The 115,343-nt window shown below is 56.6% G+C and carries 95 protein-coding genes, 1 tRNA gene, 1 pseudogene and 1 riboswitch (2 of these 98 running past the window's edge); of the genes and pseudogenes, 42 read left to right on the top strand and 55 right to left on the bottom strand.

The window, feature by feature from the left end; translation table 11 throughout:
* The 4 genes from WC600_01585 to WC600_01570 all read left to right on the top strand — a co-directional run.
* Nucleotides 1–217, top strand: the 3' portion of a protein-coding gene (locus tag WC600_01585; protein MFA4901414.1) for an NAD(P)/FAD-dependent oxidoreductase. The gene continues 965 nt to the left of window position 1, outside the view; 217 of the gene's 1,182 nt are visible here — the last part of the coding sequence; its start codon lies beyond the left edge, outside the window; the stop codon is at nt 215–217.
* 13 nt (nt 218–230) lie between these two features.
* A complete protein-coding gene (locus WC600_01580) occupies nt 231–923 on the top strand; it encodes a glycerophosphodiester phosphodiesterase family protein (GenBank protein MFA4901413.1) in 693 nt (230 codons plus the stop codon).
* Nucleotides 924–957: 34 nt separating this feature from the next.
* Nucleotides 958–2,880, top strand: coding sequence for an aconitate hydratase (locus tag WC600_01575; protein ID MFA4901412.1), 1,923 nt, complete (start codon nt 958–960; stop codon nt 2,878–2,880).
* Nucleotides 2,881–3,012: 132 nt separating this feature from the next.
* Nucleotides 3,013–4,434, top strand: a complete 1,422-nt coding sequence (locus WC600_01570) for an aldehyde dehydrogenase family protein (protein ID MFA4901411.1) — start codon at nt 3,013–3,015, stop codon at nt 4,432–4,434.
* 415 nt (nt 4,435–4,849) lie between these two features.
* Here WC600_01570 and WC600_01565 read toward each other — a convergent pair whose 3' ends face one another.
* Nucleotides 4,850–5,344, bottom strand: coding sequence for a universal stress protein (locus WC600_01565; GenBank protein ID MFA4901410.1), 495 nt, complete (start codon nt 5,342–5,344; stop codon nt 4,850–4,852).
* A 122-nt stretch (nt 5,345–5,466) separates the two neighbouring features.
* Complete coding sequence (locus tag WC600_01560) at nt 5,467–6,507, bottom strand: HD domain-containing protein (GenBank protein MFA4901409.1); 1,041 nt, start codon at nt 6,505–6,507, stop codon at nt 5,467–5,469.
* Nucleotides 6,508–7,057: 550 nt separating this feature from the next.
* On the opposite strand from WC600_01560, the gene WC600_01555 reads away from it, so the two are divergent.
* The 3 genes from WC600_01555 to WC600_01545 all read left to right on the top strand — a co-directional run bounded on the left by WC600_01555 (nt 7,058) and on the right by WC600_01545 (nt 10,394).
* Nucleotides 7,058–8,320 (top strand): hypothetical protein, encoded by a 1,263-nt coding sequence (locus WC600_01555; protein MFA4901408.1) that lies wholly within the window; start codon nt 7,058–7,060, stop codon nt 8,318–8,320.
* A 342-nt stretch (nt 8,321–8,662) separates the two neighbouring features.
* On the top strand, nt 8,663–9,958 hold the full coding sequence (locus WC600_01550; GenBank protein ID MFA4901407.1) for a sigma-70 family RNA polymerase sigma factor: 1,296 nt from the start codon (nt 8,663–8,665) through the stop codon (nt 9,956–9,958).
* A gap of 49 nt (nt 9,959–10,007) precedes the next feature.
* Nucleotides 10,008–10,394 (top strand): TraR/DksA C4-type zinc finger protein, encoded by a 387-nt coding sequence (locus tag WC600_01545; GenBank protein MFA4901406.1) that lies wholly within the window; start codon nt 10,008–10,010, stop codon nt 10,392–10,394.
* Nucleotides 10,395–10,455: 61 nt separating this feature from the next.
* Here WC600_01545 and WC600_01540 read toward each other — a convergent pair whose 3' ends face one another.
* Together WC600_01540 and WC600_01535 are read right to left on the bottom strand one after the other, a co-directional pair.
* Complete coding sequence (locus WC600_01540) at nt 10,456–11,388, bottom strand: serine hydrolase (protein ID MFA4901405.1); 933 nt, start codon at nt 11,386–11,388, stop codon at nt 10,456–10,458.
* On the bottom strand, nt 11,385–12,593 hold the full coding sequence (locus tag WC600_01535; GenBank protein MFA4901404.1) for a hypothetical protein: 1,209 nt from the start codon (nt 12,591–12,593) through the stop codon (nt 11,385–11,387). Before WC600_01535 ends, WC600_01540 begins: the two co-directional genes overlap by 4 nt.
* Nucleotides 12,594–12,888: 295 nt before the next feature.
* Between WC600_01535 and WC600_01530 the strand changes: the two genes are divergently transcribed.
* Nucleotides 12,889–14,214, top strand: a complete 1,326-nt coding sequence (locus tag WC600_01530) for an amino acid permease (protein MFA4901403.1) — start codon at nt 12,889–12,891, stop codon at nt 14,212–14,214.
* Between the two features lie 100 nt (nt 14,215–14,314).
* Here the strand turns inward: WC600_01530 and WC600_01525 are convergent, their stop codons facing one another.
* From WC600_01525 to zwf, 3 genes are all read right to left on the bottom strand, one after another.
* Nucleotides 14,315–15,271: an FkbM family methyltransferase gene (locus WC600_01525; GenBank protein ID MFA4901402.1), complete on the bottom strand. Its 957-nt coding sequence runs from the start codon at nt 15,269–15,271 to the stop codon at nt 14,315–14,317.
* A gap of 46 nt (nt 15,272–15,317) precedes the next feature.
* The gene (locus WC600_01520) at nt 15,318–16,124 is read right to left on the bottom strand and encodes a carbon-nitrogen hydrolase family protein (protein MFA4901401.1); all 807 of its coding nucleotides are present in this window, start codon (nt 16,122–16,124) and stop codon (nt 15,318–15,320) included.
* A 90-nt stretch (nt 16,125–16,214) separates the two neighbouring features.
* Entirely contained in the window at nt 16,215–17,684 is a 1,470-nt protein-coding gene (zwf, locus tag WC600_01515) for a glucose-6-phosphate dehydrogenase (GenBank protein MFA4901400.1), read from the bottom strand.
* A 789-nt stretch (nt 17,685–18,473) separates the two neighbouring features.
* On the opposite strand from zwf, the gene WC600_01510 reads away from it, so the two are divergent.
* Together WC600_01510 and glgA are read left to right on the top strand one after the other, a co-directional pair.
* Nucleotides 18,474–19,289: an NYN domain-containing protein gene (locus WC600_01510; protein ID MFA4901399.1), complete on the top strand. Its 816-nt coding sequence runs from the start codon at nt 18,474–18,476 to the stop codon at nt 19,287–19,289.
* 146 nt (nt 19,290–19,435) lie between these two features.
* Entirely contained in the window at nt 19,436–20,890 is a 1,455-nt protein-coding gene (glgA, locus tag WC600_01505) for a glycogen synthase GlgA (protein MFA4901398.1), read from the top strand.
* 138 nt (nt 20,891–21,028) lie between these two features.
* On the opposite strand, the gene WC600_01500 is transcribed toward glgA, so the two are convergent.
* From WC600_01500 to WC600_01490, 3 genes are all read right to left on the bottom strand, one after another.
* The gene (locus tag WC600_01500; protein ID MFA4901397.1) at nt 21,029–21,283 is read right to left on the bottom strand and encodes a hypothetical protein; all 255 of its coding nucleotides are present in this window, start codon (nt 21,281–21,283) and stop codon (nt 21,029–21,031) included.
* Nucleotides 21,280–21,480, bottom strand: coding sequence for a hypothetical protein (locus WC600_01495; GenBank protein MFA4901396.1), 201 nt, complete (start codon nt 21,478–21,480; stop codon nt 21,280–21,282). Before WC600_01495 ends, WC600_01500 begins: the two co-directional genes overlap by 4 nt.
* A gap of 158 nt (nt 21,481–21,638) precedes the next feature.
* A complete protein-coding gene (locus tag WC600_01490; GenBank protein MFA4901395.1) occupies nt 21,639–23,864 on the bottom strand; it encodes a heavy metal translocating P-type ATPase in 2,226 nt (741 codons plus the stop codon).
* A gap of 82 nt (nt 23,865–23,946) precedes the next feature.
* Between WC600_01490 and WC600_01485 the strand changes: the two genes are divergently transcribed.
* The 3 genes from WC600_01485 (at nt 23,947) to WC600_01475 (ending at nt 26,768) form a co-directional block, all read left to right on the top strand.
* Nucleotides 23,947–25,404, top strand: a complete 1,458-nt coding sequence (locus WC600_01485; protein MFA4901394.1) for a M23 family metallopeptidase — start codon at nt 23,947–23,949, stop codon at nt 25,402–25,404.
* A 94-nt stretch (nt 25,405–25,498) separates the two neighbouring features.
* Complete coding sequence (locus WC600_01480) at nt 25,499–26,107, top strand: L-threonylcarbamoyladenylate synthase (GenBank protein ID MFA4901393.1); 609 nt, start codon at nt 25,499–25,501, stop codon at nt 26,105–26,107.
* Nucleotides 26,100–26,768, top strand: coding sequence for a formyltransferase family protein (locus WC600_01475; protein ID MFA4901392.1), 669 nt, complete (start codon nt 26,100–26,102; stop codon nt 26,766–26,768). The genes WC600_01480 and WC600_01475 overlap by 8 nt, the downstream gene beginning before the upstream one ends.
* Before the next feature lie 85 nt (nt 26,769–26,853).
* Here the strand turns inward: WC600_01475 and WC600_01470 are convergent, their stop codons facing one another.
* From WC600_01470 to WC600_01450, 5 genes are all read right to left on the bottom strand, one after another.
* Entirely contained in the window at nt 26,854–27,867 is a 1,014-nt protein-coding gene (locus WC600_01470) for a glycosyltransferase family 87 protein (protein MFA4901391.1), read from the bottom strand.
* Nucleotides 27,868–28,349: 482 nt separating this feature from the next.
* Complete coding sequence (gene sppA, locus WC600_01465; GenBank protein MFA4901390.1) at nt 28,350–29,240, bottom strand: signal peptide peptidase SppA; 891 nt, start codon at nt 29,238–29,240, stop codon at nt 28,350–28,352.
* Between the two features lie 6 nt (nt 29,241–29,246).
* Entirely contained in the window at nt 29,247–31,766 is a 2,520-nt protein-coding gene (locus WC600_01460; protein ID MFA4901389.1) for a 30S ribosomal protein S1, read from the bottom strand.
* Nucleotides 31,767–32,882, bottom strand: a complete 1,116-nt coding sequence (gene hisC, locus WC600_01455) for a histidinol-phosphate transaminase (GenBank protein MFA4901388.1) — start codon at nt 32,880–32,882, stop codon at nt 31,767–31,769.
* Between the two features lie 310 nt (nt 32,883–33,192).
* Complete coding sequence (locus WC600_01450; protein MFA4901387.1) at nt 33,193–34,755, bottom strand: serine hydrolase; 1,563 nt, start codon at nt 34,753–34,755, stop codon at nt 33,193–33,195.
* A 199-nt stretch (nt 34,756–34,954) separates the two neighbouring features.
* Here WC600_01450 and WC600_01445 point away from each other — a divergent pair, with 199 nt between their 5' ends.
* The 5 genes from WC600_01445 (at nt 34,955) to WC600_01425 (ending at nt 38,720) form a co-directional block, all read left to right on the top strand.
* The gene (locus tag WC600_01445; GenBank protein ID MFA4901386.1) at nt 34,955–35,587 is read left to right on the top strand and encodes a hypothetical protein; all 633 of its coding nucleotides are present in this window, start codon (nt 34,955–34,957) and stop codon (nt 35,585–35,587) included.
* An 89-nt stretch (nt 35,588–35,676) separates the two neighbouring features.
* Nucleotides 35,677–36,030: a response regulator gene (locus WC600_01440; protein MFA4901385.1), complete on the top strand. Its 354-nt coding sequence runs from the start codon at nt 35,677–35,679 to the stop codon at nt 36,028–36,030.
* A gap of 8 nt (nt 36,031–36,038) precedes the next feature.
* On the top strand, nt 36,039–37,247 hold the full coding sequence (gene glgC, locus WC600_01435; GenBank protein MFA4901384.1) for a glucose-1-phosphate adenylyltransferase: 1,209 nt from the start codon (nt 36,039–36,041) through the stop codon (nt 37,245–37,247).
* Between the two features lie 76 nt (nt 37,248–37,323).
* Complete coding sequence (locus WC600_01430; protein MFA4901383.1) at nt 37,324–38,064, top strand: hypothetical protein; 741 nt, start codon at nt 37,324–37,326, stop codon at nt 38,062–38,064.
* Nucleotides 38,064–38,720 (top strand): histidine phosphatase family protein, encoded by a 657-nt coding sequence (locus WC600_01425; GenBank protein MFA4901382.1) that lies wholly within the window; start codon nt 38,064–38,066, stop codon nt 38,718–38,720. The genes WC600_01430 and WC600_01425 overlap by 1 nt, the downstream gene beginning before the upstream one ends.
* A 367-nt stretch (nt 38,721–39,087) precedes the next feature.
* Here WC600_01425 and WC600_01420 read toward each other — a convergent pair whose 3' ends face one another.
* From WC600_01420 to WC600_01385, 8 genes are all read right to left on the bottom strand, one after another.
* Entirely contained in the window at nt 39,088–39,261 is a 174-nt protein-coding gene (locus WC600_01420) for a Flp family type IVb pilin (GenBank protein MFA4901381.1), read from the bottom strand.
* Between the two features lie 131 nt (nt 39,262–39,392).
* The gene (locus tag WC600_01415; GenBank protein MFA4901380.1) at nt 39,393–40,838 is read right to left on the bottom strand and encodes a pilus assembly protein TadG-related protein; all 1,446 of its coding nucleotides are present in this window, start codon (nt 40,836–40,838) and stop codon (nt 39,393–39,395) included.
* A 110-nt stretch (nt 40,839–40,948) separates the two neighbouring features.
* Nucleotides 40,949–41,506, bottom strand: a complete 558-nt coding sequence (locus WC600_01410) for a TadE/TadG family type IV pilus assembly protein (protein MFA4901379.1) — start codon at nt 41,504–41,506, stop codon at nt 40,949–40,951.
* 181 nt (nt 41,507–41,687) lie between these two features.
* The gene (locus WC600_01405; GenBank protein MFA4901378.1) at nt 41,688–42,695 is read right to left on the bottom strand and encodes a TadG family pilus assembly protein; all 1,008 of its coding nucleotides are present in this window, start codon (nt 42,693–42,695) and stop codon (nt 41,688–41,690) included.
* A 150-nt stretch (nt 42,696–42,845) separates the two neighbouring features.
* On the bottom strand, nt 42,846–43,394 hold the full coding sequence (locus WC600_01400) for a TadE/TadG family type IV pilus assembly protein (GenBank protein ID MFA4901377.1): 549 nt from the start codon (nt 43,392–43,394) through the stop codon (nt 42,846–42,848).
* Nucleotides 43,395–43,467: 73 nt separating this feature from the next.
* Complete coding sequence (locus WC600_01395) at nt 43,468–44,040, bottom strand: HD-GYP domain-containing protein (GenBank protein MFA4901376.1); 573 nt, start codon at nt 44,038–44,040, stop codon at nt 43,468–43,470.
* 339 nt (nt 44,041–44,379) lie between these two features.
* Nucleotides 44,380–44,465: riboswitch (cyclic di-GMP riboswitch) on the bottom strand.
* A 200-nt stretch (nt 44,466–44,665) separates the two neighbouring features.
* Nucleotides 44,666–45,979 (bottom strand): pilus assembly protein TadG-related protein, encoded by a 1,314-nt coding sequence (locus tag WC600_01390; protein MFA4901375.1) that lies wholly within the window; start codon nt 45,977–45,979, stop codon nt 44,666–44,668.
* Nucleotides 45,967–46,452, bottom strand: a complete 486-nt coding sequence (locus tag WC600_01385; protein ID MFA4901374.1) for a TadE family protein — start codon at nt 46,450–46,452, stop codon at nt 45,967–45,969. The genes WC600_01390 and WC600_01385 overlap by 13 nt, the downstream gene beginning before the upstream one ends.
* 425 nt (nt 46,453–46,877) lie before the next feature.
* On the opposite strand from WC600_01385, the gene WC600_01380 reads away from it, so the two are divergent.
* Both WC600_01380 and WC600_01375 read left to right on the top strand, forming a co-directional pair.
* Entirely contained in the window at nt 46,878–47,831 is a 954-nt protein-coding gene (locus tag WC600_01380) for an MlaD family protein (protein MFA4901373.1), read from the top strand.
* Nucleotides 47,806–48,723 carry a tetratricopeptide repeat protein gene (locus WC600_01375; protein ID MFA4901372.1) on the top strand — a complete coding sequence of 306 codons (918 nt, stop codon included), beginning with the start codon at nt 47,806–47,808 and terminating at the stop codon, nt 48,721–48,723. The genes WC600_01380 and WC600_01375 overlap by 26 nt, the downstream gene beginning before the upstream one ends.
* A 111-nt stretch (nt 48,724–48,834) precedes the next feature.
* On the opposite strand, the gene WC600_01370 is transcribed toward WC600_01375, so the two are convergent.
* The 11 genes from WC600_01370 to WC600_01320 all read right to left on the bottom strand — a co-directional run bounded on the left by WC600_01370 (nt 48,835) and on the right by WC600_01320 (nt 58,734).
* Nucleotides 48,835–49,551, bottom strand: coding sequence for a hypothetical protein (locus tag WC600_01370; GenBank protein MFA4901371.1), 717 nt, complete (start codon nt 49,549–49,551; stop codon nt 48,835–48,837).
* Nucleotides 49,552–49,694: 143 nt separating this feature from the next.
* Nucleotides 49,695–50,510, bottom strand: coding sequence for an ABC transporter permease (locus WC600_01365; GenBank protein ID MFA4901370.1), 816 nt, complete (start codon nt 50,508–50,510; stop codon nt 49,695–49,697).
* On the bottom strand, nt 50,494–52,137 hold the full coding sequence (locus tag WC600_01360; protein ID MFA4901369.1) for a hypothetical protein: 1,644 nt from the start codon (nt 52,135–52,137) through the stop codon (nt 50,494–50,496). The genes WC600_01365 and WC600_01360 overlap by 17 nt, the downstream gene beginning before the upstream one ends.
* Nucleotides 52,138–53,484, bottom strand: coding sequence for an extracellular solute-binding protein (locus WC600_01355; protein MFA4901368.1), 1,347 nt, complete (start codon nt 53,482–53,484; stop codon nt 52,138–52,140).
* 161 nt (nt 53,485–53,645) lie between these two features.
* Nucleotides 53,646–54,977: a BCD family MFS transporter gene (locus tag WC600_01350; GenBank protein ID MFA4901367.1), complete on the bottom strand. Its 1,332-nt coding sequence runs from the start codon at nt 54,975–54,977 to the stop codon at nt 53,646–53,648.
* Between the two features lie 189 nt (nt 54,978–55,166).
* The gene (locus WC600_01345; protein MFA4901366.1) at nt 55,167–55,508 is read right to left on the bottom strand and encodes a hypothetical protein; all 342 of its coding nucleotides are present in this window, start codon (nt 55,506–55,508) and stop codon (nt 55,167–55,169) included.
* Between the two features lie 35 nt (nt 55,509–55,543).
* The gene (locus WC600_01340; GenBank protein ID MFA4901365.1) at nt 55,544–55,831 is read right to left on the bottom strand and encodes an RNA-binding protein; all 288 of its coding nucleotides are present in this window, start codon (nt 55,829–55,831) and stop codon (nt 55,544–55,546) included.
* 97 nt (nt 55,832–55,928) lie between these two features.
* Nucleotides 55,929–56,132, bottom strand: a complete 204-nt coding sequence (locus tag WC600_01335) for a cold shock domain-containing protein (GenBank protein MFA4901364.1) — start codon at nt 56,130–56,132, stop codon at nt 55,929–55,931.
* A 306-nt stretch (nt 56,133–56,438) separates the two neighbouring features.
* Nucleotides 56,439–57,977 carry a radical SAM protein gene (locus WC600_01330; GenBank protein MFA4901363.1) on the bottom strand — a complete coding sequence of 513 codons (1,539 nt, stop codon included), beginning with the start codon at nt 57,975–57,977 and terminating at the stop codon, nt 56,439–56,441.
* Nucleotides 57,978–58,123: 146 nt separating this feature from the next.
* Nucleotides 58,124–58,417, bottom strand: coding sequence for an RNA-binding protein (locus WC600_01325; protein MFA4901362.1), 294 nt, complete (start codon nt 58,415–58,417; stop codon nt 58,124–58,126).
* 113 nt (nt 58,418–58,530) lie between these two features.
* The gene (locus tag WC600_01320; protein ID MFA4901361.1) at nt 58,531–58,734 is read right to left on the bottom strand and encodes a cold shock domain-containing protein; all 204 of its coding nucleotides are present in this window, start codon (nt 58,732–58,734) and stop codon (nt 58,531–58,533) included.
* Between the two features lie 327 nt (nt 58,735–59,061).
* Here WC600_01320 and WC600_01315 point away from each other — a divergent pair, with 327 nt between their 5' ends.
* The gene (locus tag WC600_01315) at nt 59,062–59,535 is read left to right on the top strand and encodes a hypothetical protein (GenBank protein MFA4901360.1); all 474 of its coding nucleotides are present in this window, start codon (nt 59,062–59,064) and stop codon (nt 59,533–59,535) included.
* Nucleotides 59,536–59,578: 43 nt separating this feature from the next.
* Here WC600_01315 and WC600_01310 read toward each other — a convergent pair whose 3' ends face one another.
* From WC600_01310 to WC600_01280, 7 genes are all read right to left on the bottom strand, one after another.
* Nucleotides 59,579–61,255, bottom strand: coding sequence for a B12-binding domain-containing radical SAM protein (locus WC600_01310; GenBank protein ID MFA4901359.1), 1,677 nt, complete (start codon nt 61,253–61,255; stop codon nt 59,579–59,581).
* A 199-nt stretch (nt 61,256–61,454) separates the two neighbouring features.
* A tRNA-Val gene (locus WC600_01305) sits at nt 61,455–61,529 on the bottom strand.
* Between the two features lie 108 nt (nt 61,530–61,637).
* Complete coding sequence (locus WC600_01300) at nt 61,638–62,321, bottom strand: DUF434 domain-containing protein (GenBank protein ID MFA4901358.1); 684 nt, start codon at nt 62,319–62,321, stop codon at nt 61,638–61,640.
* A 52-nt stretch (nt 62,322–62,373) separates the two neighbouring features.
* Complete coding sequence (locus tag WC600_01295; GenBank protein MFA4901357.1) at nt 62,374–63,093, bottom strand: DUF2652 domain-containing protein; 720 nt, start codon at nt 63,091–63,093, stop codon at nt 62,374–62,376.
* A 63-nt stretch (nt 63,094–63,156) separates the two neighbouring features.
* The gene (locus tag WC600_01290; protein ID MFA4901356.1) at nt 63,157–63,417 is read right to left on the bottom strand and encodes a type II toxin-antitoxin system RelE/ParE family toxin; all 261 of its coding nucleotides are present in this window, start codon (nt 63,415–63,417) and stop codon (nt 63,157–63,159) included.
* Nucleotides 63,404–63,637: a hypothetical protein gene (locus tag WC600_01285; GenBank protein MFA4901355.1), complete on the bottom strand. Its 234-nt coding sequence runs from the start codon at nt 63,635–63,637 to the stop codon at nt 63,404–63,406. Before WC600_01285 ends, WC600_01290 begins: the two co-directional genes overlap by 14 nt.
* A 193-nt stretch (nt 63,638–63,830) precedes the next feature.
* A complete protein-coding gene (locus WC600_01280; protein ID MFA4901354.1) occupies nt 63,831–65,021 on the bottom strand; it encodes an FprA family A-type flavoprotein in 1,191 nt (396 codons plus the stop codon).
* A 259-nt stretch (nt 65,022–65,280) separates the two neighbouring features.
* Between WC600_01280 and WC600_01275 the strand changes: the two genes are divergently transcribed.
* Complete coding sequence (locus tag WC600_01275; protein ID MFA4901353.1) at nt 65,281–65,595, top strand: carboxypeptidase-like regulatory domain-containing protein; 315 nt, start codon at nt 65,281–65,283, stop codon at nt 65,593–65,595.
* Nucleotides 65,596–65,613: 18 nt separating this feature from the next.
* Nucleotides 65,614–66,402, top strand: coding sequence for a hypothetical protein (locus WC600_01270; protein MFA4901352.1), 789 nt, complete (start codon nt 65,614–65,616; stop codon nt 66,400–66,402).
* 177 nt (nt 66,403–66,579) lie between these two features.
* On the opposite strand, the gene WC600_01265 is transcribed toward WC600_01270, so the two are convergent.
* Entirely contained in the window at nt 66,580–67,515 is a 936-nt protein-coding gene (locus tag WC600_01265; protein ID MFA4901351.1) for a DnaJ C-terminal domain-containing protein, read from the bottom strand.
* A 247-nt stretch (nt 67,516–67,762) separates the two neighbouring features.
* Between WC600_01265 and WC600_01260 the strand changes: the two genes are divergently transcribed.
* The gene (locus WC600_01260) at nt 67,763–68,047 is read left to right on the top strand and encodes a hypothetical protein (protein MFA4901350.1); all 285 of its coding nucleotides are present in this window, start codon (nt 67,763–67,765) and stop codon (nt 68,045–68,047) included.
* A gap of 19 nt (nt 68,048–68,066) precedes the next feature.
* Here WC600_01260 and WC600_01255 read toward each other — a convergent pair whose 3' ends face one another.
* From WC600_01255 to WC600_01245, 3 genes are all read right to left on the bottom strand, one after another.
* Entirely contained in the window at nt 68,067–69,068 is a 1,002-nt protein-coding gene (locus tag WC600_01255; protein ID MFA4901349.1) for a biotin--[acetyl-CoA-carboxylase] ligase, read from the bottom strand.
* Nucleotides 69,061–69,312 (bottom strand): hypothetical protein, encoded by a 252-nt coding sequence (locus tag WC600_01250; protein MFA4901348.1) that lies wholly within the window; start codon nt 69,310–69,312, stop codon nt 69,061–69,063. The genes WC600_01255 and WC600_01250 overlap by 8 nt, the downstream gene beginning before the upstream one ends.
* A 207-nt stretch (nt 69,313–69,519) precedes the next feature.
* Nucleotides 69,520–70,368, bottom strand: a complete 849-nt coding sequence (locus WC600_01245; protein MFA4901347.1) for a hypothetical protein — start codon at nt 70,366–70,368, stop codon at nt 69,520–69,522.
* Nucleotides 70,369–70,700: 332 nt separating this feature from the next.
* On the opposite strand from WC600_01245, the gene WC600_01240 reads away from it, so the two are divergent.
* Nucleotides 70,701–71,108 carry a DUF3795 domain-containing protein gene (locus tag WC600_01240; GenBank protein ID MFA4901346.1) on the top strand — a complete coding sequence of 136 codons (408 nt, stop codon included), beginning with the start codon at nt 70,701–70,703 and terminating at the stop codon, nt 71,106–71,108.
* An 80-nt stretch (nt 71,109–71,188) separates the two neighbouring features.
* Here the strand turns inward: WC600_01240 and WC600_01235 are convergent, their stop codons facing one another.
* Nucleotides 71,189–73,084, bottom strand: coding sequence for an adenylate/guanylate cyclase domain-containing protein (locus tag WC600_01235; protein ID MFA4901345.1), 1,896 nt, complete (start codon nt 73,082–73,084; stop codon nt 71,189–71,191).
* A 449-nt stretch (nt 73,085–73,533) separates the two neighbouring features.
* Between WC600_01235 and WC600_01230 the strand changes: the two genes are divergently transcribed.
* A complete protein-coding gene (locus WC600_01230) occupies nt 73,534–74,673 on the top strand; it encodes a radical SAM protein (GenBank protein MFA4901344.1) in 1,140 nt (379 codons plus the stop codon).
* Here the strand turns inward: WC600_01230 and bamE are convergent.
* Nucleotides 74,670–75,068: an outer membrane protein assembly factor BamE gene (bamE, locus tag WC600_01225; GenBank protein ID MFA4901343.1), complete on the bottom strand. Its 399-nt coding sequence runs from the start codon at nt 75,066–75,068 to the stop codon at nt 74,670–74,672. The genes WC600_01230 and bamE overlap by 4 nt on opposite strands.
* A 374-nt stretch (nt 75,069–75,442) precedes the next feature.
* Between bamE and WC600_01220 the strand changes: the two genes are divergently transcribed.
* The 3 genes from WC600_01220 to WC600_01210 all read left to right on the top strand — a co-directional run bounded on the left by WC600_01220 (nt 75,443) and on the right by WC600_01210 (nt 82,125).
* Complete coding sequence (locus WC600_01220; GenBank protein ID MFA4901342.1) at nt 75,443–76,204, top strand: ParA family protein; 762 nt, start codon at nt 75,443–75,445, stop codon at nt 76,202–76,204.
* Between the two features lie 4 nt (nt 76,205–76,208).
* On the top strand, nt 76,209–76,637 hold the full coding sequence (locus tag WC600_01215; protein MFA4901341.1) for a hypothetical protein: 429 nt from the start codon (nt 76,209–76,211) through the stop codon (nt 76,635–76,637).
* 751 nt (nt 76,638–77,388) lie between these two features.
* A complete protein-coding gene (locus WC600_01210; protein ID MFA4901340.1) occupies nt 77,389–82,125 on the top strand; it encodes a PAS domain S-box protein in 4,737 nt (1,578 codons plus the stop codon).
* Here WC600_01210 and WC600_01205 read toward each other — a convergent pair.
* Nucleotides 82,116–82,424: pseudogene (locus WC600_01205) on the bottom strand (amidohydrolase family protein). The gene WC600_01210 and the pseudogene WC600_01205 overlap by 10 nt on opposite strands.
* A 333-nt stretch (nt 82,425–82,757) precedes the next feature.
* Here WC600_01205 and WC600_01200 point away from each other — a divergent pair.
* From WC600_01200 to WC600_01185, 4 genes are all read left to right on the top strand, one after another.
* Nucleotides 82,758–83,291 carry a response regulator gene (locus WC600_01200; GenBank protein MFA4901339.1) on the top strand — a complete coding sequence of 178 codons (534 nt, stop codon included), beginning with the start codon at nt 82,758–82,760 and terminating at the stop codon, nt 83,289–83,291.
* Nucleotides 83,292–83,402: 111 nt separating this feature from the next.
* Nucleotides 83,403–85,211 (top strand): response regulator, encoded by a 1,809-nt coding sequence (locus tag WC600_01195; GenBank protein MFA4901338.1) that lies wholly within the window; start codon nt 83,403–83,405, stop codon nt 85,209–85,211.
* Nucleotides 85,212–85,529: 318 nt separating this feature from the next.
* Nucleotides 85,530–90,866: a PAS domain S-box protein gene (locus WC600_01190; GenBank protein MFA4901337.1), complete on the top strand. Its 5,337-nt coding sequence runs from the start codon at nt 85,530–85,532 to the stop codon at nt 90,864–90,866.
* Nucleotides 90,867–90,966: 100 nt separating this feature from the next.
* Nucleotides 90,967–91,335 (top strand): response regulator, encoded by a 369-nt coding sequence (locus WC600_01185; protein MFA4901336.1) that lies wholly within the window; start codon nt 90,967–90,969, stop codon nt 91,333–91,335.
* Between the two features lie 281 nt (nt 91,336–91,616).
* Here WC600_01185 and WC600_01180 read toward each other — a convergent pair whose 3' ends face one another.
* The 6 genes from WC600_01180 to WC600_01155 form a co-directional block, all read right to left on the bottom strand.
* A complete protein-coding gene (locus WC600_01180; protein ID MFA4901335.1) occupies nt 91,617–91,841 on the bottom strand; it encodes a hypothetical protein in 225 nt (74 codons plus the stop codon).
* Nucleotides 91,842–91,928: 87 nt separating this feature from the next.
* Nucleotides 91,929–92,402 carry a hypothetical protein gene (locus WC600_01175; GenBank protein MFA4901334.1) on the bottom strand — a complete coding sequence of 158 codons (474 nt, stop codon included), beginning with the start codon at nt 92,400–92,402 and terminating at the stop codon, nt 91,929–91,931.
* Between the two features lie 163 nt (nt 92,403–92,565).
* On the bottom strand, nt 92,566–93,291 hold the full coding sequence (locus WC600_01170) for a hypothetical protein (protein MFA4901333.1): 726 nt from the start codon (nt 93,289–93,291) through the stop codon (nt 92,566–92,568).
* Nucleotides 93,292–93,304: 13 nt separating this feature from the next.
* Entirely contained in the window at nt 93,305–93,607 is a 303-nt protein-coding gene (locus WC600_01165; GenBank protein MFA4901332.1) for a hypothetical protein, read from the bottom strand.
* 52 nt (nt 93,608–93,659) lie between these two features.
* Nucleotides 93,660–93,839, bottom strand: a complete 180-nt coding sequence (locus WC600_01160; GenBank protein ID MFA4901331.1) for a helix-turn-helix domain-containing protein — start codon at nt 93,837–93,839, stop codon at nt 93,660–93,662.
* A gap of 472 nt (nt 93,840–94,311) precedes the next feature.
* Nucleotides 94,312–94,518, bottom strand: coding sequence for a hypothetical protein (locus WC600_01155; GenBank protein MFA4901330.1), 207 nt, complete (start codon nt 94,516–94,518; stop codon nt 94,312–94,314).
* A gap of 121 nt (nt 94,519–94,639) precedes the next feature.
* On the opposite strand from WC600_01155, the gene WC600_01150 reads away from it, so the two are divergent.
* From WC600_01150 to treY, 9 genes are all read left to right on the top strand, one after another.
* Entirely contained in the window at nt 94,640–94,801 is a 162-nt protein-coding gene (locus WC600_01150) for a DUF3096 domain-containing protein (protein ID MFA4901329.1), read from the top strand.
* 190 nt (nt 94,802–94,991) lie between these two features.
* Nucleotides 94,992–95,291: a hypothetical protein gene (locus WC600_01145; protein ID MFA4901328.1), complete on the top strand. Its 300-nt coding sequence runs from the start codon at nt 94,992–94,994 to the stop codon at nt 95,289–95,291.
* Between the two features lie 34 nt (nt 95,292–95,325).
* A complete protein-coding gene (locus WC600_01140; protein MFA4901327.1) occupies nt 95,326–95,748 on the top strand; it encodes a hypothetical protein in 423 nt (140 codons plus the stop codon).
* A 390-nt stretch (nt 95,749–96,138) separates the two neighbouring features.
* Nucleotides 96,139–96,648 (top strand): fasciclin domain-containing protein, encoded by a 510-nt coding sequence (locus WC600_01135; GenBank protein ID MFA4901326.1) that lies wholly within the window; start codon nt 96,139–96,141, stop codon nt 96,646–96,648.
* A gap of 177 nt (nt 96,649–96,825) precedes the next feature.
* Nucleotides 96,826–99,264 carry a response regulator gene (locus WC600_01130; protein MFA4901325.1) on the top strand — a complete coding sequence of 813 codons (2,439 nt, stop codon included), beginning with the start codon at nt 96,826–96,828 and terminating at the stop codon, nt 99,262–99,264.
* A gap of 28 nt (nt 99,265–99,292) precedes the next feature.
* A complete protein-coding gene (locus tag WC600_01125; protein ID MFA4901324.1) occupies nt 99,293–99,667 on the top strand; it encodes a response regulator in 375 nt (124 codons plus the stop codon).
* 7 nt (nt 99,668–99,674) lie between these two features.
* Complete coding sequence (locus tag WC600_01120) at nt 99,675–101,750, top strand: adenylate/guanylate cyclase domain-containing protein (GenBank protein ID MFA4901323.1); 2,076 nt, start codon at nt 99,675–99,677, stop codon at nt 101,748–101,750.
* 192 nt (nt 101,751–101,942) lie between these two features.
* Nucleotides 101,943–104,396, top strand: coding sequence for a DUF3536 domain-containing protein (locus WC600_01115; GenBank protein ID MFA4901322.1), 2,454 nt, complete (start codon nt 101,943–101,945; stop codon nt 104,394–104,396).
* 17 nt (nt 104,397–104,413) lie between these two features.
* On the top strand, nt 104,414–107,230 hold the full coding sequence (treY, locus tag WC600_01110; protein MFA4901321.1) for a malto-oligosyltrehalose synthase: 2,817 nt from the start codon (nt 104,414–104,416) through the stop codon (nt 107,228–107,230).
* 54 nt (nt 107,231–107,284) lie between these two features.
* Here treY and WC600_01105 read toward each other — a convergent pair whose 3' ends face one another.
* A protein-coding gene (locus WC600_01105) for a glucoamylase family protein (GenBank protein ID MFA4901320.1) crosses the window boundary here: on the bottom strand, nt 107,285–115,343 show its 3' portion. 668 nt of this gene lie beyond the right edge of the window; only the last 8,059 of its 8,727 coding nucleotides appear in the window; the start codon falls outside the window, past its right edge; it ends in the stop codon at nt 107,285–107,287.

Genomic DNA, 115,343 nt, shown 5'->3' with positions numbered 1-115,343 from the left:
CCCGGAGTTGGCGGCCTCCTTCCAGTTTTCCAAACTATTCAATTACCTCGGTCCTCTGGCTTTCAGGTTCTTGCGGCATTATGATTACCCCTGGGAGGTTTTTTGCCGCATCATGCGGGGGGACCGGTCATTTTTGGAGATCAAAAAACGCTTTCGGCCGGATATATTCTGCCGTAAACTCCTGATAAAATCTGCAAGAAACCGACCCATCGCCTGAAGAAGGGATAGTTATGCCAAATATTATGGGACACCGGGGAGCCCCATACGCGGAGCCCGAGAACACGCTGCGCTCGTTTCGGCGGGCGCTGGCTATGGGGGTGGCCGCGGTGGAACTGGACGTTCAGCTCACCAAAGACGGCCGCCTGGCCGTAATTCACGACGAAACCCTGGACCGGACTACCAATGGCCGGGGTCCGGTGAAGAATTTTTCCCTGGCGGAACTTCAGCGCCTGGACGCCGGCCAGGGGGAGCCGGTGCCCTCTCTGGAAGAGGTCTTTGGCCTGGTTAAGGGCAAGGCGCACCTGGTGGTGGAATTGAAACAACCGGAGGCCGCGCCGGCACTGTTAGTCTTTTTTCAGGAGCATCAAGCCTTTGAGTTCGCCACCGTCATCTCCTTCTGGCATCCGGCCCTCAAGGCCCTCAAAGAGCAGGAAACACGCCTGAAGACCGGTGTCCTCCTGGTGGGCTGCCCTGCGGACCCCGTGGGCCTGGCGCAGGCGGCCAAAGCCGACGCCCTGATCCTCCAGTACGCCTACGTCACTCCGAAACTGGTGGCCGCGGCCCACAACCATGGCCTCCTGGTCTACGTCTGGAACATCGACGATATCAACACGCTGCAACCCTATCTGATCATGAACCTGGACGGCATCGGCAGCAACCGCCCGGATGTTTTGATAGAATATCTAAGAATGATCGAGAGCTGAGGGGTCTTGTAAGCCCCTTCCCGAAAGGATTAACATGGGAAAAACCATTGTTGAACAGGTTATGGCCGCGCATCTGGTGTCCGGGGAGTTGACGCCGGGCAATGAGGTGGCGCTGAAGATTGATCATACTTTGACCCAGGATGCCACCGGCACCTTGGCCTATTTGGAGTTTGAGGCCATGGGGGTGGATCGGGCCAAACCTGAAGTAGCGGTGAGCTATGTGGACCACAATCTCCCCCAAACGGATTTTCGCAATGCCGACGACCATCGGTTCTTGCGGACCGTGGCGGCCAAATACGGCCTCTATTTTTCGCCGCCAGGCAACGGCATCTGCCACCAGGTGCACCTGGAGCGGTTCAGCGCCCCGGGCAAGACCTTGTTGGGGTCCGACAGCCACACGCCTACGGCCGGAGGGGCCGGAATGCTGGCCATCGGCGCCGGCGGGCTGGACGTGGCCCTGGCCCTGGCCGGACAGCCTTTTTATCTGCCGATGCCCGAAATCCTGGGGGTTAAGCTGACGGGACGGTTCCAGCCCTGGGTGTCGGCCAAGGACGTTATCCTGGAGTTGTTGCGCCGGCTAAGCGTTAAGGGCGGCCGGGGCAAAATCCTGGAATTCTTCGGGCCGGCCTTGCGTTATCTCAGCGTGCCGGAACGGGCCGCGATCACCAACATGGGGGCCGAACTGGGGGCCACCACCTCCATCTTCCCGGCGGATGCCCAGACCCGCAAGTTTCTGAAAATGCAGGGGCGCGAGGCGGATTTTCGTCCCCTTAAGGCCCTGGGGCGTCCGCAGTACGCAAACGTGCAGGAGGTGAACCTGGATCAGCTAGCCTCCCTCGTCGCCCAGCCCAGTTCGCCGGATAAGGTGGCAAAAGTACAGGATCTGGCGGGCCTGCCGGTGGAACAGGTGCTCATCGGGTCCTGTGCCAATTCGTCGTTGCGGGATTTGCTCATCGCGGCTCAGGCCTTGAAAGGGCGGCGGGTGCATCCCCGGGTCAGCCTGGAGATCAACCCGGGGTCCCGCCAGGTCCTGGAAAACCTCATTCTGGCCGGGGGCTTGTTGCCACTGATCGAGGCCGGCGCCCGGGTGATGCCGCCGGGCTGCTGGGGCTGCATCGGCATGGGCCAGGCTCCACCCACCAACGCGGTAAGTGTCCGCACCTTTCCCCGGAATTTCCCGGGCAGGAGCGGCACTAAGGACGATAAGGTCTACCTGGCCAGCCCCGAAACCGCGGTGGCCGCAGCCGTTTTCGGGGCACTCCGAGACCCCCGGGAACTGGGGGATTATCCCCGGGTGGCCGCGCCCCGTCACTTCGTGGTGGCCGGAGGCAATATCATCCCGCCGCCGCCACCGGGCGAGGCCTTCGAGGTGGTCCGGGGTCCCAACATCGTGCCTTTTCCGCAGCTTACGCCGCTGCCTGAAACCTGGCGAGGAGAGGTGTGGCTCAAAGTAGGGGATAATGTCACCACTGACGATATTATGCCCGCGGGCAGCCAGGTTCTGCCGCTCAGGAGCAACCTGCCGGCCATCAGCCAGTTTGCCTTTTCCCGACTGGACCCGGAGTTCCCCGAGCGTGTGCAGGGTAAAGGCGAAGGCGCGGTCGTCGGCGGCGAAAATTACGGCCAGGGCTCTTCCCGGGAGCACGCGGCGCTGGCGCCCCGGTACCTGGGGGTGCGGGTCAAGTTGGTGAAGAGCTTTGCCCGAATTCATTTGGCCAACCTGATCAACTTCGGCATCCTGCCCCTGACTTTTGAGAACCCCGGGGATTATGACCTGCTGTCCCAGGGCCAAACCCTGGAATTGCCCGGGGTTAAGCGGCTGATCCTGGACGGTGCGGAACGCCTGCCCCTGAAGGTCGGGGATAAAGAAATCTGGGTCCGGGTGGACCTGTCCGAACGCCAGCGCCGCCTCCTGGCGGTAGGTGGGGCCCTGAACCTGGCGAGGGAAGGGAAGTAGTAATGTAGTAATGTGGCGGGCACTGCCCGCCAAAAATGGTGCGCGGTGCGCACCCTACGCCAAGCACAGGCGAGACGCCTGCGCCACCGATTCTTAGGAACCTTTTAGGCCAGGCATTAAGGGGATTCAACCATGGAAACTAAAGGGTGTTTTATCAACGGCAAATGGGTGGATACTTCCCAGAGATTAAAGGTGACCTCTCCCTGGTCCGGGGAAGTGGTGGGCGAGGTTTCCCTGGCCGGGCCGGGGGAATGGGAGTCGGCCATCGTGGCGGCGGAGTTGGCCGCGGTGGCCTTGCGGAAGATGTCCAGCCTGGAGCGCCGGCAGATGTTGGAGGCTTTGGTGGCGGGGGTCAGGGAGCGCCAGGGGGAATTGGCCGCCACCATCGTGGCCGAAGGCGGCAAGCCCATCACCTTTGCCCGGGGCGAGGTGAGCCGGGGGCTGATGACGCTGTCGATCGCGGCCGAGGAAGCCGAGCGCCTGGGGGGTGAGGTGCTGCCGCTGGACTTGACCCGGGCCAGCGCCGGACGCTGGGGCATCACCCGGCGCTTTCCCATCGGGCCGGTGCTGGGGATCACGCCGTTTAATTTCCCGCTTAACCTGGTGTTGCACAAGGTGGCCCCGGCCCTGGCCGCGGGCAACCCCATCATCATCAAGCCGCCGTCAGCCTGTCCCTTAACGTCTCTGAAACTGGCGGAGATTTACGATCAGGCCGGATTGCCCGCGGGTGGACTCCAGGTTATGGCCAGTTCAAGCGCTCTGGCAGAAACCGCGGTAGCCGACGACCGTCTGAAAGCTTTGTCGTTCACCGGCAGCGCCGCGGTGGGGTGGGCCTTAAAGGGCAAGGCCGGGAAAAAACGGGTCATCCTGGAGTTGGGGGGCAACGCTGCCTGCATCGTGGATAAGGGCGCGGACCTTACCTGGGCGGCCAAGCGGGCCGCTATCGGCTCCTTTGCCCACGCCGGCCAGGTCTGCATCGCGGTGCAGCGGCTCCTCGTGCACCGGGAGGTCTATGAGCCCTTCAAGGAGATTTTTCTCAAGGTTATCGAGCAGGAAATCCTGGCCGGCGACCCGGCTGTCGAGGCGACGGTCATCGGCCCCATGATCGATGCTAAAGCCGCGGCGAAGGTAAGGGAGTGGGTCCAGGAGGCCAGGGACGGCGGGGCCCGTTTAGTGGCAGGGAACCCCGGGGCGCGCAATCTCATCCCTGCCATGGTGCTGGAGGCGGTGAGCCGGGAAATGAAGGTTTGGAGCCAGGAAGTCTTCGGGCCGGTGGCGGTGCTGGCGCCCTTTGAGGATTTCTCCCAGGCACTTACGATGGCCAACGATTCGGACTATGGCCTCCAGGCCGGGGTTTTCACTGACAATCTGGCTAACGCCTGGCAGGCTTTTGAAACCCTGCAGGTGGGGGGCGTGATTATCAATGATGCCCCGGTCTTTCGGGTGGACAATATGCCCTATGGCGGGGCCAAGGCATCGGGTATGGGGCGGGAAGGCGTGCGCTATGCCATGGAGGAGCTTACAGAACTGCGGCTTCTGGCGTTGAAGGTTTAGGGGGGCATATTAATGGGAGCCAAAAGGAGATTACTTCCCCCTCACCCTATCCCTCTCCCCCATTGGGGGAGAGGGGATAATAGGAAAGACTTTTGGGCTTCTTGGAAAATTGCCGGACATTGTAGTCGCAGGCTTCAGCTTACATGAGCACAGGCTAGAAAGCCTGTGCTACCGGCGAATTTATAAATACTCATATAAGGTTTCGACCTGACTTTATAACTATCTGAAAGTCCTTCTAAGAGGGAGGGAAGTGGCGGTGCCCAAGCAGAGCTTGGACCAGAAGTGGCGTTCCCGGGCTTTCGCTTGGGAACGAGGGCGCAAAGAGGCTTTTTTGAAATGCTATAAGGGGAGCACCTGGGCAAACCCCTCTGCTCCCCTGGCGGGCACGATTAAGGAATAAAATCAAACTCTTTACTTAAGGGAAATTTTCTCCCGGTACCTGGGAATACACCTCTTTCAGCAAAGGCGCCTTGAATGCCATGGTCCGCAGCAACAGCACCGGGACGGTGGCGTGGGAGGCGACTTTGTCGGCCACGCCGCCCATGTACCAGGCCACTTCACCAGCGCCGTGGGTTCCCATGACGATGAGGTCGTAGCCTTTGTCCTGGGCAAAAGCGATGATCGCCAGAGCCGGCACCCCGTCTTCGCAGAACCAGTCGGCATCCACTCCCTGGGCCTTGAGGTCCTGACCCGCCTGAGCCAGGAAGGTCATGCAGAATTTATCTTCGTGGGCTTCTGCGGCTTTGATCGTTGCCGGAGTGCCCTCCCCGGCGAAAGCGCCAACGCCGCTATAGCAGGCATGGAAGAGGGTCACCTTGGCGTTGAAGGTCTTGGCCAGTTCAATTACCTTGGGGAGAACTTTCGCCGCAATTTCCGAGCCATCCAGAGGAACCAAAATCTTCGTAAACATTGTCGCCCTCCTGGTTAAACATTCGCTGGGTCCGCGGGCTAAGAGCCTGGCAGCCCAATCCTACTTATATTAAAAATAAGACAGTTTTGTAGAATGTCAACTCAGCTCATGGAAATCTTTAATTATTTTTCGGCTGCCTCGTCCGGCTCCCCGTTTTGGCCGGCAGAGGAGCCACCCTTGTAGAGTCCCCGCTGCAAGACCCGATGATAGCTGGTGAAATCACCTGCGCCGGTGTCGCTCTCCAAGTGTTGGCTCATCATTTTCAGCTTGGCGTCCAGGTCGTCCAGGAAATTGACCAGCAGGGCTTCCCGGGTTTTGGGGGGGATGGGGGAGCCGAACTCCAGGGAGCCGTGGTGGGATAAAATGATGTGTTCCAGTTGCAGCAGGAGGGTGGGGTCGGGGAACTCCAGGGTCTGGGCTTCTCTGCGCACCAGATCCCAGCCCAGGACGATGTGGCCCAGGAGTTGGCCGCTCACGGTGAGCTCAGGCGCGGGGGGGTTGGCGATCTCGATGATCTTACCCAGGTCGTGGAGGATAGCCCCGGACAGGGCCAGGTCCCGGTTCAGGTCGGGATAGATGTTGAGGGAGGCCAGGGTGTGGCGGGCGACGAACCAGGTATGTTCCAAGAGGCCGCCGAGGTAAGGGTGGTGATAGAGGCGGGCTGCGGGACAGACCAGGAATTCCTCCCGGTGGCGGTTAAGGAGATTGAGGACCAGTTGCGCAAGGGGCGGACCGATCTGGGTTTCAGCCAACTGGCAGAGTTCCTGCCATAATTCCTGGCGGTCGTACGGGGTGGCCTGGACGAGCAGGTCCGGGTCATACTCCCGGAGGTCCCGGCCCATGGCCCGGAGGGCCTCGACGGTGTTGATATACTGGACATTGAGCTGGAATTCGCCTTTGTAGGACTCGACTTGCGCCTGAACTCCCACATGATCTCCCGGGGTAAAGGGGCCGGGGCATTTGGCCACTACCTTGCTCCAGACCTTAGCCACCATAGTGCCGGTCTTATCACCCAGGACCAGGGAAAAATAAGGGTTGCCGGATTTATCGGTGCGGCTTTCGGCCTGGCGCACCAGGAAATATTGCTGCACCACGGCGCCGTCCTGCAGGCGGGCAATAGGTTGATGGGGCATGATCCGGGCCTCCCGGTAAGATGGGGGCATGATACTCCGGGAGTGTGGAGGGGGTCAAGGAGATATCCTGGTGCATTTGGTTTGAAGTGAAAGACCCTACTTTGAAGATTGAGACCCCCAAAAATGGTATCGATTATTATATCAGGCGCTGCGCGCAAGGAATGGATGGTGGTGCGCGGGTGCTATAAACAAATAAATCTTAACATTATTATTAAAAATAATAATTAATCCTGGTTTGGGTTCACAAAGAAAATGTAATTAAGAAAAGTGATACAAAGTTGTTGAAAATTGATAGCGCATAATTACAAAATAATATACAGTACACTTTAAGCAAAATAAGGACAAACTTCTCCTGAGACACGGGCGGAAAGCCTGAAAGTCCTGCTGGGTTAAACGAAATATTCGGGTGGCCGGGGAAGAGTTGTCAGGCTTTTTGCTTAGAGGAGGTGGATCGGGGAAAATTACGGGCAAGGTGTAAGGTGGGCAGGGGTAAATGGATGTGTCCCAAATTTCTATCCAAGGGAACAGGGAATGTCCTCGGAAGCCTTGGATGCTCCCCTATGTGTGGAGGGATGACCCCATGCGGAAAACGTGTGTGTTAATTATGGTGCTGGCTCTGGCCCTGGCGGCAGTGGGAATAGCCAATGCGGCCTCGGAAGCGGAAAAACAGGCGGCAATTCAATCCGGATTATCGTGGCTGGCGTCCCAGCAACAAGCCGGAGGCTATTGGGCTTACGGCGGGAATGAAAGAGCTTCCACCGCCGCCGCCCTACTGGCGTTCTCTGAACAGAAGCTTAAGCCGGGCGGCTGGTTTGGCGCAGATTACACCGCCGTGGTCAATAACGCAGCAAATTTCCTGTTACAGCAGACCAAGCTGTTCACCTATCCGTCGGCTAACTGGTCGGGGTTCAGTGGTGTCGGCTATGGTTTCGAATGGTATGGCGGTGATCGCAATCGCTCAACTTACGAATCCGGCCTCACCATTCCGGCTCTCAGCCGATATGCCGCAAGCTTACCCGGCTTAGGCGTGAATACAGTCATCGCAGGCACCGGCAACGCCAATGTGGATGGCAAAACTTATGCCGAGGTCATCCAACGCGGCGTGGATTCCTTTATCTGGGGCCAAAGAGGTCCTGCAAATGGCAACTTTTATGGCGGCTGGAGATATCATCCCGAATGGACGGATGCCGATAATTCCACAGCTCAGTGGCCTCCCGTAGCCATGCTGTATGCCAAGGCCTTGGCCGGAGCCTCAGTTCCGGCTCAAACACCGAGCGCTTTGCAAATTTGGATTAACTACATTCAAAACGACGTCAGCGGCGGGTCCGGGTATGATAACCCCAATAACATCGTCAACGAAGCCAAAACTGGCGGGTTACTCATTGAGATGGTCTTTGCCGGCGGAGGCGGTGATATGGCTGCCGCCCTCAATTATCTGAATAATAACTGGCTGAATACCGCGAACAGCACCTGGGACGGCAACTTCGGGCATCCTTACGCCATGTGGTCCATCTACAAGGGGCTAGAATCGACCATCGGGTTGGACGACGAGACTACGATTACAAACCTGCACGCCGACCCGGGCGATATTGACAACCCCAATCACGGTTGGAACTGGTGGGAGGATTACTGTAATTCTTTAGTTGATTCACAGAATGCGGATGGTTCCTGGAGTGGGTATTCGTATTGGACCGGTCCTTTGGCGACCGCCTGGGATATCAATATCCTGAACGCCACCGCAGTGCCCCCTCCGGTGATTCCCATACCCGGGAGCGTAGGCCTTTTGGGCACAGGCCTCTTGAGCCTACTGGGGGCAGGCTGGTGGCGGCGGCGTAAGGCCTAACCGCACAGCTTGAATCACCCTGGTTACAGAAGCGGCCACCTGCTCCGGCGGGGTGGCCGTTTTTATGTGGAGGAAGGAGGAGCGATGCTCTGAAGCCCATGCGGGGGTCAAGGAGGGGCTCGGACAATTTTTGGGATATGGAAGAGATTTCGTCTATAATGGCGATTGACTTTGGCGCAAAGATTATTATTTTAAAACAACTGGATAAATTCCGGAAAAATGCCGATAAAGAGAAAAGGTGGGCGAAGGTGGTTAACATTTTATCTTGACACGAGTCTATTATAAGTTAGAATAACCACTTTAACCTTTTACGACCTTGCGCACCAAAACAGGATGAAATCCATGGAAAAGGATTACCTTAAGAAATTTATCGACATTGGCGGGAATGAATTTCTGGCCTACGACCAGTTTCATCTCCCTGAAGAACAGGAAGGGGAAGCTCTAGACTTCCGCGCGCCCTTTGAGGGCGCAGCTGACGAAGAATTGGACGTTACCGAGCACCTGGACGCCTCCGGCTACGGCCCCGTAGCGGCAGAGGGGGGCGATGAGGAAATAGATGATGTCATCGAAGCCGATGACATTCCCGAACACGAAGGCTTGGTAGCCGCCTATTTCCGGGAGATGCTGCGGTATTCGATTTTGTCGCCGGAAGAAGAGCGGACTTTGGGGCGCATAATCAAAGAGGGTCAGGATAACATCCTGCAATTGGTGTCCCTTGCCCACTCCGAACTGGAGGAAGTCCGCTACCTGCAAAAGAAGGTTCAGCATTGGGATGAGACCCCGGACAAAAGCGCCCAGGGCAAGGAAAAGCTTTTCAAGGTGATTCACCAAAAACTTCTCATGGTGTTGAAGCACCATCCGGAAGCCACCGAAGTCAAAGACCTGGCCGACCAGATCAAAGCGACGGAGGATGAAGTCAATCAGGCCCGGGACCAGATGATCAAGGCCAATCTGCGCCTGGTGGTGAGTATCGCCAAGAAATATCTGCATCGGGGATTAACCTTCTCGGATCTGATCCAGGAGGGCAACCTGGGCTTGATGAAGGCCGTGACCCGGTATGACTACACCACCGGCTACCGCCTGAGCACCTTTGCATCCTGGTGGATTCGGCAGACCATTACCCGGGCTATTTATGACAAGACCCGGACCATTCGGATTCCGGTGCATCTGCAGGAGATCCGGAACCGGTGCTATCGGGCCTTCTATGACCTGCTCAAGGAACTGGGCCGGGACCCGAGCTTAAAAGAGATTGCCGAACGCTCCGGGGTCCAGGAGGAAAAAATCCTCCTGGTGACCAACCTGGCGGATGAACTCATTTCGCTCGAGACACCGGTGGGCGATGAAGGCGATCGCCTGGGCGATTTCATTCGCAATGACAAGGCGGTATCGCCTTACGAAGCCATTCTCGAATCCCAACTGGGCGAGAAGACCGACTCCATTTTGACCACCCTCACCGCCCGGGAAGAAAAGATCATGAAGATGCGGTTTGGGATCGGCGAGGAAGTGGAGCATACCCTGGAAGAAATCGGCCGGGCCTTCAAGGTCTCCCGGGAGCGTATCCGGCAGATTGAAAAAAAGGCCCTAAAGCGGCTGAAGCATCCCACCCGCAAAGCGGCCCTGGAAGATTTTCTGGAATAAGGTCGGGGTTCTGATGTGGCCCCGGCATCGATCCTGGAGGTAGTGTAAGATGGCAGGACCGAGCTCTGAGAAATTAGACGAGGTAAAAGAGCGCTTGCTGGATCGGAAGCGGCGCCTCTGGCAGGAAGTTAAGCAACAGCTCAAGAGCAATATCGGCGACGGTTATCAGGAGATGCTGGCCGCGGCCCGGGACGAAGAGGACCAAGCCACCGTCAGTTTGATGGCCGAAACCAATCTCACCCTCTTGGGACCGAAACGGCAGGAGTTGGAGGCCATCGAAGAGGCCCTGAACCGCTTGGAGAACGGCAGTTACGGGTACTGCGAGGTCTGCGGCCAGCCCATCGAGCCCAGGCGGCTGGAGATCATGCCCGAGGCGCTTCTCTGCCGCAACTGCATGTCCCATCGGGAAAAGCTGGCCAAGGCCACGTCCCGCTGATCCTTTAACCCTATTGGCATATCCTGAAACGGGGGATTTGATCCCCCGTTTTTTTTTCGCCCTACCGGCGGGGCCTTAAGATTTGTTCCGCCAGGCGCGCCAACTTTCTCAGGATTTGCTCACCTTGCTGGTGCTCAACCAGGGCCACCAGGATATACCGCTTTAAGGGTTGACCCCACACCAAGATTGAATCTGAATACCATATCCTAAACTCCCCGGATTTCCGGTACATGCGATTGGGCGGCACCTCTTTCTCCAGGACGCTGACAAACTTATCGTGCAGGTCCGGAAAAGCCAGGATCTTGAGCATTTGCCGGGAACTCTCCGGGTTGATGAGCCTGCCATAAGCCAGTAAGTAATAGAAACGGCAAACCTGGTTGACCGTCGCGGCTTGAATCAGGTTTTTCAGGGGTTCGGGATTCTGTTCGCCATCTCGCGCAAAAGAGCCTCCCACCCAGATTCCCCCACCTTTTTTGGCATCGTAAAATTGATAGCGCGGGTCCAGGATGACCCGTTCAATTTTCTTTAACCCGATCCGGGCAACCATTTGGCTCGCAGCGAAATTATCCGACCGGCGGATCATCTCGATGAGATCGGCTCGAATCTGCGAGGTTTCTTTGAGGCTGCCGTCTTGGAAACCCTGGAAGGCCGCCAACAAGATGGCGAGCTTGGGGAGACTGGCGGCGTACATCATGGTATTGCCGTTAACCTGGGCAAACCGGGGCCTGGCCGGGTCAGAGAGGTCCACCAGACCCACGGCCATTTTCCCGGTGCTGATCAGGGCCTGCCAGAGTTTTTCCCTTTGCAAGGCCTGGTTCAGCTTGGCCTGGAGTCCCTGGTCCTGCCGTTGGTCTAAACGACGCCACTCTGCGTTCGGCACCCTGAGCGGCAGGGGCGGAGAGGTTGCCCCCTCACTTTTCAGGCTCACCGGGATCACCGCAAGCAGGCCGAGCAGGAGGGCGGTAGCGAGGTTTGGGTAACGCTTTAAAATCATTTTAAATCGCCGGAAGCCAATTCCACCTTCTTGGACGCGAGCATGAGGTTGGAGGTGTTTAACCGGTGACAATAGTCGATCCCGAAGGGGAGGGGAAAAACGTTCGCGCTTCCTTTATAAATTTCCGCCAAATCCTTTTGCTGGAAATTTTTGAAGTACTGGATGGGACTGGTGTAGGTTCCGAAAAACTTCAAATTCCAGGCGGTCTGGTCGAAGTACTTCACGGGAATGGCCGAATCGCCTTCCAGCACATAATGACTCTGATCCAGGATAAACTGCCTGATGCCAGCATATCTCGGCTTGTGCATCAGATAGGAGGCCGCTTTGGCAAAGGTGGTGAGGGGACCGAAACCTTTCAGGAACGAGACAAACTTCTCGTGACGCTTGAGGGAATCATCACGCAGATTAAACCGGAAGTAGTAGAGGGTTTGCGTGTCCTCGGAACCGGGCCGGGCAAAATTGATACGCACCCCGGCAACGTCGTCCCGGCTGACCAGCCTCGGGCCTACAGCAGGCGATTCCTCGATCGTGCCATCCGGTTTCATGACCCAATACCGAACGTCTGTAACCTGGGTCTTTTCCCTGGCCAGAAAGAACAATAAGACCGGGAGAATCCCCTTCAGCTCCGGCTCTCCCAGGGAATTTTTCAATTTTTCCGTTATAAAAAAGTTCAGTTGGAGAAGATCGTAAAGGGAGCGTTCCAAATGGGCAAAGAAATGGTTTGCAGCCGCGGCGGAAAAATCCGGAATCTCGCCGACAGGTTCCAAGGCGATCATCAGGTAGGTTTTGGCGTGGGGGAAAAGGGCATACATATTGACGAAATCCGGGCCGCTGAAGGGATAAAAAACGGTGGCGGCGCCGGCAGTGCCGAGCTCCTTGGCGGCCCACTCCCGCATGGGCGCCAGATGCCTGGCGTCGAACCGCTCCCAGCTCTGGTTGATAAATTTGGCATATTTGATCCAGGCCGGTTTATTTTCAGAGGCGGCCAGAGCGCCCCCAGGGTTCGTGAGACCGGCGATAAAGCGGGCGCCATCATTATAGGCGGGGTTTCGGGCCGCAATCGGTGCGGTTTGCAGGCCGGTCTGGGCGTCCCTCCGGGAGTCAGAATCAGAATCCCCCCCGAGAGCAGGAACCGAAACGAGAGCGAAGAGCAGGACTAGCGTAACAGAGCGATATAAGGTTAATTTTCTGATAACCGCGACCATTTATTGTTCCTGACCGGATGGATTTAAAAACCTTGGTTATGGGATATGAGGAGACTGGCCGCGGCTATTTTCACCGGGAGCCCGATTGCCAGTATAAACCAATATACATTGGTGAACATGAAAAATTGCCGTCCGGGCAAGAACCCTGGCATCGTCGCCTTCCTGGCTGGTTTATGGCATACTTAATCCTCATTGCCAAAAGAGCTTCTTGCAAAACGCCGGACATTATGTAGTCGTAGACGTTAGCCTACATGAGCACAGGCTAGAAAGCCTGTGCTACCGGAAGGAGACTGGGGTGGAGGGAGTTCCGAAGCAAGAACTTTCGCTGTTTGATTCAACCTGCATCATTGTGGGGATCATCATCGGGGCCGGCATCTATGAAACCGCGCCGACCGTGGCGAAATGCCTGGGCAGCGGGCCGGGAGTCATGCTTGCCTGGCTGGCGGGAGGGTTGCTGGCGCTGACGGGCGCCCTCTGTTATGCGGAACTGGCCACCACCTATCCTCGGGAAGGAGGGGACTACATTTACTTGACCCGGGCCTATGGCCGCGGGTCGGGCTATATGTTCGGCTGGTCCCAATTGGCGATTGTCAGGCCCGGCGATATTGCCCTCATGGCCTTTATCTTTGCCCGTTACGCCCAGACGCTGTATGCTCCTTTTGGAGACCGCGGGCTGTTCTATGCCGCGGCCGCCATCATGGTGCTGACCGTCATCAACATCTGCGGCGTCAAAGCGGGGAAGTTTACGCAAAACCTGCTCACCGTAATTAAGATCGTGGGACTGGTGGCTATCAGTGTAGTCGGGCTGATGGCTCCGCCCCAGACACCTCCGCCTGGTGCTTCTGGGACTTTCTCAGGGGAAGGGCTGCAACTGGCCTTTATCCTGGTGTTGTTCACGTTCGGCGGCTGGAACGAAATGGCCTACGTCGCCGCGGAGATCAAGCGGCCGCAGCAGAATATCGTGCGCGGCCTGGTGATCGGGACCGTCGCGGTCACCGCTCTCTATCTCTTAATCAATAGCGCTTTCCTCTCCGCCTTGGGGCTGATGGGCCTGTCCAACTCCCAGGCGGTGGCCGTGGAGATGATGAGCAAGGTATTTCCTCAGGCGGCCGGGCGGGTTATCGCAATCCTTATTTGCATCTCGGCCCTGGGGGCGGTCAATGGTCTGATCTTTACCGGGGCGCGGATTTCCTATGCCCTGGGGGCCGATCATAAATCCTTCCGGCCTTTGGGCAGGTGGAGCGGACGCTTCGGCACCCCGGTATGGGCCCTGGTCGCTCAGGGGTCCTTAAGCCTGGTCATCGTCTTAACGGCCGGTTCTTTTGTCGATACTATCCTGTATACCGCCCCGGTGGTGTGGCTGTTCTTTCTTGCCACGGGGCTCTCGGTTTTCGTGCTCCGGCGCAAAGAGCCGCACATACCGCGCCCTTATAAGGTCACGGCTTATCCCCTGGTTCCCCTGGTCTTTGCCGCGTGCTGCATTTTCATGTTGTTCAGCTCCACGTCATACGCCCTGGCCAAAAAGCCCGTGGGTCTGCTGTTCCTGGGGGCGATACTGTTGGTGGGGGTGATAGTCTACCGACTTAGCAAGGGACGGAGGGGATCAGGGGAAGGGGAATAAGGCGGTGCATTTGTCCATATACCACCCCCACCCTGACCCTCCCCCATCAAGGGGGAGGGAAGAAAGAAAGGCATTTCTTTCCCGCCCTGACTAATATTTATTATGGATTTATCGTGGCTCGGCAGCAAGGCGGGGGCATAGAGATATAAGAGCAGGTGACCGGCAGCAGCGCGGCTTTGCGGCGGTGGGTCTCGACCTCAGGGTTGAACCAGAAGATATTCCGGCCTTTGACCGCGTCAAGGTCAGTGGTGGCGTACCAGCGGCCTTTGCGCAGATGCGCGGCCCGGTAGCCGAAGGCTTCCAGAAATTGCCGGATAGCCGCTTTGCTGGCTCCCGCGGCTTTCAGGTTCTTTTCTTCCATTTCCATCAGGAACATGGGGGGAGATTGGGAGATGAGGCGCTTAGCCCCTTGGAGCACGGCCAACTCCGCACCTTCGGCGTCCAGTTTGATCAGGGTGGGCGGGCGCAAATTCTCTGTGGTCAAGAATTGATCCAGGGCCACCGTGCGGCAGACCTCGCGCCCGGCCTGGCCGCCGCCGGATAGAAAGAGGCTGGCGCTAGAGTCGGCAATGTCGCCGGAAACGTGGAGCACCGCCTCGCCCTCACGGTCGCTGACGGCCACGGGGTAAGTCTGGATATTCCCATAAGGATTCAACGAGATATTTTCCGTGAGCCGGGCGTAGGCATTTTTGCCCGGCTCAAACGCGACGATCTGGCCGCGGTTCGCCAAAGCCGTGGCCGCCACCAGGGTAAAATAGCCGACATTGGCGCCGATATCCCAGAAGACGTCGTCGTTTTCCAAAAGACTCGCCACCAGATCGGCTTCGTAGCGCTCGTGATAGTGGCCGTAAAAATAGACTTTGAGCTGCTCCGGGTCGTGCAGGTCAAGGTTCATCATAAAACCCTTGTCTAGGCGAACCACAGCAAAACGGTTGGTCGGGGCCAGCCCGGCATGGAGGCGTGCGTACAAAAAAGCTTTGCCGTCCCGCAGGGGAAATTTGCTGAGGTACCAGCGGAAGAGTTTTCGGGCACCGGGTTTAATCCAACTTTCAGGCATTTTTCCTTCCGAGGCAGGGCGGGTTTGAAATCCGCCCCTACGTTTTTCAGTGCAGGCGGCGGTGACGCAGGGCCGGTAACTCCCGGCGCAGGCGCTGCAACCGCTCATAGTCAAGCTCGGCCAGGATCACCCCTTCGCCGTCAGGGGCCTGGGCCAGAAGCGTCCCCCAGGGGTCGACAATAAGGGAGCGCCCGTAACTCCGGCGGCCGGGCACGTGCTGCCCAAACTGGGCCGGGGCCACCACATACGCTAAATTTTCGATGGCCCGGGCCCGGAGCAGCACTTCCCAATGATCCCGGCCGGTGGTGGCCGTAAACGCCGCGGGCATGAGGATGAGATTGGCTCCCTGGCTGACCTGGGTTCGAAAGAGTTCGGGAAAGCGCAAATCATAGCAGATAGCAAGTCCCGCGGTGAAAGATGTCCCCGGCAGCGCCACGGTCACCACTGCTTCCCCTGGTTGGGTGTGCTCCGACTCCCGGAGGGGCGGGGGGCCGGGCAAGTCCACGTCGAACAGGTGCAGCTTGCGATAATGGGCGATGATCTTGCCTTGGGGAGCCAAAAGGAGGCTGGTGTTGTACGGGCGCGCTTTTCCAGGGCTGCGCTCGGGAAAGGAGCCCAAGAGCAGAAAAATGCGCAGCTTGGCGGCCAACTCCCGAAAACTGGTCACCAAGGGGCCGTCCAGGGGCTGGGCTGCGGCTGCGGTGTCGGCATCGCTTCCCAGGCAGGCAAAATGTTCAGGAAGGGCCACCAGTTGAGCACCCCGGGAGGCGGCCTCCTCCACCAGCGTCTGGGCTCGGGCCAGGTTGGCTACCTGGTTCGGGGTAGAGTTGAGTTGTATTGCCGCGACCCACATGATGGACTTCTCTCAGGCAATAGGCTGGAACTTAGAGGTGAAGGGCGGACGCCCGCGAGCCCGCGCGCTTTTAAGAATATCTACCACAGTCTAGCGATAAAGCAAAGTCGGGTCCGGCCATTCCAACAGGAGGTCCGTGCCCGGGGGACCCCAGGCGCCGGCGGGGTAGAACTGCACGCTCCCCGGCGGCGGGTCCAAGGCCGGGGCGTAGATGCGCCAGGCCCACTCCACTTCGTCGGCCCGGACAAACAGGGTCTGGTCGCCGGCCATGATATCCAGGAGGAGAGTCTCGTAGGCCTCGGGCAGGGGGACCGCCTCTTCGGAGTAGCGATACCGGAGGCGCTTGGTCTTGAGTTGCAGGGGCTCCCCCGGGGCTTTTACTTCGAATAGGAGGTCGAAGCCTTCATCGGGCTGCACCGTAAACACCAGGACGTTGGGGCTGCAGGTCCCGGCGTAGTGGGGCTCGAAGACCCACACGGGCGGGCAGCTGAAGGTCACGGCGATCTGGGTGAAGCGCCGGGGCAGGCGTTTGCCGGTTACCAGATAAAAGGGCACTCCTTGCCAGCGCCAGTTCTCCACGAAAAGCTTTAAGGCCACGAAGCTGTCGGTTTGGGAATCGGGGGAGACCCCCGCGGTTTCCCGGTAGCCCGGCACCTCCTGGCCGTTGATGCTCCCCCGGGTATACTGGCCGTAGATCACGTTTTCCGGCAGAACCGGGGCGACGGCCCGCAAGACCTTGGCCTTTTCGGTGCGGATACTCTCGGCGTCGAAGGCAACCGGCACTTCCATGGCAGTGAGGGTGAGGAGCTGGGTGAGGTGGTTCTGGACCATGTCCCGGAGGGCCCCGGCCTGATCGTAGTATCCGGCCCGGCCTTCCACCCCCAGGCTTTCGGCCACGGTAATCTGGACGCTCTTTACCAGATTCCGATGCCAGAGCGGCTCGAAAATGGCGTTGGCGAACCGAAAGATCAAGAGATTCTGGACGGTCTCTTTGCCCAGATAATGGTCGATGCGGTAGACCTGGGATTCGCTGAAATACCGGTGGATCTGCTCATTGAGGATGATGGCGGAGTCCAGGTCTTTGCCGAAGGGCTTTTCCACCACCAGCCGGGTCCAGCCCGAGTCTGCATTGAGACCGGCTTCGCCCAGGCCGGCAATGGTGTGCATATAAGCTTGAGGCGGCATCGCCAGGTAAAAGACCCGGTTGCCGGGCAAATGGTGCTCTTCCTCCAGGGAGCGGATGCGAACCGCCAGGGCTTTAAAGTCTTCCGGCGTACCCGCTCCCAGACTCTGGAAGAAAAGACACTCGCTACACCACTGGCCGGCCGGGTCGTTAAGGGGGCCAGCCTCGGTCAGGGCCTCTAAGGCCAAGGCCCGGAAGCCTGTATCCGTCAGCCCGGTCTTTCTGGACGCCCCCAGGATGATCAGGGGGTCGGGGACGGCCCCGCTGGCCCGCAACTGGTAGAGGGCCGGCAGGAGCTTGCGCCGCATCAGGTCGCTGGTGCCTCCCAGGACCACGAAGAGGTGAGGCTCAACGTTATGGGAACGAAGGGTAGTCATATTCTGTCCTGGATTCCTAACTTATTATCCTTATGGCCAAAAGTCTTTTCTTATCCACCCCTTACTCTAACCCTCTCTCCACGCTGGGGGGAGAGGGAAAAAGATGAAGGAACTTTTGAGCCGCTGGCAAAAGTCTCCTAGTCTGTCATTCTAAGGGAGAGAAGCGACCGAAGAATCTCAAAAAATAGAGGAAAATATGAGATCCTGCGCTCCGCTCAGGATGACAAAAAGGCTTTTTGCAAGAGCCTCTTTTGGCAATTGTCCTGTTTGGCCGTTGACCGGCGGTGCCTACTCTAACATAAGGAATCTTCCACCGGTCCGCAACCCTGGGAATCTGCGGGAGGTATGGCTCTGGAGAACTAGCTTGCAGCTTGGGCTTTTTTTCTCTAAACTTTCATGGTTAAAGGCGGGAGGAAGGCAAAGGCCGGCACGTGGCCTAAAGCGCAGACCTGGCCTGGCCCCGTTACTTCCGCGGCTCGCCTTCAAGAACGGGGCCTGACTTCACTCAAATGGTTGGGAGCGGAGCATTGTGCTTGTCTGCCTTTCCTGCCAAAATTTTTAGAAGCCCCCCCGACGAGGGAAGGCAAGGTGTTGAACGATGCCCGGCCTTTTGGGCCGCGGCCTTGAGGACCGACTTTATTAGTGATGGTATTGTGGGCAGTTCATAAATAATTTCCAGCCACTTGGATGTCCGGTCTGGCCGACCAGCTTCTCCTGGAGCCGGTCCGGGGCCCCCTGAGGTTGCTTGCGGATATTAGTTTCGCAGGAATAATAAGGAGTTAAAATATTATGGCCAACCGTCGAGTCGGAGTCTATGTTGACTCTATGAATATCATGCGGAACGGCGGCTACGGGATGCGCTATGAAGTGATCCGGCGTTTTGTTGCCCGGGACGGCGATGAAGTGATGCGACTGAATGCCTATGTAGCCCTTGACGAAGAGCGCGCCGTCTCTGATCCCAATTACAAAACGACCTTGAATTTTATCCTGACGTTGCGGGATTTGGGTTTCAAAGCCGTGGAGAAGGCGATCCGCTGGTACACGGATGATTCCGGCCGCACCTACGGCAAGGCCAATCTGGATATGGAAATGGGGCTGGACATCGTGTCGCAATCGGACCGCCTGGACCTGATCTACTTGTTCACCGGTGACGGTGATTTCTGCAGCGTGGTGACCATGGCGCAGAACAAGGGCTGCCGGGTGGAACTGGTGGCCTTTGCCAATGTATCGATGCGGCTGCGCCGGGAAGTGGACCTGTTCGTCCCCGGGTACTTGGTGCCGGGGTTATTGCCCACCACCCCGCCCGCCGCGGGGGCTCCCGCCTGGGGGGAGGTGGGCAGCCGGGTCCGGGGGGTGTGCACGAAATACTTTTTGGACCGCTCCTATGGCTTTTTCCGATTCATGCACAGCTTCGGCAAGGTATGGATTACCGACACGCGCCTGGAAGAATCCCCCTATACTTCGGTGTTTTTTATGGAAAAAGACCTGCCGCCGGGGATCCATGCCGAGAACTTGCCCAGCCGCGATTATATCTTCGAGTTCAACCTCAGCGAAGGCGAAAAAGGCTTCGTGGCGTCGGATATTGAGTTGATTTATAAGTATTAGCGGTCAGCTTTCAGCTATCAGTGGTCAGCTTAAAGACAAGACCAAGGATTAATATCGTATCTTGCATGGCGCCGTAGATTTTAACCTGATCCGGCGGAGTTTTTAGGCTGAAAGCTGATCGCTGACAGCTGCCACAAGGAGAGCCCATGGGCCAGAAACCGCGTGTGCTGTTCGTTGCTTCGGAGGGAGTGCCTTTTGCCAAGACCGGGGGGCTGGCCGATGTTGTGGGCACGCTGCCCCAGGCCCTTATAGAGCAGGGGGCGGAAGTCAAGGTTCTTATGCCCTATTATGGCATGGTGAAGCAGGGGAAGGCGCCCACCACCACCATCGCCGAGGATCTGGAAGTGAACCTGGGGTTGATCAACCACACCTTCAATCTCAAGGCCCCAGCGGAGTCGGGCTCGCCGTTCTATTTTGTGGAGCGGGACGAATTTTACGACCGCAGCCAGCTCTACGGCACCCCCCGGGGAGATTACTTTGACAACCTGGAGCGCTTCGCCTTTTTCTGCGGCGCAGTTCTGCCCTTTTGCCGGGCCCTGGACTTTACCCCCGACGTGATCCATTGCCATGACTGGCAGAGTGCTTTGGTGCCGGTGTACCTGAAGCAGCGCTGGGCCGGTGAGGCGGTCTTCGCCAAGGCGAAAACGGTGTTCACCATTCACAATCTGGCCTATCAGGGTCTCTTTACCAAGGAAAAATATCCTTTGTTGGGCCTGGATTGGTCCTTTTTCTCCATCGACGGCCTGGAGTACTACGGCCAGATCAACCTGCTCAAGGGCGGCATCGTCTGCGCCGACGCGGTTACCACCGTGAGCCCCCGCTACAGCGTGGAGATCCAGACCGAGGAACTCGGCTATGGCCTGGAGGGGGTGCTGAAAACCCGGGCCGAGCAGTTACACGGCATCTTGAATGGCGTGGATTATCAGGATTGGAGCCCCGAGACCGACTCCCTGATCCCGGCCGCGTTCAGCCCGAAGGATTTGGGTGGCAAGGCCGCGAACAAGGCTGCCCTGATGGAGGCCTTCGACCTGTCCCAGGACCTGGCTGAGGCCCCCATCCTGGCCGTAATCTCCCGGCTGGCAGACCAGAAGGGCTTTGATCTGTTAGCCGAAATTTTGCCCAAGCTCATGAAACTGAAGCTGATGCTGGTGATCCTGGGGACCGGGGACGAGAAGTACCACCGCTGGCTCACGGCCGAGGCCCCCAAATACAGGGGCAAGCTGGGGGCGAAGATCGCCTTTAATAACCAGATGGCCCACCTCATGGAAGCCGGGGCCGACATGTTCCTCATGCCGTCGCGCTACGAGCCCTGCGGCTTAAACCAGATTTACTCCATGAAGTACGGCACCATTCCCGTGGTCCGGGAAACCGGGGGCCTGGCGGACACGGTAACCCCGGTGGGCGACCCCAAGACTCTGGGCACCGGCTTTGTGTTCAGCGACTACACCCCGGAGGCGTTCCTGAAAGCGATCCATACCGCGCTGGACGCTTATGCCAATAAGGACCTGTGGCAGCGCATCATGCTCCACGCCATGGCACAGGATTTTTCCTGGAAGGTGTCGGCGAAGGCTTATTTGGAACTGTATAAGAGTTTGGTGTGAGAAAGCTGGGGAAGGGGGCCAGGGGCTTTTTCGTAAGCGGCCCCTGCCGCCCCTTCCCCAGACCCCATCCCCCAACCCCAATAAGAAGGGGCGACCCGTTGGGCCGCCCTTTTATCTGCAGTATTCCTCAACAGGCGGTTAGCCAATCAGGTTATCGTAATCAGCGTGGCTACCTATCCAAAACCACAACACCCCATCGGAGATGCCGATACCCAAAGCACGATGAGATAGCCCGATGCGGACTGACCAAAAGCGGCCAATCTGTTTGAAATGCAAAGAAGGATGACGGGGGTCGTTTTTCAGCAGTGCGAAGCTTTTGCCGGCAAGCTGCTGAACCGGTTTGGGGAGAGCCCTTAGGCAGGTCCAGAACTGCGGGGAGGCGGAATGTTTCAAATCTCGTTACATTTGCCGCATTCCAAAGCCTCGAGTGCGGCTTCCGCCAAGGCGTCTAATTTGCCCGCCTGGACATCCTCTTCTATTTGAAGGTCCCAGGCCTCGGCATCGAAGTCATGGAACCACTTGCGAAAAGCCGACAGTTCTGCGGGCGAAAATTCCTGAATTTCACGTCCGATTTTCTCGATCTTGTTCATAGCCTCGATCCTCCAACAAATCATAATACTTTCAATGAGTTTATGCAAGATATGAGCTCTATCCAAAATGAAATGGTGCGCAGTGCGCACCATACATTACTATGGGGTTTGGGGGAGGGCTGCAGGGGCTTTCGCCCCCGGCCCCCTCCCCCAAGATATCACGCTTTGAAACGCCGCAGGCGCAAGGAGTTGGTCACGACGCTGACTGAGCTCATGGCCATGGCTGCGGCGGCCAGGGCCGGGTTGAGGGTCCAGCCCCACAGCGGGTAGAAGGCGCCCGCGGCTACGGGGATAGCCACGACGTTGTAGCAGAAGGCCCAGAAGAGGTTCTGGCGGATGATGCGCATCATCTGCCGGGAGAGGTTGATGGCCGCGGGGATCAGGTCCAGGTCGTCCCGGATGAGGGTTAGGTCCGCGGCCTCTAAGGCCACGTCGGCGCCGGTGCCTAAAGCGATGCCCACATCGGCCGCGGCCAGGGCCGGGGCGTCGTTGATGCCGTCGCCCACCATGGCCACCACTTCGCCATGGGCTTGCAGTTCCATGACTTTTAGGGCCTTATCACCGGGGAGCACTTCCGCCAGCACGTCCTCGATGCCGATACTTTTGGCCACTGCCGCGGCGGTCATTTTGTTGTCGCCGCTCAACAAGAGGATTTTCAACCCCATATTCTTCAAGGCGGCCACGGTCTTGGCGGCCCGGGGCTTTAAGGTGTCGGCCGCGGCAATCACCCCCACGGGAAGACCTGCCACGGCCAGAAAGATGGCGGTTTTGCCCTCACGGGACAGTTGGTCCTGCTGATGGTTGATAAGCGGGGAGGAGATACCTTGCTGGGAGAGAAAGGCCAGGTTCCCCAAGATTACTGCTTGACCGTCGATCTTGGCCTCCACCCCCAGCCCCGGCACGGCCTGGAAATCCTCAACACGTGGCAAGGTCAGGCCCTGGGCTCCTGCGGCGTGGGTGACGGCCTCAGCCAGGGGGTGCTCCGATTTCGCCTCCAGGGCCGCGGCGTGAGCCAGGACCGCCTGTGCGCTCCAATGCTCCCAGGTGTGGACGTCAGTGACCTGGGGAGTGCCCCGGGTGAGGGTGCCGGTCTTATCGAAGATGACGGTGGTGAGGCGGTAGGCCCGCTCCAGGGCTTCGCCGCCCCGCATGAGGATGCCCAATTCCGCGCCTCGGCCCGAGCCTACCATGACCGCGGTGGGGGTGGCCAGGCCCATGGCGCAAGGGCAGGCGATGATGAGCACCGCCACCATGCCGATGATGGCCCGGCTAAAGGTGGGAGGTGGACCCCAGAAGTACCAGGCCAGAAAGGTTGCCGCCGCCAAACCCATAACCACCGGCACGAAGATGCCGGCTACCTTATCCACCAAGCGCTCGATGGGGGCTTTGCTGGTCTGGGCCTGCTCCACCAAGCGGATGATCTGGGAGAGCACCATGTCTTGTCCCACCCGGGTGGCCTTGAAGACCAAAAACCCCCGGTGGTTCAAGGTGGCGCCCCAGACTTCGGCCCCCGGTTCCTTGGCCACGGGCATGCTTTCGCCGGTGAGCATGGACTCGTCCACGCTGCTGTTGCCTTCCGCGACGATGCCGTCCACGGGGATTTTCTCACCCGGCCGCACCACCACCAGGTCGCCAACCGCGACTTCAGACAGAGGCAGTTCCAGTTCCTGGCCATCCCGGCGCACCCGGGCGGTGGGTGGGGCCAGGGCAAAGAGGCGGCGCAGCGCTTCCGAGGCCCGGCCTCGGGTGCGGGCTTCCAGCCAGCGGCCCAGGAGGATGAAGGTGATGATCATCACTGCGGTGTCGTAGTAGACTGCAGGGTCGTGGCCCGCGGCGGCGACGCTCTCGGGAAAGAAGGTGACCCAGGCGGAGTAGAAGTAGGCGGCGGAGGTGCCCAGGGCTACCAGGGTATCCATGTTGGTGGACAGGTGCCGGGCGGCGTTCACGGCCCCGGCAAAGAACGGGGCGCCGGAATAAAACATCACCGGAGTGGCAAAGATGAGCAGGATGAAGGCCATGGTGTGGTGGCTGAGGCCGATGGCGGCCATCACCCCCGGGACCATGAAGAGCCACACCGGCAGGCTTAACAGCAGGGCCAGGAGGAAGCGGCGGCGAAATTCTTTAACCTCGGCCTCAGGCGATTTTGGAGCCCGTTGCTCTTTGGTCGCGGCCTCAACTTCATAACCGGCGCCGGTCACCACCTGGGTGAGGGCATCGGGGTTGGTCAGGTGGGAATTATAGCGAATCCGGGCTTGTCGAGTGGCGAGGTTGACCGTGGCCAATTCGACGCCGGGGGCGGCGGTCAGGGCGCGCTCCACCCGGGCTACGCAGGCGGCGCAGTGCATGCCCCCTACGGAGAGAATGATTTCTTCGCTTGCTGCCATGAGGCGTCTCCTGCGATTGCTAGTCTGGAGGAAAGCCGGGCCACTTCTTGCTCCCTAGGCCTATACCTGATACTATACACCCATGGGCAAGAACTGGAAACAGCGTTGGGGACGCAAGTTCGGCAACGTAGTGTGGGTTGCGATTGGGCTAGGCCTTATCGTCCTGCTGGTGTGGCTGGCGGTGGGCCGCCTGGACTTCGACGATCCCACGGTGGCGCTGAAAACCCCGGTGGAGGTGGTAGGGGCTAAAACCGTCCTGACGGTGGATGCCGCAGATCAGAGCAGCGGCTTGAAGGCGGTCAAGGTCACCTTTTCCCAGGGGGGCCAGAGTAAGGTGGTGCTGGATCGCACCTTTCCTCCGGGAGGCGGCAAGGGTGAGACCGTGGATCTGCAGGTGATTTTAGAGCCCAAGGCCCTGGGTTTCCAGGAGGGCAAGGCCACCTTGAACGTCCAGGCCTGGGACCGCTCCTGGCACCGCCTGTTTCGGGGTCACACCGCGTCGTTCAGCCGGGACGTGGTTATCGATTTGGTGCCCGTCAACCTGACGTATCAAGGGGTGAGTCACCTGCTGCATGCCGGGGGGACCGGCGTGATCGGCTACCGGCTTAACAAAGAGGTTAAAGAGTCGGGCGTCATGGTGGGGGGGCGGTTCTTTCAGGGTTTCCCCAACCCCAAGGGGGGCAAAGGGGACTATGTGGTGCTGTTCGCGGTGCCTCAGGAAGGACCCAATACCTTCCCGGTGGAACTTGTGGCCCGGCCGTCTTTGGGCAATGAAATCAAGCAGTCGGTGTCTTTGAAGTCCAAGCCCCGGAAGTGGCGGCATGACAACCTCAACCTCCCGGACGGCTTTCTGCGCAAGGTGGCCACCAGCCTGCCGGTGCCCAATCCCAACGACTTGCTGGGGTCCTATCTGGAGGTCAACCGGAATACGCGCAAGCTTAATCACGAGACGTTCCAGAAAGTCAGCTCCCACAGCGCCCCCCAGCCCTTATGGGTCGGAGCCTTCCAACGGTTTTATGGCAAACCCATGGCACGGTTTGGCGACCGGCGCACTTATATGTATCAGGGCAAAGCCGTGGATCAGCAGACGCATCTGGGCGAGGACCTGGCTTCCCTGGTGAACAGCCCGGTGTATGCCGGGAATAACGGCGTGGTAGTCTATGCCGATGACCTGGGGATTTATGGAAAGACGGTGATGCTGGACCATGGCCTGGGGGTTTTCTCCAGCTATAGTCATATGAGCAAGATCGACGTGAAGGTGGGGGATAAGCTGCAGAAAGGCGCGGTCCTGGGGCAAACCGGCACCACGGGCCTGGCGGCCGGCGATCATCTCCATTTCGCCATCAACCTCCAGGGTGAGTTTGTCGATCCCCTGGAGTGGTGGGACCCCCACTGGATTAGGGATCAGGTGGAAAAGGTCTGGGCCCAGGCGGGGGCTTCGGTGGCGCAGGCGGCAGCCCCAGAGAGCGGCGAGCCCAAAAAGGCCAAGGGCAAGAAGAAAGCTGGCAAGGCGAAGGCCAAGCCAAAGAAAATTAATTAACTGGCAGATGCAAGGTGTCAGGGGTTAGAGATTTTTTCCAGAGCCCAGAACCTGCCTCTTAGTATTCTTGGTGGAATAAATCAACAGGTAAACCATGATCATCAAAATCAATCCCGACAATCCCCAGGAACGCCTCCTGCGCAAGGCCGTGGAGGCGCTCTCCGGGGGCGGTCTCATCGCCTACCCGACGGATACCTGCTACGCCATCGGTTGCGACCTGTTTAATCTCAAGGGCATTAACCGGATTTACCACCTCAAGCGCCAGCCCTTGAATAAGCCTTTCAGTATTATCTGCCAGGATTTGAAGAACATCAGCGAATACGCCCGGGTGGGGAACTCCGCCTACAAGGTTATGAAACGCCTCTTACCCGGCCCCTATACCTTTGTCCTGGAAGCTTCCCGCCAGGTGCCGAAGATTCTCCAAACCAAACGGCGCACCGTGGGCATCCGGGTGCCGGACCACCCCATTGCCCTGGGGCTGGTGGCGCTCTTGGGACATCCCATCATTACCACCACCGCGGCCCTGCCGGACGGGCCGGTTGAGAGCGACCCCTACGAGATCGAGATCAAGTTCAAACCGCACCTGGAGTTGGTGATCGATGGCGGCATTGTCCTGCCGGACCCCTCCAGTATCATTGCCTTCATGGACGATGTGCCTGAAGTGCTCCGGGAAGGGAAGGGGGATGTGAGCGAGTTTGCCTAAACCTCATCCAAATATCCTGGTCTTTGCTTCCGGGACAAAAACCGGCGGCGGGTCCGGATTTGAGACGATGGTAAGGGCGGCGCGGGCCAGGCCGCCAATTTTAGACGCGTGGATTTGTGCGGTTATCACGAATCATTTTGACGGCGGGGTCTGGCAAAAGGCCAAAGCACTCGGGATACCTTCCGAATACTGGGTTGGTCCTTATCTGGGTCAGGGCTATCAAAACTTTGTAAAGTATTTCAACGCTGATTATGTCATGCTCTCCGGCTGGCTGAAGCTGGTAGCAGGCCTTGACCCGGCGCGGACGATCAATATCCATCCTGGTCCTTTGCCCCGCTTTGGCGGGCCGAACCTTTACGGCCATTATGTGCACGAAGCGGTTATAGCCGCTTATCAGCGCGGGGAAATTACCCACAGTGCGGTCACCATGCATTTTGTTGATGCGAAATATGACCGTGGCCCGATATTTTTTGCGCTGCCGGTTCCCATTGAGCCGGGCGATACCCCGGAGACCCTGGCGGCCAAGGTGAATCAGGCTGAACATGAGTGGCAACCCCGGGTGCTCAACTATGTGGTGCAGGGGCAGGTGCGGTTGGTGGGCAAGGAAGTTGTCTATGAAACGGAAGAACTGAAACGCTTGTTGCTGCCCGAGGCGGAGTAAGGCAAAATCCCCAGCGAGGGGCAAGGGGGGAAGCGGCCGATTTTCCGGGTTAGATTAGATGGTGGGAATTATGGCGCGGTCTTTTTCACGGGCTTTGCAACGGCACGACCGCCGATTTGGATTCGTGGATGCCTGTCAGGTTAAGATAAAGGAGAACCAATAAAATTAAAGGGGTTATCTGAACCACATTACCTTCCGCGAGAAACCTGGATATGAAGGGGGTAATCCAGCCCAGCACCAGGAAGATTTTATCCCTTGGCCCCCAGCCTTTCTGCCATCCTTCCCAGCCGATCCAGGCAAGGGGGATGGCCAGCCGAACCAACTCGTATTCGGAACCGTAAGGAGTAAAGAGCAGGCTTCCCAGGGTAAGCACCGAAACCCGGATGGCCATATCCACCCTTTGAAACCAGGTCCAGATAACTGCGCCAGCCGCGACTGCCATAACGGCTCCCTGGAGGCAGTACGCGAGAGTCAGGCCCCCCCCTGCCATGAGAGTCGCTGCGAAGATCGTCGGCATCTTCCCCAGAGAGGCTACCCCCTGCTCGAGGGCCTGCATTGGAACATTGCGAATGTGCCAGAAGGCCGCCCAGGTTTCCCAGCCCAAGATCAGACCGCTGGCAAGAGCCAAAAGCCCGCCGGATATTATTGTGGCTCCTAAAGTCCGCCAGTAGCGTCCGGCAATTAAGGCCAGGGGTATTAAAATAAAAAAATTGGGCTTATAGACGAGAACTCCAAAGACCATTCCCGCCAAGAAAGGATACGATTCCAGGAGGAGTAAGCCCCCGCCAAACAGGGCAGCGGAGAAGAGGCCATTTTGACCGTAATTGAGGTTCATCAAGGCCCCGGGGAAGGCCAAGGCCAGCCAGATCGTCATGGGATGAGGGGCGATGCGCCGCACCGCAACTATATAACCACCCAGGGTTAAGGATAGCCAGGAGGCCAACGACGCATAATAGGGCAAGAGAGCTAAGGGAGAGACCATTAATAAAAAAATGGGGGGGTAAAACCAGGGAGTGTTCAACCCAGGACCCGCGATTTGGGTTAACGCCTGGTAGAATTGAGCCATGTCATAGACTGCAGCAGGTCTTCCTGCCAGCACGAAGGAAGACGCCAGCCAGTATTGCAGAAAATCGTTATATTCCCAGGGTGCGTTGGGTAGTTTAAAAGCTAACTTAATAATGATATTTAAGAGATAGGTGAATATAATAATTTTAGGAATAATTTTAATTATATTTGAGAATAGCCAACTACGATTTATACTGCGCTTCATTAATTATTCTCCAAGAAAATAAAAGCATAGACCATAAGCCATTTCAAAGTCGGGTTGTTCTGTCATCCTGAACGGAGTAAGAGATTCTTCGCTACGCTCAGAATGACAAATCATAGGGAAAACAGGTTGTTAAATGGCTTTATATGTTATCTTTATAGTATCAATAAAGTCATTTATAGTAACAACTTATTATCCCTATGGAAAGTTTTTTCGAGGGAGAATTTCAGAGGCAATGGCAGGCAGAAATCTTGACAGCCTGTAAAGAACGGGGCTTAAACTTCTGGTAATGAAGGCTGCGGCGCGGGCCGAGCTTACCTAAACCACGGCGGCAAAAACGCCGGTTCGGGGTAGGGGAGGGCTTTAAGGTTGCTTAAGGTATCCTCGGTTTCCTGGCCCAGGAGAAGGCGGAGGAGGGAAAAGCCCTCTTTCTCGGCATACGTGGCCTCAACTTTGCCAGTGATGCCCCCCAGACGGCCGGCCTTTTCGATGGCGTCGGGGAGATTGCCGAAGTCGTCCACCAGACCGATCTGTTTGGCTTCCTCGCCGGTGTAGATCTTGCCTTCCGCCAGGACCTTAATCCTGTCCAGAGGAATCTTGCGGTTGCGGGCGACGTCGTTTAAAAACTGCTGGTAGATGTTGTCAATGAGGACCTGGAGATAGGCCTTGTCTTCCGGGGTCATGGGGCGGAAGGGCGAGCCCACGTCCTTGTAGCGCCCGGCCTTCAGGTTGAAGAAGTCCAGCCCGATCTTCTTGGTGAGGCCCTCCACGTTGGTGAACTGCATGATCACACCGATGCTGCCGGTGGCGGTGCCCCGGTTGGCCATGATGAGGTCGGCCCCGGAGGCGATGTAGTAGCCTCCGGAGGCGGCCACAGTTCCCAGGGAAGCCACGATCTTTTTCTTCAGACGGACCTTTTCCACCTCGCGGAGGATCTCCTGGGCGGGACCCACGGCGCCGCCCGGGGAGTTAATGCGGAGTACGATGGCTTTGATACTGCTGTCGTCGCGGTAGCGGTCCAGTTGCTTGATGACGGTGCGGGAGTCGGCGAGGACTCCTTTGATCTCCACCACCCCGACCCGCTCCCGGGAGGCGAAGAGACTGCCTTTTCCCAGGAGCAGCAGGACTACGCCGGAAAGTCCCACAAAAAAGAGGACCACCAGAAAAGTGACCAAGCAACCGGTCCATAGAGTGCGCGATTTCATGATGTCTTAGTCATTGTCTTTATTCTGTTTCTCTTCCAGGGTCTCCCGAATCAGATCACCGATGTTGGTGGTGGCTTCGGTGCGGGAGTGCATATAATCCCGGTAGTGGGACTGCTCCTCGTCGGCTTCCATTTTCCGGATGCTCAGGCCGATGCGCCGTTCCTCGGCGGAACTGTGAATCACCTTGGCCCGGATAATGTCCCCCACATTGAGGGCCGCCATCTTCTGCTTATCCCGGCTCTGCTCCGAAATATGGATAAGGCCCTCGATGCCTTCCTCCACTTCGACGAAGAGACCGAAGTCGGTGATATTGGTGATGGGGCCAGCGACCACCGAGCCCATGGGGAAGCGCTGATCGATAGTCTGCCACGGGTTGGGCGTCAGATCCTTGATGCTCAAGGAAAAGCGCTCGTTGTCCTTATCGATATAGAGGACCTTGGCCTGGATCACCTGGCCTTTTTTGAATAACTCGGACGGGTGCTTGAAGCGCTTGGTCCAGGAGATGTCGGAGATGTGCACCAGGCCGTCGATGCCTTCGTCGATGCCGATGAAGATGCCGAAGTCGGTGATATTCTTGATTTTACCTTCGATCACCGAGCCCACCGGGTATTTTTCGCCGATGACTTCCCAGGGATTGGGCTCTACCTGCTTTAAGCTCAAGGATATGCGTTTCCGGGTGGGCTCCACTTCCAGGACCGTGGCTTCCACCACGTCGCCCACGCTTAACACCTGAGAAGGATGGCGGACTTTCCGGGTCCAGGACATCTCGGAGATGTGGATGAGTCCTTCCACCCCAGGTTCCAGTTCCACGAAGGCCCCGTAATCGGTGAGACTTACCACTTTGCCGGTGACGCGGCTGGCCAGGGGAAACTTCTCGTCCACCACGGTCCAGGGGTCCGGGGTGAGCTGTTTTAAACCCAGGGAGATACGCTCCTTGTCCGGATCGAAGCTCAGGACCTTTACCGTGATGGTGTCTCCTACTTTGAAGAGGTCCGCAGGATGGCGCACCCGGCCGTAGGAGAGATCGGTGATGTGGAGCAGCCCGTCCAGGCCACCCAAGTCAACGAAAATCCCGTAATCGGTGATATTTTTGACCACGCCTTCGACGATCTTACCCTCTTCCAGGGAGCCCAGCAGGGTGGTTTTGGCTTCGTTTTTGACTTTTTCCATCAGGACTCGGCGGGACAAGACCACATTGCGCCGTTTGCGGTTGAATTTCAAGACTTTGAAGGTATAGTGCTGGCCGATGAGATGGTCGGTATGGCGCATCGGTGCCAGGTCCACCTGGGAGCCGGGAAGGAAGGCGATGATGCCTCCCAGGTCCACGGAAAGGCCTCCCTTGACCTTGGCCACGATGGTGCCCTCCACATCGCCTTCGTTGTGGTAGGCGGCACTGACCTCTTCCCACACCTTGATCTTGGAGGCTTTGTTCTTGGAGAGCATCAAGGCCCCTTCTTCATCTTCCCGGCTCTCCATCAGAGCTTCCACTTCATCCCCCACCTGAGCGGTAACTTCACCTTCCGGGGTGGTGAATTCGTGGATGGGGATCTGCCCTTCGGACTTGTAGCCGATGTCCACCATGACATAATCTTTAGTGATGGACACGATGCGGCCCTTGACGACTTCCCCTTCCTGGACGCGCCTCAAGCTCTCTTCGTAGAGTTCGCTCATGGATTCCATATCCGGCATCTCCGAAATTGATTCAGCGGATGCCGAAGTAAATTCCGAGGTGGCGACCTCTTCGGTTTGCGACCGGTCTAAATCATTTTCTTCCGGCCGGGTGTGGTTAGTCAGTTCGTTGTTTTCCATACCGTCCATGTTAGCCCCCTTTGACAAGTTTACTGGGTTTAGGTTCCAACCTGCCGGATCTTTGATCCTGGCCAGGCACTGCTGTAACACTGCTTCAATGCTTAAATTTGTGGTGTCGATCACGCTGGCGTCCGCAGGGACACGCAGCGGCGAGTCCTCCCGGGTTTCATCCCTGAGGTCCCGGGCGGCGATATCCGCCATGGTATCGGCCAAAGACGGCTCGCCTTCTCCCTGCGATTCCCGGCGCCGGCGCTCGGCCCGGGTAGCCAGGGCCGCAGAGAGATAAAATTTATGCGTGGCTTCAGGAAAGACCACGGTGCCCTGGTCCCGGCCTTCAGTGACCACGCCGCCATTTTTGGCCAGATGGCGCAGCCGCTCTTTAACCCACTGGCGCACCAGGGAGAGGGCCGCCACCCGGGAAGACTCCCGGGTTACCAATGGGGACCTGAGCGCCTCGCTCACCTCGGCGCCGTCTACGACCAGGTGAAAACCCCGGGAATCTGCGGTCACCTCCGGGCTAAAAGCCTCGAGAAAGGCGGCCAGGGTCTCGGAGCGGTTCAGGTCCAGCCCCAGTTGCAAGGCCTGCCAGGCCACGGCCCGATATAAGGCGCCGCTGTCCAGGTAGAGGTAACCCAGGGATTGGGCCAGAAGGCGGGCGACCGTGCTTTTGCCGGCGCCAGCCGGGCCGTCAATGGTGATGATTCCCCGGGGGTCCACTCAGTTGCCTGACCCCAGGACCTTTTGCAATGCCGTAAGGAAGCGCCGGTTTTCGGCCGGCAGCCCCATATTGACTCGGATATAGTCAGGGAAACCGTAAGCGTCCATGGCCCGGATAATGACCCCTTCCCGCAACATCGCCTGATAAACAACTTGCCCGGCCTTAGGTACCCGGATGAGCACGAAATTGGTCTGGGTGGGGATGAAGGTCAATCCCAGCCGGTCAAGCCCGCGGTAGATCAGGTCTTTGCCCGTGAGCACGACCTCCCGGGTTCGGGCCAGAAAGGTGGTGTCTTTAAGCGCCGCCCGCGCGGCCACCTGGGCCAGGCGGTTGACGTTGAAGGGCATCCGCAGGCGATTTAAGTAGTCCATCAGTTCGCTGGGGCCGAAGCCGTAGCCGATGCGCAGGCCGGCTAGGCCATAGGCCTTGGAAAAGGTGCGGAGCCCCACCAGGGGGCGGTCCTCAGACAGATAATCCAGGCATGAGGGCACGTCAGGGTCATCGGCAAAGTCGATGTAGGCCTCATCTAAGACCACGGTGACGGTGGCAGGGATCGCCGCCAGAAAATCTTCCCATTCCTGGCGCCGAAACGCGGTGCCGGTGGGATTGTTGGGGTTGTTAAGCAGGATCAGCCGGGTCTGAGGCGTGACCGCCTGAGCCACGGCGGGAAGGTCAACCCGCATATCTTTCAAGGGCACCGGACGGAAAAAACCACCTACGGACTGGGTGATCAGGCCGTACATCAGAAAGGTGTGGGTGGTGCTCACCACTTCGCCCCCGGGGGGCACCAGGGCGCGGACCAGCAGATCCAGGACCTCGTCGGAGCCGTTGCCTAAAATCAACTGCTGGGGCGATATCCCCAGGTGGCGGGCCAGATCTTCCTTGAGGTAATAGGCGTGGCTGTCGGGGTAGCGATGCAGGCTCCCCAGGGTGTCCCGGATGGCGGCCAGGGCGAGGGGCGAAGGACCCAGGGGATTTTCATTGGATGCCAGTTTGATGGCACCGGTGAGTCCCAGTTCTCGTTCAAGTTCTTCGAGAGGTTTGCCGGCCTGATAGGGCGTCAGTTGGGTGAGATGAGGCAGAACAAGTGCGGTAAGTGGGTTGCTGGCTGCCATATAAAGTAATTACCAAGGCTTCCGGAGCCCGGAGAAGGGCGGGGGTAAAGGCCAAAAGGTTGAAAGGAGTGTTGTAGGAGATGAGTGGTTGACGAAAAATCAGACCAGACACCCTCCCCGAACCTCCTAAGGGTTTCGGGTGAGGTGTGCCTCCTTTACCCTAATTTACCTTTAGTTCAAACCGGTTACTCTTGGGACCGACTCCTTTGTTATCTGAATCTTGTCTGGCGTGCGAATTAACGTTATATGTATACCCCAAGTTGCCAAGAAAATCAAGCAATTTCGGCACAGACGGCAAAGTTCACCAAGCTCACGAGGCAGGTTTGTCCTCTACCCGCTTGAACTCCGTGACCCCGTCCCATCCCACTGATAGTCTTAAGGCCCGGCCATCGGGACCGATGGTAAAGACCGCGGGGGTAAAGTCTTCCGGCCAGTCAAAAGAGAAGGCATCCCGGTCAAACGGTTGCAACAGGACCTTTTTCTGATTCAGTCCTACGGCTATAAAGAGTTGGTCCTGTTCCGGGGTTACCGTAATCTGGCCGTAGATCGGGTTGCTATAGGCGCCGGCGTAGCGCGTAAGCGGCAGGGGCGGCGCGGGGGACGCGGGGCGCTGGGGCGGTTTGTCCTTGGCCTCTGTCTGCTTCATTTTCTCCAGGCCCACCTTACTCCAATCTTTGGGTGGGTTTTGGAAATAGAGATCAAAAAACTTAAAGGCCAGGGCCTCGGGCAGGTCCGTGATCAGGTTGGAAAGCACCACGATGCCGAGGCCGGCTTCAGGCATGAAGGCTACCATGGTCTTGTTGCCAGAGGTGCCGCCATTGTGCCAGATGAGGGGGTGGGGACGGAAGGGGTGGTACAGCCAGGCCTCGCAATAATACATCATCTTGCCGGGGTCCGTTCCAATGATAGTTTTGGGTGTTTGGAGGAAATTCAGGTTAACCTCGCTGATGAGTTGCTTGCCCTCAAACTTGCCCTTGCCCAGTTGCAGCCGCAGCCACTTGGTCATGTCCAGGATGTTGGAGTTGATGCCGCCAGCCGGTCCGTAGGTATAAACCCAGTTGTGGTCTGGCCAATCCGCCGGTATGGGCTCGATCTTATCTCCGGTTTTTTTGTGCAGCATGGTGACGTTTTGGGCCTGTTGGAATTCCGCCAGACTGGCCGTAGTGGCTGACATGCCCAGGGGTTCCAACAGGCGGGCCTTGAGGTTGTCCTCCCAGCTCTTGCCGGTGCACTTTTCCACTAGGGCGGCGGCCACCAGGAAGAGGCTGTTTTGATAGGCGTACTGGGAGCGGAAGCTGGTTACCGGCTTGAGGTAACGCAAGGAATGGATAATATGTGACCGGTCGAAGCCCATGAAGGCCTGGCAATCTCCGGCGTGGGCGGGCAGGCCGCTGTGCTGGGCCATGAGGTCGGCTACCTGGAACTCCCGGGTGACCCAGGGGTCGAGCATCTGAAACTGGTCCAGACGGTCCACCACCCGGTCCTGCCAGGCGAGCTTGTTTTCGTCCATCAGCATGGCCATCAGTGCCGCGGTGAAGGCCTTGGAGGTGGAGCCGATCTGAAAGATGGTATGTTCATCCACCTTAGCGTTGGCGCCTACCTTTTTGACGCCGAAGCCTTTGGCCAAGATGATCTTGTCGCCGGAGACGATGGCAATGGCCAGGCCGGGCACCTGCCAGTCCGTTCGGGCCTGTTCGACATATTTCTCAAAATCGGCCAGGATCTTTTTGAGCTGCGCGGGGGTTGGCTTTTTGGACTGTTCAGCCCGGGCCGGGGTTGAGAACATCCCGCCTGAGGCCAGGCAGGCCATGAGGAGGAGTAAGAGAAGAAACCGGTAGGAATATCGAGGTAACCGCTCGGGTAGGCGGGGCATAAACCTGTCCTCCTAGGCTAAAGGGATGAGTTATCTCAAGATACCACACCTGGTTTACATGACCGCCGATTTTTTAGACTCTAAGGCCTGTCGGCTGCCGGCCACAAAACCGGTCTGAAGTCTGGGCTGCTGCCCCTAAGACGTTGACCTCCTGCGTCATTCTTGTTAGGCTTGGACAGGCTAACCGACGGGAGACCCTATGCTGAAAGCGAATCTCTATGTGGACCGGATCGATATTGCCCCCTACCTGAGCCCGGAGGAATGCCAGGGCCTGGGAGGGCCTGATTGCACCCAGGTGGCGGCCCGGCTGAAAGATGGCAGCCTGAAATCCGAAGACGGTGTGGCCCTGAGCCCGGCCCGCCGCCAGGCCTTATCCCTGGCCTTACAGGCTTTGGAGGTCCTGCCGGTGGTGCAATCTCTGGAACTACCCCGGCCGGTGCCGACGGACCTGTTCGAAATCAATGAACCGGGACCCGAGGCGCCGCTTTTGGTCACCGGCAACAGCGAGTTTACCCTGGCGGTGGTTACCGGCCTTTTGGCCTACACAATCAGCCCTTTCTATCTGCTGGTGGTGGACACCCGGGGGGACACGGTGGACATGTCCATGATCTATCGCAGCTTCACCCCCCAGCGCCTGGATCAGGGACTGGAGCACCACCGTCTGGCGGAAAAGCTTAAGCACCGGCAGCTCATTATCCCGGGGGTGGTCGCTCCCCTGAAAGAGGAGTTGGCCAGCTATACCGGCTGGGATATCCGGGTGGGACCCATCTGCGTGGCGGAGTTGCCCCTGTTCCTGGGAGAGACCTACTGGCAGCCTCCGGCGGAGGCTTGACGAACTTGGGGAATTTTTCTCGATGCGGGTTGCCCTTGCGGTTATCAAGACTTAACCTTTAAAAAAATATGCGTGCAGGAAGGCAGTTAATGAAAACTATTCTGGTGGTGGATGACGATGAGGCGATCCGTACGCTTCTGCGAGAGGAACTGGAAGAGGAAGGATACAAAGTAGTTATCGCCACCAATGCCAGGGATGCCCTTAAAATGGTCGAGACCGAACCCCTGGATCTGGTGATCTTAGACATTCGTATGCCCGGTATGGACGGCCTGGAGGCCCTGCCCCGCATCCTGGGCCTCAAAGAGGGCTTGCCGGTGATCTTGAATAGCGCCTATAGCCAGTACCAGGAAAGCTTTATGAGCTGGGCCGCGGACGCCTATGTGGTGAAGTCTTCCGACCTCACGGAACTCAAAGTGAAGATTAAAGAATTGGTAGCTAAGTGATGGATTCGATGAAAAAACTCACCACCATCATCATGGCCGGCGGCAAAGGTGAACGCCTCTTTCCCCTGACCCGGGACAAGGCCAAGCCGGTGATCACCTTTGGCGGCATCTACCGGATTCTCGACTTCACACTCTCCAACTGCCTCAATTCGGGAATTCGCCGTATCTATGTGCTCTCTCAGTACGGCAGTTTTTCCCTGGAACAGCACCTGCGCCAGGCCTGGGACGTGATGCATCCCGATTTGAATGAGTTCATCTATTCCATGCCGCCCCAGCAGATCATGGTGAACCGCTGGTATCGCGGCACCGCCGACTCCATCTACCAGAATCTCACCCTCTTGGAGCAGGAGCGTCCCCGGCAGGTGCTCATCTTATCCGGCGACCATGTTTACAAGCTGAACTACCGGGAGATGATGGATTTCCATCTGCAACACAATGCTGATCTTACCGTGGCTGCGGTCATGGTGCCCCGGGTGGAGGGGAGTTCCTTCGGTATCCTCAAAGTGAACGAGGCCTCCGAGGTGGAAAATTTTTTGGAGAAACCCAAGGACCCGCCGGGCCTGCCTGACAATCCCGACTTTTCTTTGGTTTCCATGGGCGTCTATATCTTTAATGCCGAAACTCTGGTGGAAGAGGTCATCAAAGACGCCAAGAAAAAGACCAGCAAGCATGATTTCGGTGGTGACATTATCCCCCAGATGGTGGGGCACAAAAAGGTCTATGCCTACAATTTCCAGGACCCGGTCACCAATACGCCCCGGTATTGGCGGGATATCGGGCTTTTGGACGCTTATTTCAAGGCCCACCAGGACCTGTTGGGCAAAGCGCCGGTGTTTGAGCTGTACGACGCCGACTGGCCGGTGCGGAGTAAGCCCCAGCTCTATCCCCCCAGCAAGTACATCTGCAGCGGGTCGCACGTGACCGTAGAAGACTCCCTGATCGCTTCGGGTTGCATCATCGAAGGCACGGTGGAGCGCTCGGTATTGTCCCCCGGAGTCAAGGTGGGGGTCGGCGCTACGGTGTGCCAGGCTATTTTGTGGGACGGGGTGGAAGTGGGCTCCGGGGCCCACATTCGCCAGGCCATCATTGAAGAGGGGGTGCGGGTGCCGCCGGGCTTCACCATCGGCTTGGATCACGAGCGGGACGCCAAGCGCTTCCATGTCACCGAAAATGGCGTGGTGGTGGTGCCCAACAACGCCGTCATGGTAGGAGACTGATTTTCTCCTCGTTCCCAAGCTAAGCTTGGGAACGTTCTTTTTTCTGCCAAGTTGTACTTGGCAACGAGAGCATCATATGCCTGATCTGTCTTCTCTCGATTCAAAATATTTCATAGATGAATATGTGTTTAATTGCCCATTCTGTAATCGTAGAAATGTATCGTACTCGACCAGATTACCAGATAAATTCGATTGGAATGAAGACAAAAAATGTTATGTTTATCTTGCCGAATGCCATTCTTGTAGAAACGTTTCCATGCATCTTACCTTTGAAAGAATTAAGACTCATAATTATTCTGGTTCTCTGCATCGCTTTATTATCGAAGACGATGAAAATCTAGATGAGAAGTTCTTCTACTCTGTGCCTACATCATTTTTCTCCTTGGATGAGCGGATTCCCAGAGTACTTCGTGAATTGATGACTGAAGCAGAGGGCTGCCTCAAGAGCAACTTTCTTACAGGAGCTTCGGTATGCGCTAGAAAGTTAATTTATGAGCTGGCGGTAATTGAGGGAGCTGAAGGCACGGATTATGAATCCAGGTTGAAATCTCTTAAAGGAAAGCGGCCTGACGTTGAGCCCGAGTATTTCGATACACTCCTGACAATCCAGCAGGTCACGAGTGATAAAGTTCATGAGTTATCTTACGATGGTTGGCATTCGCGCCACCTTCGAGTTATTCTTGCAACGCTCACCGAGATTTTTAATGCCATGTACGTTATCCCTAAACTTCGCGCCGAGAAGAGGCAGTCAATCATCAAGCTGAAAGAAGAGGTTCTTCGCCAAAAGAAACCCCGGAAAGGAGAGGGTGCAGAATAATGCGCCTCCAAGCCCAGCGCGCCAAAGGCTCTTTGATCCCCACCCGCCTCTATCTGGTGCGCCACGGCCAGGTGGCCGACGGGCACACCGACCGGTATCACGGTAACAACGACATCGGTCTGAGCGCGAAGGGCGTGCGGCAGTTTGAGGAGTTGGCCGTGCAGCTTGCACCACTGCCCCTGGCCGGCGTCTATGCCTCGGATTTGACCCGGGCCTTAACGGGGGCCGAGATCATCAGCCGGGGCCGGGAAGTGGCCCCTCAGATCATCCCGGAATTTCGTGAAGTTCACTTCGGAGTGTGGGAAGGACTGAACTTTACGGAGATTGCCGAACGTTATCCGGAAGAACTCCAGGCGCGCTTTAAGGACCTCATCAGCTTCCGCATCCCCGGAGGTGAAAGCCTCACGGACGTTAAGCTTAGGGCCCTGCCTCGCTTGACCTCCCTCATTCAGCAACACCACCAAGAGACCTTCCTCGTTGTGGCCCACGCCGGGATCAACCGGGTCATCTTGAGCGATGCCCTGGGCCTGTCTCTGGAGTTCCTGTTCCGCCTGGACCAGAATTACGGCTGCCTCAACGTCATCGACTATTTCCCCGACATGGCCGTGGTGCGCTTGGTAAATGGCGGCGTCAACGGTTTAGCTGCGAAGCTCTAACCGGACTAAAAAAGCTGTTCAGGGGCGGGCTCTTCTAAAAGGCGAGCCGGCCGCCATACTTCGTTGCCAAAAGTTTTTTCCTGCTCGCCCCTCACCCCAACCCTCAGAGGGGAGAGGGGATATAAAGAAGGAACTTTTGGCAAGAGCGATAATAATCACCTTCCAACATGTGACGAGGTTGTCCTCTCGCGGCTTGCCTCCTGATACCGAGTTGCATTCAAAGAGCAATGTTGGGTAGACGTAGGCCTTAGCCTGCGCCTGCACAGGCGAGACGCCTGTGCCACCGTTTGAATGCGAATTGTACGAGACAGGAAAGGGCCGCCGCCCTCAGGTTGCGGCCCCAAACCTGTAAAACAGCGAAGAGTTATTATGGCAACGTGGCTACAGATGATGCGAAGCTGCTGGCGACCTTTGCACCAAAGGCGGTCACCGCTGCCACAATAACCACTGCGATCAAACCCCCTAACAGGGCATATTCGATTGAGGCGGCACCCACATCATCCCGGAGAAACGCCATGGCTCGGTCAAGGTGCTTTTGCATTGTTGGTTTACTCCTTATTCAGGGTGCGCACCCCGGTTTTAACTGATTGTGGAGAGACCAGCTCGAAGAGAGATGCTTTTGTTGGATCGCATCCTTATCGCCTCGGCAACCCTCCGGTTTTTAAAGACACCTCACTTTACCAGCCTGGGAATGGCGGCCAGGGCTCCAACTTCGGAGGGAGCGCCGGGATTGATGGTCTTATTCGAAGGACCACCGGACAGGCTGCCCGTAGGCGTTACGGTACTGGCATCCGTCACATTCTCGACGGTCACCGTGTTGGCGTTCCAGGCGCTGTCAGGTTTATTAGTCAAGCAGTCCTTTTTGCTTGAATAGGTTATCCCGTTATTGGCGGGCCTGTAACTGGTGCAATCGTCACAGGTTGTATTATTAGCGGTGACGCCGATGATATCCACGTTGACAAAGCCCGTGACCATGATGGTCGGAGGGTTCATGGTAGTACAGGCGAAGGCCTCCGATGGCCAGAAGGGGGTCAGCAGCCGGGCCAGGGACATGAAACCCGTTTTCATAGGCAGGGAAGCCACGGTTTTGGGGCCGAAAACCGCCAAGGTGGTATGCCATTTGCCGGAACCATCTTTCTTGTAATTATAGGCCTGCTTCAGATTCTGAAAAATAGCTCCGATATAAGAGCGGCCCCAAGGATACTCGCTTCTGGGATAGATTTGCTGCCCCACCTTCAAACTGGCAACAACCACCGGATTTTGCGAAGTATAACTGGGGGTATAAACCTTTTTCAGAATGTCTTTGATGGTATTGGGCACCGAGTCACTGGGGCCGACGGTGTAAAAATAACCTTGACTTGAGTCGAGCCCGGCGGCAGGACTGGTGGGAACGCTGCTGGTAACCTGGGAGCCGCCGGTATCTTTGAAAGTAAGCGTCTTGGTGGCGGCCACGGCTTCCCGGGGGCCTAAAAGACGGGCAAACCAGCCGGAGTGGCCGCTGGAGGCGGTGAGAATGGAACTCGGCAGGGCCAGCGGGACCTGGACCGTTCCGGTTCCTACCGAAGTGGTATAACCCAGATAGGCGATGGCCGAGGCCGCAACCTCGGAGGTCTTGACCCCGAAGACGCTGGCAAATATGTTGGTGACCGGGCCATAGGCCAATCCGGCCGCCCGGCGCAGTTGGACTTTTACGGCATTGGCAGTTGAACTACTGCTGCACGTCGAGCCGACCTCTGTCCAGGCCGTTTGGGGGTTGCCCGCATTAACGTTCCATTCCCCGAAAGTGAGCGTCAGGTCAGTGCGGGCGTTGGAGTCCAAGGCCGGCAGGCCGGAAAGCTGGCTCTGGCGCTGGGCTACCGTCATGGCGGCCTGGCTTGCGGCATTGGCATCCCGCTCCGCCACCCCGCCCCCTGCGTCCTTGATCAAATTTCCGGCCGCAGCCAAAGCGGCAGAATCGGCCGCATTCTGTAGCTGATTGCGGGCATAATAGAGCTGGCCCGTATCGATGGCCAAACTGGCTATACCCAGAAACGCCAAAAGGCCGAGAGCGGCCATAATTGCCACAGTGCCATCCGTTTCCCGCCCCAGCCTTCCTAGGCTGCTTTTTCGCCTATCCATGGCTCACTCCTTTGGTTTAGCAAGTATTGTTATTTTATGGTCCCACCTCACCAAATCAGGCCGATGACACCCGACCCTTACAAATTGTTGTCAGCTATTGCCAACTGTGATCATTCACAGAGCATTACCGTAGAGGCCTTAAGGGTTTTTTGACTGCCAAGACCTGGAATGAAACTCGAAATTATGAACCAGGTTTTCTTAGCCGTAACCGTAACTTCCAGGGGTGATCCCCGGGTTCCGGTGGCGAGGCCAGTTCCACCCGGGGTGATGACTGGTTGAGCGTCAGCGGGCAGGCTGGTGGTTAACTTGTAATTGGTGGTCAGATACGTGCTGATCGAGGGAGACAGGGCGGAGGGAGCGATGCGGGTTCCACTGCTATCAGTTGCATAGGTTATACCGTAACGAGCCCCTTCCCGGCTGGCATTGGTGATGACCTGCTGCATATACCAGGCATGTCCGAAGTCCATGATTCCCGCCACAATTAAGAGAAACACACTGATAATTATGGCGAATTCAACGGTGGCGGCCCCTTCCGTACGCGTACGGAGACGCCGGAGGAAATGTTTGGCTCCGGCGTTCAGGGCCACAAACAACAACCCCATCAAAATTACGGCCATTGCTATGGCCCCGAACCGTGTAGCGATCTGCAACAACAACCCCTGAGCCATGATTCGGCCCCTTCTAAGATGCGCAGGCTCGACAGGTGGGTACGATCCTGCTGACTATAAATATTGAGCGGGTCAGTTTCAAAAAGTTGTCAGTTTATTCTTCACTTAGAGCTGAGAAATACTCGTCGTTTTCTGTTTCCGTTGCTGCCGGGCTGCCTCAAGACCAAAAATCTGGTTCCCGCTATTGCACCAACTTGGGAGGTGCCAGGGCGCCATAATTGCTTCCGCCAGGCTGGGCGCTGTCCATTTCCCCCATACTCAGTACAGTACCGGAAACCCCTTTGGGACTTCCGCCCGTTAGAACTTCAGAGATCTGAAAAGGCACAAATGCGACAATTGGTTGGCTCTGGTTAAATTTGTCCGTATTCACTACCGGTAACAGAACGTTGAGGGTTTTACTGGGTTGAAGGTTAAGTTTATCCTTTAATTCGTTGAGACAAGAAGTGTCTTGCCCATTTTGGAGGTTGATGATATCGCCGACATTCAATGGGGAGCAGGCAGCGTTATTAATGTAATCTTTAAAGGTTTTGGCGCTGGCCTGGTCCGTCGGGTCGGCAAACCAACCGCCATTATCAAGGGTATCAGGGGTAAAGTTGATGAAGAGAGGCGTGCCGGGAGCGGTATAAGCTTTATTGAGAGCAATGGGCAGGGTTCCCGGGCCGACGGAGCCGGCAAAGTCCATGATGCAAATGGCTCTGGAACTCAAATCTTTGGAAAGGAGACCCAAAAATTGGCCAAAAATGATTTGAACGTTGGTTCTTTGGGCAGTCACCCGGACGCCGTTGGCAGTGCTGCTATTCGCCCAAGTAACGGGAGTAAACTGTTGGGTGGCATAATTCCATTGTCCCACCTCCACTGTTACTTCGTTCGTGGTCAGATTGACCCCATCAACCTTGTTGCTCGTGGCGATATTGAGGGCCGAGGTCGAGGCCGCTTGGTAATCGGGAGCAGGACGGGTATTGGCAGTACCCCACAGATTCAGCGGCCAAAGGGCCCGAGCTCCAGACCGGGCTCCGGCCTCAGCGGACTTCCTCAGGTCACGTTGCACCCAGGCCAAATGGGCGTAATCGATGGCCAGGCCAGCCACGGCCAACAGCATCACCAAGAGAAGGGCCACGATTACTGCCGTGGACCCGGACTCATCACCTTTGAAGCCGGTTAGTCTTTTTTGTGTCCTATGAGCTTCCATGCTCTTTACCTCTGTTCCCTAAACCTACTAATCTGAATGCTCGGCATTGACCGCGTCCATGTCTGAGATTTGGTTGACCTTGGCCGTCAGGCCTTAGGCCGGAAACGTTGTGCCCTTCCATGGGCTGGAGCATTGGACTTTTGGCCTCTTTTACTCCAATGACATCACTGTGGTAGAGCTCAGGGTCTTGGGATTGGGTAGGCCAGGTACCAAGTTGCCGATAAAAAACCAGTATTTCTTGGCAGTAACCTGGACGCTGACCGAAAGTCCAGGGGTAGTCGAAGTATAGCCGGCCCCCCCTGGGATGACCTGAAGATCGGCATCGACGGGCAGGAGTCCGGTGTAGGTGCTGGTCACATAAGACGATACCGTAGGAGAAAGGCTGCCGGGCGTTAGACGCGTTCCAGAGGGCGCACTGTAACGAGTAGCATAGCGGGCGCCTTCCTGGCTGGCGGTGGCCAGCATTGATTCCATATACCAGAGGTGGCCGAAATCGATGATGCCGCCTACGATGAGCAATAAGGGGATGAGGCAGAGGGCAAACTCAATCGTCGCGGCCCCTTCCGTACGAGAGCGGAGACGCCGGAGGAAATGTTTGGCCCCAGTGTTCATCGCCACCAACAACAACCCCAATAAGACTACAGCCGTTGCTATGGCCCCGGACCATGCGGCGATCTGCAACATCAACCCTTGAGCCATGATTCGGCCCCCTTCTGAGGTGCGCAGGCTCGTCAGACGCGTACGAGCCTGCGGACTAAAAATGGTTAGCGGGTCAGTTTCGAAAAGTTGTCAATTTATTCTCCACATAGAGCTGAGAACAAGCGTCCACCACCAGGGGGTCGTAAAGCACGCCTTTATTTAAAGAGAGTTCCGACATGGCCTTGGCAAGTCCCAGGGCCGGCCGATAGGGCCGGTTTGACGCCATGGCCTCCACGACGTCGGCGACGCCGATTATCCGGGCTTCCAGAAGGATGTCAGATCCCGCCAGTCCATGCGGATATCCTGAGCCGTTCCATCTCTCATGGTGCTGGACCACGATTTGAGTGGTGGACAGAGGCAAATCCAGAGGTTTCAGGATCTCAAATCCCACCATGGGATGGTTTTTGATAATGGAAAACTCGAGCTCGGTTAATCTTCCCGGCTTAACGAGAATTTCGGTAGGCACCCCTACTTTCCCAAGATCATGAAGATTCCCGGCTATACGAAGCTTTTCGGTGGAATCAGCCGAAAGATTTAGATTGGCAGCGATGTCCAAGGCAATTTGGGTCACCCTTCTTTGGTGTTCCACGGTGTAAGGATCTCGGGCTGCCATGGTGGCTTCGATAACCTGGGTTATGGCATGCATGCTTTTCACCTATTTTTTCTTTTTAATAATAATAATCTACCAAGAATCTTTAAAAGAAAATCAGGTTTTCCCTAATTATCACATCCTCAAAACCTAATTTGTCAGGTAGCATTTTCCTGAAATAACTATAATTTTAAATATCTTAAAGCTCCGATTAACTTGTAACTAAGTTCTTTAACCTGAGTAATTGAGTGGGCTATCCTCAGGTTACCTAAAGTTAAAGCTCTACGGGCAAACCTGAGGAAGGTCCGGCGTGAAATCTGACAGCTGATTGCAGCTGTAGCGGAGGGCTACTGCAAGGGCAGGGGTATAGCCGCGGATAAACCTAATCCTTACCACTTCGGCAATCCCGCTGCCTTGGCCGTCAGGCTTTAGGCCGGTGACTTTGCGTCCTCCCCTTTCGGTGGAGTTTGCCCTTCTCGGTAGTTACGTATTCCTTATCGGTATTTTGGCCGAAGACCTTAAAAATATTTTTGCGGTAATCTGTCCGGCCGGTCTCCCGGCCGCTCTCCCAAAGGATCAAAGCAAATAGGGGAGGGGTTGCCAGCCTCTGGGCTAGGGTGACGGGTGGAGGGCTGCGAACCCCTACAGCCCTAACCCCGGCTGATCATGGAGATAAAGCCGGTCATTGGACCAGGGCCGCGCCGCCCCCTCCGCCGCTGGAGAACGACCCCCACCCGCTTGGGGTTTTCTTGGTCGTCACGCTGTTGTTACTCAAAGTGATGTTCCTGCCGCTGACCAGCACACCATTTACGGCGGCGTTGTTGGAGAGGCTGATAGCGCCATCGAGGCTCAAAATGTTGCCGTTAAGGATGGAGTTATTAGAGAGACTGACCACGCCGGTGCCGGTCCTGACGAAGGTGACCCTGTCTTCCGTGATACCGCCGTTTCCCAATTTTATCTGGGAGCCATTGCCGAGGGAGAAGTTCCCGGAGTCCCGGATGACAAACGAACCTCCTGCGGGCGCGTCCAAAATTAGGGTCGCATTATTACTTAAGGTTAATCGAGTGAGGTTAAGAACGTTCACCATGTTTGTGCCATTTATGGTCTTGGTTCCATTATTAGAGAGATTGATAATCCCATTTGTTACCTGAGCTTGCACTGCCGGTGTCGCTGGTGTCAGTGAAGGATTTCTGAAAGTATTGAAGGTGGTGGTGGCGTCCTGGGTGGCTTGCTGGAGTATGGCATTGGCAGCGGCATCTTGCTGGATGCCGCCTTTAACGACTGCGCCGTTCCCGATGGTTTTGGGACAGCCGGTTTTAAGATATGCCTTCCCCCACACCGTGGCATTGTTACTCAAGGAAAAGGGGCCGTCACCATTAAGCCCCACATCACCACCGAAGTTGGCATTACCGACGTTGGCATTGTTGCTTATACTGACCGTGCCGTTGCCGGTCTCCAGGATGGACCAGATGCCAGAGGACTTGACAATCGCCACCGCGGTGCCGCTCAGATTAGTGGTGTTTATCCCAAAAATGGGGGCAAAGGACAACTGGAGAGGGCCGCCGTTGTTACCGGCGTCCTTGGGCACCACCACCTGGATAGCCTGGACCGGGGCCGGAGTTTCTTGGGGGGCGGCGCCGAAAAATTTGCCCTGCACCAGACTCCAATAGCCACTGAGCACCTGGCAATCGGTTAAGAGTTTTCCGGCCGCCTGATTTTCCTGGACTATCGAAGTTGCCGCGGTGTTCCAGTCCGCATTTTTGGCTAAGGCATTGGCCCCAGCCAAGGCCCCGGCTTCAGCGGCCTTTTTCAGTTCACTTTGCACCTCGCTCATATACCCGTAATCGACGGCCAAGGCGGCCATCCCCAAGAATGCTGTTAAGGCAAAGGCCATGATCAGCGCAATGGCCCCGGAATCGTCCGCGATAACGCCCTTGACGCCCTGAGCCAGATTGCATCTCCGGACAAGCCTCCGGAGCGCCTTTAATACTCGCATGTCATCCATGTAGTAACACTCAGCAGTTGGGGATTAGACAGGCCGGGGATCAAATAACTGAGCATAAACCAGTATTTCTTGGCAGTGACCTGGACACTGACCGAGCCCGTGCCGGTCGTATATCCAGGGCCTCCCGGGATGACCGCTGGACTGGCGTCAGCGGACAGAAGATCACTCAACCCGACGCCACCGGCACCGCCATTTTCAGCCGGAGTATTGAGCACATAATTCTGGATGGAGGGAGAAAGGTTATTAGGAGTAACCTTTGCGCTAGAATAATGGGTGGCATAGCGAGCGCCCTCGCGGCTGGCAGTGGCCAGTATCGACTGCATATACCAAAGATGACCAAAATCAAGGATGCCGCCCACGATGATCAGCAAAGGGATGAGGCAGAGGGCGAACTCAACTACCGCAGACCCCTCCTGGCCACGGCGGAGTTTAAAGATTCGACGCGGTTTTAACGGCACTCCCATGGTGCTCCTTGCAAGGAATGATCGTTCCCCTGGGGTGGGCGAGGCTGGTCAAGGCACGATGTTATTCATATCGGCACAATCTACAAAATACATAAGTCCTTGTCTGGGGGGAGGCGGACCAAGGACCACAATATCATGCAATATACTTAGTTTTATATATTTTAATCAAGTAATTATATATGGTGCCCAAGCAGAGCTTGGGCGGATAGTGGCATTCCCAAGCTGGAGCTTGGGAACGAGGGCGTAAAGTGATCTGGGCGTCTCGCTTGCACAGACGTGCGCAGGCTAAAGCCTGCGGCTACCAAAATCAACTCTTTAAACGCAACCCGGCATTTAATCCTGATATAGATTTTTCGCTTAAAACTCCGGGCAGTCCACCGGCGAAGGACTTGTAAAAGAATAGGAGAGAGTGTTATCATGGCCCCATGCAAGAGGGCTTTACCCGCAAGGAAAAGCTGGTAGGCGCATTTCTCCTGGTGTTGGTGATCTTCACCGTGGTGACCTTGCTGGCGATTGCCCAGGGCAAGGGCTGGGGCGTGACCCAGACCACCTATCTGGTAAAATTCAAGCAGGGCTACAACCTGCGCCCGGGCTCTTTGGTCAAGATGTTCAACGCCGAGATCGGCAAGGTCTCCGACCTGCGCATCACCACGGCGGGCGGGCTACCCCAGGTGCAAGTCACCATCAAGATTTACAAGAAATACAACTATCTCATCCACCAGGATTCCGTGGCGGAAGTGGTGAGCCCCACCATAATCGGCAGCGAATATCTCGAAATCAGCCCCGGCTCTTCCGGCTACCCCCAGATTGAACCCTACGGCACCATACCGTCCCGGGAGCGCCAATCCCTCACGGAGCAACTGGCGGAGCTGGTCAACCGGGAAACCATTGACAAAGTCAAGTTGACCGTGGCCAATATCGCCCAGTTGAGCGAACAGTTGAAAAACGATGAAAAGGTTTTTCTAGCGGTGGTGAATCATGCCAACCAGGTGCTGGTGAGCCTCACCGAGGCCAAAGGCACCATGGGCCTGCTCCTCATGCAAAAAGATTTATATACCAAGATGGTTCAAAGTCTGGGCCACCTGGACCAGTTCCTGGTGGAGGCCAAGAATCTCACGGGGGATTTCCGGCCTTCGGCCAAGGATCTGCAAGTGTTCACCAAATCCATCACCCAGGAAATCGAACCCTTGAAGGCCATCGTGGCCAACATCAAGGCCGGTAGCGAGGAATTGCCCGACCTCGTGGAAGCGGCCACCGAGACGGCCCGAAGCGGCAAGGAAGTCATGGACGCCATCAAGGCCAATCCCCTCATCCGCCTGACCGCGCCCAAGGGCGCCCGGAGCCGATCCATTCATGTGGAACCGCGTAGCCTGCCTTAGGCGCTGGATAGTGCTTATGTTGGCGGTCCTGGTGGTGGGCTGCGCTGCCAAACCGGACCCGTTCGGGCAGCAGGTAAGCCGCATCAACGACCTCTCCATTCAGGGGGAGCAGTGGTTCTCGCGGGGCGACCTGAAGCGGGCTTCACGGGAGTTCTCCCGGGCCCTGACCATGAGCCGGTCCGTGGACTATCCCCAGGGGGAGGCCCAGCAGCTCAACAACCTGGGCGCCGTAGCCCTGGAGGATGGAGAGATTAAACAGGCCCGGGATTTATTTAACCAGGCCCTGCAAGTGAATTGCGCTCAGGGGCAGTGGGTCGCGGTCAGTATCAACCAGGCTAACCTGGCCACCATAGCCCAGAAGGCAGGGAATCCCGGGGAAGCCGCCCGGCATCTCCAGGCGGCCCAGAACGCGGCCTGGCAAGCCCAAGCGCCCCGAGCCCTGGCCCGGGTGTATCTCCAGTGGGCCAGTTTTTATCTGGACCAGAAAGACCCGGCCCTGGCTGAAGATTTTTTGAATCGTAGCCAACCTCTGGCTACCACGCCGGAACTCAAAGGGACCCTGGCGCATCACTTGGGCCGGCTGGCCCTGGCTCGGGGAGACACCGGCCTGGCTCTGGAGCGTTTCGCCCAAGCGCTCACCATCGACCGCTCCATTCTAGATCGGCCCGCCATGGCCGGGGACCTGTTCTTCCTGGGGGAGGTGTATCAAAGCCGAGGGGACCTGTGTCAGGCCTGGGATTATTACGTCCGGGCCTTCGACGTCTTTGCCGGTCTAGGGCGCACGTCCCAGATGCTCAGGTGCTTCAAGCGGCTTAAGGAAGTCAACCAAAAGGGCCGGTTAGGCCATTCCCTGGAACGCTTCGAAAAGCTCACCAAACCGAGCCCTTCCTGAAAAGTTCAAGGTTCAAGGTTCAAAGTTCAAGGTTACAGATTGCTGCCGGGGCGGCGGTGCTGCATTTCAAGTTTTGGCTGATAGCTGAAGGCTGGCTACTGATAGCTGGCTTCATACCAATGGCAGATAGGCGGTGAGGGGCCGGGCCCGGTGTTCCAGGAGCGGCATTTTCAGGAGCTGCCCCGACTCCAGGCGCAGGAGCCGGTGTCCCAGAGGATAAAAGGATTCCAGGGCCTCCCCCAGCACGATGGCGGCAATCCCGTTCGTGGCCAGGTAATCCCGGAGGACCGCGACAAGCATTGCGGCCGCGGTGGCCGAATCACCGGATATGGCGGCCAGGATCAATTCGGGCCCTTTTAACAGCTCCCGGGCCCACACTGCCCGGGCATAAACTGCGGCGGACACCTGGGTGGGAAACTGATCTAGATGGGCGTGCAACTTCAGAAGTTCCAGTAAATCGGCGTGAGGCTCCAAAGCTTCAGATTCCGAGCACCCCTGATGATAGCACGGGGCCAGGGCGATGTTTTCACCCAGGCTGAGGCGGTGCAGCAACACCTGCCGGGGTGAAATATAGGCGATCCGGCTGCGGAGGTGGTAAAGGTCTGCCCGGGGCAGGGTCTCAGCGTTTTCGCCCCAATGCCGGACTTGGCCCGCAACGGGAGGCTTGAGGGCGGCCGCCACTTCCAGCAAAGGCTCGGCCGAGTGCGGGTTAACCCCCTCAATGAGCACAACTTCGTTCAAGGCCACGGCAAGCGACAGGGGCGCAAGCCAGGGTGCGGCGGCTTCCGGCAGGGTGACCAGTTCAAGATTTAAGGCGTAGTGCAGCATAGTTAGGTTTCAGGTTTCAGGTTCCAGGTTTTAGGACTTCGCTTTACCAATATTTCTGTATTATCATCCATTTTCTCCCCTTGGAAAATAGTGGGAATTAGTGCAGGTTTCCTTTTCAAATGCTGTCACCTGAAACCCGGCCTTCATAGGTAATAAGCCGCAGTCAGGCAGATATCCATGATCCCTATCAGCACTAGACTCCAGATCGCGGCATGGGAAGTATTCTGGGCCACCTCGCCCATGTCTTCGGTGGCGCTGAACCCGAAATAAATGGACACAGTTGCAATGAGCATGGCAAATATGGCGGTTTTGGCAAAGCCCACGCTCACATCAATCCATTCCAAGGCGTTGATGAATGATAACCAGAATTTGGCCCAAAAGATTTCCGCAAAGGCCTGGGCAAAGAGATACCCGCCGATGATGGCCGCGAACACACACAGGATATAAAGAGACATCAGGCTGATGGTGACCCCCCAGAAGCGCGGCACTCCCAGATAGCGATAAGGGTCGATACCCATCATCTGCAAAGCCCGAATCTCACCGTTCACCGACATGGTGCCGATTTCCACCGTGATGGCGCTGCCGGAATTGAGCAACACGAAAAAGGCGGCCCACACCGGCCCCACCTCCCGCACCACGATGGTAACCAGCAGCCAGCCCACGAACTCCTCCCCCTGGACCTTGACCAACTGTTGGGTGGCATGGACAATCACCAACATACCCAGCATGAGAGCGGTGAAGATCAGGATATAGGCGCGCTGGATGGCGGTGAAATATATCTGCCGGGACAACTCCCGGACGAATAGCCCCAGACAGGCGGGACCGGTGAAGGCCCCCAGGAGGAGACGATAAAATAAAGCGCAGATGCTCAACAACCGGGAGGTTACGGAGTTGAACCCCTGCCAGACCTGCCCGCAGCCCCAGTCCAGGGCCCGTAACACCTTAATGAGGAAGCTCATGAGGGTCTTGGGAGGCCTCTGGGGGAGGTAATGCCAGGGAAAATTCCACTCCTCCCGCCTCCCGGGGCTTAAGCGTGAGTTGGCCGCCGTGCTGGGCGGCAATGGCTGCGGCCAGGGCCGGCCCCAGACTTCCTGAAATGCTAGCCGGATCGCCGAAAGGATTCAACCATCTCTGGCACTCCGCCGGTGTGCGCATCTCCCCGGAGGACCATACGGTCAGGAGCACTCCTTTCGCCGGGGTTGGTGTGGCCGCAAGCCCCAGGTCTCCGTCCGGGGGCAGCAATTCCACGGCAAAATCCAGGAGGTAGAGCGCGGCCAGGCTCAGTTCAGACGCCGCTCCCCAGACCGGCGGCAGCGGGCTGGGATCATGGTGGAGCTGGACTTCCGGCGGCAGTCCCAAGGTCGCCAGACGCCAGGCTCGTTCCAGACCCAGGGTGAGGTCGAGCGCTTCCCATTGCTCCTTCGACCAGAAGAGGGAAAAGTCTTCGAACACCGTCTCCAGCCTGGCCCGAAGCAGCGCCAGCGTCTGATCGGCCGGCAGAAGCGAGTCAGCCCCCCCTGTGGCCAGCTTGCGCTCCAGATCCTGCAGGTCGGCCTGCCAGGCCTGCAGGGTCGGAAGCCCCCGGGCCATGACCCGGCCCAGGCAGGCCCGGGCCTCGTTCTCAATCAATCGCTGCCCCAGTTTGGGCACAGCAGTCCCCAACCGTCTAAGGACCTGCTGGATTACCGCCACTTCAGCCTGCCCCTGGGGGTCCACCCGTTTCAGGTTTTCCAGCCAGAGATCGAAATCTTCGGGCCGGGCGGTTTGCAAGTCCCCCGCTACGAAGCTCAGGCTTTTCAAGGGCTCCGTGATGTAGCGCACCCAGAAATAGATGAGGCTCATGGCCAGAACCCCGGAGATGGTCAGGCTCAAGATGATCTCTAGCCAAATATCCTTACGGAGAAGGTTCTGTTCTTCGCTTTGAAGGAGGAGCAGTTGGCGCATGCGGCTGGTATCGATGCCGATTTTGGCCACGCCCCAATAGACCGCCCCCTCATCCGCCAGTAGCACGTGCACCGGCATATAGCGCAGCAGCATCTCACCTTCTTGTTTGGGGCCCCGGTTGACGGATTCCTGGAGGCGGTTGTCCACGCGCTGCTGCGTGGTGATGCTGTTGATGAGGTCTTGTTCCAGGCCCTGAAACGATTTCATGAGCTTCTGGGGGCCGGCCATGGGCTTCAATTCCGGGGCCTCCCGGCGATAAAACATATAGGTCAAATGTTGGCCCAGGGCGTCTGCTGGGCCCTGAATCAGCTCGATGCCTTCGATGATTTCATTGAAAGTAACTTTCTCCCAGAGCAGATCCTTGATCGATTGATCCGTGGGTGTATCCGAGCTAGGGGTCATCTGCATCAACCCCTTATAGGAAGCGAATTCCAAGACCAGAAGCCGGGCAATGGTGGTGGCTTCCACCTCGGCGCCCTCTTGCATGGATTTGAGGGTGCGGTCCTGGAGGCCGGTTAAGGTGAGATTGAGCAAGGGGAAGAACAGCAGGATGACTACGACGCAGAGCAGGAAGGTGGCTCCGGCCAGGACAAAGAGCCGGTTCCGGAGGGAATAGCGGATGAAGGTCGTCGGGGTCGTCATCTATTCCGGTCTCGTCAGATCTTTCAAGTCGGCCAGCGCGCCGTCCAGGGCCGACTCCGGCGTCCGCAAGCCGTACAGGGCCTCCTGGAGATATTTTTCCAAAACGTTATTGATCCGGCGGTTGTGGGGCCGGGCGCGGATCACCATGTCCTTCTGCCCAAAGGTCCACTTGTAGACCCGTCCCACATCGCGGTTGGTCACCTTCTCCAGGGCGCGGTTCAGGGACGGCACCTGTCCAAAGTTCTCCGCCGCCAGGATCTGGAACTGCTCGTCGGATACCAGCTCGATAAAACTCCGGGCATTGGCGATGACCGTGGGATCAGTCACGGAAAAGCGGTTGACGGCCCAGCCGAACGAGCCGATGTTGGTATAGCGGTTGGGATGGTCTGTGTGCGCCGGGATGGGGGATATCCACACCTGGTTGATGTCCGTGAGGCTGCCCGGCACCTGGCCTTTGCCCTGGGCAATCAAGTCGGTTAAGTCTTTCATGCGGGTGTTCCAGTTGATCATGAACAAGGCCTGGCCCCGGTAGAAAGCTTGCCGCAGGCTGCCGGTGGGCTCAAATTTTTTTAACTCCACGGGACCCGGGATGATACCTTTCTGCATACTAATGAGCTCTTTGAGGGCTACAACGAAGGCATCCGCATTGGCCCTCTGGTGCAGGACAAACTGGCCGGCATCGTTGTTGACCCGGCCGCCAAAGCCCCAGAGAATCGGGTAAAAATCATTGAGAGCATTGGTGGAGTGAATGAGCAGGCCATATTTCAAAGACTTTTCCTGGGGCAAGATCTTGCGGCAAATGGCCTGGAGTTCGGCCCAGGTGCGGGGGGACTTCAGGTTATACCGCTTCAGGATATCCCCCCGATAAAAAAGGATATTGCCCTTGATATAGGTGGGCACGGCCACCAGTTCTTTGCCTTTTTCCCCGGTAACCTTGGTTAAGGATACGGAAAAGGCCTCGGCCACCGCAGGCACCAGTTCCGACCTATCAAAAATATGAGTGCGTTCCAGCTCATAAAGCCAGCCCGCCACCCCGTAGCGCTGCACCCAGGGGGCATCCAGGAGTAGGACGGTAGGGATTTTGCTCTCCGTGGAGAGCCCCAGGACAAAGGGCTCATAAGGCAGGAGGCTTTCCGGCACCAGCAGCCCTTTAAAGTTGCGGTCGAAATTTTTATAGAGGGAACTTTTGGATTTTTGGGCCAAAAGACTGATCAAATCCCGGGTGGGGGCATCGAAGGTGTAGGTGATGGTCCGGGGTGGCGGGAGTTCCGGAGCCGGGCCGCACCCCAGGAGTTGGAGGAACAATACGGCCCAGACCAGCCTTTTTATCCTTGTGCCACGATCCATAAGTTATCTGCTATAAACCGAGCCCAACTTGAATGACCGATGTTTCCCCTCTTTGAAAAAAGGAATTTAGAGGGATTTATAAGGGATTATAAAATCCCCCCTGACTCCTTTAAATAGGGGGGAATAAAAATGGTGGCGCAACGCGACCATTTTTACCCACCCTATTTCCGTTTCGCCTGGTCCTCGGCCACCATGAGCGCCAGTTGGGGCCGGTATTTCTTCAAACTCAGGGGCACCAGGAAGAGGAGACAGGCCAGCAGGCCCACGCCTTCCACCAGAAACACCCAACCATAGGCATTGGCATTACTGGCCGTGAGATAAAACAGCCGGTCCTTGAGAAATCCCCCCGTCATTTCCCCCGCGGCCAGAGCCAGACCGCTGGCCAGATTCCACAGCCCCATGAAGATTCCGCTGAAAGAAGGATGCACCATATGCATGGTCAGGTGGGACAGCCCCACATTGTAAAACCCCCGGGCCAGTCCCAGGAAACAGAGGGCATAAATACCCCAGGTCGCATCGGGTCGAAAAGACGTAAAACTCAGCAACCCGAAGGCCGCGGCGCCTAACACCAGGCTGATCACCAGGACGATCCTGTTGCCCCAGTGCCGGAGGCTGACCAAAAAATGCACCCCCACCATGCCGGCCAGGATGCCATAGGAGGTGTAAATCCCGAAACGGTTGGTTTCGGCCACCGGCAGCGCCAACACTTCCCCGCCATATGGCGTCAGAATGAAGGTTTGAATGGCCAGAAAAAAGATGGTGGTGCCCAGAAAGACAAAAAAGGCCAAAGCCTGGCGGTTTTTAGCCAGAAATTTCAAGGTGGGCCACAGGTGCATCTGACCATGGGCATGGGAGAGCTTGTTCTCGCACCGCGGTTCGATGCCCCAAGCACCCCAGAGGGTAATCGCCACCACTACCAAGGTGACCACGCCAAACAGCTTTTGGATGGAATGGGAATCAAAATAAGGGAACAGCACCCCGGTCAAAGCGGAGCCCACGATGAACCCTACAAGAGTCAGAATCCACACCATGGTCAGGGCGCCGCCCCGGTCCGGCTCCGGGACCTGGTCCACCAGAAGGGCGTTGATGGCGGTGGCGGACACGGTGGTGCCGATGCCGAAGATGGAAAACAAGAGCACACCCTGGTACAAGAGGGCCCGGCTATGGGGCTGGGCTCCCAGGTCAAGTGCCCAGCTGGGGAAAAAAGGCATGATGGCCACGCTGAGAAGCATGCCCCCCCAGATGTAGGGAGCGCGGTGGCGGCCCCCCAGGAGATAGTTGTCGGAAAAGTACCCGGTAACCAGTCCCACCGGCGTCATCACATGTTGAAAGGCAAAGCTGAAGGTAACCAGCGCCGCGGGCACCACCAAGTCTACAATCAACACCCGATTTAAGACGTTGGCAAGCAATACCACCAACAGCGAAGTGGCAAAGCGCACCATCCCCAATTTCAGCACCAGCCGGGAGATAACCATAGACTTGAAGTGCAGCATAAACCGGGTTGGGCGAGAAGTAAAGCCGGAAGCAGTTGTCAGTAAAGTTCAGATCTTAAGACGTTAATGGTTAGCGGATACACCATATCGCGATTTTGAGAATAATTTACGTTGAGGGGTCCCTGGAATGAGGAGGGCGGTTTTGAGGAAGAGTCTTATTAAGTCAGATAAGTTGGGAGGGGGATCAACTCAATATTGGACCAGCCGGGCCTCGGGGTGCCAATGGTTTTTGACGCTCAACAGCCTGGCTTCTCGCCAATACTCCTTGATTTCCCCTACGCTGAGAGGCTCAGCCCCATACCCAACTTGTCTCAGTTCGTGCAGAATTTCCGCGGGCACCTGCAATTCGCCGGGAGGCAGGTTGCCGGCCTCGCGGGTCTCCCCCAGAATCACTACAACAGGCTGCCCGTAATGTTCCCCGGTCTCGGTCCAGGTGATGGTGACCGGATAGCTGATGCAGCCGTTTCTATTGAGCGTCTCACAATAAGCGTCAAATTCGGAAAACAACGCTTTAACGTCTTTGGGGATCATTTGGGGCTTCCTCTGTGACCCTGCGATACAATCGGTCACCGGCAGGTGCGGCTGCGGCGGCCAAAGGAGCATTTTGACTGGGGGAAGTCTTCCTTGACTGCCAAGAGTTGTCCATCTACCAGCCGGCCGTTGAACATGGAAATGGCTTTTTGGCCTTCCTCTTGGGTTTTCATAGACACAAAGCCGAAACCACAAGTCTCCCCGTTATGCAGATAGGTGATGATCTTGGCTGAGGCCACCAAGCCGGCCTCGGAAAAAAGGGTCTGTAACTGTTCTCCGGTCATTTGGTGGGGCAGGTTGCATACGGATAATCTTTTACTCATGATGTTCTCCTCGCCGGTCCCATCGAAATGCACTTACCAGGCACCGGAACTCCAGGATCACGAGACCGCCGGAGTTCCGATCATCAGGGTTTTTTGTCTACAGTTTTACGACGTTTTGGGCTTGGGGTCCCTTGGGACCTTGAGTCACCTCAAATTCCACGGCTTGTTCTTCTGCCAGGGAGCGAAAGCCGTCGCCCTGGATGGCGCTGTGATGCACGAACACATCCGGACCACTTTCCCGTGAGATAAAGCCAAAGCCCTTAGCATCATTAAACCATTTTACTGTTCCAGTTTCCTTCATGGTGAAACCTCCTGCAGATACTGTAATGATATCCCGCCAAAAAAGCAGGGCGCACAGCAGTCAGGTAAAAAAAATCGGATCGGGAATTAGCACCCCCGTCCGATTCTTATCCAGGACTTGTGGCCCTGATTTCATTCTGACATGCTAAACTTGTTTATATTTTACAGGAAAATGCCTCAATGTCAAGCTCATTATAACCGATAGTCCCCTCATACAGGTCTCCCATTGAGCCCCCAGAATAGGCGCGGGTGGGAGCTGAAGGGCTTTTTGACCAAGCAAGTTTTCACCAATGCCATTACGGGCGCTTCACGAAATGACGGCGATGTCCCTGATAGGTTCTTGCAGTCCCAAGTCGATCATCAAGGCCGGGAGCTCGGGCTTCCGGCTCAAAGTCCGGCGCCGGAAAGGGCTCCAGAGCAATTTAACGAGATCGAATTTCTTCATATGCCGGCCGAAAATTCGCAGAAGTTTATAGGTGCGGAAGGGACGCCCGAAAATACGGCGGGCAAAGAGTAAGGCATAGCCTTTCATGCGCACCCGGTTTACCATTGCACCGGACAGGGCGGTGGGGTCGATGTCCGAGCACTTGAACCATTTGTCCCAATCGCGCTCGTCGTCAATGATGCCGCGGTTGACGTACTCTTGCCATAAGGGGGTGCCCCGGTAGGCGCATAAGCGATTGAACCCAAAGGTGTCCAGCTTCAGCCGGGCGGCAAAGCGGAAACTGGCCATGACATCCTTCTCGGTCTCGCCGGGGGAGCTGATGACAAAAAAGCCGTGGACCCGTTCGATGCCTTGGCGCTTCGCTTCGCTGACCGCGTGCTCCACCTGTTTCAGGGTCTGCTTTTTGTGAAGCCGATCCAGGACCTTTTGCGTGCCCGCCTCCACCCCAAAGGCCAGAAAATTGCAGTTGGCTTGCTTCATGATCGGCAGTTGATCAACCGCCACCGCATCAACCCGCCCTTCGCAGCCCCAGTGGAACTTGAGGCGTCGATCAATGATCCCGCGGCAAATTTCGCCGATGCGCTTGCGGTTAAGCAGAAAGTGATCATCGGTGAGGTAAATGGAGCGAAAGCCCAGATCGTTCAATTGCTGCATTTCTCCCAAGACATGCTCCGAAGAGCGGTAGCGCCATTTGCCCTGTGAAAGAGAGGGGATATCGCAGTAGATACACGAATAAGGGCAGCCTCGCGAAGTCTGCATGGTGCAAAATTTGTCCATGGAGAGCACCGCAGGGACATCCAGGGGCAATGACTCGATATAGTCGATGGGTAGGCTGGTCCGGTCTGGGTAAGGAAACTGATTCAGATCCCGAATGAGTGGACGAGGGCTGTTCCGCACGATCTCAGCGGCGTTACGCCAGACCAGGCCAAGCACTGAGCCTGGATCATCAAGGTTATTCACGTAGTCAACGAGAAGCTCTTCGCCCTCCCCGACCCCCACGCAGTCCAGGTCAGGGCAGTCCTTGAGGATGCGGTCCGAATTCATGGTGGCAAAGGCGCCGCCCACGATGATCGGAATATTGGGCGCGTGCAACTTTAGATGCCTGGCCAGATTTTTTAGCGCCGGGTAGGTGGTCGTCGAAAGGCAAGAGAGGGCAATGACGTCGGGGCGCTCTGCATCTGCAGCCTGAGCGATGTGCTCCGCCTGCATCTGCGGGTGACACGTGTCAAAGAGCGTGACCTGGTGTCCATGTTGGCGCAGGACCGGAGCAAGCGTCTGAATCCCTAAAGGAGGGAAGGCCATCACTTGGAGGCGTTTATCGTCGGATGGTGATCCAGGCGGTTTTTGAGGAAGAACCTGACAAAAATTATTGTCCCTGACGTACGCCATGAAGACATGCATGAAAAAATCCTTCGCACCGATCGGTGCGGAATGGCGGGATTAAGGTTGCATTGCAAAAAGGCGGCCCTGAAGCCGCCTGCTGAGTGTCCTGAAGTCCGGGAGCCTGAAGTGCCTGGTCCCCGAACCCGGTCGGTTAAAAACCGGTTCTAACGGTAACCGCCGCGACCACCGCCGCCAGATGATCCGCCTCTTGCCTGCGGCTTGGCTTCGTTGACCGCCAGAGGACGTCCTTCTACGCTGCGGCCGTTGAGCATGGAAATGGCCTTATTCCCTTCCAATTTGGTTTCCATCTCAACAAAACCGAAGCCCCGGGGTTGTCCCGTTTGCCGATCGGTAATAATCTTGGCTGAAGCCACATAGCCGGCTTCAGAAAAGAGCGTGTTCAGTTCTGCTTCAGTCATCTGGTGGGGCAGGTTGCCCACATATAATTTCATACTCATAGATTCTCCTTGTCAGTCTTTACCTTGCCGCCAAATCTACCTCAATAAGCTCAAGGCGCCGGAACCCCGGGATTCACAAGTCTGCCGGAGTCCCGATCATCAGGCGTTTCTGCCTAAAGTTTTGTGACGTTTTGAGCTTGGGGCCCCTTGGGACCTTGAGTCACTTCAAATTCCACGGCTTGTTCTTCTGCCAGGGAGCGAAAGCCGTCGCCCTGGATGGCGCTGTGGTGCACGAATACATCCGGACCGCTTTCCCGAGTGATAAAGCCAAAGCCCTTGGAATCGTTAAACCATTTTACTGTACCAGTTTCCTTCATGGTGAAACCTCCTGCAAAAATACTGCAATTATATCCCGCCAAAAAAGCAGGGCGCACAGCAGTCAGGTAAAAAAAAATCGGCCCGGGAATTAGCACCCCGTCCGATTATTACCAGGACTTGTGGCCCTGATTTCATTCTGACATGCTAAACTTGCTGTATTTTACAGGAAAATTACTCCATGTCAAGTTAATTGAAATAAGCGGCGTGAGGCGCTTGCCCTTCCCCTTGAGCCCCCATTTGACCATGCGGCTCATCCAGGTTGAGTTGAAAAAAGCAGAGTTCATACTTATATAGGTTAGAGTTGAGCAAAAATGCGGAGGTGCTCTATGCGCAAGCGGATTATCGGTCACGGCCCTCGGGAGGTTAAAGCCGACGAGGCCGACTGGTTAGACCTTGAACGCCTGGCACAGGTCGAAATCACGTCCGAAGCGGTCGACTACCCGATTGAATCGGCACTGATTCCAGGGACGGGCTCGGGCTGGCGGGCCGGAGTGCCCGGGGAGCAGACGATTCGCCTCCGGTTTGATGGGCCGCAGAGCCTCAGGCGGATCCACCTCGCGTTCCTTGAAGAAGAACAGGGGCGCACCCAAGAGTTCGTTTTACTGTGGTCGCCGGACGGCGGCCAGTCGTACCGGGAGATTGTGCGCCAGCAGTATAACTTCAGCCCACCGGCGTCGGCATGTGAGGTCGAAGACTATGCAATCGATCTCGACGGGGTAACCGCTCTGGAATTGAGGATTGTGCCGGACATCAGCGGCGGCAGTGCCCGGGCCTCGCTGGCGCAACTGCGTGTGGCGTAATTATCCTACTGCCGCCTGATCCTAAGCCAGGCAGGCGCGAGCCTTAATCCTGGCTAACGCTGGTGGCAGAGGGTTCCGGGGTGGTTTCCGATAGCTTGCCCTGGAGCGCAGCGCTTCGCTGGAACGGGGTCACGGGAAGCTTTAGCTTCAGATCCTTGATGATGGCCGTGGCCTTTTCCCGCACTATCTTTCTCATGTCGAACAGGTCCTCTCCCTCGACGCAGGTCACGAAATATTGCGTGAACCGTGTCGGGTTTTGTCTCAGCATCCCAAGTAACTGAGTCCAGACCTGACGCCGGTACGACGGCCGCAACCCTTGCCACCAGAGGATTTTGAAGACCGCCTTGATGTCGTTAAATATCCGGCGCCACGTCAGGCCCGGCTCGGGGACGCGGTCTTTTGGCAGGCCGGCCCCGGTGGCGACCGCCTGGGCGCGGCGAGCCGGGCGCATAGCCAAATAATAGCGGTAGGTCCTTGCCAGATAACGGGATGGTTCGTACAGGTAGTCCCAGGCTTCGACGTATTCCTGCATGATGTCGATTTCCGGCCGGTCCGGCTCATAGTTCAAGGCTGAGAAGGTCCCCAGGTCATCTCCCACATCCCCGCGCAGCCGCCCTTCTCGCTCCAATCGATGCCACAGGTTGGTATGAGGCGCGGCCTGCAGGACCCCAAGCATGGTTACGGGTATTTCAGTCTGTTCTACAAAGGCGCAGATGCGCTCGCCAGCCCCTTTCGTTTCCCCGTCCAGACCGATGATGAAACTGCCAATAACCTCCATGCCTTTCTTCTTGAGGGTGTGCAGCGATTCTATGAGCGGGTTCTTGATGTTGTGATATTTGTGGCTGGTGTGGAGCACATTCTCGTCCGGAGACTCGATGCCGATAAAAACTTCTCTCAGGTTGGCCGCGGTCATGAGGTCGATCATCTCGGGATCCTGCCCCAGATTCACCGATGCCTGGGTCAAGAAGTTGAAGGGTTCACCCCGGCTCCGCAACCAGGGGGTGAGTTCTTGCAGGAAGGCCTTGGCGTGCTTCTTACTGCCAATGAAGTTGTCATCGCAGATGAACACGGAACCCCTGGCCCAGAGCCGGTGGAGGGCCTCCAGTTCGGCGATGACTTGCTTCGGGGTCTTGTAACGGGGTATGCGTCCGAAAAGATTCACCACATCGCAAAATTCGCAGTCAAACGGGCAGCCCCGGGACGTCTGAATCGTCATGGTGGCATAATCGTCCAGATTCAACAGATCAAACCGCGGGGTCGGCGAGGTCGACAGGTCCGGTTTCTTGGCGTTATTTTCGATTATCCCGGTCTTCCCGAGTCTCATGGCCTCCAGGAGCAAAGGAATTGTATTCTCGCCCTCGCCCCGGACCACAAAATCACAACCGGCCGCAAGGACTGCCTCAGGGAGCGAAGTGGGATGGGGTCCCCCGGCGACGACGGTTTTGCCGCGGCGCTTGGCTTCCCGCACCAGGGCCAACAAGCCCTCCCGCTGAATATACATGGCCGTGATCAAGATCAGATCGGCCCACTGCCAATCTTCCTCGGACAGGCTTCTGACGTTAAGATCGGCAAGACGCATTTCCCATTCCGAGGGCAGCAAGGCTGCCACCGTAATCAAACCCAACGGCGGATTGACCGTTTTACTACCCCGGAGTTGGGAAGATTTTTTAAAACTCCAAAAAGAAAGGGGAAATTGGGGACAGACCAACAAAGCGCGCATAGCTGTAAAACTCCTCATGAACCGATAGTCGGCGACACCCAGGCGACGGCTGCCTTAACTAGTGGATCTGAACTATTATTGAACCAGGCAACCATCGTCTTTGCGATAGCAGCTCCACTCATGACCTATATATATATCACAAAACGGTCGCAAAACTGAAAAGGGGCCACGGTCAGAGTCCGTAACCCCTTGAATTGGCTGGTAGGCGGTACTGGATTTGAACCAGTGACTTCCACCGTGTGAGGATGGCACTCTTCCGCTGAGTTAACCGCCCGTGATGGAGATAAAATAATCCATATTCGTTTTTTTGACAAGCCCCTGAAGGCTTACTTTGCGGAACTTTTTATCGGCCGGGCCTTGTTAAGCTGAAAGTGGTCCCGTCTCACCCTACTGTCCTGGGCTCCCGGCTATTGAGATCAAGGGGCGTCCATTCGGGATATTGCCGGATAACCTCGCCGGCCAGGTCTATCACCGGGTCGTGGGCGTCAATCAAGGCGGTGTCGCTGGTGGCGATGGCCCCGGGAAATTCAGCCAGTTCCCGCTCCGGCACCGGCACGGCCTGGGCCTGGACTGTCAGGCCCAGGGCGGCCCAGACTGCTTCGGTGCGCCGGGCCAACTCGCCACTCAGGCTTAAAGGGGCATCGTAGAAAACCCGAAGCGGCCCGGCCTGGTGCTGGGCCAGATAATCGCCCAAAAGCGCCAGCACCCGGTCGGTCTCCGGGGAGGTTTTAAAGGCCCGGGAAACCTGGCCCACGTCCCGGATGAAGCCGTCGTCCGCGGCCACCAGAGGGAGATTGCGCATCGCACATTCCAGGGTGATAAGGACGTTGTGGCCGTCCAGGGCCAGGGGCAGGTTTGGTAAATCTTTGAGTAAGCGCAATTTGGCTCGACGGGCCGCGGCGAGATTAGGGGCAAAGACCCCCCGATGCAGGAGTTGGCGGGCGGTGTGCTCGAGGCTGTAACGGTTCCCCACCAGGGTCAGGGCCGCAGAGCGGGGGTAGCCGCGGGAAAGGAGATAGCGGAAGTCTTGGGCGGCCTCCCGAAGCTCAGGCCAGGATTTAGTCATTCGTGGCATTGCCTGATAGGACCACGCCTACTCCCTCTTCATCTGACCACGTTCATTGCGACAGGTTGTGGAAAGTCCTGGGGTGGAACAAGCGTTGCCGGATGGTCTTGGGAAAGAGCTTGAGGCCCTCCAGGATGCCGGTTAACTTGGTGAAACGGGGGGTCTCCGGGATTTCCAGGGGAGGCCTGGCCGGATAATACACCCGGCCTCGGACGGCCCCGATATCCTCATAGGTGTCGTTATAGACCTGAGGTTCCGGCCCCGGCAGACCACCGCTCCATTGATAAAAATTCTCCGTCAAGAGGAGGTATTCATGCGAGGGCACTTTATTCTTCAAAAGGCGGTGGGCCAGGATAACATCCGAGCCTGCCAGTTCCTCCAGATGACGAACCTGCTTAATCACCGCCTGCCCATAATGAGCAATGATCTTGAGTTTTAACTGGCTGATATTACAGCACGCTTCGCAGAAGCACCCCCCTTCGCCGGCCTTGATCAGTTCCTGTTGCCTGGCCTGGAATGCGGTAAAAAAGACCAACACCTTATCCAGGACCAGCTTGGCCAGGCCGGCTTCATCCCCGGCGCGGGCATAGAGAAAGGCGGCATCCCCTTCCAGCTTGTTAAGGATGAGCGGCTCCTCGATCTGGCTGATAATGGCTTCCAGTAGTTCGGTGACAATCTGCTCGGCGTGCAGGAGGCTGACGCGGTGCATCGTGACGAAATTGGTGTAGCCGCTGATATCCGCCAGTATGAGACTTACTTGGGCCAGTTCCATGATAATCACCGCCGTTTTGTTCCACTCGTTCCAAGTTCAGCCTGGGAACGAGTGGAAAAATGCTTATCGGTAAACGTCTTTCCGATGGGCAACCTTGACTACCTGCACGAGCAAACCTTGATCTTCGATGGAATATAGGATGCGGTAACGTCCTTGTCTCACCCGGTATTTATTCTGCCCGGATATTTTCTCGCCTTCGAATGGACGAGGGTTATCGGCCAGCTTGCTGAGGCGCTCGATCACCCGCTGGCGATCCCTTTTCAACGGAATGGCTTCGATGTCTTTGACCGCCGAAGGCTTGAGCATGAGCCTATATCTTGCCACGCTGACTCAAATCTTTCAGGACTTCCTCAAAAGGCAGGTTGGGCTCGTGTGCTCGCGCCTCGAAGGCGGCCAGGTCTTCCATATCTTCAGCCAAACTAAGCTTTACCGCCCGGTTGACCAGATCGGAAACCGACTGGTCCGTCTCTGCGGCCTTGAGCCGCAAAGCCCGGTGCAGGTCCGGGTCGAAGTAGATAGTGGCTCTTTTCTGTAAGGTTCTCATAGTGACATTATATCAATCATAACGCTAAGACGTCAAGACGTTGTTAGGTTCGTTAAAGTCCATATATAAAGCAAGGACCCGTACAGGCGAGACGCCTGTGCCACCAAATGTTCTCTTATGGGGGGTTGGGAGGGAGCTTGAGAAGAGGGCGGGGGACCCTTACAGAAAACGTCCCCCGGTCCTCCTCTCAAGATTATCCGGCCAAATTCTCCCTGGCCAGTTTTTCGCCCAGGGTGCGGGCCGCGGTTAGTTCTTCGGGGTCGGGGATGTATTTGACCTTGAAGCCCTCATGGACTACGTTGAGTTTCATGGCCTGGAGTTCTTGCGTGATGAGGGCTACGGCCTGGCCACTCCAGCCGAAGGAGCCGAAGGCCGCGGCCGCCTTGTTTTTGGGGGCCAAGCCCTTCAGGTAATTCAAAAACAAGGCCATGGTGGGGAACATCTGGTTGTTGAGGGTGGGGGAGCCGAACAGAAGGAGGCCCGCGTCCAGGACCTCGGTGATGATGTCGCTGGGATGAGTGCGCCGCAGGTGGTGCATCTGCGCCTCCACCCCTGCATCCATCAGGCCCTGGGTGAAGGCGTGGGCCAGCAGTTCGGTTGAGTGCCACATGGTGTCGTAAATGACCAGACCTTTGCGTTCCACGGTGCCCGCGCCCCAGCGCTGATAAGCTTCCAGGACCCGGTCGGGGTGCCTGCGGTAGATCAGGCCGTGGTCCGGGGCGATAATCTTGAAGGTGAGGCCTAACTGGGCGATCTTGGCAAAGAGTTGGGTAACCAGGGCGCCGAAGGGCATGAGGATGTTGGCATAGTACTTTTTCAATTGCCGGATATAGGACAGGGGCAGTTCGGGCAGGTGGTCATCGAAGCGCTCGCTGGAGGCGTGGTGGGCCCCGAAGCCGTCGCTGGAGAACAAAATCTGCTCCTCTTTGAGGAAGGTCATCATGGAATCCGGCCAGTGGAGCATGGGGGTTTCCAGGAAGGTCAGGTTATATCTCCCCGTGCTCAGCTCACTCCCGGTCTTGACTTCGACCCAGGGCCACTCCGTTTTATAATGGCGGCTCAGCCCCATTTTGCCCATGGGCGAACAGAATAGCTTTTCAGGTTGCACCCGATTGATGACTTCGGGCAAGCCCCCGGAATGGTCCATCTCTACGTGGTTGGAGATGATGTATTCGATCTTGGCGGGGTCGATGATCTCGGCCACCCGGGCCAGCATTTCGGGCACGAATTCCTTTTTCACCGTATCGATGAGAGTGATGTGCTCGTCGACAATCAGAAAAGCGTTGTAGGTGGAACCATCTTCGGTGAGGTAGCCGTGGAAATCCCGGATAGTCCAATCATTGACGCCCACCCAATAAATGTTGGGGGCCAGTTCAATAGGCATGTCAACCTCCCTGGTGTTTCGAAATGAGCAGCACGCATCTTGGGGGCCGGTTTTCTCAAGAGGGTGCGTGTCTTTCCTTCGCCTTTTTAACAAGATGACCGGTGATTGTCAAACCTGCCGAGCCATCAGAAGAAATTTGACGTTGCCGGATATTAAAGAAATAGTTAATGATTTGTAGGCTTGACAATCGCTCTGACGGCCTTAAGGTGGAGAATAGAGTGGTTAAGAGAAGGTCCCTCAAAGGATTTGGGAGAATCATATGATGAGAAAACCGCTGGTTACTTTAATCCTGGCTGTGGCCCTCCTGCTTACCGGTGTAGCCACCCGGCTCAATGCCCAAGGAAAGGACGTGCAGGGGTATGTGAAAGGGGCGGATGGGAATCCGAAGATTTCAGCCAGCGTCAAACTGACTGGGCCGGGAAATTATATCGCCCTCACCAATGCCCGGGGCGAATTTTTCATCGGCAAAGTCACTCCCGGCACCTACAAGGTGACAGTTTTGCAGGGCAATAATTATCAAGATTTTACCAGGAATATTCAAGGCGGCACTCTGGGTCTGAGTGTCAATTGGTAAACAAAAGGTTACAGGGCCATGGAATGGGATGACAAAAAAGTCAAGATTTGCGACCTCCTGATCAAGGGTGTGCTGGGGGTGGTAATCACTGCGGCCATCGCGTTTTTTTCTATCAGATCGGAGAACAACCGGCAAGAATCGGCGCGCCAGAGCAACAAACTGAACGTTTTGGTGGAATTCATCACGAAACAGAAAGAGTTAGACATCACCCAGGGTATGCGGATGTTCGAAACCCTGATGGGCCATTACTTCCAGAAGGATGCTGCTCAATCCGGTCCACAAAGTCTCAAGGACAAACTGGTGTTATTGAGGCTGATCGCTTTGAATTTCCAGGATCTCCCCATCAATCTGAAGCCGCTCTATCAACAGTTGGATGGACAACTTACTGATAATAAAGATAAAGAAGATCTCAGGGACGTCGGCCGCGAGGTAGCCCGGCGGCAGGCCTATCGCCTGACCGCCGCCAATGGGCAGGATTTGGGGATCATGCCGCTGAAAGCGGGGGAACCCATCGAGATTCCGAGCCTGCAATTAAAGTTATCAATCGATAAAATTACCCCCGATTACATCGAGGTCCAGTTTGACTTCGGAGAGAGGATGGTGGGACCGTTTCAAGTAACCTATTTCGACGTGCCCCTGGTGGACAATACGAAGGTCGGCGCTCTGCGGGTGTCGCTGATCTTGCTGAAGACCAACGAGCCGGCCAAGACTGCCGATGTGCGGCTCATTGCTTTCGAGAATTACCTGGCCATGGACCGCTTCGACGTCAAGGACCTGACCTTACCGTTAAGTTTGGAAAAAAGGTGAACCCCTCACCCTGACCCACAAGGGGAGAGGGGAATAATAAGGAAGAATCTTTTGCGGTGGCTTAACCGGTGCCATCAAGGGGTCTAACCGGCAGCTATCAAACCAAAAGCCCGTCAAGCGGGCTTTTTCTTTATCATGTCCGGGAGATGGGACCAGAAGAAAATTGCCTTTCGATGACTACAATCCCTCTTTGGCCAACTCTTCCATGAGGGCTTTCTGCTTCTTGGTAAGAGTGGTAGGAGTTTCTACAATGACCCGGACGAACTGGTCTCCCCGGCTCTTGCCATTGGCCGTGGGGATGCCGTAATTCTTGAGGCGCATCTTGGTATGGCTTTGGGTGCCCGGCGGCACCTTGAGACTCATGGTCTTGCCGTCCAGGGTGGGGACCGTTACCTTGGTGCCCAAAATGGCTTCGGTGAATTTGATCCGGCGGTCCACAAAGAGATCGTTGCCCTCCCGTTTGAAGACCGGGTGTTCCACTTCTTTGAGCTTAACGTAGAGATCGCCGGGTTGCCCTCCCATGGGACTGGGACTGCCCTTGCCGGTGAGGCGCAGTTTCTTACCCGGCAGCGAGCCCGGAGGAATTTTTACCGAGATTTTTTCGACCTGGCCGTTGTGGCTGAAGCTCACCAGCTTTTCCGTGCCGAAGGCCATCTCATGGAGGGTGATGGGCATTTCCACCTGGAGGTCCTGGCCCTGGGGCGCCTGAACCTGCCCTTGATAGCCTTCGGGGCCGCCATACCGGTAGATGCGGGAACGGCCCCGGGGCTGGCCGCCGCCCCCCAGCCCGCCAAAGATGCGGCTGAAGATATTGTCCGAGATGCCGAAATCGAAGACCTCGCTGAAATCGAAGCCCTTAAAGATGTCTTCCTGGGAAAACTTACTCCTAAAGGCCTGGGAGCCGAACTCATCGTATTCTTTCTTCTTCTCGGGGTTACTCAGGACCGCGTAAGCTTCGCTGATCTGCTTGAACTTTTCTTCGGCCTGTTTTTTGTCCCCTTTGGCTTTGTCGGGATGATACTTCATGGCCAGCTTGCGGTAAGCCTTCTTGATCTCGTCGGCAGTGGCATCCCGGCTCACTCCCAATATTTGGTAATAATCAATATCAGCCATGATAGTGCTCACCATCCCGTGGGGGTAATTTGTTTTACATTATAAGTCCAGACCGATTTTTGTCAAGGCGCTATGATATATAACCTTTCTAATTTATTAGATAATTCTTTTGAACCACCCCATTTTTCAGAATTCTTCCTTGATTAATTTTTTTCTTTCTGGTAACAATCAAGGTCTATGTAAGTGTATCGGCAGTTTCATCCCAGCCATGAGCTGGAAATCTTATTTTGGGTAAGGAGGTTTGGGCATGACGGCTTTGGTTGGCGGACTGGTCGCAGTGGCGCTGGGATTGATTGGCCTTGGTTTATGGTGGAAGCAGTTCCTGGGCCTGCTGGCTGGGGGCCTTCCCTTAATTCTTCTTCTGGGCGGCGCTCTGGCCGTATATTTAGGCTTCGAAGAAACGAAAGATAAGTTCTTTAAGAAACCCGAGACCCCGGCTTATGAGCCTCCCAAGGCGTCCGAAGCCGAAGTGGAAAAATATAAGGCTGAAGTTGATCGCCTGAAATCCGAAATCGACGAACTGAAAAAATAATCCTGATTTTGGCGCTGGTTTAAACCCCCGAGCCCCCTTCGGGTTCGGGGGTGATTTCGCCGGAAGTCACCCGCACTATCTCCCCGGCCGGGGTAAGCAGGAGCAGAGCCCCGTCGGAAGCCACGTCCACGGCCTGCCCGGAGATTTCCCGGGGTCCCTGCCGCACCGTCACCGCCCGCCCCAAGGTTACGGCATAGCGCTTCCATTCTTCCAGAATTTCCGGAAACCCTTGATTTAAGAACCGCTTATACAAGTCCTCGAATTCCTCCAGCCAGGCCTTCAAGAGTTCCACCCGGGAGAGTGTGCCTCCCACCACCTGGGCTAAAGAAGTGGCCGTCTTTGCCAACTCCGGGGGGAAAACCGCGTTGTTGACATTCAATCCCAAGCCGATCACTACATGGCGGATGCGGTCGCTCTCCGTTTCCATCTCGGTGAGGATGCCCCCCAACTTTTTGCCGTGGACGATGAGGTCGTTGGGCCATTTGATCCCCGGCGTCACGTGCGTCACCCTATGGGTCGCCCGGACCACCGCCACCGCTGCGGTCAGGGTGATCTGGGGCAGTTCCATGGGCGGCAACTGCGGGCGCAACACCACGGAAACGTAGAGTCCCACCCCCGGGGGGGAATCCCACTCCCGGCCCAGCCGGCCCCGGCCGAGGGTCTGGGTCTCGGCAATCACCACAGTGCCTTCCGGGGCTTCCCGTGCGGCCAGTTCCTTGGCGTAATTATTGGTGGAGTCCAGGGTTTCGAAGTGATGCACCGGCCCCGTCAGAACGCTAGTTTTGAGCCCCTGGAGGACCTCATCCGCAAGGAGCTTGTCGGGGAGGCCCAGGAGACGATAACCTCGCCGGGGTGAGCCTTCGATGATATACCCCATGGCCTTGAGCCGGTGGACCCGCTTCCAGACCGCAGCCCGGCTCAGACCCAACTGCCCCGCCAGCCGCTCTCCGGAGATGGGGTCTGTCGCGCCGCGCAAGACCTTCAACACCGCGCCCAAGCCCTGGTCTGGACCTTTACTCATTGACATCGGCTGGTCCAGTTCCCGAGGGCCCCTCAATCTGGTGTTTGAGGGAATTATTATAGACTGCGGCCCCCAGCAGACCCCCGGCGATGAACCCCACCACGGCTGCCGCGGGTGTCGGCGACATGAGAAGAGCGACACACAGGCCGGTCAATCCATAGCCCAAGGGGATGTAAATCTGGGCCGCGCTGATCCGGCAGCCCGGCGCCAGCGCCAGGATGAGACATACGGCCACCACCATCATTAGCTGCCTTCTACCCCTCAAGCCTTTGCCTCCAAACATGACCGTTGATCCTGGCTCACCTGCCCTTTCGAAAAGTTCAAGGTTCAAAGTTCAAAGTCAGGAATATGCGCACTAGAAATTATTCATAACTTACTGGTGGGCAAAAGGCCCGTGAAGGACTGCTTGGCACCGGCTGGAAAGCCTGTGCCACTAAAACCAAAACCTGTATTAAAGGCGCTGCCACAGCATCATCGCGAAGACCAGGCCCATCCCCACGTGGAGCGTCAAGGTGAGCCGGGCCACCAGTTGCAACCGGCGCTCCTTTTGGTAGGCCTTGCGTTTAATGAGCTCCTGGTTGACTACCGCCAATATCGCCAACGGCACCAACCCGAACCGCCAGGGCAGGGCCGACGCCGGAAAAATCAGGATCACCATCAGCATGAGGATGGTGAGAATATTGAAGATTGTATAGAGCAAAGTCGCGGTCAGCGGCTGCACCCGGGCCGCAAGAGTGCGAAGTTTTGCTGCATCCCCCGGGCTTGGGAAACCGTACACCAGGAACACATTGAAGCCGGTGAAGGTCAGGGGCAGGCCGTAAAACAAGAGTTCGGTCAAGAGTTGGCTGCACTGCAGATAGAGTCCCGTCGCCACCGGCAGCAGGCCGAAGCAGAGCGCGCCCGCCACCTCTCCCAGACCCCGCCGGTGCCAGGCCAGGGGAGGGGCAAAGGAGAAGTACCCGCCCAGGAGCCCCAAGGCCCCCAGGGGGATGGTGAACGCGCCGGTGCGCCAGCCGAACTGCAGGGCCAACCCCATAAGCGCCGCCACCCCCAGGGCCTCGTAAACCGTGGCCCCCAGCGGCTGAGTCAGGGTCGGCTTCAAGGCCGGGCAGCGCCCCACTCCCGGGTAAAAGGTTTCCCGGGCGCCAAAAGCCGCCAATATCAGGGCCGCCACCGCCAGGGTGCTGGCCCCTAAGACCCAGGGACGCACCGGCAATCCCGACACTCCGGCCAACAGCGCCCCTACCCACAGGGGCAGACAGCCCGCCAAAAGAAAAGGCAGCAGTGGGATCAGGCTCATCAAAAACCTTGCGGCTGGGGCACCCATGGGCATTGTCAGTGGAAGAAACTTGAGAGCGTTACTTTATTTATGTCATAACTCCAGAACACGTCAAGGCATTTCCCGGAAACTCCCTCCGCCTTGCCCAGGGTGAGCTTGTGTAATTGTGTCTTTACAATCTGCAAAATGTTTTTACACTCTTGCCTCGCGGATTCCTGGCGGATATTTTGCCAGATCGAAAATTACTAAAGGTTGTTGGTAGTTAATCGCGCCGCGGCAGTCTCCCACTCTGGCATGTGTGTTGCAAGATTTTATTTTCCGGATAGGAAAATTATTGCCTTGGGAGGCTTCTGATGAAAGAGAGTTATTGCGGTCTATGTGATGAATGTCAATTGGGGTCCCGAGATTTTCTGGCGGCTTTGGCCGCGGTGAAGGGGTATCTGGAAACCTTCCGGGTAGATTGGTGGGCTCATTGCTTTCCCGGAGATGAAGGTTTTTCTCTGCCTGAATTCGGCCGCGGCTTGGACTGGTTTCTCAACCACACCGAATGTTCGGGTTGTAATGGCGGAAAAGGGCTGGACCGCTGTCCCATCCGTCTCTGCGCGTTGAGACGGAATCAGGACGATTGCTCTGAATGCCCGGACTTAACGGACTGTAAGAAGTTCTCCTGGCTCAACAAGGAATTTCCGGATCAGCAGGCCAAACTGCGCCGAAAGCAGTTGAGATACATGGCTCGAAAATGTCAGGCGCAGAAAATGTAGTATCTCATAATCCATCAGACGCTGCCTGGTAACGAAGGCGATTATGATCAACGGGAAAAAATCTAAAAGATGTGACCTGGCTATTTCGATTCCAGGTAGGCTATGCCCTGCCAGTCAGCTTCAGGGGGGTTTAAGAGGTAATGCCGGCACCGGGTAAGGTAAAGGTCCGCGGGGATATCGTTGGGAAATTTGCTTGTCAGGTTTTGAAAAATCTTGATGCCTGCCTCCCAGTCCCGGGCCAGGTAAGTTTCAAATCCTTTGGCGAACTCAACGCACAATTCTGCAACCTGGTCCGTATCCCCCTCTCCCTTTTTCATGATCAGTTCGTAGATTGTCGTTCCCCCGCTCCTGCCTTTGACGGCGACAATATCCAGGGGTCTGAACCAAAATTCACCCGCCATGGCCTCATAGGTTGCCCGGCTCACGATTATTTTGGTCCCATATAGTTTATTTACCCCTTCCAAGCGGCTGGCCAGGTTAACATTATCGCCCATCACGGTATAGTTGATCCGTTCACTGGAGCCTACATTGCCAACTACGGTTTCACCGGAGCTGATACCGATCCGGGTGGCAAGCGGACTTTTACCGGCGCTGGCCCATTTCCGGTTGAGTTCTTTGAGCTTTGCCTGGCAGAACAGGGCGGCATCACAGGCATGCAAAGCATGATTATCATCAGGGACCGGAGCGCCCCAAAAGGCCAAGATCCCATCACCGATATACTTATCCACGGTCCCTTTATGTTCACTTAAGATTTGGGTGAGTTCGTCGAAGTATTCGGAAAGATGGAGCATGAGCTCTTCCGGGGCCATGCCTTCGGCGATGGTGGTGAACCCCGCGATATCAGAGAAAAATACGGTCAATTCTCGTTTATGGCCACCCAGGTGAGCCTCTTCTCCGGTGGATATGAGCTGGCGCACCAGTTCTGCAGGCACATATCTCCTGAAGGCTTGCAGCCCTGACTTCATGGCTGCGATGGCATTGCTCATAACCTGGATTTCTCGGATATAAGATTTTATGGTTATTTTGTCGTCGAGGTGAAAGTTTTTAATTCTATTTGCTTCTCTGGTGAGAAGTTTAATCGGCTTGGAAATACCGCGTGATATAAGCATGGCCAAGCTGATAGAAATTATTAATATTATCACGCAGATTATCAATGACACCCGCATTTCATCTTTAGCCGCCCCAATAAAATCGTCCTCCGGAACCACCACGCCGACTTTCCATCGGGCTCGAAATGATTCTGGAAAATCCTGATAAGAGGCAATGTACCTTTTACCCCCGGTTTCGACGACGCATTTGTTTTTCCCTTGTTGTTGACATTCTCGAAAAGATGCCGTAATGCTGGCAATGCCCATCTCTTCGATATTAACCGGGCGTAATCTGCCATGTTCTTCTTTGATGGTAAGAGACACATCGGGGTAAGCCACCAATTCATTCTTTTCGTTGAAGATAAAAGCCACCCCATTTTTACCGATCTTCAAGTTTTTCAGGAAATGCGAAATTTCATCCAAATGAATATCCAGACCGAAGACGCCGAAAAACTTCCCGTTCGGGGCCACAGCAGGGTAGGCGGCGGTAATCCCCGCCTTGCCGTCATGAAAGAAAATGTACACGTCGGTCCAGTATAGGGACTTGGACTTCTTGGCCCCCTCATACCAGGGGCGGAGGCGGGGGTCATACTTCACTGCGGTTGATTTAACGGTATTGACGATGCTGAATGAAGCGTTGCGATATTTCCATATTTCGGCTGGCGGGGAGGTTTTTCGGCTGACTACATTCGTGGCAATGTTGCCGTCTGCCTGTCTCCTGGCCATCATAAAATTGCCGTGTTCATCTCCGAGGTAAAACATCGAGGTTTGCGGGTAAGATTTCAATACCTCGACGGTGTACCCTTCCAACTTCTTATCATTATTCAGGGAGAGAGCACCAGCTTTGGCGATCTTTGAACTTAAATCGACAATTCTTGATAATGGCATTAAATAATCTGTGGTTTTTTCAATTGCAGTCTTTGTCACCTGAATGATTAAATTATCAGCCATTGATAACATGATGATGGAATCAACATAATAGCCATATACAATTATGGGTAGTACCGTAATAGATATTAGCGCGATAAAAGCTGTCAGTATCCTTACATATAAACTATGGCCCTTCGGTAACGCAGGCTTATCTATCATGAATTTGCTCTCTAGTTATGCATTTTATAGGGTTCACATGAGCCTTTGGGGTTGATAGCTGCTCTCTGAGCATCGCTGCTTATCCACCTAAATATAATCGGTTCATGCCACGCGGAACTTAAAGGAGAGAGGATTTGGGTTATAATAGACGAGCGTTCTCTCTCTTGTCCAGAAAATCCTAAAGTTTGCGGAACTGGCGCCCTTGGGCTTTTACGAGAATCTTTGAGAAGGGCTGACGGGACTGATAGATGCTGAACCGGAGCGATGCTCAAAATACGGCCTACCGGGGCTTCGAACAAGGCCCCATCCGGCCCCCCAGCGAGGCCCGCAGCCTCCTGGTCCGGGTAACCCGGAACTGTCCCTGGAACCATTGCACCTTCTGCCCTGTCTATAAAGGCGCGCCGTTTTCCATCCGGCCGGTGGCTCACGTACTACGAGACCTGGACGCGGTCTACGAGGCGGTGCAGGAGTTCCGGCAGCAGGGTCCGGGGTCGCTCGATATGGGCCTGGCGGGAGGCGACCGCGGGGCCTGGGTGGCGGCCAGGAACTGGCTGCGCTACGGCCTGGGCCAGGTCTTTCTCCAGGATGCCAACAGCCTGGTGGCGCCCCCTGCTGACCTGCTCACTATCCTTCAGCATATCACGGCGCGCTTCCCGGAAGTCACCCGGGTGACCTCGTATGCCCGGTCCAACAGCATCGCCAACCTGAAGGCCGCGGCTCTGACTTCCCTTAAGGAAGCGGGACTCAGCCGGATTCACATCGGCATGGAATCGGGCGCAGACCAAGTTCTGAAGCTGGTGCGCAAGGGCACCACTCAACGGATGCATATCCTGGCGGGGCGGAAGGTCAAGGACGCGGGCATCGAGTTGTCGGAATATTATATGCCGGGGCTGGGAGGCCGGCGGCGCCTCGAGGTCAACGCTTTGGAGACGGCCGCGGCCATGAACGCCATCAACCCGGATTTCATCCGGTTGCGCACCCTGGCCATACCGCCGGGTATTCCGCTTTATGAGGACTATGCCGCCGGGCGCTTTGATAAAGCCACGGATATGGAGATGGCCCGGGAGCTGCTCCTGTTTCTGGAGTCGCTTTCAGGCGTCACCAGCGCCATCAAAAGCGACCATATCCTCAACCTCCTGCCCGAAGTGGACGGGCAGATGCCCCAGGACCAGGAGCGCTTGATCGGGGTCGTGCGGGCCTTTTTGGCGCTGGACCCGGAACTCCAGGTCCTCTATCGGGTGGGCCGGCGGACGGGGATGTTGTCGGAATTAGCAGGGTTGGAAGACGTCGATTTATTGTCGCAAATCGAGGCCATCTGCCGGAGGTATCGTATCACCCCGGACACGGTGGACCTGGTCACCGACGAGATGATGCAGCGGTTTATCTAGCTTTTCTCACCGCTGAGGTTAATTTGCTGAGGCGGGATGGGAAGCTGTTCTTGCTCCAGACCCTTGACGGTGCCGTCCCGGTTAAAGCTCACGGACAGGACTCTGGTGGTTTCGTTCAAATTGCGCGTGAAGGCCTTCACCCCGGGGATAAACGCGGTGGCGTTGGGGTAGGCGGTGGCATAATAGTAATGCCAGGTTACTTCCTTAAGCCCCAGATCTCTATGGGTAGCGGCAATGGGGTAGCCCAGCAGAGCCATGACGTCGGACCGGGTGGATCTGCCCACTTCGATTTTAGAGACGACCCACTCGTCTTTAATGGCCCTGGCGCCGGTCGATACGCAGGCGCTTAAGCCCAGGAGGAGGCCTACCGTCAGAAGTTTGAGCCATACGGTCATGGTTTGTCCTTTAACCAACTCCCCAAAGGGCGAAGCATTGGCTGAGATCCTTTTGCATTTTCTCAGATTGCCCCGCATTTTGCACCTTCAGATTAATCAGCACCAGCTCTTCCCGCAAGAAAAATCTCTCTGATGCCCAAATCCTGGCTGCCGATGCTTTACGCCCTCTGATTTATCATTAATGGTGACCTCAAGTTGACAGGCGCGTCGGCTTGTGGCAAGGTGGAAACAGTAAAAAAATAACCGGGAGGCCGCCCTTTGAGGCCGTTCCCTGCGAAGACTGACAGCCCGAGTGTCCCGGACCCCAAGTGGGTCTGGAATGCGCTCGGGCTGTGGTATTTTGAGACCACGTGACCTGAGGGAGAAAGTGCGCCATGAGAACCTTTGCCATTGCAAACCAAAAGGGGGGGAGCGGCAAAACCACCACCAGCGTTAACCTGGCCGCGGCCCTGGGGGAAAAAGGCCGTCGGGTGCTCGTCATTGATCTGGACCCGCAACACTCCACCACCGCGTGGTTCGGGGTCAAGAATCCCGGCAAGGGTGTTTTGGGCATTTTTTCCGACAATGGCGACATGCTGGAACTGGTCCAGGAGGCGGGGGTGTCCGGGGTGGATCTGGTGCCGTCTTCGTCCTGGCTGGTGGGGGCCGAGAAGATGCTGGCCGGGGAAGTGGGGGCCGAAACCATCTTGCGCCGCAACTTGAGCCGCCTGCCGCCGGACCGCTGGGACTATATCCTTATAGACTGTCCGCCCACCTTGGGGGTCCTGACCGTCAACGCCCTGGTGGCGGTGGCCGAACTTTTGGTGCCGGTGGAAGCTCACGTCATGGCCTTAAGCGGCCTGGCCCAACTGCTCCAGACTGTGGAGGTGGTGAGAGAGCGCCTTAATCCGGACCTGAGAATTTCCGGTATCCTGGCCTGCCGGGTGGATTTCCGCACCCGCCATGCGAGAGAGGTGGTGGAGCAGTTGCGTCAGCGTTCCGGGCCTTTAGTGTACCGCACCGTCATCCGGGAAAACGTCCGGCTGGCCGAGTGCCCGTCCTTCGGACAGCCTATCGGCCAATATGACGACAAGAGCGCCGGCGCCGCGGATTACCGGGCCCTGGCCGACGAGATCATCAGCCAAGAAGGGAGTTGACGATATGGCTAAACGCAGCACCATTGGCGAAAACCCGCTGGATGCCATGATCCAGGACCATCCGCTGGATTCCGTAGTCCCCGATCTTTCGGTGGCGGCCAAGACCGGCCGGGGCCAGGCAGGTGTGGGGGCGCTCAGCGAATTGCAGGAGCGGGTGGTGGCTCTGGAAACCGGTTCCAAGACGCTCAAGACCGAGGTGATGGCGGGATACACCGCCGCGACAACGGCAGCCGCGTCCCTGAAAGGCGCGCTGGGCGAGGTGGCCGAAGAGCTGGCCCGGGTGCGCCGGGAGGTGGAGCGCCTAACGGGCGAAGCCGCCGCCGCCAAGACCCTTTTGGCCGAAGTAACCTTGCTCAAAGAGGAGTTGGCTCAAATCCGGGCGGCTGCCGGGCCCGGCGATCTCCCCTGGTGGATGCGGGGCAAGAAAAAATAAGCCTCCGGGCTTAGGAGCCTACTCACACTTTCTTTTTTTACCCTCCTCCTTACACTGCCTTCCCATCAAGGGGGCGGGAGAGGCGCCTAAGCAGAGCTTGGGCGGAAAGTGGCGTTCCTAAGCTGGAACTTAGGAATGAGGGCGTAAAGTAGAGATTTGCCGGAACCGGCATGGTGCAGAAGAGATTACTTGCGACTTACTCCTTACCCTAGGCAGGGCGGGGAGACCCCGCCCCTACCTCAGAATAGAAGTCGCCGATGCGGCTGCGGCGCTTCCTCAGCCTGACAAAGAAAATAACCTCTGGAGGTTCTCGCCTGACGGCTGGGTTGTGAGGCGTCTGCCTTGATTCTGCTGCTGCCCAAGTTAATCAAAATATTGCACAGGCGCTCTCGACCTGCGGAAGTGTGGACAGCCGAGGGCGGCTATCCTACGCGAGACTTTCGCAGAGGTCTCAATACGCAACGTAATGAAGTTTTGGACTGGCTAGTAGTTGAAAACTTTCCCATAGCAATTATCTTATGAAAAAAAAGAACTTTTCAAGATGATTATTTTTTATATTAATGTTTGTAAGGTTAAGTTAATCTTTATTTAGAGATTATCAGCTTCTTGACTTATACCCATTGGCAAATATTTCCTCATTCACCCCTCACCCTAACTCACTCCCGCAAGGGGAGAGGGGATAAAAGGAAAGAACTTTCGGCAAGCGCTATAGTTCTGAAACAGACCACTGGATGACCTTAGGATAGTGCGCATGGATGACAGGAAGACCAAAGAAGAACTGCTGCTGGAAGTGCAAGAATTGCGGCGGCAGTTGGCCGAAGCCCGGGTGGTCCCTGAGAGCGGAGCTGAGGAGAGCCTGGGGCATCTCCGAGGGGGCCTGGCCGAGGGGCAACCTCTGGCAGAGTCTCCGGAAGCGGACGCGGCCAGGTCTAAGGCCACTGGCGAATGTGGTCCCGAACTCAGGGCGCAGCCTGAGGGTCCCCTTAAGATCCTGCTGATCGAAGATAACCCCGGCGACGCCCGCCTCGTCCGGGAGATGCTGGCTGAGGCGGGGGCTGGCGATATTACCCTCGAGTGGGTCCCCAGGCTCTCCCAAGGCCTGGAATCACTGGGCAAGGGCGAGATCGATCTGGTCTTGCTGGACCTGAGTCTGCCGGACAGCCGGGGTCTGGAGACCTTCTACAAAGCTTACACTCAAGCCCCGGAAATCCCCTTCGTGCTCCTGACCGGGCTGGACGATGAGACCCTGGCCCTCACGGCGGTGCAAAAGGGGGCCCAGGACTATCTGATCAAAGGAAAAACGGACGCAAGCCGGCTCTTCCGGGCCATCCGCTATGCTGCTGAACGGAAAAAGGTGCAGCAGACCCTGCAGCGAAACCGGGATGAATTGGAACACCGGGTCGGAGAGCGCACCACCGAGTTGGTTGCCGCCAACCAAAAATTAGAGGAGGAAATCACCAAACGTCGGGAGTGCGAGCCGGAGCAGCAGCGTTTGCTGACCGAGGTCCAAAACTACTCGGAAGAGGTGCGGATCTCCAACGAAGAACTGAAGATCCATGGCGAGGAACTGCGGGTCCAGAACGAAACTCTGCAGGCGCAAGCCGAGGAGTTGGAGGACCTGACCGGGGAACTGCAAAACGAGCGGAATCTCTTTCAGACCGTGCTGGAGCAGATGCCCGCGGGGGTAATCATTGCCGAACCGTCGGGCCGCATCATCCTGACCAACCGCCGGGCTGAGACGATCTGGAAACAAGCGCCGGATTCCCTGGGCGACCTGGAGCACTTCAAGCAAATTCCGCGCTCTTATCCCGATGGCCGGAGTTGCCCTCCGGATGATCTGCCCCTGGGGCGCGCCCTGAATCTGGGCGAGACCGTGGTGGACGAAGAGTATTTGCTGCAACGGGGAGAAGGCGTTAACGTCCGAGCCGTCCACCTCAACGTCAACGCCACCCCCGTCCGGGACCGGGACGGGTCGATCATCGCGGCGGTGGCCACCTATACTGACATTACCGCCCGCAAACAGGCTCAGGCGGACTTGCGCCAGAGCGAAGAACGCTATCGCAGCCTGGTGGAGCTCTCCCCCGACGCCATTGTGGTGCACGCCAAGGGCAGGATCGTCTTTGTCAATCTAGCCGCGGTGCAGCTCTTCGGCGCCGTCGTACGCAGCGACCTGGTGGGCCAATCGGTTATGGACCGCTTCCATCCCGAATCTCGCGCCGCAGTCCAGGACCGCGTTAAGCAAATTCGGGCCGGGGCCACCGTCGGCCCTCTAGAAGAGAAGATCCTGCGCCTGGACGGCGAGTTCGTGGAGGTAGAGGGGATCGGCAGCGCCATCATGTATCAGGGCCGGCCTGCAGTGCAATCAATACTCCGGGATATCACCGAGAGGAAACGGGTCCGGGAGGCCCTCAGGGCAGCCAATGCCAAGTTACAGGCCCTTATCGAAGCCTCGCCCCTGGCCATCGTGCATCTGGACCGGGAGGGCACAATCCAGGGGGTCAACTCGGCGGCAGAGCTCATCTTCGGCTGGCGGGGGGGTGAACTTCAGGGCCGCCCCCTGCCCATCGTGCCCGAGGGAAAACAGGGGGAATCCCGGGAGATCATCAGACACGTTCTTCAGGGAGAACCATTCACCGGCGAGGAGGTGCGAGCCCGGCGCAAAGACGGCGCCTGGATCGACGTGAGCCTTTCCGTTGCCCCCATCTACAATGGAAATGGTGAGGTCACCGGGATCGTGGGTCTGGCCGAGGATATTACGGCCCGCAAACAGGCCGAAGCAGCCTTGGCAAAAAGCCGCGCCGAATTCGAAGCCATCTTCATATCCATTTCCGACGCCATCATCTTCGCGGACTCGGAGCGCCGCATCGTCCTGGCCAACCCCGCGGTCAAGACCGTGTTCGGCTACGAGCCAGAGGAACTTATCGGCAAGAGCACCGAGGAGCTTTATGTCGACCGGGCTGACTTTGAGGCGGTCCGAGAGAAGTACTTCTTCACGGGAGAGCCGGTGAAGCCAGCCCGGTTTGAAATCACCTACCGCCGGAAGAATGGGACGCAGTTCAGCGCTGAATCTCTGGCTGGCCAGGTCACGGATGGCCAGGGGAATCTCCTGGGCGCGGTGGGTATCCACCGGGATATCACGGCGCGCAAGGTGGCGGATGCGGCTCTCAAGGAGAGCCAACGTCATACGTCGATGCTGGCGGATTTCCTGGAGAATTCCTCCCAACCCTTTGCGGTCGCTTTCCTCAACGGTCGCATGGGTATGTTCAACGAAGCCTTCCTACAACTTCTGGGTTATGGCCAGAAAGAATTATCCAGGCTTAATTGGCAAAAAGATCTCACTCCGCCGGAATGGCTGGAGAAAGAGACCGCAAAGATCAACGAGCTGCAGCGCACCGGCCAAGCGGTGCGCTATGAAAAAGAATACCTGCGCAAAGACGGCAGCCGGGTGCCGGTGGAACTGTTCGTGCATGTGCGCCGGGAGGGGGACGGCCAGCCAATATATTATGCTTTCGTAACCGACATCACGGCCCGGAAGAAGGCGGAGGCGGCCTTGGAGCAAGAACGGCAGCGCCTCTACAGCCTCCTTGACGCCCTGCCCGCCTTTGTTTCCTTGCACGGGGAAGATCATACCCTCCGGTTCGCCAACCGGCGCTTGCGGGAGGCCTTTGGGGAAACGGCAGGCAAGTTTTGCTACGAGCTCTTTTATAACCAGCAGGCGCCTTGCGAAGGCTGTCCCGCGACGTCGGTCATCGATACCCAGACTGCTTTTGAATGGGAGCGAACCACCGGCGACGGCCGGACTTTACAGATTTTTCAATATCCTTTTCGCGATACAGACGGCACCCCCTGCATCTTGACCCTGGCTATGGATATCAGCGCCCGCAAACAGACGGAAGATGCCCTTAAGGAGAGTGAGGAGAGGTTCCGGCAGTTGACGGAAAATATCGATGACGCGATTATGCTCGCCTCGGGCGACTGGAAACGGGTGCACTATATCAGCCCGGCCTATGAACGCATCTGGGGCCGCAGTCGCGCCAGCCTGTATGAGGCGCCGCGCTCCTGGCTCGAGGGCGTGGCGCCGGAAGACCTGGGGGAGGTTAAGGCTGCCCTGAAGAAGCGCATGGCCGGAGATTTTTCGGAAAAGAAATTTCCACATTTCCGGGTTCGACGGCCGGACGGCGCCGTCCGCTGGATTGCCGCCCGTTTCTTTCCCATCCGGAATGAGGCCGGAAAAACCTATCGCATCGCGGGCATTGCCGCGGATATCACGGAGCGCAAAGAAGTGGAAGCGGTGCTGCGCTGGCGAGAGGAGCATCTCAGACAGACGGCCAAGATGGAGGCGGTGGGACGCCTGGCAGGAGGCGTGGCCCATGACTTTAACAACCTCCTCACCGTCATCAGCGGCTATGGCGAACTTTTGTTGGCAGACCTGCAGGAAGCTGAACAGGGGCGCCAGCAGGTCCAGGCCATCCTAAAGGCCGCGGATCAGGCCAGCGCGGTGACCCGGCAACTGCTGGCCTTCAGCCGCAAGCAGGTGCTGCAACCTCAGATTATCGACCTCAATGTGTTGATCTCCAACTTGATGGAGATGTTCAGCCGTCTGGTGGATGAGAATATCAAGATCTCTACAGTTTTGGGACCGGAATTGGGGACTGTAAAAGCCGACCCGAACCATATGGAGCAGGTCTGTATGAACCTGGTCCTCAATGCCCTGGATGCCATGCCACAGGGAGGTCACCTCAGCATTGAGACGAAAAATGTCCAGGTGGACTTCAACGATGCCCGTCGACACCCGGAGATCACCCCCGGTAATTATGTGGTGGTGGTGGTGCGGGATACCGGCATCGGCATGAGCCGAAAGGTTCTCTCCCACATCTTCGAGCCCTTCTTCACCACCAAAGAAAAGGACAAAGGCACCGGCCTGGGACTTTCCATGGCTTACGGGATAATTAAACAGAGCGGCGGCTACATCCTGGTGGAGAGCAGCCCCGGCAAGGGCTCCAGCTTCCGCATATTTCTCCCCCGCGCGGCAAGGGCCAGAAAGCGTGTGGTGTCAGCGCCACCCTACCTTTCCAATGGCCAGGGCACGGGCACCATCCTGCTGGTAGAGGATGAAGAGGGAGTGCGTCACGTGGTGCATCGCATGCTGACCCTCAAAGGCTACTCGGTGCTCACTGCCAAGGATGGCCTGGAGGCGTTGCAAATAGGCCGAGACCACGCGGACCCCATCCATCTGCTGCTCACCGATGTGGCCATGCCGGTGATGGGGGGGCGGGAACTGGCTGAACATTTAGTCCCGGTGCATCCCGAGATGAGGATCTTGTTCATGTCCGGGCACACTGAAGACGGCGTAGTGACGCGCGGCGTTAAGGAGTCAGTCATCAATTTTATTCAAAAGCCTTTCAGAGCGGAACAACTCCTGTCCAAGGTCAGGGAACTGCTGGCAGAACCAAATCCCGGCACAAAGCCGGGCGCTACTCACCGCTGATCCCCAGCCACCCGTCTTTGGGGAAGAGAACAAAAAATGACGGTTGAGGCTGTTTGGGGATACCCGCCATAAACGGCTACCGGCGACCACGACGGGCTCACCGGCAAGGGCGGCGGCGCCGGATGCTGACATTGCCCCGCGGCGTACACCGGTTTGCCATCCACGACGGTCAGGACGGATTCGATTTGCTTAATCCGCTCTTCAGGAACAGAAAAATAATCTTGATTTAGCACTGCCAGATCAGCAAATTCGCCTGTCTTAATGGCGCCTTTCTTCCCTTCCTCCCCGGAGAACCAGGCGCTGCCTTTTGTCTAAAGCCCGTATAATTCATATCTGGCCTGATCACCGTTATTATTCTCTTATAGATTTTATTTTGTTAATATACCGGCATGAACAAAGATTGACTTAAGAAAATAAATGGGTTAGTTTTACTGGCAATTCCGGCGGCTTGTCCGGAACCCAGACAAAGCCCGAAGTTCTTATGACCCATGGTCTATGCTGAAGCAAGGAATCAGGTCCTTGAACAACCTTTGTTCCACCGGGGATTTAGGAAGAAAACTTAGTCCAGCGGTGCATCCAGGATACAGGATTTGCTGCCCGAAACCCTAAGCCCTTGCCAAGGAGATGCGAAGATGGGCTCCCGTCTTCTTCTCAGCTCGCCCCAGCCGACCGTTAAGCTATCCATAGCCATTCTGGATGTAATCGACCATATCACGTTAATCGCCGGCGTTGGCGAGAATGACCCTGGATCCGGCAAAGCTCAAACCCGCCATCCGGAACAGGCGGATCAATCAGGTCGCCGCATTCTCATCATCGAAGACGATCCCCTCAGCCAGGAGCTTTACGCGGACCTGCTGGAGGCCTCCGGCTATTCGGTTGTGCCGGCCGTAAACGGCGAAGAGGGGCTGGCCGCGGCGCGTCGCGAGCAGCCCGACATCATCATCTGTGACGTCAGACTCCCCAAATTGGGGGGCTGCGAAGTTGTCCGGGATCTCAAGGCCGATCCGGTTTTGCGGCAAATCCCCATCATAGCGGTGACTGCCCTCGACTCCGTGGGGGACCGCGAACGTCTGCTGGCTGCCGGTTTTGACGGGTATATCGCCAAGCCCATCGAGGCCCAAGCCTTTACCAGCCAGATCGTCAGCTTCTTGCCTGATGTTCATTAGAGATTAATCGAGACAATTGTTGCTTTAGCGTTGGCAGAGGATAACTTAACCTGTAATCATGGTGGATGACTGTGAAGCTTGTTATTATCAACAATCCCTGCAAGCGAAAAAATGGCCACCATCCTGGTCGTTGATGACCGCGCCCCTGACCGGGAACTGCTGTCGCTCCTGCTGAGCCATGGGCGGCACCGCGTGTTGGAGGCAGCCGACGGCGCTGAAGCATTGCGGCTGTTGCGGGCCGAACATCCTGATCTGGTAATTTCCGACGTCTTGCTCCCCAAAATGGATGGCTATGAGCTGGTCCGGCAAATGCACCTGGACCCGGCCATCTCCGAAACCTCAATCATTTTCTATACCGCGGCATTTAATGAGCAAGAGGCCCGAGACCTGGCCCGAGAATGCGGCGTTTCCCTGATTCTCTCCAAACCGACTGACCCCACGACCATCCTGGAAAAAGTGACGGAGGTGCTCAATGGCCAAGGTGCCAAAGGGGTTACCTCCCTGCCCGCCGCTTTCGAGGAGAAGCACCAGGAGCTGCTCATAGACAAACTCATGCGGCAGGTTGAGGAGCTGCAGCGGAGCGAGGAGCGCCTCCAGGCGAAGACCCAGATTTTGACGGGCATCAACCGGGTCTTTCACGAGGCCTTAACCTCAGAGACTGAAGAAAAATTAGCCCGCACCTGTCTGGACGTGGCGAAAGGCTTGACGGGAAGCCGGTTTGCTTTATTGGGCAAGGTGAACCAGGCTCGCAAGTTGGATATTGTCTTCAGCGACCCGGGCTGGGCGTCCTGCCGGCTGCCGGGATCGGCCAAAAAAGGATCGTTCGACAGCCTGCCGCACATTCACGGCTATTTGGAAAAAGTTATGATCCAGGGACGATCCCTGATCGCCAATGACCCGGCCATCCATCCCGAGCCCTTCGCCGCCCCCCCGGGCTATCCTCCCCTCAGCGCTTTCCTGGGGGTGCCGTTAAAATATGCCGGCCAGGCCATCGGCATAATCGCCCTGGGAAAAATAGCCGGAGGCTATGACTCGGCAGACCAGGAAGCCGTAGAGAATCTGTCTTTCGCCATTGTTGAGGCCTTCCTGCGTCAACGCGCCGAGCAAGGCCTGCGCCGGGCCCATGACGAACTGGAACAGCGGGTCAGAGACCGGACTGCGGAACTGAAGGCCGCCAATCAACAGCTAAACCAAGAAATCGAGGTGCGCCTCCGGGTCGAAGAGACCCTCAGGGAATCAAGAGAGAAACTCCGCTTCCTCACCTCTCAGCTATTGCACGCCCAGGAGACCGAACGGAAACGCATCTCCTATGAACTGCACGATGACCTGGGCCAATCCCTGACGGCTCTCAAGATGCAGTTGCGATGGGTGGAAAAGAAACTGCCGCCCGGTGGGATGAAGGAAGATTTGGGGCACTCGCTTGATTACATCAATGAGATCATTGAAAACGTCCGGCGCCTGTCCCAGGATTTGCGCCCCTCCGTCCTGGAGCACATGGGGATAGCGGCGGCCTTGAGATACTTTTTCGACGAATTCACCAAGTATAGCCAGATCCCGGTGACTCTGGACATGGACTCCATCCAGGGATTATTTTCGGCGGAAGTGGAGGTCATCATTTACCGGATCATCCAGGAATCCTTCACCAACATCGCCAAACACGCCCAGGCCGCTCTCGTGACAGTGGACATAAAAAGACTGGACGGCCAGGTCAAATTCCGGGTGGAAGACAATGGCCGGGGCTTTGACTCCCACCAAATACTGAACCAGGATATTACGAAACGGGGCCTGGGGTTATCGGCCATGGCGGAAAGGATGCGGATGCTGAATGGCAGTCTGGACATCTGGAGCCAGGAGGATCGGGGAACCAGGATATCCTTTACCGTGCCGGTAATGGGACAAGCAGTGATCAGTGATCAGTGATCAGTGGTCAGTGGCCTGTACAGTGCTTGACGTAGGGTGCGCACCGCGCACCATCTTTGGCGGGGAGTGCCTGTATTACACATCAGGACAGCCGGGCGGCCGTCCTCCTTTTTTTCTCGTACCCAAGTTGCTCTTGGGAACGAAAGTGGATGCCAAGCTCAGCTTGGTGGTTACGGCGTTCCCAAGCACAGATTGGAAACGAGGGAAACGAAAGGTATTTATAAATATTGTTTTTATACTGATTACTGCTTTTACTGGCCACTGACTACTGACTACTGATCACTGGCCACTGCATTATAAGTTTGGAGGTAGAGAAGAATGGCCGGCAGCAGGATTGTGGGCAATACGGTGCAGGTGGATGACTTTCTGGGAGATATCCTGGAGTCATCCTCGGATTATTCCATCATTGGCAATGATCTGAAGGGAAAAATCGTTTCCTGGAATGAAGGCGCCCGCCGGCTATACGGCTACGAGCCAGAGGAGGTCATCGGAAAATCCTCTAACATCCTGTATACCTCGGAAGAGGTGAAGGGCGGCCTCCCCAAGCATATGGTGAAAGCTGCCTTGGATGACGGCAAGTGGGAAGGGACCGTTACCCGGGTGCGCCGGGACGGGGTGCAATTTTCGGCCCATACTGTAAGTCTGCCGCAGCGGGATGCCAAAGGCAAGCCCGTCGGCTTGCTGCTCATCTCCAAAAGCATCGCCAGTGAGACCCGGCTGTCCAAGGTCAAGAGACTGCTGGATAACAAGATCCTGGGCGATAACTCCGAGGTGGTGGACTTCCTGGGCAACATCCTGGAATCCTCCACCGAGTATTCCATCATCGGTAAGGATCTGGAGGGGACTATCATTCTCTGGAATGAGGGTGCCCGGCGGCTGTACGGCTATGAGCCGGAAGAGATGATCGGTAAGGCCAACTCCTCCATCCTCCATACGGAAGAGGACGTTAAAGCCGGCAAGCCCGCCGAAATGATGGCCGCCGCTCTCAGAGAAGGCAAATGGGAAGGCACTATCTCCCGCCGGCGCAAAAACGGCGAGGTCTTCACGGCCCGGGTCGTCATCACGCCGCGCCGCGACGTCTCGGGTCAGCCGGTGGGCTTCCTATTGATCTCCAAGGACTACTCCAACGAAATGCGGTTCAGCGAGGAGGTCCGGAAGGCGAAGCTGTTCGACAGCGCCATCGTCAGTGACGCCCAGCAGGCGGTGGACTTCATCACCAACATCCTGGAGTCCTCCACCGAGTATTCGGTCATCGGTAAAGACCTGGATGGCAAGATCCTGCTCTGGAACGAAGGCGCCCGCCGGCTGTATGGCTACGAGCCTGAAGAGGTGGTGGGCAAGGCCAACTCTGCCATCCTGCACACTGAAGAAGACGTGGCGGCCGGCAAGCCCCGGGAAATCCTGGATGCCGCCCTGCACAACGGCAAATGGGAAGGCACCATCACCCGGCGCCGCAAGGACGGCAGCCTGTTCACCGCCAGGGTGGTCATCACGCCTCGCCGCGATTCGGTGGGCCGGGCCATCGGCTACCTGCTCATTTCCAAAGATATCTCGGATGAAATCCGCCTGACCGAACAGCTCAAATCCACCCAGTTCTATACCCGTTCGTTGATCGAATCCAACATCGACGCCCTGATGGCCACCGACCCCTTAGGCATCATCACCGACGTCAATAAGCAGATGGTGACCCTTACCGGGTACACCCGGGATGAGCTGATCGGCTCTCCCTTCAAGACCTATTTTACCGACCCCGAGCGCGCCAACGAAGGCATCAAGCTGGTGCTGCGGGAGGGCAAGGTCACCAACTACGAGCTGACGGCTATCTCCAAAACCGGCCGCATGACAGTGGTCTCCTATAACGCCTCCACCTTCCGGGACGCCGAAGGCCGGCTTCAGGGCGTGTTCGCCGCGGCCCGTGACATCACCGAGCACAAGGAACTGGAGCAAAGGCTCCGGGAGTCGGAAGCCTATAACCGTGGCCTGATCGAGGCCTCGGTTGACGGCCTGATTACCGTCGATCCCCAGGGCATCATTTCGGATGTCAATGCCCGCATGTGCCAGATGTCGGGGTACACCCGGGAGGAACTGATCGGCACACCGTTTATTGACTATTTCGTGGATACCGACAGCGCCGACGCCGGGGTGAGACAGACCTTTGACAAAGGAGTGGTCACCGACTACGTTCTCACCATGGCCACCCGGGCCGGACAGCAACTGGTGGTCTCCTTCAACGCCTCAGTCTTTAAAGATCCCTCCGGCGACGTGCACGGCATCTTCGCCAGCGCCCGTGACATCACCGAACAGGCCCGCCTGCAGACCCAGCTCTCGGAAGAGCGGGCCTATAACCGGGGTCTCATCGAGGCCTCCCTGGACGGCCTCATCACCGTGGATCCGAGGTTGAAAATCACCGACGTCAACGAGACCATGTGCCGCATGTCTGGTTACAAACGTGAGGATCTCATCGGGACGCCTTTCCCGGAATATTTCACCGATTCCAAGCGGGCCGCGGCCGGGGTGCGCCTGACTCTGGACAAGGGCGCGGTTACCAACTACCAGTTGACCTTGCACAGCAAAGACGGCCGGGAGCAGTTGGTCTCCTTCAACGCCGCCATCTTTAAAGACGAATCGGGCGCGGTGCGGGGGATCTTTGCCAGCGCCCGTGATATCACGGACCAGGCCCGTCTCCAGGAGCAGTTGGCGGAGGAACGGGCCTATAACCGGGGTCTCATCGAAGCCAGCGTGGACGGTCTGATCACCGTCGATGAAGCCATGCGGATCACCGACGTCAACGAGACCATGTGCCGCATGGCCGGCCGCTCCCGCAGCCAGCTCATCGGCTCCTCCTTCCCCGTCTACTTTTTGGAGCAAGAGCGGGCTGCCGAGGGGGTGCGCCTCACCCTGAAGGAGGGCTCGGTCACCAACTACGTTCTGACCCTGCAAGCCGCGGACGAAAGTCAGGTGCCCGTCTCCTTCAACGCCGCGGTGTTCAAGGACGCGGCCAACAAGGTGCGCGGCATTTTCGCCAGCGCCCGTGACATCACGGATCAGAAAAAATTGGAATCGCAGTTGCAAGCCTCCCAGTTCTATACCCGCTCGCTGATCGAAGCGAACATCGATGCCCTGATGACCACCGACTCGGTGGGCATCATCACCGACGTCAACCAGCAGATGGCAGCTCTCACCGGCTGCACCCGGGAGGAGCTGATCGGCTCTCCCTTCAAAAACTACTTCGCCGACCCCGATCGAGCCGAAGAAGGCATCAGGCTGGTGCTGCGAGAAGGCAACGTCACCAACTACGAGCTCACGGCCCGCAGCAAAGAAGGGCGCGAGACGGTGGTCAGCTATAACGCCGCTACCTTTGCCGACTGGAACGGCAAGCTCCAGGGCGTGTTCGCCGCGGCCCGGGATATCACCGAACAGAAAAAACTGGAACTGCGGCTCCGGGATTCGCAGGCTTACAACCGAGGCTTGATCGAGGCCTCGATTGACGGCCTCATCACCGTGGACCCAGAGGGCATCATCAGCGACGTCAACGACCGGATGTGCCAGATGAGCGGTTACACCCGGGCCGAACTCATCGGCACGCCGTTTAAGGACTACTTCACGGACGCCGGCCTGGCCATGGCCGGTGTGAAAGAAACCTTCGAAAAGGGCATCGTCACCGAATATGCCCTCACCTTGGTCAGCCGCACCCGCCGCTTACTCCAGGTGTCCTTCAACGCCTCGGTATTTAAAGACCCATATACGGGCAACGTCAGAGGCATATTCGCCAGCGCCCGTGACATCACCGACCGGGTGCGCCTGGAAGAGCAGCTGCGTGAGCAACAGACCTATCTGCGGGGCTTGATCGAATCCTCGGTTGACGGCCTGATTACTGTCGATCCCGAAGGCTTCATCACCGACGTGAACGAACAGATGTGCCGCATGACCGGCTACAGCCGGGACGAACTCATTGCCTCACCCTTCCGGCAATACTTCACCGATCCGCAGAGGGCCGATGCCGGCGTTAAAAGCACCTTTGCCGAAGGCGTGGTCACCAACTACGATCTCGTGCTCAAGACCAGGTCCGGCAAAAAGGCCACCGTCTCCTTCAACGCCTCGGTCTTCCGCGCCGCCGACGGCCAGGTGCAGGGTATCTTCGCCAGCGCCCGTGACATCAGCGAACAGGCCCGCCTGCAATCCCAGTTGGTGGATCAACAGGCCTATAACCGCTCCCTCATCGAAGCCAGCGCCGACGCCCTGTTCGCCATCGCGCCGGACGGGGTCATCACCGACGTGAACGAAGAAGCGACGCGGTTGACCGGTTATTCACGAAAACATCTGATCAATTCGGCGTTTGCCGACTATTTCACCGAGTCCAAACGAGCCAGCGCCGGCGTGCAGCAAACTTTGGAGCAACGCCGGGTGCTGGCCTACGAACTGGTGCTGATCACCCGCCAGAACCGCAGGATCCCGGTGAGTTTCAACGCCGGCGTGTTCTCCGATGCCATGGGCAAACAACTGGGCATCCTGGCCGGGGCCCGTAACATCACCCAGCAGAAGGAACTGGAGCAACAGCTTCGGGACCAGCAGTTCTATGCCCGCTCCTTGATCGAATCAAACATCGATGCTTTGATGACTACCGATCCTTTAGGGATCATCACCGACGTTAATGAGCAGATGGAATCCCTCACCGGATACACCCGGGAGGAGCTGATCGGCTCTCCCTTCAAGACCTATTTCACCGACCCCGAACGCGCCGAGGAAGGCATCAGGCTGGTGCTGCGGGAAGACAACGTCACCAACTACGAGCTTACGGCCCGCAATAAAGATGGGCGAGAGACGGTGGTCAGCTACAACGCCACCACCTTTGCCGACCGGGACGGCAAGCTTCAGGGCGTGTTCGCCGCCGCCCGGGACGTCACCGAGCGTAAGCGTTTCGAGCAGACTCTGCAAGAGAAGAGTCTCGAAATGGAAAACGCCAACCTGGCCAAGGACAGGTTCCTGGCCAACATGAGCCACGAATTGCGCACCCCGCTCAACTCGATTATCGGCTTTGCCGGCACCCTACTGATGAAGGTCTCCGGCCCCCTCGCTCCAAAACAGGAGAAACAGCTCCAGAATATCTCCACCAGCGCCAAGCACCTGCTCCTGCTCATCAATGATCTGCTCGATCTCGCCAAGATCGAGTCCGGTAAGATCGAACTGAAGCCGGAGCCCATCTCCTGCCAAAGCATCATCCAAGAAGTCACCAGCACGCTGATGCCCATGGCCGAAAACAAGGGCCTCAAATTGATCTCCGTAATGCCGGACCAGGAGATAACCATAAGAACTGACCGCCGCTCTTTGAGCCAGGTCCTGCTCAACCTGACGTATAACGCCATCAAGTTCACTGAAAACGGCGAAGTCAAGGTTGAACTTCGACGTAATGCCCAGGATGGACACTGGCGGACCGAATTCAAGGTGATCGACACCGGCATCGGCATCAAACCCGAAGAACAGGATAGACTCTTTCAAGCCTTCACCCAGGTGGACACCTCCGACACCCGGCGTCACGAAGGTACCGGCCTGGGCCTGCATCTCAGCAAAAAACTGGCGGAGTTGCTCAATGGCCACATCGCCTTTCAGAGCCATTACGGCAAAGGCAGTGAATTCAGCATCACGCTCGACGAATAATTCACCGCAGAGACGCAGAGAGCCCAGAGTTTTTCTATCCTTTTTCTCTGCGTCCTCTGCGTCTCAGCGGTGTAAAAATTGGATCGAACAGACTGCATCTATGGCTAAACGAATCCTGGTCATCGAAGATAACCCGGTAAACCTGGAGCTCATGACCGACTTACTGGAGGCCTTCGGTTTCACCGTCCTTGCTGCACGTGGAGGGGTTCTGGGAATTGAGTTGGTGCGTCAGGAAAAGCTTGACCTGATCATTTGCGATGTGCAAATGCCAGGGATGGACGGTTATGAGGTGGCTAACTACCTCAAGCGGGACCCCATGCTACGCCGGATTCCCCTGGTGGCGGTTACCGCTCTGGCCATGGTCGGCGATCGCGAAAAGGTCATCGCCGCAGGATTTGATGGCTACATCGACAAACCAATTGCACCAGAGTTATTTAAAAAGCAGGTCGAAGCCTTCATGGAGAAATGAAGTGGTTGCTTTTGAAAAAATGAATTTCTGCGCAGAGGTGCAGAGCAGCAGGATTTCCTCTGCCCCCTTTCTTAACCCCTATATCCCAATTGGAGGAATTTAACCCCGGATAACTGCTTCAGCTTACTATCCAAACAATCTGCAACCCCGCTATCCAGGCTGTCCCCAAACTTCACCGGCGTCTATGTCGCCGGTGAAGTCTGCCATTTTCAGGTCCCGGCACTGCTTTTCTCATTTTACGTGCGTGCTTACAATAGGGAAGATCTGACGTATGGACCCTTCTAATCTTTTTCATTATCGATGCGGTCGAAAGACGATTTTTTGCCGAAACCTTCGAGAAACAATTTTTCTTCTACTTTTTGCAGCCGGCTCTGCGCTCCCTCTATTTTTTCCATCACGTCCCAGAGGTCCTGTAATTTAGCATTTAATTCTTTCAGTTTGGTTTGAGCTTCCAGAAGTTCCTTTTTTGCTTGGGCTATTTCCTTTTTGGCTTCCTGTTCGTCCATCTCACCCTCCTTTGATCCGGCCCCTTAGGCTGTAACGATCGGTTAGCTAGCCCTCCTTGCTCTGATGGCCGAAGTTAGGTCTGATAGTTAGACAACGCTCAGTTGCGTCAGCGATGCCCGGGCACTGCCACCGCTGATGTCCGGCTTAATCCTCAATTCGAGGGTGGTTACGCCGTCGAGATCGACGGCGTATTCTTCGATCTCACGTGCTACCTGCGGGGGGCTGAAGTTATACTGCTGGCGCACAATCTCCCGGTACGACTGACCGCCATCTGGTGACCACCGTAAAACCAACTCTTGCGTGCGCTCCTGCTCATCTTCATGGAACACTAAGCGAATCCGTTGGAGTCTCGGCGGCTCATCAAACCGGAGGCGAATCGTCTGCTCCCCAGGCTGTGCGGCTCGCCAACCCGAACCCATACCCGCAATCAGGGCCGATTCAATTGGATGGTCGACGTTTTCGGACGTGATTTCCACCTGTGCCAGGCGTTCAAGGTCTAGCCAGGCGGGTTCGGCGGCTGCTGCATCACCAGGGCCATGACCGATAATGCGCTTGCGCATTGTGTACCTCCTCCTTTATCACTTACCATAACAGCATAACGACGAAATTCAGCGATGCGGTTTGTCCGCCTCTGCTGCAGTACCCTAATACAGGTGGCAAGGTTCAACTCAATCCTAAGTCACTTTATGTGATAACTTGATCCACAGCAACTGCAACAATCTATCATTTTATTTTGTTATAAATATACTTAGTTTGATCATCAGAAAAAGTCATTATTAACTTATCTCCTTCGGTTGATAGGATGAACGTTCCCCAATAATCGGAGATAACTTTTATTTGTCCATCATTGAGTATGTTCCACCTTCCCCTCGTATCAGAAGAGTAAAATTCCAAAGTATTGTTACTGAATATCTCAAGATTACCCCATTTTTTTTCGGCAGTCTCGTTAGGATTTTTAAACTCGCTATTTTCGACCATTTCCTGCAATTGCCATTTGCCAATTATTGAGGCGCTGTGGTTGTCAGCGCTGGCCCACGCCGGGATGCCGGCGGGGTCCCGCAGTTTCAGGCTCTTGTCACCCTTTTTCACCTGCGCGGCGATAATAACCGGTTTCCCTTGATAGGTGATGTGGGAGCCGGTGATCTCCATCTGATCCTTGGGCGCAAAGGTGAGGTCTTGTTTTTCTATGAACCAATCGGGACCTATGTACACCAGGATGGTCTCCTTGCCCGTCTTCAGGGTCAGGCTCACCCCGTAACCCATGCCTCGGTCGATAATCTTGCCCACCGATACGACTTCGCCGCTTACCGTCTCCATGGTTTTCGGGTCGTAAATCCGGTCGTACCCGACCCCCCCTCCCGGCCCCAGGCTGCCCTGGTTTTCGGACCCGCAGGCCATGGTGAGAGATAGGAGGAGCACCAAAGCCGACATCGGACCGTTTCCTTTCATTCTTCTGATCTCCTTAAATGGGTTTCTCCGGCGGGGCGGGGCCTCTGGAAGGGGGAATTTGGAGGAGTTTCCGAATGGACACTATGTTGGGGTATTGCACCTCAAAGAGGCGTTTGGCCACCACGATGGCGCCTTCGTGTGATGTTTGGCGCAGATCGGTAATGGTCACGCCCCGGCGGCGGTTGGAGGCATGATCATCTTTCCGTTCGGGGCTCGCCCGACTGCAGGCTTGGGCCAGAATGGGTGAAAAAGTCAAAGATGTGTTAATGCCGCGCCCAAAATTATCCGGCCCAGCCCGTCTGGCTTTAACAGGCATTGTCCCCATGAGTTGTCCTCAGTCCATGTGTAATTCCTCATAGCTTTCCCCCTCAATGTGGAGCCTTATAGTCCCTTAACCAGGCCAGCAGGTCAGGCTTATAGAACCGCCACCCCTTGCCCACCTTGCGTGACGGCAGAATTCCCCGCCTGGCATAATCTCGCACTGTGAAAGGCGTCAGCTTCAAAAACTCCGCCGCTTCCTCAGTGGTTAGCACTATGTTATTTTCCATAACCTCCCTCCATTTTGCCTCAAATATTATTATATATAGCCATATAAGTCAATTATAAATATATAATTTATTATGAATCAATATTAAGATATAATTTTTATAATATATCAATATATTCAATTATAAAACTTTATATACCTTGACATTCTATCATATGTGATTATAATTCGAGGCAAGGTCAAAAGGAGCCTTTGATTGCATTCAAGGATAGGGGGCATGAAAGGGAAAGAATTGGTGGTTAGGTCAAAATGGGGCCGGTTGCCCAGGCCGATGAAGATAATCAGGGGTTCGCCAAGTGGGTTGCCTGGCCGCCCCCCCCCGCAAAGGGCATACTCTTATGAGGCTCAGGTTCAAGGCCTTGGCGTCGGGAATAGGATCAGCTTTTGGGGTTACACTCGAAAAGTAGGCTCCAAGGAGCAATTTGGACAGATGCGGATGGGCTGTCGCCTCATCGCACGTCCAACCTCCAAAATTAAAAGAGTGGAGTACCTTCTGAAATCCAAACATAAAGGGAGTAGATCATGCCTTTAATCAACGTGGTGCTGGTCTTGATCGTAGTTGGTGTTCTTCTCTGGCTCGTCAACTCATACATTCCAATGGCGGGTTCCATTAAGTCGATCTTGAATGCTGTCGTAGTCATTGCCGTGGTCTTGTGGCTCTTGAGCGTTTTTGGGCTCATTGGTGAACTCTCCAAAATCCGAGTGGGGAAGTAACTGACTTGGTTCAGCGCCAGAGGACCTTCTTTTTTGCTTAACCAGGGTGCCCAATACGATAGCAATGATGAATTAAAGGAGGAGCACATGCCATACCAACCATACCTGGGGCCAGTCGTTGCGTTAATCGCCGGGATATTGATATTGATTCAACCCGGCCTGTTGAGCATTATTGTGGCGGTTTACCTGATTGTCACGGGCATACTGGGTCTGATGGGGGCGCGGCCCTCGGGATGGTGGGGCCGATAATCTTTTCGCCCAAAAAAAGCAGCCTTTCTTGGCATTTAGGGCTTGGGGCCATGGCAGGGAAGGAATTGACGGCAATGGAAAGGGCAACGTGGGTACGTTTGACGAGGCCGATAACGCTGAGCGGTTGATCGGTAAGTCATGGCCTGGCCATCCCCTGCCGCGAAGCGACTTAGATATTTAGGAGGGGCAGATGAAAAAGATCATGGGACTGGGGACGATGCTCCTGGCAGGTTTATTGGTAATCCCCGGCAATCTCTGGTTCTCGAGCCAAGTACTGGCCCAAAGCGGTGCGCAGACGAGTGAAGATAAGCGCCAGGAAGAGTTACGGCAGAAGCGGCAAGAGGAATGGCAGGAGCGCGAACGGGAGTGGAAACGACAGCAAAATTCCGGCCAGCGTAAGCAAGACGCCATCAAGCGCCAGCAGGATGCCGGCAAGCGCCAAAAAGCCGCCGAACAGCACCTGCGGGAACTCGAGGAAGAAGAGCAATAAGACCGCCTCAACCATACTACCGGAGGTAATTATCATGAACCGAGTAACCATCGTATCAGCCTGGCTGGCGATCGGGCTTTTCATCGTTGCGACCCTGGCCATTTTTCCAGGCGCCGCCGCCGCCCAGACTTTGGACATCCGCATCCAATCCGATGCCGGGGGCTCTCCCCCGGGGGAACTTATGCTCACCGATCCTTCCGGAGACAGGACGGGTCCCGAGACCACCGACATCCACCTGCGCAATCCAGTGAGCGGCCTTTATAACCTGCGGGTAATCGGCCGGAAAACCGGGGAGTACACCTTGTTCCTCAAGGCTTATAGCGACAGCGGCAGCACCTCGGATGTGCGGTTCCCCCATATGACCATCAAGAGTGGAGAGGTCCATCACTATCAGGCAAAATTTTCAAGCGAGGGGCCGAAGCTCGATGTGCGGCGCACCCGGGTAACCACAGAGTGAAACGTTTGGGGATAATTTGCAGTGCAACGTGCATGGCATTCCCCATAATTTAGGCTAACCACAAAGGAGAAGTACCATGTTAGGCACTATTTTAATTATCGTACTCATCCTCTTTCTCGTCGGCGCCCTGCCTTCCTGGCCACATAGCAGACAGTGGGGCTATGGCCCGAGCGGTGTCCTGGGGACGGTTCTGATAGTGGTTCTCATACTGTACCTCCTTGGACGACTTTAAGATGAGTGAGGGAATCGAAAAGAGGTGCACAGGCCAGGGATGAAGGTGGCTGGCGAGGGCACTTTTTTGAGGAAACGGGCGTGGTTTTTCCGAGATCAGGTAACGCTCAACGGGATGAAAAGCTTGTACAAACATAAATTTCACCAGGAGAATAAATAATGAAAGTAAGAATTGCTTTAGTGACCCTGCTGTTGGTGTTGGTCCCGTTTGGGATGGCTATGGCGCAACCCACAAACCTGTATGATACCCTGGCGGCCGCCGGGAACTATAAGACTTTCTTAAGTCTTGCGGATAAAGCCAACGTGCAGGAATTGAAGTCGATGCAGGGCCCCTTCACGGTTTTTGCCCCCACTGACGCGGCCTTCGCCGCTGTGCCCCAGGCAACCCTGGACAAGATAATGGGCGATCCGGCCATCGTCAGAGACGTGGTGTTCTTTCATATCACCCCGGGCAAGTACCTGGTCAAGGATCTGCCGGAACTGAAAGAATGCAAGACCCTGTGCCCCACCGACAACGCCGGGATCATGAAATTCACCAAAATGGGCGACAAATATATGGTGAATGACGCTACCATCGTCAAACCTGACATGATGGCGACCAACGGCGTGGCCCAGGGTATCGACGCGGTTATGCTGCCCACCTTTGCCCCCCCGAAGAATCTTAAATAAGGGGAGTAGTTAAGGTAGGAAGCTGGTCCCGTTTAGCGTTACCTGATCTCGGAACCGTATGCAGACAATTTTACTCGCGATAACCCCAGGGGCCTTCGGGCCCCTGGGGTCTGACTTTCAATATGTTAGTTTGAGCGGCCTCGAAGGCAGGCTGTGACCTCCCAGGAAAGATGAGAAATGCCAAATTACTCTGACCCAAATTGGCTGGTCTCGCAGTCTGAGCGTCGGCAGGCGGAAGAGGCCCTGCTAAAAGCGGGGGCCTTGCAAAAGGCGATTTTCAACAGCGCCAACTTCTCGAGTATCGCTACCGACGCGCAGGGCGTCATTCAAATATTCAATGTCGGCGCCGAGCGCATGCTCGGCTACACGGCTGCCGAAGTGGTGGACAAGATCACCCCGGCCGCGATTTCCGATCCGCAGGAGCTGATCGCGCGGGCCGCCGCGTTGAGCCTCGAGCTTGATACCACGATTACGCCAGGTTTTGAGGCCTTGGTCTTCAAGGCTTCCCGCGGCATCGAGGACATCTACGAGCTGACTTACATCCGCAAGGACGGCAGCCGCTTTCCGGCCATCGTGTCGGTCACGGCGCTGCGCGATGCGCAAGAGACCATCATCGGCTATCTGCTGATCGGCACCGACAATACCGCCCGTAAGCATGTGGAAGAGCAACTGCGCTGGACCGAGGAAAGCTTCCGGTTGATGGTAGAGAGCGTGACCGACTACGCTATCGTCATGCTGGATCCGGAGGGGCGCGTGGTGAGCTGGAATGCCGGAGCGGAGCGGATCAAGGGCTATAGCGCCGAGGAGATCGTCGGCCAGCACTTTTCACGGTTTTATCCCCAAGAAGACATCCAGAGCGGCAAGCCCCAGCGCGACTTGGACGTGGTGGCGGCCAAGGGCCAATTCGGGGACGAGGGCTGGCGGGTGCGCCAGGACGGATCAACCTTCTGGGCGAACGTGGTCTTCACGGCGATCCGGGATCAGGGCGGAAATCTGCGTGGCTTTGCCATGTTGACCCGCGATCTGACCGAGCCCATGAAAATTGCAGCGACCCTGACAAAAGCCAAAGATGCCGCCGATGCCGCCAATCAAGCTAAAAGCGCGTTCCTGGCCACCATGAGCCATGAGCTGCGCACCCCTATGAACGCCATACTTGGTTACAGCGAAATCTTGATGGAAGACGCCCAAGAGAAGGGGCAGGAAGATCTTATCCCCGACCTGCAAAAGATTCATGCCTCCGGTAATCATCTTCTGAGCCTCATCAACAATATTCTCGACCTGTCCAAGATCGAAGCCGGCAAAATGGATCTTTTCCTGGAATCTTTTGGTATTTCCCGGGTGATCGAAGATGTCGTCAGCACCATTAAGCCGCTGGTGGAAAAGAACGCCAATACTCTTCAGGTGCACTGTGCCGCTGATCTGGGCACCATGCATGCTGACCTGACCAAGGTACGGCAATCCTTGTTCAATCTGCTCAGCAACGCTTGTAAATTCACCGAAAATGGCACCATCACCCTGGAAGCCTCTCGCGAGCTCATAGGCGGCGTCGACTGGATTAAATTCAGCGTCAGTGACACGGGAATCGGCATGGCCCCGGACCAGATGGAGAAACTCTTCCAGCCTTTCGTTCAGGGCGATGCTTCAACCTCCCGGAAATTTGGCGGCACCGGGCTGGGGATGACCATCACCCATCGCTTCTGTCAGATGATGGGAGGAGAGATCAGTACCATTAGTGACCACGGGGCCGGCACCACCTTTACGATTCGGCTCCCGGCCCGGGTCAAGGCTCAACCCCCGGCAGCAGCGCCCCTCAACGAACTACCTGAGCAGATGGAATCGGCAGACTTGAGTACTGTCCTGGTCATTGAAGATGATCCGGCTACCCGTGACCTCTTGAAACGTTTTTTGAGCAAGGATGGTTTTCGCGTGCAGACCGTTTCCGAGGGTGAAGAGGGGTTGCGTCTGGCTAGAGAACTCCAACCTGACGTCATTACGCTGGACGTGATGATGCCGGGCCGGGACGGCTGGGCGGTGTTGACGGAGCTCAAGGCCGATCCTGCCTTAGCCGATATACCGGTAGTAATGCTGACTTTCGTGGATAATAAGAACCTGGGCTACGCCTTGGGCGCGTCGGATTACCTGACCAAGCCCATCCAGCGTAAGCGCCTGCTGGCGGTTCTGGAAAAGTATCGGCGGCATCCTCAACCCGGTCCGGTTCTGGTCGTCGAAGACGATCCTGATACGCGGGAGATTCTCCGGCGTTTGCTGAAAAAAGAAGGGTGTCAAGTGATCGAGGCCGAGAACGGGCGCGTGGCTATAGAGCGCCTGGCCGAGAGCCAGCCGATGTTAATTTTGCTGGATCTCATGATGCCGGAGATGGACGGGTTTCAATTTATCGACCGCGTTCACCAGCACAAAAGCTGGCGGACCATTCCCATCGTTGTCGTCACCGCCAAAGATTTAACGAAAGCAGACCGCGTGCGACTGAATGGTTATGTCCAGGAGATCATCCGGAAAGACGCTTGTCCGCGAGATGAGTTACTGGCCGAAGTGAGCGAACTGGTGAAATCTTGCCTTAAGAAGAGCAAATTGAAAACCGGTAATAGAACTGCTTAGCAGGAAATTGCCTAAGGAGCAAAACTACATGCCCAAGATCCTTTTGGTAGAAGATAATGAAATGAATCGCGACATGTTATCGCGGCGCTTGCTCAAGGCTGGCTTTGAGATGGTCAGCGCGGTGGATGGCGAACAGGCAGTTGATCTGGCCCGTTCAGAAGCCCCTGACCTGATCCTCATGGACATCAGTCTGCCCGGCCTGGACGGCTGGGAAGCGACCCGCCTGCTCAAAGCCATGCCGGAAACCCGGTCCATCCCCATTATTGCCCTTACCGCCCATGCCATGGCGGGAGACCGGGAAAAATCATTAGCCGCAGGTTGCAATGACTATGACACCAAACCCATCGACTTTCGCCGGCTGCTGGAAAAAATCCAAGGTTTTTTAGGTAAGGAAGCGACTTAGACAAACCATGTTCACCACCGAATCCGAACCCCGTCAGACCGAAACCCAGGCAACTTCTCCGGCCGTTCAGAGTGCGTCCGGTCCAGAAGCTGATGGTGGTCGAACCCCACAAGCCCTGTGGGCCCATCTGCGCCATGAATTGCGGACACCCCTAAACGCGATCATCGGTTACAGTGAACTGCTCTTGGGAGACGCCGATGATCTGGGCCTAGCAGCGTATGTCTCCGACCTCAACCAAATTCTCTCTGCCGGTCAGCAACTCCTGGAGATAATCAATGTCCTCCTGGATGCCAACAAACTTGCCTCAGATGATGTGTCCTTCAACCTGGAATCGCTCATCGCCAACCTGGACTATCAGGTGCGCACCCCGCTAAACGGGATCATCGGTTACAGCGAAATCCTGTTGGAGAACGCCGCGGAACAAGGGCGAGAAAAAATTACCGCCGACCTCCAGAAAATCCACGACGCCGGGAAGCTCTTCCTGGCGCGAATCAACAATATCATTGATTTTTCCAAGCTCGATGCGGGTCTTAAGACTGTAACCCCGGAGGCCTCAGACCAGTCTCCTCTGATTGACAGCGTAATGCGCAGCTTGAGGAAATTGGCTCAGGAAAGTGATGCCGTTGCCGGCAGAGAACCCGGCTCTATACTGGTGGTGGATGATAATGAAATAAACCGTGACCTGCTGTCCCGTTATCTGGAGCGTCAAGGCCATACGGTGCGGGTGGCGCACAATGGCCGCCTGGCCCTGGAGATGATCGCCACCGGCGCTTTCGACCTGGTGCTCCTTGATATTATGATGCCGGAACTGAACGGTTACCAGGTGCTCCAAAACCTGAAGCATTCCGAAACCTGGCGGGACCTGCCGGTCATCATGATTTCCGCCTTGGACGAAATAGACAGCGCGGTCCGCTGCATTGAACTGGGAGCGGAAGACTATTTGCGCAAGCCCTTCAACCCGGTGCTGCTGAGAGCCCGGGTGCAGGCCTGTCTGGAAAAAAAGCGGCTGCGGGATCTAAAGATAGAGCAACAGCGACAATTGCATGAACTCAACACAGCCCTGGAACTGCGCAACCGGTTTATTCGCCAGACCTTTGGCAGCTACCTCTCGGATGAAATCGTCGACACGATTCTAAAGGAAGGTGGACTGAAAATAGCGGGTGAAAAAAGGCGTGCTACGATTCTCATGGCCGATCTGCGCGGCTTCACCTCCATAAGTGAGCGTCTGCCCGCTGAGGATGTGATGGCGATGATCAATATCTATCTGGAGACCATGACGGAAATCATCCAGAAGTACCAGGGCACCATCGACGAATTCATCGGCGACGGCATCCTGGTGATCTTTGGAGCTCCTATCCTGCGCCCCGACGACCCGCGACGAGCCGTGGCGTGCGCCGTGGAAATGCAATTGGCCATGACCACGGTCAATGCACGGAATCGCCAGTCCGGGTACCCCGAAGTAGCTTTAGGTATCGGCATCAACACCGGCGAAGTGGTGATAGGCAACATCGGCTCTAAGAAGAGAATCAAGTATGCCGTGGTCGGCCGCGCGGTCAACCTCACGGCCCGCATTGAATCCTATACGGTGGGCGGCCAAATCTTCATTTCAGAAAGCACCTTAGACGAATGTGGCGATATCTGTCGGATAGACACCGCCATGCAGGTTATGCTCAAAGGGGTGAAAAAACCGCTGACCATCCATGAAGTGGGAGGTATCGGCGGAGATTTTCAACTCTTTCTGCCTCCGAAAAAAGAGATTACGTGGATAGAACTCAAGCACGGGCTCCGCGTCCAGTTTACCGTGGTGGATTGGAAACATACCGGAGAGCTGGGGCATGGGGGCACCATCACCAAAATAGCCCATAATATGGTCGAAATTCACTCTGAGATCCTGCCCTCCCCACTGGCGAACCTGCGGATTTCCCTATACGACCCCGACGACCACGAAATCTCCGATGACCTTTACGGCAAAGTGGTGGCTCACCTCTCCACATCCCCCCCTGCCTTCCTGGTCCATTTCACTTCCGTACCCCCGGAAGCCGAGGCCTTTTTGGCAAAGTTCCTGGGCGCCGGTCTGACTTGACATGGTGGATTTGAGTATTATTAAAAATTAACATCAAAGGAAAAATAATGCTTTCCACTATTGGGCCACAATGGCTCGGCGGATCACTTGGAACCCCTTGAGCACCGTCAGTTTCCTTACCGAGCCATCGCCTTTGCTGCAATGTTTAGTGTTGCCTTTCTCATTGTAAGTCTACAACCGGAGGACTAACTGATGAACCGATTTGTTTGTATCCATGGGCATTTTTATCAACCTCCCAGAGAAAGCCCCTGGCTGGAGGCCATTGAGATCCAAGATTCGGCGTTCCCTTACCACGATTGGAACGAGCGGATCACCGCCGAATGCTACGCGGCCAACGCCGTGTCGAGAATCTGGGATACGGAAGGACGGATTGCCCAACTGGTGAATAATTATGCCAGCATAAGCTTCAACTTCGGTCCGACGGTCTTGCTCTGGATGCAGAAGTACGCCCCCGACGCCTATGGGGCAATTATAGACGGTGACCGGCAGAGCCTGGAGAAATTCTCCGGTCATGGCAATGCCTTGGCCCAAGCCTACAATCACATGATCCTACCGCTGGCCAACCGCCGTGACAAGAGCACCCAGATTATCTGGGGCATAAATGATTTTGAATATCGCTTTGGACGCAAGCCGGAAGGGTTGTGGCTCCCGGAGACGGCGGTAGATCTGGAAAGCCTGGACCTCATGGCCCAACACGGCATCACCTTTGCCATACTTGCCCCCAGGCAGGCCAGCCGGGTGCGACCCCTTGATGGTAATGAGTGGCAGGACGTGAGTGATGGCAAAATCTATCCTGCCATACCCTACCGGGTGTCGCTGCCGTCTGGCCGCGTCATGAACCTGTTTTTTTACGACGGTCCCATTGCCCAGGCTCTGGCCTTTGAAGGATTGCTCGACAACGGCGAGGTCTTCGCCAACCGGCTGCTGTCCGCGTTCGCTGACGACTCGCCTCGCCTCGTCCACATCGCCACGGATGGCGAAAGCTATGGGCATCATCATCGCAACGGTGACATGGCCCTGGCGCATGCGCTCCATCACATCGAGTCCAACGGCCTGGCGCAGGTGACAAATTATGGCCGGTACCTGGAGGAGCATCCACCGGCGTTCGAAGTGGAGATCTTTGAGAACAGCTCGTGGAGCTGCGAGCACGGCATAGAACGTTGGCGGGCCGATTGCGGGTGCAACAGCGGCGGCCACTCAGGTTGGAACCAGGGTTGGCGAGCCCCCCTGCGTGCGGCCCTGGACTGGCTCCGCGATGCCGTGAACCCGGCTTATGAACAAATGGCCAGCAAATTTCTGACCGATCCCTGGGCGGCTCGAGACGACTACATCGATATCATCGTGGATCGATCCCCCGAGCGCATCAGTGCGTTTATGATCAGCCACGCGACCCGTCCCTTAAACTCCGAGGACGAGATCACGGTTCTGAAGCTCATGGAGCTCCAACGCCACTTAATGCTCATGTACACTAGTTGCGGTTGGTTTTTTGACGAGCTTTCCGGGATTGAGACGGTTCAGAACATAAAATATGCCGGCAGAGTTTTGCAGTTGGCCGACCAGCTTTTTAGCGAACCCTTCGAACCCGCCTTTCTCGAACACCTTGAACTGGCCAAGAGCAACATACCTGAACACCGTGACGGCCGCACCATATATGAGAAATTTGTCAGGCCGGTCATGCTCGATATGAAAGACGTGGGCGCCCACTATGCCTTAAGCTCTCTGTTCCAGGACATCGGCGAACGCAGCTCGATCTATGCCTATTCCGCCACCCGGGAGGACTACCGCAGCTTTCAGGTCGGAGGCTCCAGGCTGGTTATCGGACGGGCCACGGTCACTTCAGAGGTTACGCACGTATCCTCCAGCCTGTGCTTTGGCGTTCTCCATCTTGGGGATCATAGTATCGCCTGCGGCACCGGCGAATATCAGGGCGCGCAAAAATATGAAGCGCTGGCCCAAGAGATTTCCGCTGCTTTCGCCGGAGCTGACTTCCCTAAGACCATACTGCTGCTGGGTAAATACTTCGGGACGTCCACGTACTCATTGACCTCGTTGTTTGCCGATGAGCGGCGCAAAGTCCTGAACCTCATCATGGGGCCGACTCTGAGAGAGGCTGAAGCTGCATATAGCTCGATTTATGAGCACCATGCTCCCTTGATCCGCTTTCTGACCGGGTCCGGCACGCCACGGCCCCAAGTCCTTTCAGTCGCTGCGGACTTGTGCTTGAATGCCAAGGTGCGTAGGGTCATTCAAGCGGAGGGGCTTGACCCCGAAGTCGTCAGACCGCTTCTGGAAGAAGCACGTTTGGCCGGCGCCACTCTGGATGCGACTGCGCTAGGCTTGTTACTGGCCGTCAATATTGAGAGTCTGGCCGAACAACTTCTCGAGCAACCTGACGATCTTGCTCGTCTGGAGAGGTTAAATAAGGCGGCACAACTGGTCCGGACCTTGCCGTTCGAGATTAACCTCTGGAAAACCCAAAACATCTGCTACAAGATCCTTCAGGCCCATTGTCCCACCTTCAATGAAAAGGCCAGCCTGGGCGATCAAAACGCGCAAGAATGGCTACGCCATTCCACGGTCCTCGCAGAGAATTTTTTGCTCCGGGTGCCCATATGCCCCGTAAGCAATAAACCTGCACAGGGATGAAGACCGGGAAGTCTCTCATGAATATGCCAACCGCGACCTATCGGATTCAGTTCAATCCGGCCTTCGGCTTTCAGGCCGCGCAGCCGGTCATTTCCTATCTGGCGGACCTGGGTATATCCGACCTGTACGCTTCTCCCATATTCAAAGCCGTCAAGGGCAGCACCCACGGCTATGACGTGGTTGATCCCAATCAGCTGAATCCTGAGTTGGGAGGGCTCTCCGACTTGGAGGCACTGGCCGAGGAGCTCAAAGCGCACAACATGGGGTGGATTCAGGATATTGTCCCGAATCATATGGCGATGGATTCGGACAATCGGCTGCTGATGGATATTTTGGAGAATGGTTCCAGCTCCAGGTACTTTCAGTTTTTCGACGTGGATTGGGATTATCCGGCCGCCAGCCTCAACAAGAGAATTCTGGCGCCCTTTCTTGGCTGGTTCTATGGGGAGTGTCTCGAAGCTGGAGAGATCGCTCTCCAATACGGCCCGGATGGCTTCAAGGTGGCTTACTACAACCTCGCATTCCCCTTACGAATCGAATCGTATCTCAATCTTTTTAAGAACTTGCCCCGGTTAAAAAGGCAACTTGCCGAAGACAATCCCGACTTCATCAAACTTTTAGGCATCCTCTATGTCTTGAAGTCGCTCTCTTCGAGCGATGAGCCGGAAGAGCGCCATAACCAGATAAAATTCATCCAACACACTTTGTGGGAAGCCTACAACAGCAACCCCGTAATTAAGGCATTTGTTGATGAAAACGTGCGGACCTTCAATGGTGCAAAGGGGAGGGCCGAGAGTTTTAATTTGCTTGATGACCTCCTTGCCCAACAAGTCTTCAGGCTGTCATTTTGGAAAGTGGCCGCGGAAGAAATAAATTATCGCCGCTTTTTTTGTGTGAATGGTCTCATCTCACTCAGAGTGGAAGACGAGCACGTTCTAACCTACACGCACGGCCTGATTTTCGATCTGATTACCAAACGCGTGGTCACCGGTTTAAGAATTGATCATGTTGATGGGCTGTACGATCCGGCCAGCTATCTGCAAAAAGTGCGAGAAAAAGCCCCGGCAACCTATATAGTCGTTGAAAAAATCCTCAATCTTCAGGAAGACCTGCCACCTGCTTGGCCGGTCCAGGGAACCACTGGCTATGATTTTACCAATTATGTCAATGAGTTGTTTTGCCAAAAGGAAAATGCGCGAGCCTTTAGCAGGATCTATGCCAGTGTAACCGGCTTAAAGAATTCTTATGAAGATGTCGTGCACGACAACAAAAAGCTGATAATTCAGGAAGATATGGCGAGCGACGTCCACAACCTTGCCCAGCTCTTGAAGAAGATCTCCAGCCGGGACCGCCATGGCAGCGACATAACTCTCACGGCGCTGCAAAGAGCCTTGACCGGAGTCCTGGCAGTATTTCCCGTCTACCGGACCCACATTAGCCAGGTTTTGGTCTCGGACGACGACCGGAAATACATTTTGGCCGCGGTGGACCGGGCCAGAGCCAATTTTCCCGCCCTGTTGCATGGATTTACGTTCGTACGCCGATTCCTGCTCCTGGACTTTCCCGATTATGTTTCTGAGGAAGAGAAGCGAGACTGGCTCCACTTTGCCATGAGGTTTCAGCAACTTTCCGGTCCGGTAATGGCAAAGGGAGTCGAAGATACCACCCATTATGTATACAACCGGCTCTTGTCCCTCAATGAGGTCGGTGGACGGCCGGATCACTTCGGTTGCTCCCTTGAAGAATTCCACCACTTCAACACGAAGAAAAGAGAGTTGTGGCCGGATTCCTTAAACGCGACCTCGACTCACGATACCAAAAGAGGCGAAGACGCGCGCGCCAGAATAAATGTCTTGTCCGAGATGCCGGCCGAGTGGCTAAAAAATCTCCGGACCTGGATCAAGATAAACCGGGGCAAAAAAAAACGCCTACGCCGCTTAGCCGTTCCGGATAGAAACGACGAGTATTTTTTATACCAGACGCTGATTGGCGCCTGGCCATTTTCCGATGCCGAGTATCCTGAGTTCATTGAAAGGATTAAAAGCTATATTGTCAAAGCGGTCCGGGAAGCCAAAGTCCATACCGCCTGGTTGCAACCCGACACTGAGTATGAAAACGCTTACATCTCATTCGCTGAGAAAATCCTGGCCCGCTCAAAAACCAACGCCTTTCTGAAAGAATTTATCCCGTTTTGCCGGAGAGTTTCGCACTACGGGATACTCAACTCACTCTCGCAGACCCTGATCAAGATTACATCACCCGGGGTACCTGATTTTTATCAGGGATCTGAACTATGGGACCTGAGCCTGGTGGACCCTGATAATCGCCGGCCGGTAGATTTTGACAAAAGGCGCGCCATGCTGGCTGACATCCGGGAACAGGATGAGGCCGATATTGGCCGACTGGCCCAAGATCTCCTTGCCACGAAAGATGATGGGAGGATTAAACTCTTTCTCATTTATCGGGCGCTCAAAGCGAAGAAAGCCCATCGAGAGCTCTTCCGTTCCGGCGCTTATCTTCCCCTTGAGTCGGCGGGAAGATTCAGGAGCCATGTCATCGCCTTTGCCTGGAGGTATCAGCGGCAATGGGCCCTGGTCATTGCTCCAAGGTTTCTCAGCCACCTGGTTCAAAAGGAAGATTTTCCTCTGGGAAGACAAGTATGGCAGGATACAGAGGTGATAATGCCTAACGGGGCACCTGCTGCCTGGCGAAATGTTATCACGAGCGAGGTACTTTCTGCGGGCAAGGCAATGCCTGTCGGAGATATATTACTCAGTTTTCCCGTGGCGTTGCTCATGGGCGAAGGCAAGAAAGGGTATATGCAAACCACTTGAGTGGTACCGGCCCGCCGGTGTCCCAGGCTTGTCGGCCCACTGCATCACTCAATTCTACGTTTGGCTGCCCACCACGGATATGTGTACCTCGACAGAGTGTTCCTGATGGTCGTCAACCAGGGGAATAGTGTTATCGGGCTGTTCGGCGCCATCACAGGTCACGCGCGTCTCGCCATTCTCGGCTGGCTGGCGCTGGACAATGATGTGGTAGACCGTCTCCCGATAACGGTAGTGCATCGTGAAGCCCGGCCAATCCGCCGGGAGGCACGGCGTGAACCGCAGCTTGTCCACCTCCAGGCTCAGTCCCAGCAGCGATTCCACGATAAGCCGGTACATCCAGCCGGCAGACCCCGTGTACCACGTCCAACCGCCACGACCATTGTGAGGCGAGAGCGCATAGACGTCGGCCGCAACGACGTAGGGTTCTACTTTGTAGATGGCAATCTCCTCGGGAGATTTCCCATGGTTCACCGGGTTGATCATGGCCAGAAGATCCCACGCGCGCACCCTGTCGCCCAAGGCCGCGAAGGCCATCGCCGCCCAGATCGCCGCGTGAGTGTATTGCCCGCCGTTCTCTCTCACCCCGGGGACGTACCCTTTGATATAGCCGGGATTCAAATCCGACTTGTCAAACGGTGGCTCCAGGAGTTGGATGAGCGCCTGCTCCCGGCGAACGAGGCGTTGATCTACGGCTCCCATGGCCAGGCGCGCCCGCGCCGCATCCCCCGCACCGGATAGCACGGACCAGCTCTGCGAAATCGAATCGATCCGGCACTCGGGGTTGAGTGTCGATCCCAGCGGTGAGCCGTCGTCAAAGTAGGCGCGGCGATACCATTCGCCGTCCCAGCCATGCTCCTCGAGATTGCGGCGCAGCCTGGCCGCCTCCCTGGTACAACGCTCAACGAAGGCCACATCACCCTGCGCACGGGCCACCTCGGTGAACCGCGTGAGCACTTCATAAAGGAAAAAACCCAACCAGACGCTTTCGCCTTGGCCGTGTGCCCCCACCAGGTTCATGCCGTCATTCCAGTCGCCGGAGCCCATGAGCGGCAAGCCGTGCTCACCAAATCTGAGACCCCTCAGGATCGCCCGCACACAGTGGTCATACAAACTGGCCGCTTCTTGAGACCGGTTGGGCAGATCGTAATACGAGTCCTCCTCGGCGTTTACCGGGCGGCCCTGGACAAAGTGGACAGGCTCAGCCAACACACCGGTGTCACCGGTATTCTGGACGTAGCGGCACGTCGCCAACGGCAGCCAGAGGTAATCATCGGAGCAATGGGTACGAACGCCCCGGCCCAAGGGGGGGTGCCACCAATGCTGGACATCTCCTTCCGTAAACTGGCGGGAGGCGCACATGAGCAAGTGCTCGCGCACCAGGTGCGGCTCGGCGTAAATAAGCGCCATTACGTCCTGCAACTGATCGCGGAAACCGAAGGCGCCCCCCGACTGGTAGTAGCCGCTGCGCGCCCAAACGCGACACGCCAGAGTCTGGTATAACAGCCAGCCGTTCGTGAGCACGTTGAGGGACTGGTCGGGTGTTTCCACCTGCACGGCACCGAGCGTATGATTCCAGAACTGCCACACCGCATCGAGGGCGTCGCGCGCCGCGGTTGGGCCTCGAAAGCGCTGCACGAGGTCCCTGGCGTCATCGACGTCTCGCCCGACGCCGAGCGTGAAAACGATCTCACGCTCTTGCCCGGGAGCCAATTCGAAAGGAACCTGCAGCGCGGCACAGGGGTCCAAACCCGCTCCGACCTTTCCAGAAAGCCGCAATCGGGACAGAGCGGCAGGACTGCGCCGCGTGCCGTTACGTCCCAGGAATTCAGTCCGATCGCCGGTTAAAGTCCGGATCGTAGCGTCCACCTTGAAGAAGGCAACTCGATCGGTGAACTCCGTGTTATAGGGGTTGCGCGCCAAGAGCGCGCCGCTATTCGGATCAACTTCAGTGAAAACGTGCAGGGCGGATTTCGCCCGCTGTTCCCCCAGAACCCATTCTACGTAGCCCGTAGCGGAGAGGCGGCGCTCCCGGCCTGACACGTTCCGCACTTTGAGCACCGTGAACTTGATCGGTGCATCCAGGGCCACGTAAACCCACATCTCTGAGCTGATACCGTCCTCGGTATGCTCGAAAACGCTGTAGCCGAAGCCGTGGCGGCTGGCGTAAGGGAGCGCGCCGCGGCTGGGCAGCGGCATGGGGGACCAGAAGTGGCCAGTCTCCTCGTCACGAAGGTAAAAGGCTTCTCCGCTCGCATCGCTCACGGGATCGTTCCCCCAGGGAGTGAGGCGAAACTCGTGAGCATTCTCGCTCCAGGTATAGGCTTGGCCGCTCTCTGAGATGACGGTGCCGAAGTGTGGGTTGGCCAGTACATTTACCCATGGCGCTGGAGTCAACTTCTGGTCCATGGCCGTAATGACATATTCGCGTCCGTCAGGGGTGAATCCGCCCAGCCCGTTGAAAAACATCAGATCGCCGCGGGACGCCTCAGCCGTACTCGGGGGTTCGACGCGGTAGGTCCGGGTCGGCGTCAGGGGTGGTACGGTCACTTCCAGCCGGCCCCGACGGTCGAGCTGATCCTCCAGCGGCCCCCGGCTATCGGTGATGATGGCGCGAGCCACCGTTTGGAACAGAATGCGGTCTTCCTCCGATATCTGTTCTCCAGGTCTTACGAAAATGCCGCCTGGCCGGTCTATCTCGCTGGCTTCGACCCCGGCGGCAATGAGTCCCATGATCTGGTCGTGGAGAACCTGACGGTATCCTGCGTGATCTTCGTTCCAGATCATCAGATCCACTGCCAATCCCTTTAAACGCCAGTACGCATGGGCCTGGATGAGTTGGCGCACCAGATCGACATTGGCCGGATCTTCAATCTGCAGCAGCACGATAGGCAAATCGCCGGAAACAGAATAGCCCCAAAGACCGGATTGCCCGCGGCGGTTCTTGATGAGGATGCTCGGGTCAGCTCGCAACGAATCATTGGCGTAGATTACCGAACTCGCCAGGCGGCAATAGAGCTGTGCGTCGGCCTCTGAGGCATTGATTTGCCGCAGGGCTACCTGGTTATGCGTCCAGGCCAGATCAAAGACCCGGTCCGCCAGACGCCGATCATGGTATTTCTCCACCAGGCCCAAGCACGCCTCGCGAGTTTCGCCGATGCCGGAGACCACATTGACCGTTACCGATTCCCCCGGATCGAACGCTAGCCGATACCGGATGGCGACAATCGGGTCCAGCACTGAGCCCTCGCTGCCCGAGAGCGCCGCTGGACCGTGCATCGCCTGTGGATCGGCGATGGTCCTGCCGCGGCCAATGAACTGCATGCGGTCGGTCTCGTAGGAAATCTCGCCAATCTCCCCCCCGTGCACCGCCATCAGATGAAACATCCAGAGCGCCTGCTCGTCAAGGGAGCGGGGCCTCCGGGTGCAGAGGATCGCCTGCCGGTTGCGAATAATCTCGGACTGAACAAAGAGATTGCTGAACGCTGGATGCAATGCCTCCGCGGCAGGCGGAGCCAGGACCACTTCCGCGTAGCTCGTTACGTCAATCTCTCTGCGGGTCCGAGCGCGATTGGTAATGGTGATGCGACGCAACTCGATATCGTCTTCCGACGAGACCACGATCTCCGTATAGGCGTCAAAGTCTTGTGCGCGGCAGCGGAACTCAGCTCGCCCTTCCGAGAAAATCGTCTCAAAATTTCCAGATTGTTTGAGGGCTGGTTGATAAGTGGTGGACCAGAATTCTCCACTCGTCACGTCGCGGAGATAACAAAAGGTTCCCCAGTTGTCACAGGTACTATCTTCACGCCAGCGGGTGACGGCGATATCCTTCCAGCGACTGTAACCGCCGCCAGCGTTGGTGAGCATCACATGATATCTGCCATTCGACAACAACTGCACTTCTGGTATCGGCGTATCCGGACTGTTGAAAACTCGCACCGGTGTCTCCGGAACACTGGAAGTCGGTTGCGAACCGGTGATTTCGTCGGCGTGCACATAAAACGTCGTGGCTTTGGGAATGCGTTCTTGGAGCAACAACATGGTGGCCTGGAACAAAGGGTCAGACTCAAAGCGCTTCTGCATCGGCCGGTCCAGGAGCAGATAGGCCAGGGAGAGAAAGCTCATTGCCTGGTGATGGGCCATGAAGGACCGAACCACGGCGCTCGATTGGCCGCGGGGCAGGCGTGAAGGCGTATAGTCGATCGCTTCATAGAAGCCAAATTTTCCCTCAAACCCTGCAACGGTCAGGTGCTCGAGATTCGCGCAGGCCGCCTCGGGGGCCACCATCAGCGCCAGCGCTGAGGCATATGGGGCAATGACCAGGTCCTCGGCCAGTCCGCGCTTGAGTCCCAAGCCGGGCACGCCAAAGGCGCGGTACTGGTAGTTAAGATGAATATCGATGGCATTGTAACCGGATTCTGAAATGCCCCACGGCACACCGCGCGTCTTGCCATACTCGATCTGTCTCTCCACCGCCACCTTACAGGTCTGGTCAAGCAACGTGTTTTCGTAGGTCGGCATCACCAGGAGCGGCATAAGGTATTCGAACATCGACCCGCTCCACGACAGGAGAAGCGATTCTCCCCCGACGCTCGTGAGGAGACGTCCCAGGGCAAACCAGCTCTCCTGTGGCAACTTTCCTTGAGCAATCGCCACGAAAGTGGGAAGCCTCGCTTCTGAAGCCAGCAGATCGTAGTAACTTGAGTCCAGCCGACGCTCGCTCACGTTATAGCCGATAGCCATTAAATGACGCGTCTTGTCGAACAGAAAATCATACTCCATACGGGCGAGTTCGCTTGATTGCCGGGCCAGCCGTTCGATAGCCGCAATCCTGGTTGCGGCGCGCTGGCTCGCCTTTGTGATGAGCCGTTGCAGCTTATCAAACCGGGCGCATTCCTCGGGCGTTACCGCCAAAGCGAGCTGAGGTGCGATGGCCGGCAGTAGATCCACCTCAAGGTTGGCCAATTGGCGTAGCGTCGGAATCTCGCCTATACTCTGGAACTGGCTAAGTCTATCGAGAGAAGCCGGCAATAAGGTCCACGGTGCGAGAAAGGTCAACTCATCTAGGGCATCCCGGCACTGCCGAAACAGGCTCTGCGCCCACCACCGCAATTGGCTCTCGGGATCGGCGTCGAGGCTGCGGACCAGATCCTCGGCGGACGTCGCCAGCCGGTCGAGGCACAGCCGCGTCGCCGCCAGCGTGGTTGGCCGGGAATTGACTGCGGACGTCAGATCCTTCTGAAGTTGGGCCAGCGGGGCCAGAGTGGCTCCTCCCGCCGTGTCCACGATAATCCCTAGCGTGTGACTCAGTCCGTCAAACCAGCGCGCCCCCAGGATTTGATGATCGGGAAGTGCGAGCAGACCGGCCCGCAAGGTCAGCAGATGGCCCGCCAGGTTGCCACTGTCCACGGTCGAAATGTAGATGGGCAACAGTGGCTGCAGAGACTGTGTGTCGTACCAGTTGTAGAAGTGGCCGCGGTGCCGCTCCAGAGCTGCCATCGTGTGGAGTGCATTCTCCGTGCGTTCGACGAGTCGTCCGGCTGAAATGTAGCCGAAGTCGTAGGCGGCTAAATTCGCCAGGAGCGCCAGTCCCATGTTGGTCGGCGAGGTGCGGTGGGCGACCGTGGCCACGGGATGCTCCTGATAGTTATCCGGGGGTAACCAATGATCTTCCGGGCCGACAAAGGTCTCGAAGAACGCCCAGGTTTTGCGGGAAATCTTCTGAAGGAAACGGGTCTGATCGGCCGTCAATCTGGCGGTGCGGCGAGTGAGCGGTCGACTGATCCACCAGGCGATAGCCGGGGAGGCAAACCAGAGGCCCAGGATAGGCCCAGCCACCGATAACGCGTCCGGCTGCGACAACGCCAGGTAAATCGCCGCGGCTAAAGCGATAAGAGGGGCGATCCACATCGCCTGAAAGGAGGCCACCAGGTCAGAGCGGCGAGGGCGTTCCTGATCGCCCGACGGATTCCATTCGAGAAGTCGCTTGTGGGTAATCAGTATCCGGACGCCCGTGCGGATGATTGCATCCAGACTGAAAAATACCTCATAGGGGAGGCATACGAGCGTAAAGGCAGCCTGAGCGAAGTGTCGACCAGCCGAGCGACCCAGCCCAGTGAGGTGCTGGCCCAAAAGCATATCGCCCGGCTTCTGGACCATTTCTAGCAGAGAGGCAAACAAAGAAGGAATAAAGATGAGGCCGAGCACCGACACAGTCCAAAACCAGGCTGATGACAAGACCGTCCAGCCCAGGAGCAACAGGAGCGTCAGCGCCCCGGACACAAGACTACGGCGCAGGTTGTCGAAGATCTTCCATCGGGATAGCCCCGAGAGCGGATTCTTCTGAAGGTCTAAGCCAGGGCCGGGAACACCCGGCAGTAGCCACCGGGCAACGTGCCAATCTCCGCGAATCCAACGGTGTCGGCGGCTCACATCGGCGCTATAGCGAGAGGGGTATTCCTCGTATAACTGGACATCACTCAACAGCCCGGTCCGGGCGTAGCACCCTTCCAGAAGATCGTGGCTGAGAATCCGGTTTTCGGGGAAACGTCCGTTGAGCGCCTGCCCGAACGCCTCGACTTCATAGATGCCCTTGCCGATGAACGAGCCTTCCTGGAACAGATCCTGGTAAACATCGGAGACGGCTTGCGTATACGGATCGATGCCCGGATCGCTCCCCCAAAGTCGCGCATACCGGGACCGGTTCGTGCCGGGCAGGCTCACGGCCACCCGTGGCTGCAGGATGCCATACCCCTCACAGACCCGCTGCTTGTCCTCGTCGAACCGCGGCCGGTTCAAGGGGTGCGCCATGGCACCCACCAGTTGCCACGCCGAGTCGCGAGGCAGTTGTGTATCGGTATCCAGAGTGATCACGTACTTCATGTCCGATAAGACTGCTATCGTGCCGACGACGAGTGAGAAGCACTCCCTGGCGCCGCCGCGCAACAAGGCATTAAGGTCCGCGAGCTTGCCGCGCTTGCGCTCGTAACCCATCCAAATCCGCTCGCGCGGATTAAAGCGACGCGGGCGATGAAAGAGGAAGAAGATATCGCCTTTGCTGCTCGGGTATTTTTCATTCAACGCTTCAATGCCCTGCCGGGCCAGATCCACCAGCGCCTCGTCCTCCGGCAGCGCCTCTGCGGGCGCATCCCGAAAATCAGTCAGCAGGCCGAAGTGCAGGTTCTCGTCCCGATTTGCCAGGAACCGGACTTCCAGCGCTTCGATCAGAGCCGCGATGTTCTGAGGGCTCGTGAGCATAGTGGGGACCACCACGAGGGCACTAAATTCCAGCGGAATTCCTGCGGAGAAGTCCAGACGCGGCAGGGGCTGGGGCGTCACTAGCAACGTCACCAGCCAGTTTACCAGAGCTATCGCCAGATGACTGGCGCCCAGAAGCGAGAGGATCACGATCAGCCCGAGTATCCAGCCGGATAGCCCATCGGCCTGGGCCTTCGCCAGAAAAACACCGGTAATGCTTGCCGTAACCAGCATGATCGTGCCGACATATAGCAGCAAAGGAAACCGGCTGGTCACTCTGCTGAGCGCCCTCAACGGGGAGCGGTGCAGTTTCACCGCCCGCTCGAGTTGTGCCAATCCCTTATCGATCAGGTAAAAGCCGACATGTGCCGTGCGGTCGCCACCGCCTTTGCTGGTCGCGCCTTCGTGGGTCAATTGGATCGCTTCGCGCGCCACCTGGCTTTCGGAGTGGCGGACCCTCTTGGCAATCTCCTCGACGACATGACGGTAGCGGTCACGGGTGGGAAAATCCATTTTGCTGTAGACGCCAGCAGGATCCTGACGCAGGATCTGCTCGACTACACTCAGCGTCTCGACGAAAACACGCCAATCCATCGCCCCCAAGGAACGGAGGCTGCCGATGCTGTTGCTCATGGAGACCTGATCGGCGGCCTGTTGTTGGTTCTCCGACTGCACCAACTCCTTGCTCGTCCACCCGGATTCGGCAAGTCGCTGCTCGATCCAGGTGAGCGGCAATGCCAGGTCGGGCCCCTGCCCCTGCAGCCGGCGCGTTAGTTCCGCCACAAAGGAGCTCACCATCGGCGGATTCGACCGCGCCATATCTGCGATCACCAGAATCAGGCTCTTCGGGTCTTGCGCA

It is taken from the genome of Desulfobaccales bacterium (genome assembly GCA_041648175.1).
In the GTDB taxonomy this organism is placed as follows: Bacteria; Desulfobacterota; Desulfobaccia; order Desulfobaccales; family 0-14-0-80-60-11; genus 0-14-0-80-60-11.
This window is presented reverse-complemented; position numbering and strand designations above follow the sequence as displayed.

Bases quoted from the DNA above. Each gene is read 5' to 3' on its own strand.
- WC600_01580 (MFA4901413.1), top strand. From the start codon at position 231: ATGCCAAATATTATGGGACACCGGGGAGCCCCATACGCGGAGCCCGAG.
- WC600_01575 (MFA4901412.1), top strand. From the start codon at position 958: ATGGGAAAAACCATTGTTGAACAGGTTATGGCCGCGCATCTGGTGTCC.
- WC600_01570 (MFA4901411.1), top strand. From the start codon at position 3,013: ATGGAAACTAAAGGGTGTTTTATCAACGGCAAATGGGTGGATACTTCC.
- WC600_01565 (MFA4901410.1), bottom strand. From the start codon at position 5,344: ATGTTTACGAAGATTTTGGTTCCTCTGGATGGCTCGGAAATTGCGGCG.
- WC600_01560 (MFA4901409.1), bottom strand. From the start codon at position 6,507: ATGCCCCCATCTTACCGGGAGGCCCGGATCATGCCCCATCAACCTATT.
- WC600_01555 (MFA4901408.1), top strand. From the start codon at position 7,058: ATGCGGAAAACGTGTGTGTTAATTATGGTGCTGGCTCTGGCCCTGGCG.
- WC600_01550 (MFA4901407.1), top strand. From the start codon at position 8,663: ATGGAAAAGGATTACCTTAAGAAATTTATCGACATTGGCGGGAATGAA.
- WC600_01545 (MFA4901406.1), top strand. From the start codon at position 10,008: ATGGCAGGACCGAGCTCTGAGAAATTAGACGAGGTAAAAGAGCGCTTG.
- WC600_01540 (MFA4901405.1), bottom strand. From the start codon at position 11,388: ATGATTTTAAAGCGTTACCCAAACCTCGCTACCGCCCTCCTGCTCGGC.
- WC600_01535 (MFA4901404.1), bottom strand. From the start codon at position 12,593: ATGGTCGCGGTTATCAGAAAATTAACCTTATATCGCTCTGTTACGCTA.
- WC600_01525 (MFA4901402.1), bottom strand. From the start codon at position 15,271: ATGCCTGAAAGTTGGATTAAACCCGGTGCCCGAAAACTCTTCCGCTGG.
- WC600_01520 (MFA4901401.1), bottom strand. From the start codon at position 16,124: ATGTGGGTCGCGGCAATACAACTCAACTCTACCCCGAACCAGGTAGCC.
- zwf (MFA4901400.1), bottom strand. From the start codon at position 17,684: ATGACTACCCTTCGTTCCCATAACGTTGAGCCTCACCTCTTCGTGGTC.
- WC600_01510 (MFA4901399.1), top strand. From the start codon at position 18,474: ATGGCCAACCGTCGAGTCGGAGTCTATGTTGACTCTATGAATATCATG.
- glgA (MFA4901398.1), top strand. From the start codon at position 19,436: ATGGGCCAGAAACCGCGTGTGCTGTTCGTTGCTTCGGAGGGAGTGCCT.
- WC600_01495 (MFA4901396.1), bottom strand. From the start codon at position 21,480: ATGAACAAGATCGAGAAAATCGGACGTGAAATTCAGGAATTTTCGCCC.
- WC600_01490 (MFA4901395.1), bottom strand. From the start codon at position 23,864: ATGGCAGCAAGCGAAGAAATCATTCTCTCCGTAGGGGGCATGCACTGC.
- WC600_01485 (MFA4901394.1), top strand. From the start codon at position 23,947: ATGGGCAAGAACTGGAAACAGCGTTGGGGACGCAAGTTCGGCAACGTA.
- WC600_01480 (MFA4901393.1), top strand. From the start codon at position 25,499: ATGATCATCAAAATCAATCCCGACAATCCCCAGGAACGCCTCCTGCGC.
- sppA (MFA4901390.1), bottom strand. From the start codon at position 29,240: ATGAAATCGCGCACTCTATGGACCGGTTGCTTGGTCACTTTTCTGGTG.
- hisC (MFA4901388.1), bottom strand. From the start codon at position 32,882: ATGGCAGCCAGCAACCCACTTACCGCACTTGTTCTGCCTCATCTCACC.
- WC600_01450 (MFA4901387.1), bottom strand. From the start codon at position 34,755: ATGCCCCGCCTACCCGAGCGGTTACCTCGATATTCCTACCGGTTTCTT.
- WC600_01445 (MFA4901386.1), top strand. From the start codon at position 34,955: ATGCTGAAAGCGAATCTCTATGTGGACCGGATCGATATTGCCCCCTAC.
- WC600_01440 (MFA4901385.1), top strand. From the start codon at position 35,677: ATGAAAACTATTCTGGTGGTGGATGACGATGAGGCGATCCGTACGCTT.
- glgC (MFA4901384.1), top strand. From the start codon at position 36,039: ATGAAAAAACTCACCACCATCATCATGGCCGGCGGCAAAGGTGAACGC.
- WC600_01430 (MFA4901383.1), top strand. From the start codon at position 37,324: ATGCCTGATCTGTCTTCTCTCGATTCAAAATATTTCATAGATGAATAT.
- WC600_01425 (MFA4901382.1), top strand. From the start codon at position 38,064: ATGCGCCTCCAAGCCCAGCGCGCCAAAGGCTCTTTGATCCCCACCCGC.
- WC600_01420 (MFA4901381.1), bottom strand. From the start codon at position 39,261: ATGCAAAAGCACCTTGACCGAGCCATGGCGTTTCTCCGGGATGATGTG.
- WC600_01415 (MFA4901380.1), bottom strand. From the start codon at position 40,838: ATGGATAGGCGAAAAAGCAGCCTAGGAAGGCTGGGGCGGGAAACGGAT.
- WC600_01410 (MFA4901379.1), bottom strand. From the start codon at position 41,506: ATGGCTCAGGGGTTGTTGTTGCAGATCGCTACACGGTTCGGGGCCATA.
- WC600_01405 (MFA4901378.1), bottom strand. From the start codon at position 42,695: ATGGAAGCTCATAGGACACAAAAAAGACTAACCGGCTTCAAAGGTGAT.
- WC600_01400 (MFA4901377.1), bottom strand. From the start codon at position 43,394: ATGGCTCAAGGGTTGATGTTGCAGATCGCCGCATGGTCCGGGGCCATA.
- WC600_01395 (MFA4901376.1), bottom strand. From the start codon at position 44,040: ATGCATGCCATAACCCAGGTTATCGAAGCCACCATGGCAGCCCGAGAT.
- WC600_01390 (MFA4901375.1), bottom strand. From the start codon at position 45,979: ATGCGAGTATTAAAGGCGCTCCGGAGGCTTGTCCGGAGATGCAATCTG.
- WC600_01385 (MFA4901374.1), bottom strand. From the start codon at position 46,452: ATGGGAGTGCCGTTAAAACCGCGTCGAATCTTTAAACTCCGCCGTGGC.
- WC600_01380 (MFA4901373.1), top strand. From the start codon at position 46,878: ATGCAAGAGGGCTTTACCCGCAAGGAAAAGCTGGTAGGCGCATTTCTC.
- WC600_01375 (MFA4901372.1), top strand. From the start codon at position 47,806: ATGTGGAACCGCGTAGCCTGCCTTAGGCGCTGGATAGTGCTTATGTTG.
- WC600_01370 (MFA4901371.1), bottom strand. From the start codon at position 49,551: ATGCTGCACTACGCCTTAAATCTTGAACTGGTCACCCTGCCGGAAGCC.
- WC600_01365 (MFA4901370.1), bottom strand. From the start codon at position 50,510: ATGAGCTTCCTCATTAAGGTGTTACGGGCCCTGGACTGGGGCTGCGGG.
- WC600_01360 (MFA4901369.1), bottom strand. From the start codon at position 52,137: ATGACGACCCCGACGACCTTCATCCGCTATTCCCTCCGGAACCGGCTC.
- WC600_01355 (MFA4901368.1), bottom strand. From the start codon at position 53,484: ATGGATCGTGGCACAAGGATAAAAAGGCTGGTCTGGGCCGTATTGTTC.
- WC600_01350 (MFA4901367.1), bottom strand. From the start codon at position 54,977: ATGCTGCACTTCAAGTCTATGGTTATCTCCCGGCTGGTGCTGAAATTG.
- WC600_01345 (MFA4901366.1), bottom strand. From the start codon at position 55,508: ATGATCCCCAAAGACGTTAAAGCGTTGTTTTCCGAATTTGACGCTTAT.
- WC600_01340 (MFA4901365.1), bottom strand. From the start codon at position 55,831: ATGAGTAAAAGATTATCCGTATGCAACCTGCCCCACCAAATGACCGGA.
- WC600_01335 (MFA4901364.1), bottom strand. From the start codon at position 56,132: ATGAAGGAAACTGGAACAGTAAAATGGTTTAATGATGCTAAGGGCTTT.
- WC600_01330 (MFA4901363.1), bottom strand. From the start codon at position 57,977: ATGCATGTCTTCATGGCGTACGTCAGGGACAATAATTTTTGTCAGGTT.
- WC600_01325 (MFA4901362.1), bottom strand. From the start codon at position 58,417: ATGAGTATGAAATTATATGTGGGCAACCTGCCCCACCAGATGACTGAA.
- WC600_01320 (MFA4901361.1), bottom strand. From the start codon at position 58,734: ATGAAGGAAACTGGTACAGTAAAATGGTTTAACGATTCCAAGGGCTTT.
- WC600_01315 (MFA4901360.1), top strand. From the start codon at position 59,062: ATGCGCAAGCGGATTATCGGTCACGGCCCTCGGGAGGTTAAAGCCGAC.
- WC600_01310 (MFA4901359.1), bottom strand. From the start codon at position 61,255: ATGCGCGCTTTGTTGGTCTGTCCCCAATTTCCCCTTTCTTTTTGGAGT.
- WC600_01300 (MFA4901358.1), bottom strand. From the start codon at position 62,321: ATGACTAAATCCTGGCCTGAGCTTCGGGAGGCCGCCCAAGACTTCCGC.
- WC600_01295 (MFA4901357.1), bottom strand. From the start codon at position 63,093: ATGGAACTGGCCCAAGTAAGTCTCATACTGGCGGATATCAGCGGCTAC.
- WC600_01285 (MFA4901355.1), bottom strand. From the start codon at position 63,637: ATGAGAACCTTACAGAAAAGAGCCACTATCTACTTCGACCCGGACCTG.
- WC600_01280 (MFA4901354.1), bottom strand. From the start codon at position 65,021: ATGCCTATTGAACTGGCCCCCAACATTTATTGGGTGGGCGTCAATGAT.
- WC600_01275 (MFA4901353.1), top strand. From the start codon at position 65,281: ATGATGAGAAAACCGCTGGTTACTTTAATCCTGGCTGTGGCCCTCCTG.
- WC600_01270 (MFA4901352.1), top strand. From the start codon at position 65,614: ATGGAATGGGATGACAAAAAAGTCAAGATTTGCGACCTCCTGATCAAG.
- WC600_01265 (MFA4901351.1), bottom strand. From the start codon at position 67,515: ATGGCTGATATTGATTATTACCAAATATTGGGAGTGAGCCGGGATGCC.
- WC600_01260 (MFA4901350.1), top strand. From the start codon at position 67,763: ATGACGGCTTTGGTTGGCGGACTGGTCGCAGTGGCGCTGGGATTGATT.
- WC600_01255 (MFA4901349.1), bottom strand. From the start codon at position 69,068: ATGAGTAAAGGTCCAGACCAGGGCTTGGGCGCGGTGTTGAAGGTCTTG.
- WC600_01250 (MFA4901348.1), bottom strand. From the start codon at position 69,312: ATGATGGTGGTGGCCGTATGTCTCATCCTGGCGCTGGCGCCGGGCTGC.
- WC600_01245 (MFA4901347.1), bottom strand. From the start codon at position 70,368: ATGAGCCTGATCCCACTGCTGCCTTTTCTTTTGGCGGGCTGTCTGCCC.
- WC600_01240 (MFA4901346.1), top strand. From the start codon at position 70,701: ATGAAAGAGAGTTATTGCGGTCTATGTGATGAATGTCAATTGGGGTCC.
- WC600_01235 (MFA4901345.1), bottom strand. From the start codon at position 73,084: ATGCCATTATCAAGAATTGTCGATTTAAGTTCAAAGATCGCCAAAGCT.
- WC600_01230 (MFA4901344.1), top strand. From the start codon at position 73,534: ATGCTGAACCGGAGCGATGCTCAAAATACGGCCTACCGGGGCTTCGAA.
- bamE (MFA4901343.1), bottom strand. From the start codon at position 75,068: ATGACCGTATGGCTCAAACTTCTGACGGTAGGCCTCCTCCTGGGCTTA.
- WC600_01220 (MFA4901342.1), top strand. From the start codon at position 75,443: ATGAGAACCTTTGCCATTGCAAACCAAAAGGGGGGGAGCGGCAAAACC.
- WC600_01215 (MFA4901341.1), top strand. From the start codon at position 76,209: ATGGCTAAACGCAGCACCATTGGCGAAAACCCGCTGGATGCCATGATC.
- WC600_01210 (MFA4901340.1), top strand. From the start codon at position 77,389: ATGGATGACAGGAAGACCAAAGAAGAACTGCTGCTGGAAGTGCAAGAA.
- WC600_01200 (MFA4901339.1), top strand. From the start codon at position 82,758: ATGGGCTCCCGTCTTCTTCTCAGCTCGCCCCAGCCGACCGTTAAGCTA.
- WC600_01195 (MFA4901338.1), top strand. From the start codon at position 83,403: ATGGCCACCATCCTGGTCGTTGATGACCGCGCCCCTGACCGGGAACTG.
- WC600_01190 (MFA4901337.1), top strand. From the start codon at position 85,530: ATGGCCGGCAGCAGGATTGTGGGCAATACGGTGCAGGTGGATGACTTT.
- WC600_01185 (MFA4901336.1), top strand. From the start codon at position 90,967: ATGGCTAAACGAATCCTGGTCATCGAAGATAACCCGGTAAACCTGGAG.
- WC600_01180 (MFA4901335.1), bottom strand. From the start codon at position 91,841: ATGGACGAACAGGAAGCCAAAAAGGAAATAGCCCAAGCAAAAAAGGAA.
- WC600_01175 (MFA4901334.1), bottom strand. From the start codon at position 92,402: ATGCGCAAGCGCATTATCGGTCATGGCCCTGGTGATGCAGCAGCCGCC.
- WC600_01170 (MFA4901333.1), bottom strand. From the start codon at position 93,291: ATGAAAGGAAACGGTCCGATGTCGGCTTTGGTGCTCCTCCTATCTCTC.
- WC600_01165 (MFA4901332.1), bottom strand. From the start codon at position 93,607: ATGCCTGTTAAAGCCAGACGGGCTGGGCCGGATAATTTTGGGCGCGGC.
- WC600_01160 (MFA4901331.1), bottom strand. From the start codon at position 93,839: ATGGAAAATAACATAGTGCTAACCACTGAGGAAGCGGCGGAGTTTTTG.
- WC600_01155 (MFA4901330.1), bottom strand. From the start codon at position 94,518: ATGAGCCCAAAAACGCTCAAGAGCCACAAGACCACGGCAATGACTACG.
- WC600_01150 (MFA4901329.1), top strand. From the start codon at position 94,640: ATGCCATACCAACCATACCTGGGGCCAGTCGTTGCGTTAATCGCCGGG.
- WC600_01145 (MFA4901328.1), top strand. From the start codon at position 94,992: ATGAAAAAGATCATGGGACTGGGGACGATGCTCCTGGCAGGTTTATTG.
- WC600_01140 (MFA4901327.1), top strand. From the start codon at position 95,326: ATGAACCGAGTAACCATCGTATCAGCCTGGCTGGCGATCGGGCTTTTC.
- WC600_01135 (MFA4901326.1), top strand. From the start codon at position 96,139: ATGAAAGTAAGAATTGCTTTAGTGACCCTGCTGTTGGTGTTGGTCCCG.
- WC600_01130 (MFA4901325.1), top strand. From the start codon at position 96,826: ATGCCAAATTACTCTGACCCAAATTGGCTGGTCTCGCAGTCTGAGCGT.
- WC600_01125 (MFA4901324.1), top strand. From the start codon at position 99,293: ATGCCCAAGATCCTTTTGGTAGAAGATAATGAAATGAATCGCGACATG.
- WC600_01120 (MFA4901323.1), top strand. From the start codon at position 99,675: ATGTTCACCACCGAATCCGAACCCCGTCAGACCGAAACCCAGGCAACT.
- WC600_01115 (MFA4901322.1), top strand. From the start codon at position 101,943: ATGAACCGATTTGTTTGTATCCATGGGCATTTTTATCAACCTCCCAGA.
- treY (MFA4901321.1), top strand. From the start codon at position 104,414: ATGAATATGCCAACCGCGACCTATCGGATTCAGTTCAATCCGGCCTTC.